Raw genomic sequence first — 113638 nt, forward strand, 5'->3', positions numbered from 1 at the left:
GGCAGTGCGCGAGATTCTCGAAAACGAAGGGATCGACGTGCAGCTCGACGCGACCTGCCTGAGCGCGCGGCGCGACGGCAGCGGCATCGCGGTCGGCCTCGACTGCGCGGGCGGCGGCCGCGAGGTCGCGGGCTCGCACCTGCTGCTCGCGGTCGGACGCGTGCCGAACACCGACGATCTCGGGCTCGAACGCGCGGGCGTCTCGACCGACGCGCGCGGCTACATCGAGGTCGACGAACAATTGCGCACGAACGTGCCCGGCATCTGGGCGCTCGGCGACTGCAACGGGCGCGGCGCGTTCACGCACACCGCGTACAACGACTACGAGATCGTCGCGGCCAACCTGCTCGACAACGATCCGCGCAAGGTGTCCGATCGCATCGCGGCGTACGCGCTGTACGTCGATCCGCCGCTCGGCCGCATCGGCATGACGCTCGCGCAAGCGAAGCAGACCGGCCGCCGGCTGCTCGTCGGCACGCGCCCGATGACGCGCGTCGGCCGCGCAGTGGAAAAAGGCGAGAGCCTGGGCTTCATGAAGGTGATCGTCGACGCGGACAGCCACGCGATCCTCGGCGCGTCGATCCTCGGCGTGACGGGAGACGAAGTCGTGCACGGGATGCTCGACGTGATGGCCGCCGGCGCGCCGTACACGACGATCAGCCGTGCGATGCATATCCACCCGACCGTGTCGGAGCTCGTGCCGACGCTGCTGCAGGATCTGCATCCGGTCGAATGACGGATGGCGGGCGGCGCGCTGAAGCCGCTGATCGATCGCACGTTCGCGTTCGACGACATCGTGGAAGCGCATCGGTACATGGAGGCCGGTGCGCAGGTCGGGAAGATCGTCGTCACGGTCTGAACGATGCGAGGCGGGCGGGCCGCTTGTCTGTCAACAGCGGGCAGGCCCGCCCCCCGTTCAGCTTTCGAAATACCGCGGCCGGTCGATATCGGCCAGCAACCCCGGCTGCGTCGGCGCCCAGTCGAGCGATGCACGCGTGCGCTCGCTCGTGGCCGGCGCATCCATCCCCGCGAACATCGCGAACCAGCCGAAGTGTTCGCCGGCTTCCGCCGCCGTCTTCGCGACGACCGGCACGTTCAGCCGCCGGCCGATCACTTCCGCGATGTCCCTGAACCGCACGCCGGTATCGTCGACCGCGTGATAGCGCGCGCCGGGTGCGCCGCGTTCGATCGCGAGCCGATAGACGCGCGCCGCGTCGAGCCGGTGCACGGCCGGCCAGCGGTTGTCGCCTTCGCCGATGTAGGCCGACGCGCCCTTCTCCCGCGCGAACGCAATCAGGCGCGGCACGAAAGCGTGATCGCCGTCGCCGTGCACGGACGGCGGCAGGCGCACGACCGACGCGTGCACGCCGCGCGCTTCCAGCGCGACCGCGGTCGCTTCGGACGCACGCGGGTAAGTCGACGACACCGGCACGTGCGGATCGTCCTCCGTCGCCGCGCGCCCCGGCGCGACGAGCGCGAGGCCCGACGTGACGACCAGCGGCCGCGCCGAGCCCGCGAGCGCCGCACCGATCGTCTCGATCGCGCGGCGATCGAGCTCGCAGTTCTGCGCGAAGCGCGAGAAGTCGTGATTGAATCCCGTATGGATCACCGCATCGGCGGCTTCGGCGCCGCGCGTGAGGCTGTCGAGATCCTCCAGCGACCCGCGGTGGACATCGGCGCCGGCCGCCGCGACCGACGACGCGGCCGCATCGGACCGCGCGAGGCCGAGCACCGAGTGCCCGGCAGCCATGAGTTCGGCCACGACGGCCGCACCGACGAAGCCCGACGCTCCAGTAACAAAGACACGCATGTTCAACACCTCCAGATGGCAGGGAGGCTTACTATCTGTCGATCGCCGTGCACGGTGAAGTCGTGACGGTTTACCGGTAAACGAACTAACAGGCTATGGCTGACGCCCCCGACAACCTGCTCGGCGCCTACCTTCGGGCCCGCCGCGAGAAACTCGACCCGGCCGCGCTCGGCCTGCCGGCCACGCGGCGCCGCACGCCGGGCCTGCGGCGCGAGGAAGTCGCCGAGCGCGCGCACGTGAGCACCGCGTGGTACACGTGGCTCGAACAGGGGCGCGGCGGGGCGCCGTCGGCCGACGTGCTCGACCGGCTCGCCCGCGCGCTGCTGCTGAACGACGCCGAGCGCGAGCACCTGTTCCTGATCGGCGTCGGCCACCTGCCGGAAGTGCGCTATCACGCAGCCGACCATGTGTCGCCGCGCGTGCAGCATGTGCTCGATTCGCTCGACGCGAGCCCGGCGATCGTGCGCTCGGCGACGTGGGACGTCGTCGCATGGAACGACGCGGCAGCCGCGACGCTGACCGACTACACGACGCTGTCGCCGCAACGGCGCAACATCCTGCGGCTCATCTTCGTCGATCCGCACGTGCGCGGCGTGCAGGCGAACTGGGAACGCGTCGCGCGGTTCGCGGTGGGCGCGTTTCGCGCCGACGTCGCGCGCGGCGGTGCGACGCAGGCCGTCCAGGCATTCGTCGACGAGATGCGCGCGGCGAGCGCGGAGTTCGACGCGCTGTGGCGCGACCACGATGTCCGCTCGCACGAAGAAGGGACCAAGGAGATCCACCATCCGGCCGTCGGGCGCATCGCGCTCGAATACTCGGCGTTCGCGGTGAGCGGCCGGCCCGACCAGACGCTCGTGATCTTTACGCCGGAAACGGCAGCCGATCGCGCGCTCGTCCGGTCGCTGGTGGCCGCGCGCGCGCAAGCGCTGGCCGAGCAGATGCCCGTCGCATGACGGTGCGCGTTTCATCCGATGAATGAGCTTTCACGCCGTATCGCCGGTCACCTCATCCGGCCCCGTCGCCCCGCTCTACCCCATCGCATTCCGCACTGATTCCCAGTCGAATATTTAATTTTCACCTGGCGTAGCGCGCGCTTACCCTTTCGGCATCGCATCACAGGGCCACCGCCCCCTCCCTGGAGCATCCCGATGTCCGACCCCGGCACCGCGCAAGCCGTCCACCGCCCGCATGTGGCGTCCGTGTCCTATGGCGCGCTCGCGCTGCTGGTGCTGGCCGGCCTCAACCTGCGTCCGTTCCTGACCGCGTTCGGCCCCGTGCTCGACGTCGTGCGCGCCGACACGGGCCTCGGCTTTCGCGCGGCCGCGCTGCTGACCACGCTGCCGTTCGTGCTGATGGGTGTCGTCGCCGGGGTCGGCGTCGGGCTCGCGCGGCGCGTGGGCGAGCGGCGCGCGCTGAGCGTCGCGCTGGCGCTGATCGCGGCAGGCTGCACGGCGCGCCTGTGGACCGGCGGCAGCGCCGGCCTGATCGGCACCGCGATCGTCGCGGGCGCCGGCGTCGCCGTGATCCAGGCGCTCGTGCCCGGCCTCGCGAAACGCTGGTTCGTCGACCGGCTGCCGCTCGCGATGGGCCTCTACTCGGCCGCGCTGGTCGGCGGCGGCGCGTTCGGCGCGGTCGCGAGCCCGTGGCTCGCCGCGCAGGGCGGCTGGCATCTCGCGCTCGCCGTGTGGGCCGTGCCCGCGCTCGTCACGCTCGCGCTGTGGCGGGCGAAGGCGCCGCGCGACGCCGTGCGCGCGACGGCCGTAGCGGCTCCGCTCACCGCGTTCATCCGCGTTCCGCGCGCATGGCAGCTCGCGCTGTTCTTCGGGCTCAGCAACAGCGGCTACGCCAGCCTCGTCGCATGGCTGCCCGCGTTCTACCGCGGCATCGGCATGGATCCGCAAGCGAGCGGCAACCTGCTCGCGTGGATGGCGCTGTTCCAGGCAACCGGCGCGCTCGCGATGCCGATGCTCGCAAAACGCTCGCCCGACCGGCGCGCCGTGCTGTGGCTCACGCTCGCACTGCAGGCGGCCGGCTTCATCGGGTTCGCCGCGCTGCCCGCGCTCGCGCCGTGGCTCTGGGTCGCGAGCGTCGGCCTCGGTCTCGGCGGCTTCTTCTCGATGAGCCTGATCGTCACGCTCGACCACCTGCCCGACGCGCGGCTCGCCGGCGCGCTCGCCGCGTTCGTGCAGGGCATCGGCTTCCTGACCGTCGCGGCGAGCCCCTGGCTGATCGGCTGGCTGCGCGACGCGGGCGGCGGCTTCGCGATCGCGTGGTGGATGCATCTCGGCGTGATCGCCGCGATGGCCGCGCTGAACGCCGCGTTCGCGCCCGCCGGCTACCGGCACGGCATGGTGCGCATCACCGGCGCCGCCCGCTAACGCCCCCTCGAATCCGGACGTTTCGCCGGCCGCTGCCGGCGCAACGTCCAGCCGCCCGCGCATGGCCGGGCGCGGGCAGTCACGCCCCACGGCCGCTGGTTCGCTTCAAAACAAACACCCACAATCGGTATTGGAGACAGACATGAAAAAGCTCGTCCTGGCCGTGGCGCTCGCGCTGACGGCCGGCGCCGCCGCCGCGAAAGACCCGGCGGTGCTGCGCCTCGGCGTCGACCCCAGCTATGCGCCGTTCGAATCGCTCGCGCCCGACGGCAAGCTCGTCGGCTTCGACATCGATCTCGGCAATGCGATCTGCGAACGGATGAAGGTGCGCTGCGTGTGGGTCGAGAACGCGTTCGACGGGATGATCCCCGCGCTGAAGGCGCGCAAGTTCGACGGCGTGCTGTCGTCGATGAGCGTGACCGAGAAGCGCCTCGCGCAGATCGCGTTCACGGACAAGATCGACAACGTGCCGCCCCGGCTCGTCGCGCGGCGCGGCTCGAACCTGCAGCCGACACCCGAATCGCTGCAGGGCAAGAGCGTCGGCGTCGAGCAGGGTTCGACGCAGGAAACCTATGCACGGACGTACTGGGAGCCGAAGGGCGTGATCGTCCGCACGTACCAGACGCAGGATCTCGTCTACCAGGACCTGCTGTCGGGGCGGCTCGATGCGTCGCTGCAATCGTCGGTGCAGGCCGACCTCGGTTTCCTGAAAACCGCGAAGGGCGTGAACTTCGAATTCGCGGGGCCGCCGCTGCATGACCCGAAGACGCTCGGCGTGGGTTCGGCGATCGGCGTGCGCAAGGATGACGACGCGCTGCGCACGCAGATCAACCAGGCGCTCGCGAGCCTGATCCAGGACGGGACGTACCAGCGGATCGCGAAGAAGTATTTCTCGTTCGACATCTACAACTGACGGGAACGAACGGGCAACGCAAAGCGGTGTCACGCAGGCGTGCGCGACACCGCTTGTTCGTTGACCGAATGATTTCGACTACGCCGCGCGCTGCAACAGGTCGGTGGCGAACGACTTCGCGTGCGCGACGGCTTCCTGCGCATCGCCGAACACACCGAGTTCATCCCAGTGTTCCTCGGCCGCGTACGTTCCCTTCACGGCGAGCGCCCGCTGAACGCTCAACTGCGCGGCGTATTTGCCGTCCTGCAACGGCCGGGCGGTTGCCACCACCTTGTGCGGCGGGCTGGCGCGCTCCGGCTGAACCAGTTCGACGGCGCCGCCGGCCACGTCGACGTACATCAACTCGTTCCGGGTGTTGCAGTCCGGGCAGTAGAAGCACCACCCCGCGTCCTCCTGATGGGGCCTGACCTGCCCGCGAGCCAGCACGGCGCGGCATGCAACGTTTTCGCAGATGAACGGCATGGCAGTCTCCGAAGTTGTTTGTCGGAAATCCTAGCATGTCCGTCGGCCGTCAACCACCGGCATCATCAGGATTGCCTTGCGGTGGATCAGGTCCGGGCTTATACGCCCTTGATACGACTTACACGCAGGTCGACCCGGCGCTCGCAAGCCTCGCGTCAGCCGGGATAAACTGTCTGCCCGATCCACGAACCCAGCCATCCTCCATGTTGATCCGCGTTGCCACGCCGTCCGATGCCATCCCCCTTGCCGAACTGAAGCGCGACACGTTTCGCGAAACCTTTCTGCAAGACGGATTCAATATCGACTACCCGCCGCACGATCTGGCTGCGTACGAGACCCAGGCCTACTCGGTGGAGACGGTCACGGGCCAGCTCAACGATCCCCAGTGCCGCACGTGGGTCGCCGAAAGCGACGATGGCCGGCTGGTGGGGTATGCGCACGCGGGGCCGTGCAAGCTCCCGCACCCGGAGGTTACCGACGGTGCGGGGGAAATCCATCAGATCTACCTTCGGCGCGGAACGCAAGGGACCGGCGCCGGGCGCGCGTTGTTCGATTCCGCACTGGATTATCTGGCAACGGCACGCCCCGGCCCGGTATGGCTGGGCGTGTGGTCCGGCAACGCGAAGGCGATCGCCTTCTATGAGAAGGCCGGTTTCAGCAAGGTCGGCACGTACGATTTCAAGGTCGGGGAAGCGACTGACCTGGAGTTCGTCTACCGTCGCTGACCTTCGCAGCGGCATGCCGGCCAAGCCGCGCCGGAGAAAGAAAAGGGGCGTCGCGCATGATCGCGCGACGCCCCTGCTTCACTTCGGCCGGCCCGTTCGGGCAGCGATGGCGATTGATGCGTGAACGGCCGTCAATCGGCCGGCGTCACTTGTAATTGAACGCGTCCGGGTGGTTCTCGAGGCTGCCCGTCAGCGCCGCATACAGGATCGTCCGTCCGTCGATCGATTCGCTACCGCCGCCGATATTGAGCCATGTCAGCTTCTCGGCGCCCTCCTTCGGACCCGCGACGGACAGCACCCCGTACATGACCTTCTTCTGCGGGTCGTATAGCACCGCGATACGCTCCGACCCGCAGTTGTGCGGCTTGCAGGCCGTCATCACGTAGACGTCGTGCCCGCCGAACACGACGGTGGCTCCCGGGGATTCGGTGCCTTTTGTCACCCATGCCGGCAACGCGTGACCTTTCTTCATCGCGGCGAACGCGTCGCTCGCCGCGCGATCGCCGGGGATGGCGCTCATCGTCCAGGTTTTCGTCGGCGCGGGGCCCGCGGCCCATGCGGCCTGGGCGAGGATCAGTGCGGCAGCGGCGAGGGGAATCCTGACGTTCATTTATCCATACTCCTGTCAATGTGGCGATTGCTTAGTCGCCGCCACACCGACAAGAGTTCGTCCCGCCGTGTCAATTTTTGTCAGTCAATAGTGACTCCGCCTCCACAATGTCTTCGGCTCGTCGAGCAGGTGACGCAACCCGCTGCGCTCGATCGTGAGTTCCGCGACTTCGTTCACCCGTTCGAGCACCGCGCCTTCGTCCACCGACAACACGCGCCGATCCTCCATCAGCACCCTTCCGCCGACCATCGTCATGCACACGTCGGCCGCGTTCGCAAAGCACGTCACGCGATACACCGGCATGTTCATCGGCATCATGTGCGGCCGGAACAGGTCGACGAGGATGACGTCGGCGAGCTTGCCGGCTTCGAGCGAACCGACTTCGTGATCGACCGACAGCGCCTTCGCCGCGTCGATCGTCACCATCTCCAGCACCTTGCCGTGCGGCAGCACGTCCGGGTCGCGGAAATGCCGGCGGTGGTAATGCATGCACTGCCACATGTGGCGGAACATGTCGTAGCCGCGATCGGGCGCCGCGCCGTCCGACGCGATCGCCACCGTCACGCCCGCATCGATCAGCTCGGGCACCGGGCAGCGCCCGATGATCGACATGATCGCGCTCGGGTTGTGGACGATCGCGGTGCCCGTCTCGACGCATGCCGCGATGTCGTCGTCGGTCAAGTCGATGCTGTGCGACATGAACGACGTCGGGCCGAGCAAGCCGAGTTCGCGATGCGCGAACGCGAGCGTGCCCGCGCGGTGGCCGTCCTGCGTGAACGTCAGCCCGCGCTCGCGCGCCAGCGCGCCGTAACGGGCGGCCTGGTCGCGGAAGTCGCGTTCGTACCGCGCGAGTTCGGGGTCGTGATCGGGCCCGTACACGGGCAGCGTGAGCGCGATGCGGATCCGGCCGTCGGCATCGCCGTGGCATTCGTCGATGATGCTTTGGCACACTGCGTACATCGTGTCGAAGCCGATGTCGCGCGTGTCGCTGCCGTCCGGCGTGTGGCGCGTGTAAGCACGCGGCGCGGGCGGCCGCGACGGGCCGACCGCGACGATCGAGCGCGTACCGGTGCGCACCACCGCATCGCAATGGCGCCGTGCGTAGACCGGATCGTCGACGCGCATGATCGAGTTGCCGCCGCCGAGCAGCGACACGCCCGTCGTCACGCCGGCCTTCAGCCGTTCGAGCGCGGCAAGGTGCGATTCGGTCTCCCAGAACGCCTCGTCGGACGCACGCGTGTAGATCGTCTCGGCCGCAGCCGACCATGCGTCGCCGTCCGCGCCGCCGATCGTGCGAAGCATCGCGTGGCCCGCGTGCGCATGCGCATCGATCAGGCCCGGCAGCACGGCCTTGCGGCGCGCGTCGATCGTGCGTGCGGCGCGGTAGCGGGCCTGCAGTTCATCGGTGCCGCCCACGGCGACGATGCGATCGCCTTTCACGGCCACCGCGCCATGCTCGATCACGCGCCGCTGCGGATCCATCGTGATCACGCAGCCATTCGCGATCAACGTGTCGATCGCTTCGCGGTTGTCCGCCTGGTTGTCCTCGGTCGTCATCGCACAGTATCCTGTTGTCGTTCGATTGATTTCATTGCCGTCCAGTCGTCCCGTCATCACGCGGAACCGACCGGCGCAGCAACCCGCGCCTTCAGCCTGCGCTGCCCCGCGCTGATCACGATGAACACCACCGCATTCACCGCAAGCGCGACGAGCCCGGGGTTGATCGACGTCAGCGTGTTCGACGCGCGCGGGAACAGCGACGCGAGCGTCACGCCATAGTAGTTCGTCATCGCGATCACGATCGCGCCGGCGACGATCCCCGCGAACGCACCTTCGCGCGTGCCGAACGGCCGCTTCAGGAAGCTCGACGCGAGCATCGGCACGAGCTGCGTGAGCAGGCTCGACGAGAAGATCGCGAGCGTGACGAACGTCGCGCCGCCGCGCAGCACGAAGTAGACGACCACCAGCGTGAAGATCGGCAGCGCGATCCGCGCAACGCGCGTCACCTCACGGTCGGTCGCATTCGGCGCGAAACCTTCGCGGTAGATGTTGCGCGCGATCGTCGTCGACGCGTTCAGCATGATCAGCGAACCCGGCACCAGCGCGGTCAGCAGGCCCGTGCCGCCGACGATGCCGACGAACCACGCGGGGAACGTCTGCTTCACGAGGCGCAGCAGCGCGAGATCGGCCTGCGCGCCTTCGAGCCCGTGCACGGTCATCACGGCCGCGAAGCCGACGAGGAACAGGAACGCGATCAGCACCTGGTACAGCGGCATCAGGATCACGTTGCGGCGCAGCGCGCGCTCGTCCTTCGCGACGTAGATCGCGGTGAAGCCGTGCGGATACAGGTAGTAGCCGAGCGACGTGAGCAGGATCGTCGAGTTGTACCAGCTCAGGTTGAAGCCGTGCGCGGGCATGCGCAGCAGTTCGGGATGCGCGGCGTCGAGCTTCGCGAACATCGCGCCGAGGCCGCCGTAGTAATGCATCGGCAGGTACAGGCCGAGGAAGATCGCGATCGCGAGGATCAGCACGTCCTTGAAGATCGCGATGCTCGCCGAACCGTGAATGCCCGACACGACCATGTACACGGCCATCAGCGTCGCGGCGATCCAGATCGCGGCCGCTTGCGGAATCAGCCCGTACGACATCTCCGACACGATCACGCCGAGCCCGCGCAACTGGATCATCAGCAGCGACACCATCGCGAACACCGCGACGACCGACACCAGCACGCCGATCGCGCGGCTGTCGTACTTCGCCGCGAAGTAGTCGGCGAACGATACGAGCCCGCGCGCCTTCGCGTAACGCCAGACGGCCGGCAGCATCCAGTAGCCGATCACGAACGCGAGGCAGCCGTACGACAGGATGTAGAACGCGGGCACGCCCTTGCTGTAGGTCCAGCCGCTCGCGCCGAGGAACGAGAACGTCGAGAACGCCTCGCCGGCCATCAGCAGGAACGTGAGCAGCGAGCCGAAGCCGCGCCCGCCGACCGCCCACTGCTCGAGCGTAAGCTTGCGGCCGCGGCGCGCCATCACGCCGATCGCCAGCGCGAACACGGCGAACGCCGCGATGATGAGGATCGATGCGTTCATCGCGCGTCTCCCGGGCGGCCGGGGCGGGCCGCGTCGCGCTCGTCGAGATGGAACAGGATCGCGAGGATCGCGGCGGTGGCCGCCATCCAGACCAGGTTCCACACGAGCAGGAACGGCAGCCCGAACAGCAGCGGCCGCCCCTCGGCGAGCGAGCCGCCCGCATACATCCCGACGAACGGCAACGCCGCCAGCAACAGTTTGAGTTTCATGAGTGCCTCCTCCGGAAGACGCGTATGCGTCAGGACATCAGAACTTCTGGCGGATGCCGACCACCACCGCCACCTGCGACGTCGTCGACGACGCGCTGTCGGTGCCGTCGATCCACGCCCGGCCGACACCCGACGACGCCTTCTGGTAGAAGCCGTTCACATACACGTCGGTGCGCTTGGACAGCAGGTACTGCACGCCGGCCGATACCTGGTGGTAGTGGCCGCTGTCGCTGGCGCGCGCGACCTGCGTATAGGTGTAGCCGGCCGCGGCCATCAGCGCCGGCGTGATCAGGTAGCGCAGGCTGCCTTCGTAGTTGTTGAAGCGCAGCGCGCCGCCCGTCGCCTGCCCGAAGTTCGAGCCCGTGTACAGCAGGCCGAGCGTAGCCGGCCCGATCGCGTAGCTGCCGCCCGCGCCCCAGATCTGCTGGCGGATCGCGTTCCCGAGGCTCGCGCCGAACACCGATTCCGACGCCGGATAGTAGTTGTCCGAAGCAACGGCGCCGCTCGTGCTGACCGCCGGATGGTTCACGCGCGCATACGCGGCGCCCGCGTTGAGCGGGCCGTTCACGTACGTGACGCCCGCGCTCCAGCTGTTGTCGTTCGCGAAGCCGGTCGAGTTCGAGAAGCCGTACACGAGATTCGCCTGCAAGCCCGCGATCGTCGGCGACAGGTACTTCACCGCGTTGTTGGTGCGGAACGTGTTGTTGATGTCGTCGTTGTCGAACGGGTGCGTCGAGTACTGCGCGAGGAAGCTGCTCATCTGCAGCGAGCCGAGGATGTCCTGCGTCGAGTTGTACTGGCGGCCGAGCGTCACCGCGCCCCAGTTCGCGCCGCTCAGCCCGACCCACGCCGACCGCCCGAACATCCGGCCGCCCTGGCCGAGCGCACCGTTCGCGACGTTGAAGCCGTTCTCGAGGCGGAAGTTCGCCTTCAGGCCGCCGCCGAGATCCTCGGTGCCGATCAAGCCCCAGCGCGGGCCCGATTCGTTGCCGCCGGTGAATTGCCACAATGCGTGGCCCTTCGCGTTGTTCGTGTAGGTCACGCCCGCGTCGACGATCCCGTACAGCGTCACCGTCGACTGCGCGTGCGCGGCGCCGGCAAACAGCATGGCGACCGCCACGCCCACGCGTGCGGCGCCCGTCTTCCCACCCTTCATTCGCACCATCTCCGTCTTCTCCTCTCCAAACCTGTTCATCGATGTGTTGTGTTTTTTTGATCCTGCCCATACGCACCGATCGGGTTGTATAGACAGTCGCTGGATGGTATCCAGCCGTAATCGCATCAAGAAATGAAATGTTCAACTGGGCGGCAGTTGAAAATCGAATGGCGGGGAGATGAGCGGGGACGGTGCGCCCCTGCAAGAGAAACGAAAGCGCGCACGCCCGCTGGACGCGGCGCGCTTTGCTCAGACGTGAATGGCCTGCGTAAGCAAGCTGACGAAACGGCGACAGGCGATGTGCCGATGTGGTTTTCCCGGATGGTGGGTGTGGCGCGGCGTCGAACGGATCCGTGCGCGGCCGCGCCCATCTCAATCATCAGCCGGAGTGATGACCCTCCCCTTTTTCTGCGGATTTGACCGGGGGCACGGTGCCGACAACACTAGCCCGCAGTGCTGCAAAGACGGCACGCGCCCGCCTCCCCTTCAGAGTCCGCCATGGTCCCGACCGACATCATGCAATCCCCGAGCGCCGCCCGGCCGCTCGCCGACCGGCAGCTGCGCCGGATCGTCATCGCCTCCGTCGCCGGCAATGCGATGGAGTGGTACGACTTCTTCGTGTACGGCACGGCCGCGGCGCTCGTGTTCGGCCACGTGTTCTTCCCGCCGGGTGCGTCGCCGCTCGCCGGTAGCCTCGCCGCGTTCGCGGCCTTCGCGCTGGGCTTCGTCGCGCGGCCGCTCGGCGGGATCGTGTTCGGCCACGTCGGCGATCGCTACGGGCGCAAGGCGTCGCTCGTGTGGACGCTGCTGATCATGGGCGCGTCGACCTTCGCGATCGGCCTGCTGCCGACCTATGCGCAGGTCGGCGTGTGGGCGCCGGCCGCGCTCGTCGTGCTGCGCCTGCTGCAAGGGATCGCGTCCGGCGGCGAATGGGGCGGCGGCGTGCTGATGATCAGCGAGAACGCGCCGCCGGAACAGCGCGGCTACTACGCCGCATGGAGCCAGCTCGGCGTGGGCGGCGGGTTCGTGCTGTCGTCGGCCGCGTTTCTCGCCGCGCAGGCGCTGCCGGACGACGCATTCCGCACCTGGGGCTGGCGGCTGCCGTTCCTCGCGAGCATCGCCATCTTCGCAATCGGCATCTATATCCGCCGCCATCTGCCGGAAAGCCGCGACTTCGAGCAGGCCGGCAAGCGCGGCGCGCACACGCACCTGCCGATCGTCGAATGCATCCGGCGCCATCCGAAGGAAATCCTGCTCGCGATGGGGCTGCGCGTGGCCGAGAACGGCGGCGCTTATATCTTCCTCGCGTTCTCGCTCGTCTACGGCAAATACGTCGGCATCCCGAACGGCGTGATGCTGACCGGCGTGATGATCGTCGAGATGGGCGCGATGCTCGCGTGGGGCAAGCTGTCCGACCGGATCGGCCGCAAGCCCGTGTACCTGATCGGCGCGCTGAGCCTCGTCGCGTGCGCGTTCCCGTTCTTCTGGCTGCTCGACACACGCGTGACGCCGCTCGTGTGGCTTGCGCTCACGGTCGGCACGGCAGTGAGCCACGGCGCGATGATCGGCACGCTGCCCGCGCTCGTCGGCGAGCTGTTCAGCACCGAGGTGCGGTACTCCGGCGTCGCGCTCGGGCATGAAGTCGCGTCGATCTTCGCGGGCGGGATGTCGCCGCTGATCGCGACCGCGCTGCTCGCGCGCTATCACGCGTCGTGGCCGGTGTCGCTGTTCCTCATTGCACTCGGCCTCGTGACCGTCGCGACGCTGTGCGTGATGCGCGAGACGCGCGTCGCGCCTGATGCCGGCACGCGCGGCGACACGGTGTGAGCGTGCGGCACGCGTCGGCCGCCTCCGCTTCCGTTCCCGTGCGCTTGCCAGCGGCTGTCGGACACACCGGCTCACGGTGCCACGTGCGCGCTTTCGTGGCACCGCGAGCGCACGCGACATCGACGTCCGGGCTACGCGTCCTGTCTGCTTCGCCCGCCGTCGAACACCGGCGCCAATCCCAGATGATCGAGCAGCCGCGCGAATTCGCCGAGCCGCTGCCGCATGTACGCGGGCACGTCCACGTCCGCATAGTCGTGGAAGCCGGCCCCCGTGCGCACGCCGTCGCACCCGGTTTCCATATTGCGCACGACGCTCGCGGCCGGCGCGAAGCGCGGGCCGATCTCGCCTGCCAGATACGTCGACGCGTAGTACAGGATGTCGCAGCCGCCCCAGTCGATGAATTCGAGCAGCCCGAGTACCGCGAAGCGCGGGCCGAAACCGGTGCGGATCGCCGTGTCGATGTCCTTCGCGCTTGCGACACCCTCCTCGACCATCCGCGCGGCCTCGTTCATCGCGAGCGCCTGGATGCGCGGCACGATGTAGCCGGGCGCCGGCCCGCAGATCACCGGCTTCTTGCCGACACGTTCGAGCAGCGCAGCGAGCGCATCGACCACCGACTGGCCGGTTGCGTCGCTGCGGCTGATCTCGACGAGCGGCATCAGCAATGCAGGGTTCAGCCAGTGCGCATTCAGCATTCGTTCGGGGTGCACGACGTGGCGCTGCAATTCGGTGACGACGAACGTCGACGTGGTCGATGCAATCGTTGCGCGCGCATCGACATGCTCGCCGAGCCAGCGCAACGCGTCGGCCTTCGCGTCGAGCACTTCGGGCAGCGCCTCGAACACGACCTCTGCATCACGCATGGCTTCCTCAGCGCCATCCCGAGAAACAATCGCGATGCGTGCGACGACCGCATCGGCCTGCGCGGCATCGATGCGTCCGAGCGCAACCTGCGCATGCAGTGGCCTGGTGATCTCGTCGCGCGTGCGATCGTCGAAGGCGCGTTGGCCAGCCGCATCGCGCCGCTTGAAGTCGATCAGCGTCACGTCGATTCCGGCAAAGGCAAACACGAGCGCGATTCCCTGCCCCATGCGCCCCGCGCCGAGCACGTGTACACGCGTCACATCGGCGGCCGCGCTCATGCTGATACTCCCGCGACTCCGTTGTCGAGCAGCGCACGCATCGCGTCCTTCGACAGCGCCGCGATCCCGAGCCGCTCCAGTGTGCGCCCTTCCGCATACAGGTCGCGCACCGCCACCGCGCTCGCGATGCTCAGCAACCCCTGCGCGACCGGCGTCGGCACGCCGGCCCAGCGCCCGCACGACACGATGAACGACAGCCCGAGCCGGGTGTCCTCGAGCATGTAGCGATGGGCACGCAGATCGATCTTCTCGCGCCAGTCGCCGCTATCGGTCAGCTTGCCGTGCGCGCCGCGCCCGTACATCCATTCGTCGCCTTCCGCCGCGTAGTGATCCGCGAGCGGGAAATGCGGCGCGCGGTAGCCGAGCGCTTCGCGCACCGCGATGCGCTCGGCATCCAGCGCGTTCGTCACGCGGCGGATCGACGGCTGCGTGCCTTCGTTGTGGATGTCCCATGCGTCGAAGTGTTCGAGCGGCCCGGCGTTCATCAGGATCAGCGGCGGATGGATCACCGGCCCCGCATTCATCAGCGCACCGGACAACGCATCCTCGACCGGCTCGACCGACGGATAGCCCGCACGCAGCACGTCGAACGCCCAGCCGGCCGCATTCGCGGGAAATACGCCGGTCGGCAAGCGTGTCGCATAGGCGCTGATCACGACGTCGTTGTCGCCATGCTTGCGCACGAGGTACGGCAGCGTGCCCGTCTCGGCGAACGCGACGCGCGAACGGTTGCCGGCGTCGGCCGCCGCCTGCGCGAACACGACGCTGCCGAACGTGCCGGGCGGCAGGAACACGACCTGGCCGTCCTCCAGCAACGGCGCGACCTGCGCGGCGAGCGCGTCATGCGACGTAGCCGGCAGCGGCACCACGACGAGTTGCGCACCGCGCAGCGCGGCCGCGAGCTCGCCGGTCAGGCGGATCGCACCCGGCGCATCGCCGAGCGGCACCGCGCGCGTGCCGCGATAGTCGGTCACGTTCAGCTCGCCGAGCTCGCGCAGCCGTGCATGCGGCTCGCGGTCGCGCCGCCACCACGTCACGTCGTGGCCCTTTTCGAGCAGGTCGATCGCCGCCGCATGGCAGCCGTGGCCGCCGCCCAGAACACATACCTTCATCGTCTTCTCCCGGTGATTGAGTGTTTCCGAGACTACGCGGCCGCCCCCGCCGCGTCGCTTCAAAACGCGCAACGGCACGCCCGTTCGCGCAACGCAATCGCGGCGACGCGCATGCCGCCGCGCCCGCCGCATCCGCTACGAGGTCCGTGAATGGATATCGCCCTGTCCCGCCATGCGCCGAACCGGCTCGGCACGCTGCACGCCCCCGACGAAGTCGAACGCGCGGTCGCCCACCGGCTCGGGCCGCACCGGATGGCCGCGCGTGGCCGTGATCCGTTTCATGCGGAGCTGTACGAAGTGCCGCTGCATCACGGCGCGCTGCTTGAACTCTGCTACGGCCGCGAAACGCGCATCGACTTCGGCGACGATGCCGAGCACTTCCTGTTCAGGCTGACGCTCGCCGGTGCATGCGAGCTGCAGGCCGGCAGCGTCGTCGCGCGCGCCGGCCCCGGCGCGCTGACCGTGTCGTCGCCGGCGCTCGCGAGCCGCCTGAGCACGAGCCCCGATTGCCGCAACCTCGTGCTGCGGCTCGAACGCGGCGCGCTCGAACGCAAGCTGCAGGACATGCTGCAGGCCACGCTCACGCGGCCGCTGCAGTTCGCTCTCGCGACCGGTGGCACCGGCGCGGGCGCCGCGCTGCTGCTGCCGACCTTCGAATACCTGTGCCGGCTCGGCGCGCAGCCGGGCCTCGGCACGGCCGCGACGACCTTCGGTGCCGACCTCACCACGTGGCTGATGTCGCTGCTGCTCACGCACCTGCCGCATTCGTACAGCGATGCGCTCACGCGCGGCACGCCGCCGCTACCGGCGCACGTGCGGCGCGCGTGCGATCACGTCAACGCGCACCTCGGCGAACCGCTCGCACTCGCCGCGCTGGCCGCGGTCGCGGGCGTCGCGCCGCGCACGCTGCAGCACGCGTTCCGCGCGTTCCTGCACACCACGCCGGCCGCGTACGTGCGCGAATGCCGGCTCGCCGCCGTGCACGCGGCGCTGCAACGCGGCGACGCGCGCAGCGTGACCGACGTGCTGATCGCACACGGCATCCATGGCTTCGGCCATTTCGCGAAGGCGTATGCGCGGCGTTACGGCCACGCGCCTTCCGTCACCGCGAGGCAACCCCGATGACGCACTCCGCACCCGGCCGTTCGGCGGCCCCCGCCCGCACCGATTCCGCACCGCACGACAACGATGCATCCGAACTGCGTGTGCAGGATCTCGATCTCAACTTGCTGAAGACGTTTCGTGCCGTGTACGAGGAGCGGCACGTCGGCCGCGCGGCGCTGCGGCTCGGCGTCACGCAGCCGTCCGTCAGCTACGCGCTCGGCCGGCTGCGGCTGATGTTCCGCGACGCGCTGTTCGTGCGCACCGGCACCGGCGTCGAGCCGACGCCGCGCGCGCAGCGGCTCGCGCTGTCGGTCGACAAGGCGCTCGCGATCCTGCAGGACGTGCTCGACGAAGGCTCGCGCTTCACGCCCGACAGCACGCAACGCGTGTTCCGCCTGCACATGAGCGATTTCGCGGCGAGCGCGTTTCTGCCGACGCTGCTCGCGGCCTTCGACCGCCGCGCGCCGGGCGCGGTGATCGAGACGCTGCACGTCGACGAATGCCAGCTCAATGTCGCACTCGAATCGGGGCGCATCGACTTCGCGCTCGGGCATTTCGCCGATGCGTCGAGCCACTTCCAGCGCACCGCGCTGCTGCACGAGCGCTGCGTGCTGCTGATGCCGCGTCGCACCGCGCAGCGCGTCGCGCTACCCGACGATTACGTGCTCGATGGCGACGCGCCCGACACGCTGCGCTTCGTCGCGGTCACGTCGCATCCGCAATCGATGCAGTTGCTGGAACGGCACGGGCTGATGCCGCGCGTGCGCGCGGCGCTCCCCGATTTCATGGTGGTGCCCGCGCTGCTGCAGGACGGCGACTATGCGCTGATCCTGCCGGAGACGATCGCGATCACGTTTGCCGCGCGGCAGCCGTGCGTGCTGTACGAGATCGCCGGTGCGGGCGAATGGGCCGTCAATGCGTACTGGCACCGGCGCTTCGACGCCGACCCCGGCCATCGCTGGCTGCGTGCGCTGCTGCTCGAACTGTTCAACATCGGCGAGCTGGCGCCGTTCGACGCATGGCTCGCGCCGCAGCCGCCCGCCTGCGCATAGCGGTGCAAGCGGGAGGGCACGCGGTTCCGGAGCGACCGAAACGCTCAGAACGACGTGAGGATGCCCGCGACGATCGAACTCGCGGTCGCGCCCGGCTTGGCGACCGCGACACCGCCCCCCGCCGCGCCGTTCACGACGAAGCGTGCATGCGCGCCGTTGCGCACCATCGCGGCGCCCGTGTACAGCACCGTGCGCTTCGACAGCGGATAGTCGAAACGGATGCCGTACGAATCGGCGTTGCCGTCGCTGTCCGCGACCTTGCGGTAGTGGCCCACGCTCAACAACAGCGACGCACGCCCGATCGGCACCGTCGCGCTCAGCTCCATGATGTCGCTGTGCGGATACGCGCTCTGGCTGTCGATCGCGGTCGCGACGTCGGGGCCGCCGCGATGACGCATGTACAGCGCGGCCACCTTCACGACGCTGAAATCGTACGAAATCGCGCCGAGCGTGTAGTTGCCGTTCGCGGCCGGGCTCGTGCCGCCGAGCGCGGACGCAGCCACCGGGCTGAACTTCTGCTGCATGGTGTCGACGTCCACCGACAGGCCGCCGCGCACGTAGTTGAGTCCCACGCCGTACGTATCGCCGAGCGTCGACGGCTGCCCGGCCGCGCCGTTGGTGCCGCGCGCGGCCATCGCGCGCAGCATGAAGCCCGCATGGCGCGGCGACGTGTAGCGCATCGAGTTGCGCACGCGCAGGAACGCGGGCCCGACGAAGTTGTTCGTCGCATTGCCCCACGCGAGCCCCGCGCCGAGGCCCGGCAGGCTGTACGTGACGAGCGTCGTGTGCAGGATCGTGTAAAGCTCACCGAACTGCACGCCGCCGAACGGCCCCGTGATGCCGACCCACGCCTCGCGGCCGAACAGTGCGCTGCTGTTCGACAGTGCGCCGCTCGCCGCGTTGAAGCCATCTTCCAGCTTGAAGATCGTCGCGTAGCCGCCGCCGAGATCCTCGACGCCCTTCAGCCCCCACTGCGACGCGAACAGGTTGCCGCTGCCCATGCGCGTCACGTGGTTCGGCCCGGCGTTCGCGTATTCGATCGCGGTGTCGACGCGGCCGTAGAGCGTCACGCTCGATTGCGCGAAGGCGGGCAACGCCGCGCAGGCAAGCAGCGCGGCAAGCGGTACGGCAAGCCGGTCGGCCCGCCCGTTCGGTTGGTTCATCGTCGTCGTCCCGTAGAGTTTGCGGCGCAGTTCGGCGTCGCGCCGCGTGATATGAAGCGCGTTCGCCGCGAAGGGCCAACGCTGCCGATCAAAAACGGGCCGAGTCTAGGAACGACAATTTCGGACGTCGACGCAATGCGCTCTATAACGCTTATAGATGCGCCGCATGAGGCACCTGCGCCCCGCCGCACGCGCGCTGCGCGGCGGCCGGTGCGCGGGACCCTGGTGTTTTCTTTATCCGGGTCGGTAAATGCCCGTGTGGTGCAGCTGTCACTCCGGCTATGGCCGCTGAATTTGGCCGACTACGCTGCGTTTCCGATACGTGCCCCCGCACGCTTTCGCGCCGCGACGGCGCCCGGCCCGCCAGGCCGCTGCCGCGCGTTTCCACCGCCCGCTCCTGGAGAATCCGCATGTCCGCATCCACGGCCCGCGCTGCCGGCAAGCGCTATACGTACGAATGGTATGTCGTCGTCATCTGCATGCTCGCGTACGTCTTCTCGTTCGTCGACCGCCAGGTCCTCGTGCTGATGATCGAGCCGATCAAGCGCGACCTGCACCTGTCCGACACGCAGTTCAGCCTGTTGAACGGCTTCGCGTTCTCGCTGTTCTATGCGGTGATGGGGCTGCCCGTCGCCTATCTCGCCGATCGTTACGCGCGGCCGCGGATCATCTCGCTCGGCATCGCGCTGTGGAGCGTCGCGACCGCCGCGTGCGGGCTCAGCCAGCATTTCGTGCAGATGTTCATCGCGCGGATGGGCGTCGGTGTGGGCGAAGCCGCGCTGTCGCCCGGCGCGTACTCGATGCTCGCCGACTACTTCCCGAAGGAGAAGCTCGGGCGCGCGATCGCCGTGTACTCGCTCGGCTCGTTCATCGGCGGCGGCGTCGCGTTCCTGATCGGCGGCTACGTGATCGCGCTGCTCAAGCATGCGAGCGCGTTCACGCTGCCGGTGGTCGGGCAGGTGCATGCGTGGCAGGTCACGTTCCTGATCGTCGGGCTGCCGGGGATCCTCGTCGCACTGCTGTTCGCCGTGACCGTGCGCGACCCGCAGCGCAAGGGGCTCGCGCAGGATCGCTCGGGCGCCGTGCGGCGCGTGTCGATGCGCGATTCGCTGCGCTTCGTCGGTACGCATCGCGCGACTTTCTCGTGCCACTACCTCGGCTTCTCGTTCTACGCGATGACGCTGTACTGCCTGCTGAGCTGGACGCCCGCGTTCTATATCCGCCACTTCGGGATGACGGCCGTCGAAGCCGGCTACACGCTCGGCATCGTGCTGCTGGTCGCGAACACGGCCGGCGTGTTCTGCGGCGGCTGGCTCAACGACTGGCTGCTGCGGCGCGGCCGCGAGGATGCGCCGATGCGCGCCGGTGCGATCGGCGCCGCGTGCATGGTGATCCCCGCGACGCTGTTCACGCAGCTCGACTCGCTGCCCGCGTCGCTCGCGATGCTCGTGGTCGCGATGTTCTTCGCGTCGTTCCCGATGCCGACGTCCACCGCCGCGATGCAGACGCTCGCGCCGAACCAGATGCGCGCGCAGATCTCCGCGCTGTTCCTGCTCGTGTCGAACCTGATCGCGCTCGGGATCGGGACGACCGTCGTCGCGCTGTTCACCGATCGCGTGTTCGGCGCGCCGGCGGCGGTCGGTCATTCGATGTCGATCGTCAACGTCGCGGCGGCGACGCTCGCCGCGCTGCTGCTCGCCGCCGGGTGCCGGCACTATCGTCGCAGCCTCGATCGCGAACGCGGCCTTGCGTCCACCGCCGCGCCGCACGCGGCCGAAGCGGGCAACGCGATCGCCGCGCGCTGAACACCGGCGCAATCGCGCCACCCCACCATCATCCATTCCACTGATTCTGGTATCGCTTTTTAATCGATTTGATTTATGCGATGCCCATCCCTATTCTCGATCGCATGACGGCGCGGTGTCTGTCGCGCCGCGTTCCCCCTACCCCATGGATTGACCCATGCAAGCGAACCGCCACCAAGTCCGGATCGACGCGCTGATCGACGCGGCGCAGGACATCCGCTGTTTCCGGGTGTCGCGCGTCGACGGCCAGCCGTTCGACGCGTACGAACCAGGCGCCCACATCGATGTGACCGCGCCGTCAGGCATCACCCGGCAATACTCGCTGTGCGGCAACCCCGACGAGCGCGGCAGCTACCTGTTCGCGGTGAAGAAGGAAGCGCAGTCGCGCGGCGGCTCGCGTTCGCTGCACGACGATGTGCAAGTCGGCGCCGAGCTGTCGATCGGCACGCCGCGCAACCTGTTTCGTCTGACGGATGACGCGAGCGAGCACGTGCTGATCGCGGCCGGCATCGGCATCACGCCGCTGCTGTCGATGGCGTATGCGCTGCACCGGCGCGGCGCGCGCTACCGGTTGCACTACTTCGCGCGCAGCCGCGAGCATGCGGCCTTCGTCGACGAACTGTCGGCCGAGCCGTTCGCGTCGCACGTGACGTTCCACTACGGCGTCGAGCCCGCCGCGCTCGCGGCCGAGCTGAACCGCTGCGTCGAATCGGTCGACGCGCATGCACACGTCTATACATGCGGCCCGGGGCCGTTCATGGATGCGGTCGTCGCGGCGGCCGCGACACGCTTGCCGGAAGATTCGATCCATCTCGAACGCTTCGCGGCGGAACCCGCCGCCGCCGGTGCGGGCAACACCGATGCCGGCGCCGGCCCGGCCGCCGACGGTTTCGAAGTGCGCCTGCAGCGCAGCGGGCAATCGGTACGCGTCACGCCCGACACGTCGATCGTCGACGCGCTCGCACGCATCGGCATCGAAGTCGACACGTCATGCGGCGAAGGCGTGTGCGGCACCTGCATGGTGCCCGTGATCGACGGCGAGCCCGACCATCGCGACCATTGCCTCAGCAAGGCCGAGCGCGCGAGCAACACGGTGATCTGCTGCTGCGTGTCGCGTGCGCGCTCCGCGGTGCTCGTGCTCGATCTCTGATGCGCGCGGTTCGGGCGACGGCCTTTAAGGACGTCGCGCGCTCTCGAACTGCTCGACGCATTCGGCCAGCCACGCGCGCCTCCAACGCGCTGCCCGCGCATTCGTGGATCACACGTCGCCGACACGCCCGACACGCTCGACGCGCTCGACCAGCGGCGTGCGCATCCACGCGCTGCCCTCGTCCTCATGCGTCACGCGTCGTCGCGCGATCCGACCCGCTCGGCAAGCAACGCGTGCAACCGTGCGTTGCTCGCGCCCTCATCACTCACATGTCATCGAACCGCTCGACAAGCTCGGCCAGCAACGCGCGCATCCACGCGTTGCCCTCGTCTTCATGAAAATGCTCGTGCCAGTGCATCGTCACCGACGCGGGCGGCAGCGTGACGGGCAGCTCGTACAGCCGGAACGCATTGTCGCGGTTCAGGATCTGCGCGAGCCGCTTCGGCAGCGTCGCATACAGATCCGTGACCGACAGCACGCTCGGCAGCGCGACGAAGTGCGGCACTTCGAGCGCGATGTTGCGTCCCACGCCCTGCGCGCGCAACGCATCGTCGAGCGCGTGGTGGCTGTGCTCGACCGATTTCACGTTGATGTGCGCGGCGCGCACGAATTGCTCGAGGCTCAGCGCGGCACCGCTCGGCACCCCGCGCCGGCGGCCCGTCATGCACACGTAGGTTTCCTCGAACAGCGTCTGATGACGCGTGCGCGGCATCAGCTCCGGCAGGTTGCCGATCGCGAAATCCAGCCGGCTCGCGCGCAGCGCTTCCTCGATCTCCTCCACCGGCAGCGGCTGCACGCTCAGCGTCACGCGCGGCGCGCGCTCGCGCAGCGCCTGGCAGATCGCCGGCAGGTACGCCATCTCGCCCGCGTCCGACAGCGACAGCCGGAACGTGCGCGTGCTGGTGGCCGGATCGAAGCGCTCCGCATAGCGCAGCGCCACGCGAACCATATCGAGCGCCTTGCCGACGATGCCCGCGAGTTCGAGCGCGACCGGCGTCGGCTGCATGCCCGCGCGCGTGCGCACGAACAGCGGATCGTCGAACAGCGTACGCAGCCGGCCGAGCGAATAGCTGACGGCCGGCTGCGACAGCGCGAGCCGCTCGCCGGCCTTCGTCAGGCTGCGTTCCTCGACGATCGCCTGGAACACACGCAACAGGTTCAGATCGAGATGATCGACCGATGTCATCATCGCCTCCATCATTTGCCGTATTTATTGATCGGCCAATTTTAGATCAATTTGACGGATATGTAGTGGAAGACGAGACTGGGTACTCGACACCGCGCGTGACGCGGCCCGATTTCGCGACTCTTTCCCCACGACAACGATGAGCGACATTTCCTACCAGACGATCGACACCAGCGCGTTGCATGGCCTCGCGCAACCCGACCGCATCGCGCCCGCGATGTATCACGATCCCGCGCTGTTCGAAGCCGAGCTCGACCGCATCTTCTACCGCACCTGGATCTGGGTCGCGCACGAAAGCGAGCTGCCGAACCCGGGCGACTTCATCACGACGACGATCGGCCGCCAGCCGGTGATCGTCGTGCGCGACAAGACCGGCGAGATCAACGTGCTGCAGAACCGCTGCCGCCATCGCGGCGCGACCGTGTGCGAATCACACAAGGGCAACGCGAAGGGCTTCACGTGCCCGTATCACAGCTGGTCGTACGCGCTCGACGGCACGCTGCGCGCGCTGCCGTACGGCGACGGCTACGAAGGCGTGTGCGAGAAAGGCGACCTGCCGCTCGTGAAGCTGCGCGTCGGCGTGTACCAGGGGCTGATCTTCGCGAGCTTCAACGATGCGATCGAACCGCTCGAGGATTTCCTCGGCGGCGCGAAGCCGTGGATCGACCTGTTCATGAAACAGGGCGCCGGCTACCCGATCAAGGCGAACGGCGAGCACAAGTTCAGGTTCAAGGGCAACTGGAAGATCCAGCTCGAGAACACGACCGACCTCTATCACTTCCCGGTCGTGCACAAGTCGTGGATGAAGTCGATCGACGATGAAACGGCCGCCGCGATCACGAGCTTCATGACGAGCGAGGACGCATTCTGCCGCGGGCTCGGCAACGGCCACAGCCTCGCGGTGCTGATGCCCGAGCTGATCGACCTCGACGAAGACGACGGCGCGCCGCTGCCCGAGCGCTTCGCGCCGCTCGCGGCGAAGCTCGCCGAACGTCACACGCCGGAGGAAGTGCGCCGCATCGTGCGCTCGCTGATGGGTGTCGGCTTCAACCTGAACCTGTTCCCGAACCTCGCGCTGTCGATGGCGTTCTTCCGCGTGCTGCGGCCGATCTCCGCGAACGAAACCGAGATCCGCCACGTCGCGCTCGCGATGGACGGCGGCCCCGACGAAGCGAACCGCGAGCGGCTGCGCATTCACGAGCACTTCCAGGGCCCGTTCGGTTTCGGCAGCCCCGACGACGCGGAAGCGTGGGAGCGCGTGCAACGCGGCGCGCATGCGGGCCCCGACGTGCCGATCCTCGTGAATCGCGGGCTGAACCGTGAGACGACTGCCGCGAACGGCGAAAAGACCGCGCATGCAACCGACGAGACCGGCATGCGCGAGGCCTACCAGCAATGGCGCAAGATGATGGAGCAACAATGATGGACGACCGCAACGCCCTCTTTTCCGAGCAGACCTTCGCCCGCGCGGTCGAATTCGTGTGGCGCGAAGCCGAGATGCTCGACCGCCGCGACTATCGCGCGTGGCTCGACCTGTGGGACCCGGCCGGCCACTACGTGGTGCCGATCGATCCCGACACGACCGACTTCGCCGCGACGCTGAACTACGTGTTCGACGACCAGGACATGCGCGAGAAGCGCGTGCAGCGGATGGTGTCCGGCTATTCGGCGTCGGCGACCGACGCGGCGCGCACGGTGCGCACCGTGTCGCGCTTCACGCTGGAAAGCGGCAGCGCCGACACCGTGGAACTGAAATCGGCGCAGGTCGTCGTCGCGTACAAGCGCGGCGTCGCGACGCTGTTCGCGGCTGACGTCACCCACAAGCTGCACGTCGATGTGGAAGGCGAGATGCGGATCGCCGAGAAGGTCGTGCGCCTGATCGATTCGACCGAAGCGCTCAGCGCGATCGGCTTCCTGCTGTGAGCGGCCACCGGTTCGCCGTCGCCGGCGCAACGGTGAGCCGGTCACCTTCACCAGTAAGCGGCCGCCGGTTCGCCCGTCGCCAACGCAACGGTGAGCCGGCCACCTTCACCTTTAAGTGACCACCGGTTCGCCCGTCGCCAACGCAACGGTGAGCCGGTCACCTTCACCTTTCCGGACGACCATGCCCACACTCGAAGTTTTCCTGCCGGCCGGCCATGACGGCGCCCGCAAGGCCGAACTGATCGCACGGCTGACCGGTGCGACCGTCGATTCGATCGGCGCACCGATCGAATCGGTGCGCGTGCTGCTGACCGAATTGCCCGCGACGCACATCGGCCTCGGCGGCCGCAGCGCCGCGGACGGTGCGCCGCCGTCGCTGCCCGTGATCGTCGCGATCCTGATCGCCGGCCGCACCGACGAACAGAAGCGTGCGCTGATCGCCGCGCTGTCGGAGACAAGCGCCAGCGTGCTCGATGCGCCGCTGCAAGCCACCCGCGTGATGATCAAGGACATCCCGAACACCGATTTCGGCATCGGCGGGCAAACCGCACGGGCGCTCGGGCGCTGATCATGCGCTGCGCGCGTGCCTGCCCGCTCATGCACGACGGCCGCCGGGCGGCCGCGGCATCAAGCATTCCCCGGCGACGATGTGCCCGCCCGAGCCTTCGTCCCGGCGAGCGGCAGCGTCACGCGGCAGTCGAGCCCGCCGCCATCGGCCGGGCTGGCAGCGATCCGGCCGCCGTGGCGCGTCACGATGCTCTTGCACAGCGACAGCCCGATTCCGTTCCCACCGGCCTTCGACGACGAGAAGCCGTCGAACAGCCGATCGTGCGCATCGGCCGCGATACCCGGGCCGTTGTCGATCGCGCGCAGCTCGGCATGCCCGTCGACGTTCGCAGTGCCGAGCGTCAGCGTGCGCGACACCCGCTCGCAACCGGCGAACGCCTCGATCGCGTTGAACGCGAGATTCAGGATCACCTGCCCGATCAGCACGCGCTCGCAGCGGATAGGCAGCGGCGCGTCGGCCTGAACGATCGTGACCGTCACGCCGGCTTCCTTCGCGCGCAGCTCGATGAAATACGCGACGTCCGCGAGGATGTCGCGCAAGTCGGCGAGCGCGACGACCGGTTCGCGCTTCACGATGAACTCGCGCACGCTCTTGATGATCAGCGCCGCATGCTCGGCCTGCCGGTCCGCGCTGCGCAGCCCCCAGATCGCGTCGTCGATCGCGCCGCGCGCGTTCAGCCGCTGCACCGCGCCTTCGATGAAATTGCGCACGGCCGCGAGCGGCTGGCTCAACTCGTGCGCGATCACGCTCGCCATCTCGCCCATCGCGTTGTAACGGCCCGCGTGTTCGAGCATGCGTGCTTCCGCGCGGCGCGCGTCCTCGATCGCGACTTCGTCGCTCACGTCGCGGAACTGCACGAGCAGCCCGACGAGATCGTCCTCGATCTCGACTTGCCGGCACAGGATGCGCAGCCAGCACGACGAGCCGTCGCGCCGCACGATCCGGTAGCGCTGCGGCGCGGACGGATACGCGGACGGCGCATCGCGCAACTGCGCGACGAGCCGGTCGCGGTCGGCCTCGGAGCAGTAGTCGAGCACCTCGCCGAGCGCTTCGTCGGGTGCGAGGCCGAGCACGCGGCGGCCCGACTCGCTGATGAACTGCACGCCGCCGTGCGGCGTGACGACCGCGATGCCTTCGTCGAGGTCCTGCATGAATTCGCGCAGCCGCGCCTCGTAGCGGCGCAACTGCTGGCGCACCGCCTCTTCCGCGCTGATGTCGCGGAACTGCACCATCACGACGTCGCGCCCGCGCAGCGGCACGTAGGTGGCGGTCGCCTCGGACAACATGTCGACGCCCGTGCGCGACCGGTAGCACCACTCGTACACCTGCGGCCCGTCGACGAGCGCGCGATCCCACGCGCTCACCGCGATCTCGCGCTGGTATTTCGGTTCGGGACGCGTCATGTCCGGCGCCTTCAGCGGCAGCAGTTCCTCGACGGAAAAACCGAGCGCGATGCACGCGGCGCGGTTCGCCCACACGATCGCCTTGGTGTGCGCATCGTGCAGCAGCACGCAGGTCGTCAGCGCGTCGAGCAGCCGGTGGAAATCGTCTTCGTCGGGGAAACTCATGATCGGCTTCGGATGAGGTCGCGCGGCGTCGCGCGGCCGGAAACCCAACATAGCACCGGCACGCGCCGCCCGCATCTGAAGATTTCTTTAGTGCGGCACGGAACGTCACCAGTCGCACGGCTTGTCGTCCCAATTGCTGCGTGTTTTCGGCGTTTCTAGACTGGTTGCATCGTCGTGACCACCCCGCATTCGAACCCCCATCCGCCCCAGGAGACAGCCATGCCCCACGCCGCCCTCGCCCTCGACACCGCACCGAGCGCTCCCCACGCGGCCAGCGAACCGGCCGCCCGGCTGTCGCCGCTCGACGCCGTGATCGAGACGGTCGCCGCGCGCCGCGAGGAATTCGAGCGCCTGTCACACGTGCCGCGCGACGTGATCGCGCTGTTCAAGCAGGCCGGCATCTATCGCGCGGGCACGCCGCGCCGGTTCGGCGGCGATGCGCTCGCGCCGACCGCGTTCCTCGACATGATCGAGCGGATCGCGACCGCCGACGGCTCGGCCGCATGGGTCGCGAGCTTCGGCTCCGCGAACGTGTATCTCGCTGCGCTGCCGCTCGACACCCAGGCCGAGCTGTATGCGAGCGGCCCCGATCAGGTGTTCGCGGGCGGTTTGTTCCCGGTGCAGCCGGCCCAGCCCGCGCCGGGCGGCTGGCGCGTGAACGGCACGTGGAAGTTCGCGAGCGGCTGCAAGGGGGCCGACTGGCTCGGCGTCGGCATCGCCGTGCCGGGCGCGCAGGACGCCGCGCCGAACAAGCCGCGCACGGCCGTGTTCCGCGCGGCCGACGTCGAGATCGTCGAGAACTGGAGCGTCGTCGGCATGCAGGGCACCGGCAGCCACGACCTGCGCGTGGACGACCGCTTCGTGCCTGAAGTGTGGACCTTCGTGCGCGGCGGCGAGCCGACCGTCGACGAGCCGCTGTACCGCTATCCGACCGTCGCGTATGCGGCGCAGGTGCTGGCCGTCGTGAACCTCGGCCTCGCGCGCGCGGCGCTCGACGTCGTGAACCGGATGTCGGGTGGCCGGCAGACAACGACCGGCGCACCGCGCCTCGCCGATCGCGCGTACTACCGCATCGAACTCGCGAAGGCCGAAGCGCAACTGCGCTCGGCGCGCGCGTTCTTCTACGACGCGACCGACGGCGTATGGCAATCGATCCTCGCCGGCAACCCGGTGACGCCCGACCAGGTCAGCCTGCTGCGGCTCGCGGCCACGCAGATCGCGCGCGAAGGCGCGAGCGTCGTCGAACGCGCATACCGGCTCGGCGGCACGGCGGCGATCTATCGCACGCACCCGCTGCAGCGGCTGCTGCGCGATGCCATGGTCGTCACGCAGCACGCGTTTCTCGGCGAAGGCAACTTCGACGGCGCCGGCGCGGTGTTCACCGGTGTCGCGCCGTTCCCCGGCTATCTGTAACCGGCATCGACCGAATTGTTTTGAACGCGCATGAAGCCGAAGCGCCGTCGCCGGCCGGTTCATGCGCCCCACCGATTCCTCTGGAGAACCTGATATGTCCGATTCGAATCCGCTGCCGTTGCGCGTCCTGTTCTGCTGCGGCGTGTCGCAAAACTTCTTCGACCTGCCGCGCGAGAAGATCGGCGAAGTGTGGCAGGCGTACGGCGCGATGCTCGCCGCCGTCGAAGCGATGCCCGGCGTGCGCGTGCTCGGCGTGATGGACGACGACCGCCTCGTGGTCGGCCAGGCCGACGGCGCGCCGTGGACCTTCTACATCATGGCCGACGTCGCCGACTTCGACACGACGGTCGCCGTGTGCAACCTGTATCGCACGACGCCGGTCGGCGAATACAACCTGTGGCGCTACGGCAAGATCGAGGCGCGCGTCGGCCGTGCGCTGACGGTGCCGCCGGCCGCGAAGCCCGCGGCGTGAGGCACGCGATGACCGACCTGTCCCCCGGCCTGATCGATGCGCTCGCGCAGCGCGTGGCGGCGCTCGACGCCGAGCGCGCGGTGCGCGCGACGATCACGCGCTACATGGCGCTGTGCGACGTGCCCGAGGATGCCGGCGACGGCCCGTCGCTCGCCGGGCTGTTCACGCCCGATGCCGTGTGGGAAGGCATCGGCCCGCAGTATGCGCAAAAGTTCGGTCGCCTCGAAGGCACGGCCGCAATCGTCGCGATGCTGGGCCGCTACCTGCCGCCCGATCCGCACTTCTCGGCGAACCTGCACTTCCTGACGTCGGAGTCGATCGAGATCGGCGCCGGCAACACGAGCGCGCGCGGCCGCTGGATCATGCTGCAGGCGTCGCGCTACGCGGACGGCTCGGCCGAGTTGATCGCCGCGCGGCTGACCGTCGATTTCGCGCCGGCCGGCAACGGCTCTGCGTGGCTGATCCGCCATTTCCGCACCGAGCGCGTGCTCGACGGCCCCTGGCCGCTCGCCGCGCCACGGCCCTGATTCCTGCTCCTTTTCACCGCTTGCTCACGATACCGACCATGACAGGCTTCATCGACACCTTCACGCTCGGCGGCCCCGGCCACACGATCGCGATCAAGGACACGATCGACATCGCGGGCCATCCGACCCGCGCGGCGAGCCGTGCGCTCGCCGACGCACCGCCGGCCACGCAACACGCGGACGTCGTCCGCCTGCTGCTCGACGCGGGCTGGCAGATCGCCGGCAAGGCGAACATGCACGAGCTCGCATTCGGCATGACCGGCATCAACGACTACACGGGCACGCCCGTCAATCCGCAGGACGCGACGCGCATTCCGGGCGGCTCGTCGAGCGGTTCCGCTTCGCTCGTCGGGCTCGGCACGGTCGATGCGGCGCTCGGCACCGACACGGGCGGCTCGATTCGCGGGCCGGCGGCCTGCTGCGGCGTGGCCGGGCTGAAGCCGACGTTCGGCCGCGTGTCGCGGCGCGGGGTCGCGCCCGCCGACACCACGCTCGATTGCGTCGGGCCGTTCGCACGCGATATCCGCACGCTGGTTGCGGTGATGGCCGCGATCGCGCCAGGCTTCGATCGTGCGCAAGCCGCGGCCTCCGTGGCAGGCTGCACGGTCGCGCACGTCACGGTCGACGCCGACCCGGCCATCGCCGCCGCGCTCGACGCGGCCGTACGCGCATCGGGCCTGCGCTCGCACGCCGTCGTGCTCGACGACATGCGGGCGTCGTTCGCCGCCGGGCTCACCGTGATCAACGCGGAAACGTCGCGCGCGTTCGGCCATCTCGTCGAAACCGGCAAGCTCGGCGCCGACCTCGATGCGCGATTGCGTGCAGCCGCAACGACTACGCCCGCGGCATTGAAAGAAGCCGAAGCCGTACGCGCACGCTTCACCGCACAGGTCGACGCCGCGCTCGAACACGCGGACGTGCTCGTGCTGCCGACGCTGCCCGCGCTGCCGATCACGCTGCAGCAGGCGCGCGATGGCGTATCGGTGATCGCGATGTCGTCGCTGATCCGGCCGTTCAACCTGAGCGGCCATCCGGCGCTCAGCCTGCCGCTGCCGCTCGCCGGTTCGCCGCTGAAGGCCGGCCTGCAGATCGTCGGGCGCAAGGGCGCGGACGAACACGTCTGTGCGATTGCTGCACACTTCGAAACGGCAATCGCCGCATGAACCACGATGCGGGCGCGACATCGATGGATGCGCGCTCGCGAACCACGGAATCACACACCATGTCAGACCGAGTCGTCCTCGTCACCGGCGCCGCGCGCGGGCTCGGCGCCGTCATCGCCGAACGTTTTCATGCGGCCGGCTACCGCGTCGCGCTGGCCGATATCGCCGCCGACGCCATTCAGGCGCATGCACGCGAACTCGACCCGAGCGGCGAACGCGCGATCGCGCTGCCGCTCGACGTCACGTCGAAACGCGATTTCGAAGCCGCGCGCGATGCGCTCGTCGCGCGCTGGGGCAGGATCGACGTGCTCGTGAACAATGCGGGCGCATCGAAGGTCGTGCCCGCGATGGAGATCACGGCCGAGCAGTTCGACCAGGTGATCGACGTGAACCTGCGCAGCGTGCTGTTCGGCTGCCAGGTGTTCGGCCAGTACTTCGCGGAACGCGGCGCGGGCCGTATCGTCAACATCGCGTCGCTCGCCGGGCAGAACGGCGGCTCGGCGACGGGCGCGCACTACGCGGCCGCGAAAGGCGGCACGCTGACGCTGACCAAGGTGTTCGCGCGCGATCTCGCCGCGCAGGGCGTGACCGTCAACGCGATCTCGCCGGGCCCGCTCGACTTGCCGATCGTGTATGAAAGCGTCGCACCGGAGAAGCTGCGCCAGGTGCTCGCGAGCCTGCCGGGCGGCAAGCTCGGCTCGGCCGGTTTCGTGGCGGATACGGCCGTGCTGCTCGCGTCGGGCGACGCGCATTTCGCGAACGGCGCGTGCTGGGACATCAACGGCGGGTTGTACATGCGCTGAGCGCCAAGTACCGAGCACTGCACGCGGCGCCTCGCCGAACCCCGGCATGGCCCTATCGCGACGACTCCCCGTCGTCGCCCCACACGACCATCACATCGCGCACGAGCGCGGCGATCGACGTCGCGCCGAGCTTCTCCTTGATGCTCGCGCGATGCACGTCGACGGTCTTCACGCTGATCGACAGATCCGACGCGATCTGCTTGCTGCCCTTGCCGTCCACCACGCCGCGCAGCACTTCCTTCTCGCGCGCGGTCAGCGCATCGAGCCGCTGGCGCAGCTCGCGGTGACGCTGGCTCACCGCATGCCGCTGCTGCGCGAGCCGCAGCGCGCGTTGCACGCGCTCGAGCATCTGCTGCGAGTTGTACGGCTTCTCGACGAAATCGATCGCGCCGTTCTGCAGCGCACGCACGGACATCGGGATATCGCCGTGCCCGCTGACGAAGATCACCGGCAGCGTCGCGCCGCGCGCGTTGAGCTCGGCCTGCACGTCGAAGCCGCTCTTCTCGGGCATCCGCACGTCGAGCACCAGGCACGCAGGGAGGTTCACGTCGAAGCGCGCGAGAAAATCGGTGGCGTTCGCGAACCCTTCGGACGCGATGCCGACCGATTCGAGCAGCCACGCGAGCGACGTCCGCATGCCGTTGTCGTCGTCGACGATGTATACGATCGGTGCGGGTGACGTCATCGCGGGTGTCTCACTGAATATCGGTATCGGTATCGCACGCGCCGCATACGGGGCCGGTTCCGGCTCGTCGCGCGCGTCGTTCGCTGGGGGTGTGCGGCACATCATAACGAGCCGAAAACCCGCTGAAAACCCCTTCACGTGCCGCATGAACATGCAATCCCGCTTTTTTTCACGCGGTGCGGCGCACATCTAGGTAGAACCTTTAGATGCGTTGGCGAGAACGCCATCTCCATCGTCAATCGTGCGAATGGTCGCCGGCATTTTCGCGTCGTACGCTTGGGTCATCGTCGGCGATCCGGCGCTGCACCGGCAGTGCCACGCGATCGCCGCGTTCGTCCAATCAGGAGCGCCCATGTCTTCCACGACCGATATCCAGCGACCGGCACGCGTCGAGCCGACCGACGCGCAGAAGGCCTTCAGGCAAGCGATGGCCCACCTCGGCGCGGCCGTCAACGTGATCACCACAGCCGGGCCGCACGGCCGCTGCGGCATCACCGCGAGCGCCGTGTGCTCCGTCACCGACACGCCGCCGACGCTGCTCGTGTGCCTCAACCGGTCGAGCGCGATGCGTGCGACGTTCGAACGCAACCGCCACGTCTGCATCAACGTGCTGCCGGCCGAACACGAGCAACTCGCGCGGCATTTCGCGGGGCTCACCGACCTGTCGATGGAACGGCGCTTCGATCTGCCGGTGTGGGATCGCGGCGAGCAGGACGTACCCGTGCTGCGCGACGCGCTCGCGAGCCTGCAGGGCACGATCGCCGACATGAAGGAAGTCGGCTCGCATTCGGTGATGTTCATCCAGGCGACGTCGATCCGCGTGCGCGATGACGGCGACAGCCTGATCTACTTCAGCCGTGCATTCCATCGCGTGTCACGCACGGCGTGCGTGCGGTGAATGGCGCGTGTCGCGCGTGATTACGCGGCGGCTCGCAATGCGCGCTGCCCGGCCGCGAGCGCGGCGCCCGCGAACAGCGTCAGCGCCGAATACACGAGCCCGCGCGCGAGCCCGGCACTGTCCGACACCCAGCCGATCGCGACCGGCCCGGCGATCTGCCCGAACGCGAAGACCGTCGTGAACGCGCTGATCCCCTTCGCCCAGCCGTCCGGCGGCAGGTTGTGGCGCACGAAGGCCGTCGTCGATGCGACGGCCGACAGGAACGTCGCGCCGAACAGCACGCCCGACGCGAACGCGGCCACCGGATGCACGAACATCGCCGGCATCAGCGTCGCGATGCCGAGCAGCGCGTTGAGCACGGCGAGCGCCTGGCCGCCGCGCATCCGGTCGAGCAGCCCCGACCACAGCCGCGCCGACACGACGGTCGCGACACCGAGCATCACGTAGAACGCGGCGACCACCGTGCCGCTCATCCCCGCGCCGCGCAGCAGCGCGACGATGAACGTCATGTAGCCGATGTAACCGACGCCGAACAGGCCGTAGCCGGCCAGCGCGAGCGCGAAGCGCGCGGGGCTCGCGGTCGCGGCCGCCGTCGCTTCGCCGCGCGGCGCAGTCGGTGCCGCGTGCATGCGCTCGATGCGGCGCGCGGCCGACACGGCCACCGCCGAGAACAGCACGCACGCGAAGGCGAGCGCGAACCACGCGGGTTGCCAGCCGTGTACGCCGTGTGAGAGCGTCGCCGGCACGAGCAATGACGATGCGACGATGCCCCATCCCGTGCCGCCGTAGTAGAGCCCGAGCAGCAAGCCCGCATCACGCGGCGACGCCGACGCGAGCCGCGCGGCCAGCACGCCGCCGCTGATGAAGATCAGCGCGCTGCCGACACCGGTCGCGAGCCGCTGCACGAGCAGCGCATGCATGCCGGACGTGAGCCCGCACGCGGCCATCAGCAACGCGGTCAACACGCATCCGGCCGCCAGCAGCGAGCCTGCTCGCCAGCGCCGCGACAGCCACGGAAACGCGAGTGCGCCGACCAGGTAGCCGGCCGCGTTCGCCGTGTTCAGCGCGCCGGCCTGCGCGAACGTCCAGCCGAGATCGGCCTTCATCGGCGGCAGCAGCAGCGCATACGAAAAGCGCGCGAGGCCGAGCGCGATCGCGCTGCCGAGCGACAGGCAGATCGCGAGCCGCCACGCGGCGATGCGTTCGGGGTCACGTTCCGGGAAGGGGCTGGTCGCGCCGGTGTCCGGCCGCGACGGGCCGGGCTGCTCCGGTTGCGGCGCTGCGCGCATCGCATGTCTCCTTGGTCGTTCGAAGCCGCGGCCAGTCGTGACGGCGGAACCGGTGTTCCGCACGCGGCAATCCCGACTGTCGAGGCTTCCGATTCTGTCGGACGTTGACATCCTCCCCCGTCTGATGACGGGCGATTCCTACCGCGTCTGAAACGACAATACTTATCTCAGATCGCCTCGGCGGGTTCCTGCTTCATTGAGCGGCCCGACTGCACCGTCTCTCCACAGGCTGCGACGCGGTGTCCCCGCGCCAGAATGTTCAGAGCGCCGACGACATCGGCGTTCTCCTCGTAACTGCATTCGACACAGGCGAATTTTTCCTGCGTGGTCCGGTTATCCGCACTCACGTATCCACAAGCTGGACACGTCCGGCTTGTATTCGCGGGCGGAACCGCCACGAGCCAGCCGCCGTTCCAGGCCAGCTTGTATTCCAACTGCCGCCTGAACTCGAACCACCCTTGGTCGAGGATGGCCTTATTCAGACCGGACTTGGCCCGAACGTTCTTGCCAGGCGCATCGGTGCTGCCCGCCGCCGACCTGGACATATTCCGAACCTGCAAGTCCTCGATACACACCATCGCGTGGTTTTTGCTGATCGTGGTCGTGGCCTTGTGCAGGTAGTCGCGGCGAGCATTGGCGATGCGCGCATGGATGCGCTGGACTCTGGCCCTAGCTTTTATCCAGTTATTGCTGAACTTGACCTTGCGGCTCATCGCACGTTGGCATCGACGCAGACGAGCCTCATGTTTCTTGAAACTGTTGAGCGGTGTGAGAAACGTGCCGTCGCTCATCGTGGCGAAGCGGGCAATGCCCACATCGATGCCGATCACGCTGGTGGCATGGGGCACCGGCTGCTCGACCTCCCGCTCGGTCTGGATCGAGACCCACCACTTGCCCGCGTTGAAGCTGACCGTTGCGTTGCGCAGTTCGCCAAGCACGGGACGCGACAGCCTCAGCCGCATCCAGCCCAGCTTGGGCAGGAAAATGCGCCCATTGGGCTGGTCGAGCTTGAATTGCTTGGGGTCCGGGTAGCGAAAACTGTCGCGCTGGCCGCGCTTCTTGAACTTCGGAAACGCCGCTCGCTTGGCGAAGAAGTTCTTGTAGGCCCGCTCCATATCCTTGAGGGCGTGTTGCAACGGGTGAACGGGGGCGTCCTTGAGCCATGGCGTTTCGCCTCCGTTACGCCACTCCGTCAGATGCTTGGCCATTGCTACGTAGCCAATGAACTTGCCGCCCGCCTCGTAGTTCTCCTTCTGCAACGCCAGTGCCTTGTTGTAAACGAACCGGCACGATCCGGCGAAGCGGCGCATATCGCGCTGCTGCTCGCCGTTCGGCATCAGTTCGAACTTGAAGGCCTGGAGTCGTCGCATCGGACGATTGTATGTCTGGCCCACAAGAGCGAGTCAAGCCTTTCGACGCGGTCGCTATTACGTCTTTCAAGTGCTACTCGAGCATTCGGAAAAAGGCGTGGGACGGCGCGCTGGGGTCTCTGTCTTACTTTGCCGGAAGTTGTGGCGGAGCGCCTGTCGAAATCGTTCGCAAAGACATCGACCAACAGAAAACGCCCCGCTAGCCGCCCGAAAGGACGCCTACGACGTCCGCGCTATCCTTCCCCGCCCTGAAGGACGAGGTTTGACGCGCATGCAGATCATACTTGAGCCGTCGCGGGCCGGCATGCGTTGTCGACAGGAGCCCCGCCGCGGCAGCCGGATCGTCCATGCATCGCCCGCCGCAAGCCATCGCGAAAGTACGTCGGCTGCCTGCCCGCGCTACCCCCGCAATCCCGCCATGAAAGCCGTGAACAACGCGCGTCCCTCGGGCCATTCCGCCAATCCCGCTTCCGTATTCAGATGGCCGCGCGGGCCGAGCAGCAACGGCGTCGCGCCGCGCGCTTGCGCCCATGCAATGCCGCGCCCGGCCGGGTCGTACCCGTCATCCGAGCTGGCGATCGCCAGCACCGGAAAGCTGGCGAAATCGCCCTCCGGCACATCCGCGAACGCACGGGCCGCAACCGGAAAACGCGGGCCGCCCGGATCGGGCACCGCCACGAGCCACGCAGCGCGCACGACGCGCGTCGACGCCGCCCGCCAGTGCGCGAACAGCAGGCACCCCAGCGAATGACAGATCACCACCGGCGGCGTCGCGGCTTGCGCAACGGCTTCATCGAGCGCCGCCATCCAGTCGCGCAGGTCGGGCGCATCCCATGACGCCGGCGCCATGCGCACGGCGCCCGGCAGCGCGGCCTCCCAGTGGCTCTGCCAATGATCCGGTCCCGAGTTGCCGATCCCCGGCACGATCACGATCGTCTGGTCCATCTCCATCTCCATGAATGAGCGAGCTCGCAGTCTGGCTTGCCGGAAACCGGCCGGGAATGGCAAATCATCGGATATTGAGACAATATGCCGATGAATTAACGGAGCGGGAAAGCGGACATGTCGAACGGAGAGCTCGATCGCCTGGATCTGTCGATCCTCGAGGCGCTGCAGGACAATGCACGGATGCCGCTGTCAGAAGTGGGCCGCCGCATCGGCCTGTCGCAGCCGGCTACGTCGGAGCGCGTCAAGCGGCTGGAAGAGCGCGGCATCATCGCGGGCTACGTTGCACGGATCGACCCGGCCGCGCTGGGGCTGGGGATGATGGCCATCATCCGGTTGAAGACGACGCACGAACACATCAAGCCCGCGCTGCGTGCGTTCGCGGAGATGCCGCACGTCATCGAGGTCCACCGGATGACCGGCGAGGATTGCTTCCTGCTGAAGGTCCTGGTGCCGACGCCGGGACAACTGGAAACCATCATCGATGCGATCGCCCGCTTCGGCGCGGTCACGACGTCACTCGTGCTGCGATCCGAGCCGGCCAAGCCGCTCGGCAAGGCGCTGCTCGGTTGACACGGGCAGCGGGCCGCTGACGCGCCGCCGATGAGCGGCGACGCGTTCGCGCGCAGGCATGGTCGCCGAGAACACCATCGGTCTCAGCGATCGAATTTCCGATGAAAAATCGCCGAATGCAATGCAGCGCATGAGATTCCGGTCATTGAAAAAATGACGTTGAATCCGTCATTCACTTTATTTTTGTTTTATCGCACGCGCCCCGTAAATCCCCCGTGTTTAGCACGCCCCGGCTAAAATCCTTGCAACGCATTGCATTCGCAAATTCGTCAGACTAATATCAACGCCACTCGTCGCGCATTCACGAAATGTGTGATGAGGAGTGGCAACTTTTTAGCCGCGCTTTCATGTTGAATCACTCATGTTCACCACAGGAGAATTGACATGCAGGACACCCAGCAGATCGAATTGCTTGACTGGATGCAGGAAGACACGCACCCCGAGGCCGTCGACATGATGGTCGAGGACGCCGTGGTGCCGTTCGGCACCGCGCTCTGGCCGGTCTGAGCGGGCCACCCGTTCTCGCGGAAGGGCTGCGGCCCTTCCGCCGCTTCCGGAGACACGCATGCTGAACCTGCATCGCGCGCTGGGCTTCCACCCCGCGCTGCGCGACAAGCTCGCGCGCGGCGAGTCGGGAAAACTGCTGGTCGGCCATGACACCCGCAACCGCGACATCGCATTGCGTGCGTTTTCCGCCCTGCCCGATTCGCTCGACGCGACCACCCTCTGCCTCGAAAGCACCCCACCCGCCGATATCGCCGCCGCGCTCGATCGCGCCGATCTGTTCGTGCTGCTGTACGACTCGTCGTGCCTGCCGACGCCGTCGCCAAGCGGGCCGCCGTTCCTCGCCGCGATCCGCCCCGCGATCGTTGAGCACTGGAGCAAGTCGGTCCTGTTCAAGGATTACGGCCCGCATCTCGACGAGGCATTCGCCGAATCGCTCGACGACATCGCGGCACGCAACGGCCGGCTGATCGACGCGGCCGCACACGCATCGCGGATCCGCTTCATCGACGAAGCCGGCAACACGCTGACAGGCTCGCTCGCGCCGGACCAGAAATGGACGAGCGTGGACGGCATGGGCAACCTCGACGTCGTGCCCGGCGAGATCGCAACGCACGTCACCGACCTCAACGGCTCGGTCGTCTTCAGCGGCACGTTTCTCGGCACCGTGCCGTTCGCGATCAAGTACAAGGTGGCCGAGCAACTGGCCACGCTGCAGGTCGAGAACAGCACGATCGTCGGGTTCGACACCGACAACGAAGGTTTCCGGCGCGATTTCTCGACCTATCTCGACCGGCATCCGAATCACCGGCGGATCGAGGAATTCGGCATCGGCACGAACCTCGGGATTCGCGGGCTGTACGGCCGCAACGCGGGATTCGAGGAACGCCATCCGGGCCTGCACCTCGGGCTCGGCGGCGGCGAAAACGGCAGCCACCATCTCGACCTGATCTTCGCGCGCGGCACGCTCGCGCTCGACGACCGGATCGTGTTCGACGGCGCGTTCGCCGTCTGACGAAGCGGCTGCGTGCTCAGGCTTCGGCGGCCGCCGTGTCGCCGAGCCACTTGTACATCACGAGGCTGTCGACGAAGCCGAGCCGCGCGTGACGGTACGCCCGCGGCAGGCGGCCGACGATTTCAAATCCCAGCTTCTGCCACAGTGCGACCGCCACTTCGTTGGTCGACACCACCGAGTTGAACTGCATCGCGAGGAAACCGCGCTCGCGTGCGACCTGCTGCGAGTGCTCGCACATCAGGCGCGCGACGCCGCGGCCACGCGCGGCCTCGCTCACCATGTAGCCGCAGTTGCTCACGTGATTGCCGGGGCCACCGGCGTTCGCCTTCAGGTAGTACGAGCCCAGGACCACGCCGCCCTCTTCGGCGATCCACGTGCACAGCGGCGCATCGAGCCACAGTGCGCGCGCCGCTTCCTGTGTCGGCGCCGCATCGAATGCATAGGTTTCCTGAGCGGCGACGATCGCGCGATAGGTCGGCCAGAAGCGCGGGAAATCGTCGTCGGTCATCGGGCGAATCGTGATCATGCGAAGTCTCTCGTGATGGGAATGTCGGCAGGCATGCCAGCGATCGTACCGTGATTCAGGAACGGCTGCCGTCCCGTTGCGCCGCGCTGCGATACGCGCCCGGCGGCACGCCGTACCAGCGCTTGAACGCCTGCGAGAAACTCGACAGGTCGCTGAAGCCGAGCCGCTCCGCCACTTCCGCGAGCGACAGGCGCGCGTCGCCGAGCAGCGTCTCGGCCATCGCGCCGCGCGCCTGCGCGAGCAGTGCGCGGAACGTCGTGCCCTCCTCCTGCAGCCGGCGCTTGAGCGTGCGCGGGCTCGTGTTCATCAGCCGCGCCATGTCCTCGAGCGAGAACGGCGCGGGGCCGGGCGTCGCGCTCAGGTACTGGCGCACCATCTCCGACGTGCCCACGCGCGCACGCCGCGCTTCGAGCAGCTGGCCGCACATCTGCTCGCACATCGACACCGTCAGCGGATTCGCGTGCGGCAGCAGCCGGTCGAGAAACGCGCGGTCGAAAGCGAGGCTGTTCGCGCGCGCCGAGAACGCGGGCTCGATGCCGGCGATGCGTGGCACCGGCGTGGTCGGCGTGCGCGCCGCCTGCACCGTGAAGCGCGACAATGCGAATGTGTCGTCGCCGATTTCCTGCAGCAGCACGGCCGCGGCCGCCATGTCGCGCTCGACCAGGAACCGGCTCAGCGTGCCATCGAGTTCCGGCGCGCCGAAATTGAGCACGCACGAGCCGCCTTCCTCGCGGTACGTGATCACCGTGAACGCATAGGTGAGCGGCAGGAAGCGCAGCGCCAGCGCGAGCGCGTCGCGTGCGCTCGCGCTGGCGATCAGCCCGTAGCCCCACACCCCGTACGCGGAGAAGTGATAGCGCTGGCCGACCTCGAACCCGAGGCCCGGCGCGCGCCCGAGCGCGCGCAGCAGGTTGCCGGTCAGCCGCAGTTCCTGCGCGGCCGTCACCTCGACCTTTGGATCGTCGAGCTGCGCGTCCGCGAGGCCCGTGCCGGCCAGCAGCGTCGTGTGCGGCACGCCGCGTTCGTCGCCGAAATCGACCAGCAGCCGGGCGCTGGCCGGACTCCGGGTGAAATCCCAGAAGCTCATGCGGAGAAACCCTCGAAGCGCCGATTTGGCCCAAATACTAAAACAATTGTCCCGAAGCAGCATTGGTGTTTTCCCATGCGGCCAGCACCATCGGCGTCATCCAGTCGTCATCCGAACGACGCCATCGCCCTCCGGAGGAGACACCATGCGACCGAGTCGCCCGACCGATCCCGCAGCCCGCTTCGCATGCCGGCACGACGAATTTGCCGCATGCGCCAGCGATCCCGCCCCGCCGCTCGCGCCTCGCCTGCCGCACACCGGCCGCCCGTGCACGCTGCCGCGCCCCGCTTGATCCATCGACCCTCAGAGGACCAATCCATGAGCAAGACTTTCGACTACATCGTCGTGGGCGGCGGTTCGGGCGGCAGCGTCGTCGCCGGGCGGCTGACCGACGACCCGGCCGTGACCGTCTGCGTGCTCGAGGCCGGCGGCCGCGGCGACGGCACGCTCGTCAACGTGCCGACCGGCGCGGTCGCGATGATGCCGACCCGCATCAACAACTGGGCCTTCGACACGGTGCCGCAGCCGGGCCTCGGCGGGCGCATCGGCTACCAGCCGCGCGGCAAGGTGCTGGGCGGTTCGTCGGCGATCAACGCGATGGTCTATATCCGCGGCCATCGCGTCGACTACGACGGCTGGGCCGCGCTCGGCAACGAAGGCTGGAGCTACGACGACGTGCTGCCGTACTTCCGCCTGAGCGAGCACAACGAGCGCTTCGACGATGCGTGGCACGGCCGCGACGGCCCGCTGTGGGTGAGCGACCTGCGCACCGGCAACCCGTTCCATGCGCGCTACCTGGAAGCCGCGCGGCAGGCCGGCCTGCCGCTCACCGACGATTTCAACGGCGCGCAGCAGGAAGGCATCGGCCTCTACCAGGTCACGCAGAAGCACGGCGAACGGTGGAGCGCCGCGCGCGCGTACCTGCTGCCGCACGTCGGCCGCCGCGACAACCTGACGGTCGAGACGCATGCGCAGGTGCTGCGCATCCTGTTCGACGGCACGCGTGCGACCGGCGTCGAGGTGCGGCAGCATGGCGAGGTCCGCACGCTGCGCGCGCGGCGTGAAGTCGTGCTCGCGGCCGGCGCGCTGCAAACGCCGCAGTTGCTGATGCTGTCGGGCGTCGGCCCGGGCCGCGAACTCCAGCAACAGGGCATCGCCGTGCACGCCGACCTGCCCGGCGTCGGCCGCAACCTGCAGGATCATCCGGATTTCATCTTCGGCTACCGCACGCGCAGCGTCGACACGATGGGCGTGTCCGTGGGCGGCGGCCTGCGCATGCTGCGCGAGCTGGCGCGTTTTCGCCGCGAACGGCGCGGGATGCTGACGTCGAATTTCGCGGAAGGCGGCGGCTTCCTGAAGACGCGCGCCGAGCTCGACGCGCCGGACATCCAGCTGCACTTCGTCGTCGCGCTCGTCGACGATCATGCGCGCAAGCTGCACGCCGGCCACGGGCTGTCGTGCCACGTGTGCCTGCTGCGGCCGCGCAGCCGCGGCTCGGTCACGCTGAACAGCGCCGATCCGCTCGCGGCGCCGCGCATCGATCCCGCGTTCTTCGACGATCCGCGCGATCTCGACGACATGGTTGCGGGCTTCCGCCTCACACGACGGCTGATGGAAGCGCCGTCACTCGCCGGCTGGACCACGCGCGACCTGTTCACCGCGAACGTCAACACCGACGATGAAATCCGCGACGTGCTGCGGCGGCGCACCGACACCGTGTATCACCCGGTCGGCACGTGCCGGATGGGGCACGACGCGCTCGCCGTCGTCGACCCGCAACTGCGCGTGCGCGGCCTGCAGGGGCTGCGCATCGTCGATGCGTCGGTGATGCCGACCCTCATCGGCGGCAATACCAACGCACCGACGATCATGGTCGCCGAAAAGGCCGTCGACCTGATCCGGGGCGTGTGCCGCACGTCCGCACAACCGCAACGCGAAACCGTCAGGACAGCGACGGATCTCGACACGGTTCCCGCCGCGTGTGCCGCGCACGATGCCATCCACTCCGAGGAAACCCGCCATGTTGTCGCCTGATACCGCTCGCGCCGCCGACTCCGCCGCCCCGCTTGCGGCAATCATCATCGGCGCCGGCTTCGCCGGCATCGGCATGGCGATCGCACTGCAACGCGCCGGCATCCACGATTTCGCGATCGTCGAACGCTCGCACGACGTCGGCGGCGTGTGGCGCGACAACCGCTACCCGGGCGCCGCCTGCGACGTGCCCTCGCACCTGTACTCGTTCTCGTTCGAGCCCAACCCGGCGTGGTCGCGCGTGTTCGCGCCGCAGCCCGAAATCCATGCGTACCTGCAGCATTGCGCGCGCAAGTACGGCCTCGCGCGCTACCTGCGCTTCGGCGCCGAGGTCGCGCACGCCCGCTACGACGAAGCCGCCGCGCTGTGGCGCGTCACGCTCGCCGACGGCACGACGCTCAGCGCCACCGTGCTCGTCAGCGGCACTGGGCAGCTGAGCCGCCCGGCGATGCCCGACCTGCCCGGCATCGACACGTTTCGCGGCCGCGCGTTCCACTCCGCGCACTGGGATCACGACTATTCGCTCGCTGGCAAGCGCGTGGCGGTCGTGGGCACCGGCGCGTCGGCGATCCAGTTCGTCCCGGCGATCGCGGGCGACGTGAAGCAGCTGGTCGTATTCCAGCGTTCGCCTGCCTATGTGATGCCGCGCCCCGACCGCGCGTACCGCCCGTGGGAGAAAGCGCTGTTCCGCCGGTTGCCGTGGGCGATGAAGCTGCATCGCGCATCGATCTACCTGCGCTACGAATCGCGCGCGATCGCGTTCACGCGTCTGCACAAGCTGATGAAGGTCGCGGTCGGCCGGCCGTTCCACCAACTGCTTGCACGCGACGTGCCGGACCCCGCGCTGCGTGCGCGGCTCACGCCCGACTACCCGATCGGCTGCAAGCGCATCCTGCTGTCGAGCGACTATCTTGCCGCGATGAGCCGCGACAACGTCGAACTCGTCACGCAGCGGATCCGGCGCGTGACGGAGGACGGCATCGAGACCGTCGACGGCGTGCATCATCCGGTCGATGCGATCATCTACGGCACGGGGTTCGCGGCGACCGAGTTCCTGTCGCCGATGCGTATCACGGGCCGCGACGGGCTCGACCTGAACGACGCATGGCGGCGCGGCGCGCAGGCGTATCTCGGGCTCACGGTGCCCGGTTTTCCGAACTTCTTCATGCTGTACGGCCCGAACACCAACCTCGGCCACAACTCGATCGTCTATATGCTCGAAAGCCAGATCGCGCACGTGATGCGCTGCCTGCGCGCGATGCGGCGTGACGGTGCGCGCGAGATCGACGTCGATGCGCGCCGCTACCGGCGCTTCAACGTGCATGTGCAGCAGCGGCTCGAAGGCTCGGTGTGGAACAGCTGCAAGAGCTGGTACGTCGATGCGTCGGGACACAACAGCACGAACTGGCCGGGCTTCACGCTGACCTACCGGTGGATCACGCGCTTCACCGGGATGGGCGCTTACCGCTTCACGCATCCGTTGCCGGAGTCGGCCGCACCGGCGCGCGACGTGGTGGTCGCGCCGCCCGCCGGCCGGCTGGAGGCACTGACCGCCGCATCGCTGCGCGGCTTCCTGCGCGTCGCGTTCCGGCCGCTGATCGGGCCGCCGTTCGGCGCGCGCATGCAACGCCGCGTCGTCGCGCTGCTGTCGCCGCTGATGCCGGGCACAAGCGGCACGCTGCGCTACCGCACGTCCGCGCATCGCGTGCCGGTCGAAGTCGTGGCGCCGAAACGCGGCGACACGGGCGGCGCGATCCTCTATCTGCACGGCGGTGCATTCTGTCTCGGCGGGCCGCATACGCATCGCGGCGTGACGACGCGGCTCGCGAATGATGCGGGCCTGCCGGTGTGGGTGCCCGACTACCGGCTGGCGCCCGAGCATCCGAGCCCGGCCGCGCTCGACGATGCGCTGGCCGTCTACGACGCGATGCGTGCGCAGGGCCATGCGCCGCACCGGATCGTGATCGCCGGCGATTCGGCCGGCGGTGCGCTGGCCATCGCGCTGGCCATCGCGCTGCGCGAGCGCGGCGAGCCGGCTGCCGCCGCGCTGCTGCTGATTTCGCCCGTGACCGATCCCGCGCTCGGCGGCGCGACGCTGGCGTCGCGCCGGCATGACGACCCGATGATCCGTCGCGGCTGGCTCGAACAGGGGCTGCGCTGGTATCACGGCGCCGGTTCGGTGGCCGCCCGCGGCCCGCTCGACACCGACCTGCGCGGCCTGCCGCCGATGCTCGTCCAGGCCGGCGACCAGGAGGTGCTGCTCTCGGATGCGCAGCGGCTGGCCCGTCATGCGCAGGCCTGCGGCGTGCCGTGCCGGCTGGAGGTTCATGCGGCGCGCTGGCATGTGTTTCATCTGCAGGCGTTTTACCTGCGGTCGGCGCGGGATGCGTTGCGGACGCTGGCGGGGTTTGCGGCGCAACGGGTGGCGACGACGACGTGACGATGAAACAGTCACGCGCCGCGATCGGGGCCGTGGTTCGCGGCTTCCCCGGTCGGGTGCGCGGTGCATGCGCCGTCACCGAACCCGCTTGCCGCGAAGCGACGTCGTCTTGCAAAAACCGGCCGTTTATTTTTTTCCGTCGCATGCGGCCGTCATGATCTCCCGCAGGCCCCGGCGCGCCGCCGGGGTTCCCCACCCTCGCGGAGACATCATGAAAAGAAGGCACACCCTCAACACGCTGGCCCTGCTCTGTTGCGTCGGCATCCAGTGCGCGACGTCGGCGTTCGCCGACGAGCCGAAGAAGGTCGCGTTCGTCGACACCGGCAACACCGGGCGCAGCGTGATGGCCGAAGCGATCGCCGGCCAGTTGATCGCGCAACGCCACGCGCACATCGCGGTGATTTCACGTGCGGTCGACGAAGATCCGTATGACGAAAAGCCCGAAGAAAACGGCGTGATCCTGATGAAGCGCCGCGGCATCGACACGTCCGCGCACCGTTCGGTGCAGTTGAACGCCAACGACATCAAGCATTCCGATGTAATCCTGACGATGACCGACAAACACAAGGAGAAGGTGCTCGCGCTCTATCCGTCGGCCGCCGGCAAGGTGTTCACGCTGGCCGAGTATGCGTCCGGGAAGCACGTCGACGTGCCCGATGCGTGGGGCAAGCCGATCGATTTCTACGAATCGGTCACCACGCAGCTCGACACGTACATCCCGGCGGCGCTCGACAAGATCGCGACTGCCGCGCCGGCGAAGCCGTAATGTCAGGAGGCCTGTCGGCTCGCCAGGCGCGACGCGCCGGCACCGACAGGTGTGCTGTTCACGTTGTTCCCCCCGACACCCCACCCACCTCGCGTGCCCGTCACCGGGCCGTTGACTTTGGCCATCCGGCCGAATCGTCACCCTGCGCACCGGATGAAAGAATGATCTTCGTCCGGGAAGCCGGCTTCGCGGCCTGACATCCCGCACTTCGAAGGCATCGTATGCGCAGCAACGCGCATGCGGTGTCGTGTGTCGCCCCGACTCGGCAATGCGCGCACGCCCCGCGCGCACCACCCGGCAGCTCGCACGACCCCGCCATTTACCCTACTCCCTTTTTGTAGCTTATAAGTTACAATGCTCTCCAAGTTCGAACTTCTTCGCTACCAGCGCGACGATGGCCGCGAGCCCTTCACCGAATGGTTGAACGCCGTGCGCGACAAGCTTGCGCAGGCACGGATTCGCGAACGCCTGCGCCGCGTGCAGACAGGCAACTTCGGCGATTGCGAGCCCGTCGGCGAAGGCGTGATCGAACTGCGCGTCCACGTCGGCGCCGGCTATCGCGTGTATTTCGGGCGGTACGGCGGCGCACTGGTGCTGTTGCTTTCAGGTGGCGACAAAAGCAGTCAACCCGACGACATCAGGCGCGCAAAGGAACACTGGTCGAACTGGAAACGGAGGCAAACATGACCAAGCTCAAAGGTGCGGTATCGCACCATGACGCGGAAGTCGCCGAACTCGGCGCCGACCGCGAACTCGCGGTGGCCTATCTGCGCGTCGCGATGGAGTCGCTCGACGATCCCGACAACCGCGCGGCCGGCCTGCTCGCGCTGCGTACGGTCGCGGAAGCGTACGGCGGGCTCGGCGCCGTCGCGGCCGAAGCCGGCATCAGCCGCGAATCGCTGTATCGCACGCTGTCCCCAAACGGCAACCCGACACTGAAAACCCTGCTCGCGGTGCTCAAGACCGTCGGCCTGCGCCTGTCCGTCGTCCCTGCACAGCCGGTGCACGCATAAGCGGCACACCGCCCGCTCACGGCCGCACCATCCACACCAGCAGCATCTCCGCCGGCGCGTTAGCCATCCCCGCCGGCGGATGCTCGATCGCCGGCTCGACCGACAGCGCCTTCGCCATCGTCGCCGCATCGTCGATCGTCGTCGTGCGCACGATCGTCATCAGTCGCGCCGGCCGGTGCAGCGTCTCGCGATACAGCGCGCCGTACCACAGCGGCCGCATGCCGAGCGCGTCCTGCAGCACGTACGGATAACGCCACAGCCGCAGCACGAGGCGGCTTTCCGGCTGCCCCGGATCGACGCGCACGAACACGCGGCGCGTGCTTTCGCCGTGCGTGTAGCGCGGCAGCACCGGCAGCGCCTCGGCCGGCGCCTGCGGCAGCAGCCAGCGCAGCGCGGTGGCCGGCGACCACGGCGCCGCGCGCTGCCAGCCGGCCTGCGCGAGATGCCGGTCGAGCGTGTCCGACGTCGCACTCCATTGCAGCGGCAGATATTCCTCGCGGTCGCCGCCGATCTCGGTGCGCCGCACCGGCACGCGCTGCCACCCGCCGCGCAGCCACTGGTCGACGGTCATCGCGACCACGTCGCCGACATGCGGGCGCGCCGCGCGGTCGAGCTGCCATTGCGCGGGAACCGTCCATACGCCGGCCGTCGCGAGCACCACCGTCACCGCGACGAGCCCGCCCCTCGGCTGCACGTGCTCGCGTATGCGCCAGTATGCATAGGCGCCGGCCAGCAACGCGAACCAGGCGAGCCCGAGACTCCAGCCGCCCAGCAGGCCCGACAGCCACGTGTCGCCCACATACAGCCGCGCGAAGCCGCCGAGCACGATCCACAACACCACCGCCGTCACGACCGGAATCCGCCACCGCGCGGGCCGGTCGCGCGCGAGCACCCAGCCGAGGCCGCTGCTCGCGAGAATCGCGAACGCCGCTTCGGCATCGGGCAGCGGCACGTGCGGCGCACCGGGCGGCAAGCTCGCGGGCGTCGCGCCGGGTATGCCCGCGCCGAACACCGGCCCGAGCACGACGGCGACGCCGACCGTCACGAGCCACCACGCGGCCGTCAGCCAGCAGCGATGGATCATCAGCCAGACGAGAAACGCGGCCGCGACGATCAGCCCCGTGTCGTGCCCGTGCAGCACGGCAAGCGCGCGCATCGTGGCGTCCACCGGCGGTGTGCGCAGGTTCTGCAGGAACGCATACAGCGCGATGTCCGCGTGCATCAGCGGATCGTTCGCGACGACATCCTGCACGAGGCCCGCGAACAGCCACACGCAGCCGATGAACAGCAGCGCGAGCACGGGCACCGCGCCGGGCAGGCCGCGCACATATGCAATCGCGTCGTGCAGCCGTGCACCGAAGCGCGGCCAGCGCCGCGCGCAGGCGTGCAAGCCGTCGACGAGCGCACGGCGCAACAGCGGCCAGCCGCGCCGCAACGAGACGCGCACGCCGATCCACACGAGGGCGACGAGCGCCGCGACGACCAGCAGGATCACGGCGACCCGCACGCTGATCGCCGCGGCCAGCGCGGCCGACGCGCCGAACAGGATGCCCGGCGCGACGTGCACGGGCGCCCAGATGAGCGCCGAGACGACGTTGACCGGATAGAACGACCGGCGCGGCAGCGTCGCGCAGCCGACCACGACCGGCACGACCGCGCGCACCGGCGCAAGAAAACGCGCAAGCACGATGCTCTTCATGCCATGGCGCAGCACGAACTCCTCGCCGCGCGCGAAGGCGGCCGCATAGCCGAAGCGCGCCCATGCGTTGCGGATCACGCCGCGGTAGTGCCGCCCGAGTTCATAGCTGATCCCGTCGCCGATCACGGCGCCGACCGCCGCGACACCGATGGTCGTCCAGGCGTCGAGCGCACCCGCGCCGATCAGCGCACCGGCCGCGAACATCACGGCGCCGGCCGGCACGACCGTGCCGATCAGCGCGATCGCCTCGGCGCAGGCCGCCATGAACACGATCGCGAGCACGAGCAGCGGATGTGCGCCGATCGCGCCGATCCACGCGTGGATCGTATCGCTCATCGCACGCGCCTCGGCGGAGCGACCCGGTGTGCGGACACCGGGCCGGTGATGGCATGGGGAATATTCATCGGGCGGTGCGCGCGGTCGCGCCGGCGGGGCGGGTCAATCGAACTCGTGCTGCCGCGCGTCGGCCTCGAGCGGCGCGTCGTGGTAGCCGACCGTCGCGATCTCCTGCAGATAGCGCACGAGAAACGCGCCGATCGAGCCGGCAGCCTCGTACTGATGCACGTGGCGGAATTCGTGGGTCAGCAGGCGGCGCGTGTCCTGCCCGCGCAGCACGTACACCGCATGGCCAAGCGTGAGCCCGATCGTCCCCGGCGCCAGGAGCCCCGAGTCGCGGGCGATCGCGGCCAGCGACGGCACCTCGGGGAACGGCATGCGGTCGACGATCACCACGCGGATCCGCTCGGGCTGCGCGACGCCCACCGTGCGCGCGTCGTCGGCTTGCTCGGACGTCAGCGGCGCCCCCTGCGCGATCCCGCGCGCCGCCTCGGCTTCCGCCCATGCAACGGCAGCGGGCAGTGCGGACGGCAGGATATCGGCAAGATCGATCATCGCGGGGCTCCTCGGGGGGTTGTAGTGGCATCGGGCACCAGTTTAGTCCCGAATCGGAACGGTTCGCGGGGTAGCGCGCGACACGACGCGCCGCCTCTTCACCGTCTCAATAATAATCAGGGAATACCCTTATTTCCGCCGGCTCCGCCGCCTGCCTTTTCCCTGGGATTGTTTCGTTTCAGTACACATTCCACGTTCGGCTATCTCGAAAATTTCCCGGATGTGTACCGTTTTCGGATTCGGCGGAATATATTGATCAGAAGAACAGCCGCGGCGACACCCGGACAGCAGGGCGCGGCGTCATCCCGAAGAGGATCGCTAGATGATCAGGGTAATTCTGGCTGACGATCACGCAGTCATGCGGGACGGACTGCGTTACATCCTGGAAACGGCCGGCGGTTTCGAAATCGTCGGCGAGGCGAGCGACGGCTCGGCCACGCTTGCGCTGGTCGAGCGCGGTGCCGCCGACGTGCTGCTGCTCGACCTGTCGATGCCCGCGCCGACCGGCATCGAGCTGATCCGGCTGGTGAAACGCCACGCGCCGTCGCTGCGCACGCTGGTGCTGACGATGCATGCGGAGGCGCAGTACGCGGCGCGCGCGTTCAAGGCCGGCGCGACCGGCTACCTGACGAAGGACAGCGCGACCGCCGAGCTCGTCGAGGCGGTCGGCAAGGTGGCCGCGGGCGGCGTCTACGTGAGCCCGTCGGCGGCCGAGAGCCTCGCGCTCACGCTGCGCACGCCGGCCGCCGCGCTGCCGCACGAACGGCTGTCCGCGCGCGAGCTCGACGTGATGCGCCGCATCGTCGCCGGCCAGACCGTCACGCAGATCGCGACCGAACTCGCGCTCAGCGCAAAGACGGTCAGCACCTACAAGACCCGGATCCTCGAGAAGATGGAGCTGCCGCACGAAGCCGCGCTGGTCCGCTACGCGGTGCGCCACGAACTCGACCCCGGCGGCGACGCATGACCGCCGCCTTCCGCTTCCCGCCCTCATCCCGGCCCTCGCCCGCGGACGACGACGACCCGGACGCGTCGCGCCTGTTCATGTCGTCGCTGCCGCCGGGCCGGCGCGAGCGGCGGCTCGCGCTCGCGACCGTCCTCATCTCCGCCGTGATCTTCGCCGCGCTTGCACCGTTCGCGGGCAGGCCGCTTGCGCCGGGCTGGGCGTTCATTCCCGTGTACCAGTCGGCGATCGTCGTCAACGACATGGTGACCGCCGGCCTGCTGCTCGGCCAGTACGCGATCCTGCGCCAGCGGCCGCTGCTCGTGCTCGCGGGCGGCTACCTGTTCACGGGTTTCATGGCCGGCACCCACATGCTGACCTTTCCCGGACTGTTCGCACCGACCGGCCTGCTCGGCGGCGGCGACCAGACCACCGCCTGGCTATACCTGTTCTGGCACGGCGGCTTTCCGCTGGCGGTCGCCACTTACGCGCTGCTGCGCGCGAAGTCGCGTGCGCCGGGCCCGATTCCGGCCCCGCAGCGCCGCGCGGCGATTCCCGTCGTGCTGTGCATCGCGGCCGCGGTCGGCGCGACGGTCGCGCTCGCGCTGCTCGCGACGGCCGGCCACGACCTGCTGCCGCGCATCATGAACGGCAACCGGATGGCCGCGACGATGACGAACGCGATCACGATCGTCTGGGGGCTGAACCTGGTCGCGCTGATGCTGATGTGGCGGCGGCGGCGGCGCCATTCCGTGCTCGACCTGTGGGTGATGACGGTGCTCGTCGCGTGGCTGTTCGACATCGCGCTGTCGTCGATGCTGAATCACGGGCGCTACGACCTCGGCTTCTACGCGGGGCGCGCGTACGGCCTCGTCGCGTCCGGCGTCGTGCTGTTCGCGATGCTGTTCGAGAACGGCCGGCTGCATGCGCAGACGGTGCGCGCGCTGGCCGGCGCGCGCTACCAGCATCTGCTCGTCGCGCAGAAGAGCGCGCAGCTGAACGACGCGAACGAACGGCTCGAACAACGCGTCGCCGCGCGCACCGCGCAACTGAGCGCGTCCAACCGCGACCTGCGACGCGAAGTCGAGGACCGCGTGCGTGCCGAGCGGGCGCTGCAGGCGTCGCGCGAGGAGCTGCGCGAGATCGCCGCGATCAGCGCGAGCGCACGCGAAGCCGAGCAGCGCCGCATCGCACGCGAGCTGCACGACGAACTCGCGCAGACGCTCGCGACGCTGAAGAACGATCTCGAATGGCTGATCGACCGCGTGCCGCAGGACGATGCGCAGCTGGCGCGCAAGATCGCGGCGATGCACGCGCTGGCGCGCGGCGCGGTGGCCGCGACGCGCCGCATCGCGTCGGACCTGCGCCCGCTGATGCTCGACGATCTCGGCTTCGCCGCGGCGATGCAGTGGCTCGTGGAGGATTTCCGGCACCGTCACGGTATCGAGTGCACGCTGCACGTCGAGCCTCCCGAGCTGCAGCTCGACGAGCCTTACGCGACGGCGGTGTTTCGCATCGCGCAGGAAGCGCTCGCGAACGTCGCGCGGCACGCGGCCGCGTCGCATGCGACAGTCGAACTCGTGCATGCGAGCAACGCGATCGAGCTGACGATTCGCGACGACGGCGCGGGGTTCGATCCCGGCGTGCCGCGCAAGTCGGGATCGTTCGGGCTGGTCGGGTTACGCGAGCGCGCGTATCTCGTCGGCGGCACGCTGCGGATCGCGACGACGCTCGGCGAAGGGACGACGGTCGAGGTGGAGATTCCGCTGGCGCCTGCGCAGGTGACGGTCGCGCATGGTGGGGTTGGGGCGCCGCGGGGGTAGGTTCCCGGCGACGGCGGTGGTGCGTTCGTCGGGAACCCGTTGATGATGCGATAACGCCGCGTACCCTCACGCGCGCGCCGCCACCATCCCCCGCTCCGAGCGCGTCCACGCGACCAGCGCGCCGATCCCGAGCAGTGCGAGACACACGATCGGCACGATCATCGGGCCGAACGCGGTGCCCGTCACCTTGCCGGCAAACGGCATCAGGTTCTGGCTGAAGAAGCCGCCGAGGTTGCCGATCGAGTTGATCGCCGCGACGCTCGCCGCCGCCCGCGCGCCGGTGAAGTAACGCGGCGGCATCGACCAGAAGCACGGATACAGCAGCGGGATGCATGCGCCACCGAGCACCAGCGCGATGAAGCGCAGCGGCGTCGACGGCAGCACGAGGCTCAGCAGGAAGCCGAGCGCACCGAGCGCCGCGACGATCGCGATCGTGCGCAGGATGCTCTTCGCGCGGCGCAGCTTCGCCGGCAGCCACAACAGCAGCAGCACCGCGAGCGCCCACGGCAGCATGCTCAGGAAGCCGTTCATGCTGCTCGACACGCCGAACGATTTCACGAGCGTCGGCAGCCAGTACGTGGCGCCGTACAGCGACGTCGACATCAGCATGTAGGTCGCCGCGAACAGCATCACGCGCGGATCGAGCAGCGCCTTCCACGGCTGCCCATGCTCGGCCTTCGCCGGCTTCTCGCGTTCGAGCGCGGCCTCGACGATCTGCTTCTCGCGGTCGTCGAGGAAACGTGCGTCGCGCACCGACGCGGGCAGCACGCGGAACACGACGACCGCGACGATCACCGCCGGGATGCCCGTCGCCACGAACACCCACTGCCAGCCCGCCAGCCCCCACACGCCGTTCAGGCTCAGCAGCACGCCGCCGACCAGCGAGCCGAGCATGTTCGCGAGCGCGCTGCCGAGCGTGAAGATGCCGAGCACCTTCGCGCGGTAGCTCTGCGGGAACCACAGCGTCAGGTAGTAGATCACGCCCGGATAGAAGCCGGCCTCGGCGATACCGAGCACGAAGCGCAGCCCGCAGAATGCGGGCATCGACGTCGTGAAGCCCATCAGCACGGTGATGAGCCCCCACGTCAGCATGATCCGCGCGAGCCACACGCGTGCGCCGTAGCGATGCAGCGCGAGCGTGCTCGGCACCTCGAACAGCAGGTAGCCGATGAAGAACAGCGACGACGCGAGCCCGAACGCGGCCTCCGTCATCCCGAGGCTGTGCACCATCTGCAGCTTCGCGAAGCCGACGTTCTGCCGGTCGATGAACGCGATCAGGAACATCACGACGAGGATGGGCAGCAGGCGCCGCGCCATCTTCGACATGATGCGCTGCTCTTCGGCGGACGCGGGGTCCAGGGTTTCGGTGGCGTTCACTTGAGGCTCCTTGCGTGAAGCGGTTGCATAGTGGTTGAATCGGCGCTGCGCGCGACAAGCGCGCGGGCGCGGGGCATTTCGATGAAAGGGCGCGGCGGCATCAACCCGATCGATAGTCGTCGAGCATCGGCGCGAACATCTCGTGCCACGCCCGCGGCTTCGCCTTGATCGTGCCGGCGAGGTACAGGAATTCGACGTAGTCCATCAGCTGGTTCGGCAGCACCGAGAAGCGCGTGTCCGGCGCGGCGAGCATCCGGATCACGTCGTCGTGCGACACGCCGACACCCGACGACGCCGCATAGAGCGCGGCCGCCGCGCGCGGGTCCTGCGCGATCAGGCGGTTCGCTTCGTCGAGCGCGCCGAGAAACGCGCTGGCCAGCGCCGGCTCCGTATCGGCGAGCCGCTTCGGTGCGAACACGACGTCGAGCGTCAGCGGGCCGAGCACGTCGACCGAATTCACGACGCGGTGGATACCCGGCTGCCGCAGCTCGAGCGTCGAGAACGGCGGCGACGTGAAGTGCGCGGTGACGCCGTTCTCGCGGCGGATCAGCGCCTGCATCGCCTGCGGATGCGGCAGGTTCACGGTGATCGAATCGAGCTGCGCGAAATGCGTCGGGCCGAGCTGCCGGCTCGCGACCATCTGCAGCACCACCGCCGACAACGACGTGCGGATGCCCGGCACCGCGATCCGGTCGGCCGGCGTGAAGTCGCGCAGCGACACGAGCCCCGGCCGGTTCGCGTTCAGCGACAGCGACGTGGTCGACAGCCCGCTGATGCCGATCACCTCGACGTTCGGAATGCCGCGCGCCCGCGCCCACAGCTCGATGAAACCCGGTGCGCCGGCGCCGGCGAAATCGAGCGTGCCGGCCATCATCGCGTCGTTGACGGAATTGCCGCCGTCGAGCAGCACCCAGTCGACCGCGACGTCGCGCACACCGTGGCGCGCCGCGTGCCGCTCGAACAGCCGCTGCTTCTCCATCACGAGCAGCGGCAGGTACAGCACGCCATAGCCTTTGGAAATCCGCACTGTGCGCGGCTTCGCGCGCACGAGCGCAGGCGCGGCGAGCACGCCGAGGCCGGCGGCGATCAACGCGCGGCGGCGCGGCGACGTCGTCATGCGCCGGCCTTCCCTGCACGAGCGGCACGAGCGGCACGAGCGGCAAACGCCAGGCGGCTGGGGCCCGCGTCGCCGCACCGGCGAGCACCGGCCGGCGACGCGCTGCACCGCGCGTTCGTCGCACCCGTTTGCTGCTGCATGTTGCCGTCTCCTGTGGTTCTGGTATTAATGGCCGTCCTTGCAACGTCCGGCTCGACACAGGTTATCGACCGAGTCTGAGAAAATGCTGACATCCCGGCCCCGGGAAAACCCCTAACCCACCCACCTGCGAAACGGCACCATGCGCATTCTCGTCGTGGAGGACGATGCCGAAATCGGCGCGGCGATCCGCAGCCGCCTGGCGCGGCTTGGCCACGCCGTCGATCTCGAAACCGACGGCGCGACCGCGCACGGGCTGCTGCGCGTCGAGCGCTTCGACCTCGTCGTGCTCGACGCGAACCTGCCCGGCATGGACGGCTTCACGGTGCTGCGCCACCTGCGCGCATCGGGCAGCACGACGCCCGTGCTGCTCGTCACCGCGCGCTCGGCGATCGACGACCGCGTAAGCGGCCTCGGCCTCGGCGCCGACGACTACCTGGTGAAGCCGTTCGACTACCGCGAGCTCGATGCGCGCGTGCAGGCGCTCCTGCGCCGCAACAGCGGCCACGCGAACGACGTGCTGACGCTCGGCGGCCTCGTGATCGACCGCAGCAGCCGTCTCGCGGAACTCGACGGCCAGCCGCTGTCGCTGTCGCGCCAGGAATTCGCGCTGCTCGAGATCCTTGCCAGCCGCCCGCAGCGGATCTTCTCGAAGGACGAACTGCTGAACCAGCTGTTCAGCTTCGGCAACGAGCCGACCACGAACGCGGTCGAGCAATACGTGACCCGCGTGCGCAAGAAGCTGCAGGGCAGCTCGGTCGAGATCCGCACCGCGCGCGGGATGGGGTATCAGATTGCGGCGCACTGACTGGTTCCCGAAGACGCTGTTCGGGCGCACGCTGCTCTTCATCGCGCTCGTCGTCGCGACCGGCGCGCTCGCGCTCGCGGCGATCGCCCGCTACTACGCGGGCGTCGCGGCCGAACGCGCGTACGACCAGTTGCTTGCGGGCGCATCGATCCAGGTCGCGGAAAACCTCTACGTGCAGGGCGGCGTGCTCGCGCTGAATCCGCCGGTGGCCGCGCTGTCGACGCTGTCGCGCTACGACCTCGTCTACTACAAGGTGGTCGATTCGCGCGGCATCGTCGTGGCCGGCTACAACGATCTCGCGAGCCCCGCGACGCTCGCCGCCGCGAAACAGGGCCCCGCGTTCGCGAACGGCCTGTACCAGGGGCACCGGATCCGCACCGCGACCATCGCGCGCTACATGCCCGAGGAAAGCACGCCGGGCTGGGCGCTCGTGACGGTCGCGCAAACCACCAACGCGCGCCAGCAGCTCACGAACGACATGAGCATCAAGGTGTGGACGCTGATCCTGCTGATGAGCGTGCTCGCGATCGGCGCGAGCGGCCTCGCGATCCGGCGAGGCCTGCGTCCGCTCGCGCAGATCGGCACGATCATCGCCTCGCGCGACCCGGCCGACCTGCGGCCAGTGGCCGTCGACACGCCGAGCGAGATCGACGCGATCATCGGGTCGATCAACGGGCTGATCCACCGTCTCGCCGAGCGGATCAACGCGATGCAGCGCTTCATCGCCGATGCCGCGCATCAGATGCGCACGCCGCTCGCGCGACTCGACGCGCAGATCGAGCTGCTCGACGGCGAAGCCGATCCCGCGCGTCACGCAGCGCGGCTCGATGCGCTGCGTGCGACCTCGTCGGACGTCGGCCGGCTCACCGGCCAGCTGCTCAATCATGCGATGGTGATTCATCGCACCGAGGCCGTGCCGCTGCAACCGGTCGAACTTGTCGCGCTCGCGAAGGACGTGCTCGGCCGCGCGATTCCGCTCGCGGGCGAGCGCGATGTCGCCGTCGCGTTCGCGAGCGACGCGCCGCTCGCGTGGATCGACGGCGACGCGATCAGCCTGCAGGAAGCGCTGTCGAACGTGCTGCACAACGCGCTGCTGCACGGTCATGCGGACGACATCGTCGTCTCGGTCGCGACGCAGGGCAACGCGGACGATGCGGTGACGCTGACCGTCACCGACAACGGCCGCGGGATTCCGCGCGAGCACTGGGATGCCGCGCTGCAACCGTTCGTGCGGATCGCACCGGACGGCAGCGAGCGGCGCACGGGGTCGGGCCTCGGGCTCGCGATCGTGCAGGAAGTGATGAAGGCGCACGGCGGGCGTGTCGGGTTTGCATTTCCCGAGGCGGGCGGGTTTGCGGTGGTGCTGACGTTTCCGCGCGCGGCGGGAAGCGGCGAAAAGAAGGCATGAACCGACGGACCCGGGCCGGTTCATGCACGCGCGCGACATGTACTCAATCGTCGCTGTCGTCATCGAAGCGGTTGCGCTCCGCATGCCGCGCGACCAGCCGGTCCAGCTCGTCGTACTGACGATCGCAGAACAGCCGGCACAACGTATCGACATCCGCGCGCGTGTCGACGTCGATCGTATCGACATGCTGCTCCAGCTTGCCCTTGCCGATCCCGAACAGCCCCTTTTTCATCCGCATCGAGACGGCATTCAGCTGGAAGCCGTCCGCATGCGCATCGCGCAGCGCGGTCACCCACAACTCCCGCTGATCGTCGGCATGCTGCAGCACGAGGGCCGGCAACGGGCCCTCCTGCGTGTCGTCCCATTCGGCATGCTGCGCCGCCCACGGGAACGCGTCGAACGCCTGCGTGAACGACGGATAATCCGTCGCGCCCTGCGGATCCAGTTGCTCGAATGCGTAGCCGACTTTCTGAACGGAATAGGTCAACATGGTGCGGCGCTCCCGGTGGCGGTGATGGCGACTGAGCGCCAATCTACCTGACAATCCGGCGCGCATCGCCGTTTTTTGCCCCGCCACCCCGCCCGCTACGCCGCCACCGCCTCCCCGCCGAGATACGCATCGCGCACACGCTCGTCGTCGAGCAGCGCCTTCGCGGCCCCTTCGAGCACGACGCGCCCCGTCTGCAGCACATACCCGTAGTGCGCGATCTCCAGCGCGAGGCTCGCGTTCTGCTCGACCATGAACACGGTCACGCCCTGCCGGTTGATCGCGTCGATCAGTTCGAGCACTTTGTCGACGTAGAGCGGCGACAGCCCCATCGTCGGCTCGTCCATGCAGATCAGCTTCGGCCGCGCCATCAGCGCGCGCGCCATCGCGAGCATCTGCTGCTCGCCGCCCGACAGCGTGCCCGCGCGCTGCGTCAGCCGCTCGCGCACACGCGGAAACAGGTCGAGCACGCGCTCGTAGTCCTCCGCCACCGCCGCACGGTCGCCACGCGTGTACGCGCCCATCAGCAGGTTCTCGCGCACGCTCATGTCGCCGAACAGCCGCCGCGCCTCGGGCACGGCCGCGATCCCGCGCCGCACGCGCTGCGGCGTGGCGAGCGCCGTCACGTCGTCGCCGTCGAAGCGCACGACGCCGCGGCGCGGCCGCATCAGCCCGAGGATCAGCTTCATCGTCGTCGACTTGCCGCTCGCGTTGCCGCCGAGCAGGCTGACGATCTGCCCGCGGCCCACTTCGAAGTTCACGTCGAAATGCACCTGCACCGGCCCGTAGAACGTGTCCAGGTGTTTGAGTTTCAGCAGCGCGTCGGTCATGGTCGTGTCGGGTCCGGAAGAAAGGGCCGTCATGCGGCCGCCTGTGCCGTGCGGTCGGCCGGCGCGCCGCCCGCATGCCGGCGGCCGAGGTACGCCTCGATCACGCGTGGATCGTGCCGCACGTCGCGCGGCGCGCCTTCGGCGATCTTCACGCCGTTGTCGAGCACCATCACGCGGTCGGATACGCGCATCACGAGTTCGAGCTTGTGCTCGATCAGCAGGATCGTCAGGCCGCGCGCCTTCAGCGACTGGATCAGTTGCAGCATCTCGGCCGTCTCCGTCTCGTTCATCCCGGCCGTCGGCTCGTCAAGCAGCAGCAGGCGCGGATGCAGCGCGAGCGCGCGGCCGATCTCCACGCGCCGTCGGTTCGCATACGACAGGCTGTGCGCCGGATGATCGATGCGCGGCGTCAACCGCTCGCCGAACCCGGCGACGATCGCGCGTGCCTCGTCGCGCAGCGCGGCTTCCTCGCGCCGCACCGATGCGGGCCGCACGAGCGCGCGCAGCACCTCGGCCGCGGCACCCAGCGCGGGCCAGCCCGGCCGGGCCGCGCGCAGCCGCGCATGCGCACCGATCAGCACGTTGTCGAGCACGCTCAGGTTGCCGAACACGCGGCCGTGCTGGAACGTGCGCGCGATGCCGAGCGTCGCGAGGCGTTCGGGCGCGGTGCCCGTGATGTCGCGGCCGTCGAACGTCACGCGGCCGGCATCGGGCCGGTCGGCGCCCGCGATCAGGTTGAACAGCGTCGACTTGCCCGCGCCGTTCGGCCCGATCACGCTCAGCAGTTCGCCTTCGGCGAGTGACAGGCTCGCGCCGTCGAGCGCGGTCACGCCGTCGAAGCGGCGCGTCAGACCCTGCACGTCGAGCAGGGGTTGATGGTTGGTCATCGCGTTCCTCCTCACACCGTGCCGAGCAGGCCCTGCGGCCGGAACCGGACGAGCAGCAACAGCACGAGGCCGTAGATCAGCATCCGGTAGTCGGCCGCCCAGCGGAACAGCTCGGGCAGCCCGATCAGCGCGATCGCACCGGCGATGCCGCCGAGCACGTTGCCGAGCCCGCCGAGGATCACCATCGTCAGCGCGAGGATCGACACCTGCGAATCGAAGGTCTGGTGATTGATGTAGCTGTACAGGTGCGCGGCGATCCCGCCGCTCACGCCGGCCGCAACGCCGCCGACCGCGAACGCGATTGCCTTGTAGCGGTTCGGTGCGATGCCGTGCGCACGCGCGGCGACGTCGTCCTCGCGCACCGCGCGCAGCGTGCGGCCGAGATGCGAGCGCAGCAGCCGCACCTGCACGAGCGCGAACACGACGAGCACCGCGAACGTGAACCAGTACGCGGCACGCGCGGTCGTCGCCCACGGCAGCGGCGCGATGCCGGTGATGCCGAGCGGGCCGCGCGTGAGGCCGTCCCAGTTCAGGATCACGAGGCTCACCACTTCGCCGATGCCGAGCGTCGCGATCGACACGTAGTGCCCGCGCAGCCGGAACGCCGGATACACGAGCAGCGTGCCGAGCACGGCGGTGATCACGCCCGCGCACGGAATCGTCACGGCCGGCGACCAGCCGAGATCCGACGACAGCAGCGCCGACGCATACGCGCCGATCACGAGCAGCGCCGCGTGGCCAAGCGAGATCTGCCCGACCGTGCCCGCCACCAGCGTGAGACTCAACGCGAGCAGCCCGTACAGCCACGCGTTGGTCAGCGTCTGCAGCACGTACGGCGACGCGCCGAGCCACGGCAGCACGGCCGCCGCCACGATCAGCGCGACGAGTACCGGACGCGGCACGCGCACGGCCTTCGCGGCCGCGAGGAAGGTGCCCGTCATCGGCTCGGGCGGCAGCGCGCGGTTCGCGCTGAACAGCCCGTTCGGCCGCCACACGAGGAACACGATCAGCAGCCCGAACGCGAACAGGTCGCGATAGCTGGTGCCGAACAGCGCGACGCCGTAGCTTTCGACGAGACCGAGCAGCAGGCTGCCCGCGATCGCGCCCGGCACGTTGCCGAGCCCGCCGATCAGTAGCGCGACCACGCCCTTCAGCGTGGCCTGGAAGCCCATCGCCGGATCGATGCTGTTGTAGTACATGCCGACCAGCAGCCCGCTCACGCCGCCGAGCGCGCACGCGATCGCGAACACGGTCTGGTTCACGCGGTCGACGTCGACACCCATCTGCAGCGCCGCGTCGCGATCCTGCGCGGTCGCGCGCACGGCCCAGCCGAGCCGTGTGAAGCGCAGGAAGCCGTACAACAGCGCGGCCGCCGCGATACCGATGCCCGCGATCAGCAGGTCGAGCGAGCCCAGCGTCGCGCCGGCGATCCGCACGTGCCAGTCGGGCAGCGGCGTCGGCACCGCGCGCGGGTCGGCGCCGAACGCGAGCTGCGCGAGCTGGTCGAGGATGAAGCTGATGCCGATCGTCGCGAGCAGCGGTGCGATGCGTGCCGCGTGACGCAGCGGCCGCAGCCCGATCCGCTCGATCGCGATGCCGAGCGTGCCGCAGCCGACGACGACCGCCGCCAGTGCGACCGGCAGCGGCAGCCCGAAGCGCGTCAGGCACAGCCAGCCGATGAACGCGCCGACCATGTAGACCGAGCCGTGCGCGAAGTTGATCAGGTGCGACACGCCGAAAATCAGCGCGAGCCCGACCGCGAGCAGCGCGTAGATGTTGCCGACGATGAGGCCGTTGAGCGTGTAGTCGAGCCAGGAAGCCATCACGATGCGTCCGTTACATGCATGCTGTTCAGCGCCGGGTTCAACGCGCGGCGAGCTGCGGTTTCGCGCCGTCCCACAGCGCCCACTGCCCCTGCTTCACGACCAGATACACGGTCCGTGCGCCCGCGACGCGGCGCGTCTGCGGATCGAAGCGCACCTTGCCGAAGATCACGCTCGGCACGTCGCTGATTTTCGCGAAGCCGTCGTGCGCGGCCTGGCGCGTCGTGCCGTAGCGGCGCAGCACTTCCGCCGACAGGATCAGCGCATCGTATGCACGCGCGACGAACGAATCGGGATCGGCGTGGAATTTCGCGCGATAGCGCTGCACGAACGCCTGCACCTCGGGGCGCGGTTCGGCCGGGAAGAAGTTCGATTCGGTATAGACGCCGTCGACGGCCGTGCCGCCCAGTTCGAGGAACTTCGGCGAGTACACCGAACCAACCGCCGCGATCGGCAGCGTGAGCCCCGATGTGCGCGCCTGGCGCACGATCTGCGCACCGTCCGCGTAGTAAGAGATCAGCACGATCGAATCGGGCTTCGATTCGCCGATGCGCACGAGCGTCGAGCGGAAATCCTTCTCCGTCGGCTGATAGCCTTCGGCCGCGACGACCTGCGCGCCGAGCCCGGCCACCGCCTTCGCGAAGATGTCCTTGCTGGTGCGGCCCCAGTCAGTGTTCAGGTACAGCACCGCGATCCGCTTGAAGCCGAGCTCCTTCACCGCGTAGCGCGCGAGCAGCGGCTGCTCCTCGGCCTGGCTCAGCGCGGTGCTCCACAGATAGTCGCCGCCCTTCGTGAAGTCCGGATGCGAGTTCGTGAAGCCGAACTGGATCAGCTGCCCGCGCTGGTAGATCGGCGATGCGGCCATCGACGTCGCGCTGGAGAAGTCGCCCAGCTCGATCGCGATGCGCGGATCGGCGACGAACTTCTGCGCGATCGCCACCGCCTGGCGCGGGTCGCTGCGGCTGTCCTGGAAGTCGACTGCGAGCGGACGGCCGTGAATGCCGCCGCTGCCGTTGATCTCGTCGAGCGCGAGGTCGAAGCCGCGCTTCCATTGTTCGCCGTACTGCGCGTCCTGGCCCGTGAGCGGGCCGCTCACGCCGATCACCACCGGCTCGCCCGACACGCCCGCCGCGAGCGCGCCGCCCGTCGACAAGCCCCATGCGGCAGCGAGCGCCGCCACCGTGCCCAGCACGCGCCGCCATGCGCCGCGTGCGTCGTTCCCCGAAACGTTCATGCGTCCCCCAGCTTCAGTCAGTCGAAAAGAGTGAGGGCATGTAACCACCCGGTTCAGGACGATCCAACGAAGTTTTGCGCATATCGATATCGTGCGCGGCGCGAAGGAGTGATGCCGGCGAGCGGCCATCCGCACTCCCCGCCTCGCGCGATGTATCGGCATGCAACGCATCGCGTTGATTCGATTGGCGTTTCGTTCACGGCGCCGATCGCAACCCACGCTCGGGCACGCACCACCGGCCGTCGCAACGATCGTGCCCTTCGCAGTTTTCGCGCTGTCGATAGCAAAAATCATTATATGAATCTCGCATGCTCACACTTCTACAATGCGCAAATCGCATCATCGGAAGGTGTCATGGAGCTGCATCAACTCGAAGCCTTTTCCGCAGTCATGTCGGCCGGCAGCGTGACCGGCGCGGGCGAACTGCTCGGCCGTTCGCAGCCGGCCGTCACGCGGCAGATCCAGGAGCTCGAAGCCGATCTCGGCTACGCGCTGTTCGACCGGCACGGCCCGCGCGTCACGCCGACGCGGCGCGCATTCCTGCTCTACGAGGAAGTCGAACGCTCGCTGGTCGGCCTGCGCGCGATCGAGGCGCGCGCCCGGGCACTCGGCGATGAAAGCGCCGAGCCCGTGCGCATCGCGGCCACACCTTCGCTCGCGGCCACGCTCGTGCCGGCCGCGCTCGCCGTGCTGCCCGACGGCGCGCAGGCGCCCCACTACCAGTTGCGCAGCGAATCGGCCGAGCATGTCGTGCACGAGGTGCTGGCCGGCACGGCCGATGTCGGCGTCGTCACGCTGCCGATGGCGCACGCGGGGCTCGACGTGCACTGGATCGCGCAGACGCCGTGCGTGGCCGTGCTGCCGGCCGGCGACCCGCTCGCGGCGCAGCCGCGCATCGCGCTGCGCGACCTCGCGCGCCGCCGCATCGTGACGGTCGCGAACCGCCACCGGTTGCGCCAGCGGATCGATGCGGCATTCGCGGCCGCGCGGGTCGATGCACGCGTGTTCATCGAAACCAACGCGTCGCTGAATGCGGTGATGGCCGCGCGCGCGGGCATCGGGATCGGCATCGTCGATCCGGCCACGGGCGTGGCACTGCCGGTGGAGGGCGTCGTCGCGCGCCCGCTCGACGTCGACATCCCGTTCGCGTTCGGCGTCGCGACGCCCGCCGGCAAGGCACGCACGTCAGCGGTCGATGCGCTGCTCGACGCGTTGCACCGTACGACGCGCGCGCTGCTCGACGACGTGATCTTCCACGATGCCGCCGCGCACGACGCGCTGCTGCGCGGCGACCGGCTGCGCGCCGAGCGCGCGCCGCGTGGGGCAACCCGCACGACGCGTGCACGCCGGACCCGCCCGGAGGCCGCATGACAACGACCGATCCATTGCAGGCACTCGAAGCCCGGCTCGCGCAAGACCTGCGCTGGCTCGACCTGCCCGCACCGTCGTGGGTGCCGCCGCGCGAGGCCGACGGCACACGCGTGCTCGACGCCGCGATCGTCGGCGGCGGCATGGCCGGGCTCGCGGCGTCCGCCGAACTGCGCCTGCTCGGCATCGACAACCAGTGCGTGATCGACCGCGCGCCGGCCGGCTACGAAGGCCCGTGGGTCACGTTCGCGCGGATGGACACGCTGCGCTCGCCGAAGCAGCTCGCGGGCCCCGCGCTCGGCCTGCCCGCGCTGACGTTCCGCGCGTGGTTCGAAGCGCAATACGGCCGCGACGCGTGGGACGCGCTCTACAAGATTCCGCGCACGCAATGGATGGACTACCTGCGCTGGTACCGGCGCGTGCTCGACCTGCAGGTGCGCAACGACACCACGCTCGTCGCGCTGCGCCCGCGCGACGACGGCCTGCTCGCGCTCGACGTGCGCAGCAACGGTGAAGCGCAGACGCTGCTCGCGCGGCACGTGGTGCTCGCCACCGGCCGCGACGGGCTCGGCGGCCCGTACGTACCGCCCGTCGCGCAACGCGCGCCGCGCACGCGCTGGGCCCATTCGTCCGAGCCGATCGATTTCGCGGCGCTCGCGGGCAAGCGCATCGGCGTGGTCGGCGCGGGCGCGTCCGCGTTCGACAATGCGGGCACCGCGCTCGAAGCCGGCGCCGCGCGCGTCGACCTGTTCTTCCGCCGCACGGACATTCCGCGCATCAACAAGCTGACGGGCATCGGCAGCCCGGGGCTCGTGCATGGCTACGCCGATCTCGACGACGCGACGAAATGGCGCTTCATGCACTACGCGCTGACGTCGCAGACGCCGCCGCCGCGCGACAGCGTGCTGCGCGTGTCGCGTCACGAACAGGCGCACTTTCATGCGGGCAGCCCGATCGAGACGCTCGCGGAACATGCGGACGGCCTCGACGTGACGACGCCGCGCGGACGCTACACGGTCGACTTCCTGATCTTCGCGACCGGTTTTCATTCGGACTGGACGACGCGCGCGGAATTCGCGTCGTTCGGCGCGCAGGTGCGGCGCTGGAAGGATCGCTATCGACCGGAGCCGGGCACGTGGATCGACGAGCTCGCCGAATCGCCCGACCTCGGCCCCGCGTTCGCGTTCCAGGAGCGCGAGCCCGGCGCATGTGCGGCCATCACGCGAATTCACTGCTTCAACCATGCAGCGAGCCTGAGCCACGGCAAGCTGTCCGGCGATATCCCGGCCATCAGCGCGGGCGCCAGGCGGCTCGCGCGCGGGATCGCGAGCCGGCTGTTCGACGCGGACCGCGATCGCCACTACGACGCGCTCGTCGCGTATGCAAACGCCGAACTGCAAGGCGACGAATGGCGCGACGCCGACGCATGAGCGCGCATTCATCGATCACATTGACGACGAAGGGAACCCGAAACGATGACTGAATCCATCACGCCGGCCGATGCGCCGGACACGATCGATGCGGTGGCCGGCCTGCGCGATGGCGACGCCGTCGCCGCGCTGCGTCGCGCACGCGACAAGGTGCTGCTCCATACGCGGCTGAGCGAAGCGGCGCTGTTCGATCCCGCGTTGCCCGATCTTTCGTTGATCGAACGACTGCACGCGGCGCGGTATGTCGCAGAAAAATCGAACGCTCGCGTGCTGGCCGACACCTATCGCGCACGACTGATCGACGCAGGCGGCACGCTCGACGATATCGCACGTGCGGACGCTGATGCATTCGACACCTTGCCCCGCCGCATCGGCGCGATCGTCGCGCATGCACGCCTGCTGACGCGCGCGCCGGTCGATGCACGTCCGTCCGATCTCGACGCGCTGAAGTCGGCCGGACTCACGACGCCCGCGATCGTCGCGCTGTCGCAGCTCGTCGCGTTCGTCGCGTATCAGTTGCGCGTCGCGGTGGCCGCGCAGGCGCTTCAGGCACGTGCCGCAGCGGAGGCCGCATGACGACGACCACGCACGGCTTCACGTCCGACACGCTCGGCTGGCGTGCCTGGCTCGACACCGTCTCGCTCGATGCCGCGACACCCGACCAGCTGGCCGTGCTCGAAGCGAGTCACCCGCAAGCGAAGACGTCCGACTATTACCTGCTGCTCGTCCATCTTCCCGAGATCCTGCGGCAACGCTCGGGCGTATTCAACGCGATCATGTACGGCCCCGGCGGACTGTCGCGCGCGGAGCGCGAACTGGCGAGCACGGCCGTGTCGCGCGTGAACGGCTGCGTGTACTGCGCGTCCGTGCATGCGCAGCGCTTTACCCAGCTCGCGAAGCGCACCGACGCGATCGAGCAGGTGTTCGACGCTCCGGCGACGGCCGGCACGACGGCGCGCGAACGCGCGATCATTCGCTATGCGATCGCGCTGACGGAGCGGCCCGATACGGTCGACGCGGGCGATATCGCCGCGCTGGAAGCCGAAGGGCTGACACATGAGGAGATTCTCGACCTGTCGCACGCGGTCGCGATCTTCGCGTGGGCGAACCGGTTGATGCTGACGCTAGGTGAGCCGGTATTTCCGGAATCGGCGACCAGCGCCTGACGCCTGAGCAAACCTGAGCGCTGACGCAGGCGCCGCCTGCCCGCGTCACGCCTTGTGCGTCGACAGCAAAATACTCGTCTCGGTATTCGCGATCCCGTCGATCAGCCGGATCGCGCCGAGCACGCGATCGAAGTGCTCGAGCGAATCGGCATGCAGCTCGGCGACGAGATCCCAGCGCCCGTTGGTGCTGTGGATCGACGCGACGTTCGGATGCCCGCGCAGCACCTTCACCACTTCCGCGCCGCGATTGCCTTGCACGGCGATCGACATCAGCGCGCGGATCCGGTGCCGTTCGGCCGCCGGCTTGAGCCGCACCGTATAGCCGACGATCACGCCGTTCTTCTCCAGCCGCGTCAGCCGGTTCTGCACGGTCGCGCGCGCGACGCGCAATTCCTTCGCCAGCGCGACGACGGGCAGTCGCGCGTTGTCGCGCAGCAGCGCGATGAGCTGCCGGTCGACGTCGTCGAGCGTGATCATGAACGGGCCTTCCTGTTGAACGTGAACCGGCCGCCAGCGTGCCGGAGCCTTTGCATTCCGACCAGGCAATTTAATCAAATTGCCATATCTGGCCAGCAATTTGCCAAGTCTATCGATAAATCTGCCACTTTTGCCGTCTTTTTGTTGGCTCGACTCGCGGAAATAATGGCTCTATCGACCGGCCGACCCGCCGCGCCGCTGCTGTTCCAGGAAGCCCGGATGCGCGCCGAAGCCCCGCCCGGTCGATCAGAACGCCGGGCACCCGTACCGGCCACGAATATGGAGACAGACGTATGACCCGCTTCCTCGACGTTCCCGCCACCGCCCGACTGATCGCCCAAACCGGCGTCACGACGTTCCTCCGCGAGCTCGTCGACACGCTGCGCGCCGATTACCTGCACTGGGCCGACTTCGACAAGTCGCCGCGCGTCGCGTGCCACTCGCGCGACGGCGTGATCGAACTGATGCCCGTCGCGAACGCGTCGCTGTTCGCGTTCAAGTACGTGAACGGCCACCCCGTCAATGCCGCGCGCGGGATGCACACGGTGATGGCGTTCGGCGCGCTCGCCGAAGTCGATACCGGCTACCCGCTGCTGCTCGCCGAACTCACGCTGACCACCGCGCTGCGCACGGCCGCCACGTCGGTGCTCGCCGCGCAAGCCCTCGCCCGCCCTGATTCGCGCACGATGGCGCTGATCGGCAACGGCGCGCAGAGCGAATTCCAGGCGATCGCGTTCCACACGCTGCTCGGCATCGACGAAATCCGCGTGTTCGACGTCGATCCTCATGCGACCGACAAGCTCGTGCAGAACCTCGCCGCCTACCCCGCGTTGCGCGTGGTGCGCGCCGCGTCGACCGCCGACGCCGTGTGCGGCGCCGACATCGTGACGACCGTCACCGCCGACAAGGCATACGCGACGATCGTCACGGCCGACATGATCGAGCCCGGCATGCACCTGAACGCGGTGGGCGGCGATTGCCCGGGCAAGACCGAACTCGAGGCCGGCGTGCTGCATGCGGGCCGCGTGTTCGTCGAATTCGAGCCGCAGTCGCGCATCGAGGGCGAGATCCAGCAGATGCCGGCCGACTTCCCCGTCACCGAGCTGTGGCGCGTGCTGCAGGGCGAGACGACCGGCCGCGAACGCGCGGACGAAGTCACGGTGTTCGACTCGGTCGGCTTCGCGCTCGAGGATTACTCGGCGTTGCGCTACCTGTATGCGCTCGCGCAGCAGCACAACGCGGGCGTCGAGATCGCGCTGATTCCGCCGGCCGTCGACCCGAAGAACCTGTTCGCGCTGATCGACGACCCGGCCGCGATCGCGCAGGGCCACGCGGCATACGTGACCGAAGCCGTCGCCGCGTTCGCGCGCTGACGGTCATCCCCGGGCGGCCCGTGCGCCGCCCGGCCCCTTGCCTTTCGCTCCTGCCTTCCATGAATCTCGTATCGATCCAGGCGCCGGCCGCCGTCGTGATGATCCGGCCGCACCGCTTCCTGCCGAACCCGCAGACCGCGGCCGACAACGCGTTCCAGCGCACGGCCGGCGGCGACGGCGCGCACGGCGCGGCATCCGTGTCGGCCGCCGCGCGCGACGAAGTCACGGCCGCCGCGCGGACGCTCGCCGATGCGGGCGTGCGCGTGCACGTGTTCGACGACCACGGCGAGCGCGACACGCCCGACTCCGTGTTCCCGAACAACTGGTTCTCGACGCATCCGGGCGGCCACGTCGCGCTCTTTCCGATGTTCAGCCCGAACCGGCGCCGTGAGCGGCGCGCGGACGTGATCGAGATGCTGAAGGCCGAGTACCGCGTGCAGGACGTGATCGACTACTCGGGCCTCGAATACGACGACGTGTTCCTCGAAGGCACCGGCGCGCTGGTGCTCGACCACGTCGCTCGGATCGCGTACACCGCGCGTTCGCGCCGCGCCGATCCGGTCGCGCTCGAACGCTTCTGCACGCACTTCAATTTCGAGCCGATCTGCTTCGATACGGCCGATGCCGACGGGCGGCCGATCTATCACACGAACGTGATGATGAGCGTCGCGACCGAGTTCGCGATGGTCGGCCTCGAACTCATTGCCGACCGCCGTCGTCGTGACGAGATCGCACAGCGTCTCGCCGAAACGGGCCGCACGGTGATCGCGCTCGATGCCTCGCAGATCGCGAATTTCGCGGGCAATACGCTGGAATTGTCGGGCAAGGAAGGGCGTGTGCTCGCGCTGTCGCGGCGTGCGTACGACTGCCTCACGCCGGTGCAGCGCGCGACGATCGAGCGTTCGGCACGGCTGCTGCCGCTCGACGTGCCGACGATCGAACTGGCCGGCGGCTCGGTGCGCTGCATGCTGGCGGGGATTCATCTGGCGCGGCGGGCGGTGGCGCCGAACGTGATGGCCGTGGAATCGGCCGCATCGTCATGCGAGACGACGCCACAGATGTGATCGGCGCGCTCACAACGCACAAACGGCTGCCGATGCAATGCAACGGCAGCCGTTTGCGTATTCGAAGGACGTTGAATCGGTGAGCGTCAGCCCGCATCGGCAACGCCGCGCAATGCTCCGGCGTCCGAATGATGCCGGAGCACACCGCGCTGCTCACCCCGCCAGCAGCTTCAACCCCGCCGGCAGCGTTTCGCCGAACACACGCACCGTGTCGGCTTCGTCGAACGCGATGGCCTCGCGCACCATGTCGATCCATGCCGCCGACGCATTCGCGGCCGACAGGCGCTTGATCACGGCCTCGCGGGTATCGTCCGGCAGGTCGCGCGAACGGTCTCCGGTCATCCGCGCAATCTGTGCAGCCGCGAACGCAGCCGGTTCAACCTGCTTCCAGTCGAGCGCGAACAGCGCATCGAGCCAGCCGGTGGCGACTTCCGCCGGCACGACACTGTGCGCGCTGCCGTAGAACGGCCGGCGCGCACCGATGCGTCCGAGCGCCCACGCGCACAGCGTGCGCTCCGCCGGCTTCTGCAATTGCGCGATCAACCGCTCGGCCAGCTCGACCTTGCGTTCGACGGGCAGCCGTTCGAGCGACGCGGACAACCGCGTCATATCGGCCGGCCCGACCTTGCCCGGGTCGAACGGCAGCTTGCGCCGCTTGTCGTCGGTCGGTTCGAGGAAGGCGATCGCGTCGCGCACCTGCGTCTGCGCATCGTCGTCGAGGCCGCCGGCCACGCGCCGCCACAGCGTCCACCACTCGGACCACACCTGAGCGTCGGTCACATACTGAATCCCGTCGTCGAACAACGGCCACAGCTGCTCGATGCGCCATGCATCGAGCGGATGCCCGAAGCCCGGGCGCAGGCAATAGCCGGCGAGGTTCAGCCACGCACGTTCGTGATCGGCCGAGCGCCGGCGGCGCCGTGCGCGCGCGAGCAACGCATCGAACAATTCACGCGCGAGCGCAACGTCCCACTCTTCCCGCGCACCAAGCACCTGCTCAAGCTGCGCGCGCAGCCGTCGCGTGTCTTTCGGCGTGACGCCGGCGGCCTTGCTGCCGAACGAGCGCTCGATCAGTTCGAGCGCCTGGTCGAGCCGCGGATGCCGCGCGAGCGCAGCGTCGTCGCCCTGCACGGGCGCATCGCCGCGCAGCTGGAATTCGAGCCGCCAGCGGCGCGATGCATCGTCGGTCGCGATGCAGTGCATTTCGAGCGTGCCGACTTCCGTCAGCGACGCGGTGAGCTTCACCGGTGTTTCGCTCGCATCGCCGCCCACTTTTGCGTCGACGACCGTCGCGATCGGCGGCAGCCGCACGAAATCGCCGCCGTCGAAATCGACGAGATCGCCGGGCCGGTATGCGGTGTCGGCCACCGTCGACACGAGGTGGAAACGCACCGGCTGCCCGAGTTGCAGCGCGAACGTGCGATCGTCGAGCCGGATCTCGTGGCCCTCTTCCGCGCCGCGCGGCAGCAGGCAGACGCCGCGCACGGCCGCGCCTTCGGCACCATCGTCGAGCACGAGGAAATAGCTGCGCGCGGAACCGCCGCCGATGCGCGGCGCATGACCGGCGCGCGCGAGCCCGTAGGCCACCGCGCCGCGCGCGACCGCGACGTCCGGATGCGCGTTGTGCAGCACGTCGAGCGGCGCGCCGCGCCACGCGCCGAGCGTCTGCGCGAGACGGTCGGCGAGCGCGCCCGCGCGGAACACGCCGCCGTTGAGCAGCAGCGTGTCCGGCAGCGGGCCTTCCGCATGACGATTCAGGAACGCGGCGACGTGCCGCGTGACGGCCGCGTCGCTCGCATACGGCAGCCCGAATTCGACGATCGCGGCGCGCGCACGGCGCGGCAACTCGCCGGCTTCGACCTGCGGAAAGAACCCGTCGACGACGATCTGCTCGACTTCCTGCCGCGTCAGCTCGGCCGAGCGCGCGCCGCCGACGAGCTTGCTGCCCGCGCCGAGCAGCGTGACGTTGACGGATTCGGGCGCATCGTCGCCGAGCAGCCGCTCCTTCGCGGCACGGCAACGCTCGACGAGCTGCGACAGGCTCGCGGCCGACAGCCGCGTGCCGGGCTCGGTCAGCCGCGACTCGACCAGGCGCGCGAGCGCGAGGTCCATGTTGTCGCCACCGAGCATCAGGTGGTTGCCGACGCCGACGCGCGTGAAGGTCGGCTCGCCGTCGTCGCCCGGCGCGACATCGACGAGCGTGAGATCGGTCGTGCCGCCGCCGACGTCGCAGATCAGCACGCGGCGCGCAGCGGCAAACGTCTCGCGCAGCGTGTCACGCTGCCCGTACAGCCAGTCGTAGAACGCGGCCTGCGGCTCTTCCAGCAGCCGCAGCGCGGGCAGCTTCGCACGCCGCGCGGCCTCGACCGTCAGCGCGCGCGCGCCGTCGTCGAACGACGCGGGCACCGTCAGGATCACGTCCTGCTTCGCGAGCGGTGCGTCGGGAAAACGGGCATCCCATGCGTCACGCACGTGCGCGAGATAGCTCGCGCTCGCGTCGACCGGCGACACCTTGTCGACGCCGTCGGCCGCGCCCCACGGCAGGATCGCCGCGAGCCGGTCGACCGACGCGTGCGACAGCCAGCTCTTCGCGCTCGTCACGAGCCGGCCCGGCACCTGCGCGCCGAGCGTGCGCGCGTAGCGGCCGATCACGGCCGGCGTCGCACCGGCCGCGCTCGCTTTCGCGTGGGCCACCCACGGCAGCCGCAGCGTGTCCGGCGGCAGCTCGCCCGCCGCCGGGTGATAGCGCACCGACGGCAGCAGCGGCTGCGCGGCCACCGCGCCGGGGCCGACCAGCTGCTCGACGTCGAACACGCGGATCGCGTCGGAACCGGCCTCGACGTATGCGACGACCGTATTGCTCGTGCCGAGGTCGATCCCGACCGTATAGCGCTTCATCGCGCTCAGGCGGCGCCGCGCACGTCGAACTCGACCTTCCAGCGCTCGTCCGTGCCGCTCGGGATCGCCTCGAGTTCGAGCGTGCCGGCTTCGGTCACGCGCGCATGCAGCTTCACGGGCACGACCTCGCCGACGGTGCGCCCTTCGGCGGGCAGCGTCGCCTGGATTTCCTCCAGCTCCTGCAGCTCTTCCGGCGACCAGTAGTCGAGCAGCGTGCCGACCTGGTCCTGGCGGCGCACCGACGAACCGAAGAAGCGGAACTGCACCGGTTCGCCGACGACGAGGCCGAACTCCTGCGGCGGCAGCGCCGCGTCCGAGCCTTCCTCCATGCCGAACGGCGCGACGCACAGCGCCTGCACCGGCGGTTCGAGCCCCGGCACGGCCGGCATCGCAGATTCGATCGCGACGTAGTACGCACGCGCCGTGCCGCCGCGAATGCGCACGCCCCGGCCGCGCTTCACGTAGCCGTAGTACGCGGCGCCGCGCGCGACCGCGAGATCGAGATCCGCGCCTTCGAGCAGGCGCGCGGGCGGCGCGCCTTCAGCGGCGAGCCAGCTGTTGAGCGTATCGAGCACGCGCTGCGTGAGCAGCGTCGACTTGAACACGCCGCCGTTGAACAGCACGGCGGTCGGATGCAGGAACGTCGCGCCCTGCGGCAGCGTGCGCTGCACGCCTTCGAGCGAGTCGAGCGCCGCGACCTGACGGCCGAGGAACGCCGCGAGATGGCGCGTGATGCCCGCGTCCTGCGCATACGGCAGGCCGAGCTGCGTCAGGCCGACACGGGCGCGGCTCACCGGGCGCGCGGCCGCGTCGACTTGCGGGAAGAAGCCTTCGAGGATCGTCTGCGTGAGTTCGGCGCGCGTCAGCTCCGTGCGGATCGACCCGCCGATCAGCTTCGAGCCGCGGCTCGGCACGACGAGCGGCACCGCGTCGGTCGTCGGGTCGGACAGCAGCGTTTCCTTCGCGGAACGGCATGCGTACGTGAGCGCGCGCAGTTGCCACGGATCGGCCTGCGTGCCCTGCTGCGCGAGCTTGCGCGCGACGACGTGCGCGAGCGCGAGGTCCATGTTGTCGCCGCCGAGCAGGATGTGCTCGCCGACCGCCACGCGATGCAGTTCGAGATTGCCGTCGCGCTCGACCACCGCGATCAGCGACAGGTCGGTCGTGCCGCCGCCGACGTCGACGCACAGGATCAGGTCGCCGACCTGCACCTGCTTACGCCAGCCGCCCTGGCTCTTCTGGATCCAGCTGTACAGCGCGGCCTGCGGCTCTTCGAGCAGCGTCATCCGCGAGTAGCCGGCGGCGCGGGCGGCCTCGGCCGTCAGTTCGCGCGCGGCCGGGTCGAACGACGCGGGGATCGTGACCGTCACGTCCTGGTCGGCGAACGGCGCGTCGGGATGCGCGTGGTCCCACGCTTCGCGCAGGTGCGTCAGGTAGCGGATCGAGCTTTCCAGCGGCGACACGCGCGCCACTTCCGGCGGCGCATCGCTCGGCAGGATCGCCGCGCGGCGGTCGACGCCCGGGTGGCACAGCCAGCTCTTCGCGCTCGACACGAGGCGGATCGGCGTGCCGGCGCCGCGCGTGCGCGCCATTTCGCCGACTGCGAAAGCGCGCGAGGCCGTCCACGGCAGCGTCAGGTCGCCTTGCGTGAGTTCGCTTTCATGCGGCAGGTAAAGGAACGACGGCAGCAGGTCGCGCGACTCCAGCGCGCCGGGCGCGGTGAGCTGCGCGATCGGCAGCACCTGCTGCGTGATGGTTTCGCCGTCGCTCGCGGCGCTGTCGACATACGACAGCGCGCAGTGGGTCGTCCCGAGATCGATACCGATCGAATAGCGCGGATCGCTCACAGTTCCACCTCCGCCGGTGCGACGACCGACGCGTCGTGGCTGCCCGTCAGCTTCGGCAGGCGCACGTCGGCGACCCGCCAGCCGCGATGGCTGACCGTGCCCGTGAACGGCGCGGCGCCGACCACGTTGCCGGTCACGCGCACGGCCGTCGCGTCGAAACCGGCCGGCAGCGTCACGCGGCTGCCTTCGGCTTCGTCGCGCACCGGCACGATCGTGAAATGTTCGCGCAGCGCGGCACGGCAGCCGTCGTGCACGAGGCGTGCGGCCGCGCCGATGTCGGCGTCCGCGTAGCCGGCGATGTCTTCCTCGACGAAGTCGATGAAGCGCGCATCGCGCTGCAGCAGGCCGAGCAGTTGCAATGCAGCCTGCGGGCTCGCCTCGCTCAGCTCGGGCGCCGGCGCCTTCACGGGCGCGGCGGCAGGCGCCGGGGCCGGGGCCGCGGCGGGGGCCGGCGCGACCGGGGCCGGGGCGCCATCGCGCACGCGCAGCACGCCGGCCGCGAACTCGCGGTTGCCGAGCACGGAGAAGAACGTGCCGACGGCCAGCGACAGCCGGCCGAAGAAGGACAGGTTGGATTCGGGCATGGGGTCTGGACTCCTGTGGGCTCGCGACTGGGCGAGCGTTTCTTGCCTGGGCGCCCGGCGGCAGCGTGCGGATGGCGCACTGGCGCCGCCCGGCGCGTGATTCGGTCGCGCCCTCGCGGGTGCGGAAAACCCGTATTTTGCCCTGTGGCGGGCGAACCGGGCAGAAGTTGGGGGACAGAACATCGCGGCGCGGTGTTTTCGGCCGCGTCGGCGCGCGCGTTGGCGACGCCCGACGGCGATGCTGCGGTGCGTCAGCGCGGCTTGCGCCGCTTCGCGTGCTTCGCGTCGAAATCGCGCGACAGCATGCCGAGCGTGACTTCGCCGAAGCGGGCGAGCAGCGTCGTCTCGGCCTCCTTCAGCGTGGCCGACAGGTGCGCATTGACGGCCTGCTCGACCAGGCATTCGGCCTCGTCGTCGGTCACCAGATCGGAGAACAGCGGCGGCTCGCCCACCGCGCGATAGACGTCGAGCAGCGTGATGTCGTCGAGCGCGACGCTCAGCACCCAGCCGCCGCCATGCCCCTTCTCCGACTGCACGTAGCCGCAGTCGCGCAAGCCGCCGAGCAGGCGCCGCACGACGACCGGGTTCGTGCACAACATCGTCGCGATCGCGTCGGACGTCATCGGGCCGTCGGCCTGATCCAGGTGGATCAGCGCATGCAGCATCCGCGACAAGCGGCTATCGGTTCTCACGAGCGGTGCTCCCCTCTCTCGAAACTTTTGAAGTTGCGTGAATGATACCATCGCCCTATCATGCAACTTCTCGTGTTTCTTGAGTTGGGTTGAGTTGAGACGACCACCATCGGAGCACGTCCGTCATTCACGCAGGTTCAGGAAAGGAGTCGGTGCATGCATGGCCATCATGAAGTGATCGTGATCGGCGGCAGCTTTGCAGGGCTGTCGGCCGCGATGCAGCTTGCGCGGGCGCGCCGCCGCGTGCTCGTGATCGATGCCGGCCGGCCGCGCAACCGCTTTGCCGCGCACGCGCACGGTTTTTTCGGGCAGGACGGCAAGCCGCCCGCGCAGATCGTCGACGAAGCCGCCGCGCAGCTCGCCGCGTACCCCACCGTGCAGCGGATCGCAGGCGACGTGCGCACGGCCGAGCGCGATGCGGACGGCCGCTTCCACGTGACGCTCGCCGACGGCAGCCGGGCGAGTGCCGACCGGTTGATCCTCGCGACCGGTATCCGCGACGAATTGCCTGCACTGCCGGGGCTTGCGGAACGCTGGGGTGTCAGCGTGCTGCATTGTCCGTACTGCCACGGATACGAGGTGAGCGGCCAGCGGCTCGGCGTGCTCGCCACGCATCCGCTGTCGGTGCATCAGGCGATCCTGATTCCGGACTGGGGCCCGACGACGTGGTTCACGCAGGACGTGGTCGAAGCGAACGAAGAAGAAGCCGCGTTGCTCGATGCGCGCGGCGTGCGCATCGAGCGGTCGCCGGTCGTGGAAATCCTCGGCGATGCGCCGCGGATCGATGCGTTGCGGCTCGCCGACGGGCAGGTCGTGCCGATCGATGCGCTGTTCGTCGGCGCGCACACGGCGATGGCGAGCGATCTCGCGCAGCAGCTCGGCTGTGCATTCGACGACGGGCCGCTCGGCCCGGTCGTGCGCGTCGATGCAATGAAGCAGACGAGCGTCGCCGGCGTGTTCGCGGCCGGCGACGCGTCGACGCCGATGACCAACGCAACGTTCGCATCGGCGTCGGGGGTGATGGCCGGGGTCGCCGCGCACCGGTCGCTGATTGTCGGGCTCGGCCGGTAACGGTGCGTGGCGCCGCGGGCCGTGTCATTCGAAGCAGCCAGGCAATCCGATTCGATGCGCGACCGACGCGATCCACAGCAGCATCGATGGATTCGCGTCGCGATGTGCGGTTTAATGCTCGGCACACCCAGCATTAAGAGAAACGAAATGCTCGACCTCGACGACCTTCGACTCGTCCGCGCGATCGGCACGTCGCGCTCGCTGGCCGCGGCCGCGCGGCTGCTCGATCTCACGCCGCCCGCGATCACGATTCGGCTGCAGCGGATGGAAGCGCGACTGAACGCACGGCTCGCCGTGCGGCAGCCGAAAGGGATCGCGCTGACCGACGAAGGGCAACGGCTGTACCAGGAAGCCGTCGACATCCTCGAGCGCGTGGAGGCGCTGCCGGTCAGCATCTCGGGCGACCACGGCGACGTGCGCGGCACGCTGCGCGTCGTCGCCCCGCTCGGCTTCGGCCGCAAGTACGTCGCGCGGATCGTGCGCGACGTGCAGCGCGCGCATCCGAAGCTCGACATCGCGCTCCACCTGTCGGAGAGCCCGTTGACCAGCGCGCCGGGCGCCGACGTGGTCGTTCACGTCGGCAGCCTCAAGTCGTCGTCGTGGATCGGGTATCCGCTCGCGCCCAATGACCGCTTTCTGTGCGCGAGCCCCGCCTATGCGCGCCGCATCAAGGAACTGAACCATCCGTCCGACCTGGCCCGCTACGACTGCCTGTGCCTGCGCGAGAACGACGAGGACATCCCGCGCTGGCGCTTCTCGCAAGGCGGCGACGTCAAGGGCGAACCGCGCCGGTCCGCCGTGATCCGCGTGACCGGCGCGCTGTCGTCGAACGACGGCACCGTCATCACGGATTGGGCGCTGGCCGGGCTCGGGATCGTCGAGCGCTCCGAGTGGGACGTCGCGCCGCTGCTGGCGAACGGCAAGCTCGTCCGGTTACTGCCCGACTGGCACCTGCCGCCCGCCCCCGTGACGGCGCTGCTGCCGTCGCGCACCGGCCGCTCCGCACGGCAACGGGTGTTTCTCGAAGCCGCGACGCGGTTTCTCAGCCCGCCGCCGTGGCGCGGCGACGCGTGAGCCGCGCCACGGTCCATGCGATTCTTTCGATTCGATTAAACAGCCTTTAATGCCGGATTAGCGATGCGTTAAACCCGAGACTCATCGACGGCCCTACAGTGTCCACATCGGCAACCCTCCGAGGCAACGCATCGTGGACCTTCAAACCCTCAACACCCCGACCGCCCTGATCGACGTCGGCCGCATGCAACACAACATCGGCCGCATGCAGGCGCATCTGGACGCACTCGGCGTCAGGTTCCGGCCGCACGTCAAGACCACCAAATGCACGCACGTCGTCGATGCCCAGATCGCGGCCGGCGCGCAGGGCATCACGGTGTCGACGCTCAAGGAAGCCGAACAGTTTTTCGCGCACGGTATCCGGGACATCGTCTACGCGGTCGGCATGGTGCCCGCGAAGCTGGGCCAGGCGCTCGCGCTGCGCCGGCAGGGCTGCGACCTGAAGCTGGTCGCCGACAGCCTGCCGGCCGCGCACGCGATCGCCGAATTCGGGCGCGCGCACGACGAGCGCTTCGACGTGTGGATCGAGGTCGACGTCGATGGTCACCGCTCCGGGATTCCGCCCGACGCCGACCTGCTGATCGACGTGGGCCGCGCGCTGGTCGACGGCGGGATGGTGCTCGGCGGGGTGCTCGCGCACGCGGGCTCCAGCTACGAATACAACACGCCCGACGCGCTGGCGGCGATCGCCGAGCAGGAACGCAGCCGCACCGTGCGGGCGGCGGAGCGCCTCCGGGCCGCCGGGCTGCCCTGCCCGGTCGTGAGCATCGGCTCGACCCCCACCGCCCTCGCGGCGGAACACCTCGAAGGCGTGACCGAAGTGCGCGCCGGCGTGTACGTGATGTTCGACCTCGTGATGCACAACATCGGCGTGTGCGACCTGTCCGACATCGCGCTGTCGGTGCTGACCACCGTCATCGGGCACCAGGAAGAGAAAGGCTGGGCGATCGTCGACGCCGGCTGGATGGCGATGAGCCGCGACCGCGGCACGCAGCGCCAGGCGCACGACTTCGGCTACGGGCAGGTTTGCACCGAACAAGGCGACGTGCTCGGCGACTACGTGATGAGCGCCGCCAACCAGGAGCACGGGATCGTGTCGCGGGCAGGCACGCCCGACGCCGGCATCGCGCAACGGTTTCCGATCGGCACCCGCCTGCGCATCCTGCCGAATCACGCGTGCGCCACCGGGGCGCAACATCCCGAATATCAGGCGATCGGCGAAGACGGCGGCGCGCAGACGTGGCCGCGCTTCTACGGGTGGTGAGCAAAACCGCGCACCCGCGCCGTCCCGTCGATTCATTGACTATTTGTCCAAATCTGGACAAAATTTAAACCACCCTGATTTGCCTGGCGCCGAAAGCGCTTGCCCGAACATGCCGACCGACGACCGACTCCTGCTTCTCGACCGCGATACCGTCGCGCCCGCCCTCCAGGCCGCGCAAGTGACAGCGGCCGTTCGCGAAGCCTTCGTGCTGCATAGTCAGCGGGCCGGACGCGTGTTCCCGGTGGTGCGCGAGAAGCTGCACACCGGCGGCGTGTTCGGCATCAAGTCGGGCGATGTCGCGAATCAGGATCTGCTCGGTTTCAAGGCGGCCGGATTCTGGCCCGGCAACCGCGGGCTCGGCGGCGAACCGCATCAGGCCACCGTCGCGCTGTTCGACCCGGCCACGGGCCGCCCGCTGTGCATCATGGACGGCAATGCGATCACCACCGCGCGAACCGGCGCCGCCGGCGGCCTCGGTCTGCAACTGCTCGCGCGTCGCGACAGCGCGCGAATCTGCGTGTTCGGCACCGGCGTGCAGGCGCGCGTCCAGCTCGACTACGCACTCGGGCTGCTGCCGCAACGGTGCACCGTGCAGTACGTGAACGTCAGCGGCGAGCCCGACCCGGTGTTCGAATCGGCCTTCCGGGAACGATGCACGATCGGCGTGGCGCGCGACCGGAACGACGCGGTGGCCAATAGCGACGTGGTGATCACGGCAACGCCCGGTGGCGGCGCGCTGTTCGACGCGGATGCGGTGCAGCCGGGCACCCACCTGACCTGCGTGGGCGCCGATACCGCCGGCAAGCGCGAACTGCCGGCAGGCGTGCTGGACCGCGCGCGGATTTTCGTGGACGATCACGACCAGGCGCGCAGCATCGGCGAGTGCCAGTGGGCGCCCGATTTGCCACGCACGGAAATCGGTGACATCCTCGCGGGAACCGCGACGGTCGACCGCGCGCCGCACGAGATCACCGTCTTCGACATGACCGGGCTCGCGCTGCAGGACCTGACCGTCGCACGCTTCCTGTATCGGCAGGCCCTCGAAAACGGCACCGGAATCTCCATTCCGTGGCCCTGGTAAACGAAACCCTCCGTCAACCTCCATGCGTCTCACCCAAGTTTCCGCGCTCTCGTTCGACCTGGACGACACCCTGTGGCCGTTCGGGCCATCCGTCGTACGGGCCGAAGGGGAGCTTCGCACGTGGCTGATCGAGCACGCGCCCGGTACCGAGCGGGTGCTGTCCACGCAGCAGGCGCTCAGCGACTTGCGTGAGGAATACGAACGATTGTGTCCCGATCTTGCCGGCGACTTCCGCGCGATGAGAATCGGCTCGATCCGGCTTGCACTGGAGCGCGCGAACGAAGATGTCGCGCTCACCGACCGTGCGTACGCAGCGTTCTATGCCGCACGCAACCGGGTTGAATTCTACGAAGATGCGTTGCCGGCGCTCACGTGGTTGAGTGCGCGGTTTCCGTTGATCGCGGTGACCAACGGCAACGCGGATCTGCGGCTGACCGGCGGCGGCGAATTCTTTCGTGCGACGCTCAGCGCGCAAGCGTTCGGCGTCGCGAAGCCGGAGCCCGGGATATTTCATGCGGCGGCAGAAACGCTCGATGTGCGGCCGGCGGAACTGCTGCATGTCGGCGACGATTACCACCTCGATATCGTCGGCGCATTGAACGCGGGGCTTCAGGCGGCGTGGGTAGTGCGCGATACGCATCCGGAAGCGGAGCGTGTGCAGCAGCAGGCCGCGACGCCGCACGTCACGCTCAGCGACCTGTCGATGCTGTGCCGCATGCTCGGCGGGCCTGACGACGTGGCGTGAGCACCTGCGTGCGCCGCGTTCGCGACGCACGCTTCATCATCATGAAACGCGGCAAGACTGCCGCTCGCCGACCGCACCAACGTAACGGTCGGCCGTGCCGATGCAACGCATGACCGGCCGCCGCCCGTTCACGCCGCCTTGCGCGCATCCGCGATCCGCTGCGGCGCCTTCGGCCGCGCATACAGCCGTTCGAGATACGCACGCAACTGCGGAAACGGTTCGATCAGGTTGCACTCGCCGGCCCAGTCGATCAGGTAAGCCGTCACGCAATCGGCCACCGTCAGCGTGTCGCCGACGATGAACTCGCGGCCTTCGAGATGCTTGTCGAGGATCGCGGCCATCGTCCTGAAATCCTCGCGCGCCAGTTCGATGTCGGCCGGCGAGCGCTTCTCCGGCGGATAGATGAACGAGTGCCGGGTGATCCGCCACAGCGGCTGCTCGAGCTCCGTCACCGCGAACATGACCCACCGGTAAGCTTCGGCCCGCAGCGCCGGATCGACCGGCAGCAGTGCCTTCTCCGGGTACTTGTCCGCGAGATACAGTACGATCGCGGCCGATTCGGGAATCACGAGGTCGCCGTCCACCAGCACGGGCACCTTGCCAGCCGGATTGAGGCGCAGGAATTCGGGCCGCTTGTGTTCGCCCTGGAGCAGGTTCACCGAGATGAACTCGAAATCGGCATCCAGTTCCTTCAGCCCCCACAGCGCGCGTTGCGAGCGGGTGCCGGCAAATCCGTAAAGCTTCATCGCCAGTCTCCATCCAGAATGTCGGGAAAACGCCCACCTGCCGGCCACGGCGCATCGCCGATACACGGCGCCGGGCCTCGCGCGTCGTTCACGCGCCGGGAATCGCCAGCACCGGCATCACGTCGATCGCCACGCCCGGGAACAGCGTGAAATGCGGATGGCCTTCGAACAGCGCGGCCGCGGCTTCGTGCGAGGCCGCCCGCACGACGGTGAAGCCGCTCATCGCGTTCGCCGTGTCCTTGACACCGGCGGCATCGATGGTCTTCGTCTTGCCGAGCGGGCCGCCCATCTCGACGATCGCGTCGCGATGCCGGTCGACCCACGCATGCCATGCGGCGATGCCGTCGCGCTCGCGCGTGCGCCGCTCCTCGTCCGGCAGCGCCATCCACGCCTTCATCGCCGGGCTCTCCTTCGTCCCGAGAAATACCGCGAGATACAACTGCTGTTGAGCACTCATGCTGTCCCCTCCGGTGACGGACGCGACGGGCTGCCGCGCCTCGACCTTGACAAGATAGGTTGATATCAACACAATTGCAACATGGCACGAAAAGAAAAGCTCCCCTTCGAAACGACGCTGATGGTGCGCGATTGCTGCCTGTGCCTGCACATGCAGCGCGCGGCGCGCAATCTTGCGCGGATCTTCGACGATGTGCTGCGCCCGCTGGATCTCACCAACGGCCAGTTTTCGCTGCTGATGTCGCTGAACCGGCCCCAGCCGGCGCCGATGAAATCGGTCGCGTCGCTGCTCGCGATGGACCGCACCACGCTCACGGCCGCGCTCAAGCCGCTCGAGCGGCGCGGCCTGGTCACGATCATCCAGGATCCGGACGACCGGCGCAGCCGCCTGCTCGAACTGACGCCGGCCGGCCAGGACCTGCTGGCCGCGGCGTTTCCGCTGTGGCAGCAGACGCATGCCGAGATCGAACGGCCGTTCGCGCCGGGGGAAGTCGATCAGTTGCGCGGCCAGTTACGCGCGCTGTCGGTCGATCCGGCCGCGCGCGACTGAACCGGACCGGCGCGCGGATCGCCGCGGCCGGGCGGCTTACTTGCGGCCCTTCTTCGGCAACAGCAGTTGCGCGAATTCCTGCAGGAAAGCCACGGGCCCATGCGCATGCAACGCCTGCCCGCTGCTCAGCGCGCCGTCGATCACGGTCGCAAGCCGCAGCGCGAAGGTCTCCGGCTCGTCGACGCCCATCGCATCCGCCAGCTCGGTCAGCCGGCGCCGCAATTCCTGCTTGTGCGCGACGGCCACCTTGCGGGCCGGATGGTTGCCGTCCGCGTATTCGGCGGCGATGTTGATCTGCGGGCAGCCGCGATAGCCGGGCCGCGCAATGCGCTCGCCGATCCATTGCAGTTGCGCGTCCAGTTCCTCGCGCGGCGCGCGCCGGTACTGCGTGGCCACCGCATCCCAATGCGCCCAGAAATCGGCGTCCTCGCGCAGCAGAAACGCCTCGATCAGGTCGTCCTTCGTCGCGAAGTAACGATAGAGGCTCGTCTTCGCCACGCCTGCCTGCGCGACGATCAGGTCCACGCCGACCGCGCGTGTGCCCTCCCGGTAGAACAGCTCGCTCGCCGTCTGCAGAATGCGTTCGCGCGTATCGGGCGCGCTCCCTGGTGTGCCTGTTTCCTTTTTCATCCCGACCCGGCCTGGCTGGCCGCCCACTCCCTCAACAGTGAGCCGATCATAGCACCGCACGCTTGACGACGCTACAGGTCTGTACTATAAAACATACCGTTCTGTATCGGAGTTGATCATGGATGATCGAATGACGGTTGCAGTCTATGGCGCCACGGGTCATACCGGGCGGTTCGTCGTCGCCGAACTGGCCCGGCGCGGCCTGCGCGCGATCCGCATCGGGCGCGACGCCGCGCGGCTCGCGGAGGACGGCGGCGATACGGCGCTCGCGCTCACGCGCGTCGCCGCGATCGACGATCCGGCCGCGCTCGACGCCGCATTGCGCGGCGCGGCCGCGGTGATCAACTGCGCGGGCCCGTACCTCGATACCGCGCTGCCGCTGGCCGATGCCGCGCTGCGGGCCAGCATCCCCTATCTCGACCTGACCGCCGAGCAGCCGTCGGTGCTGGCACTGGCCGAACACTGCGATGTGCGGGCGCGCGCGGCGGGCGTGACCATCGTGCCGGCCGCGGCGTTCTACGGCGGCCTGGCCGACCTGCTCGTCACCGCCGTCGTCGACCAGAACCAGCCGATCGAGCGCGTCGACATCGCGACCGGGCTCGACCGCTGGCACCCGACGCGCGGCACGCGCGTGACCGGCGAACGCAATCGCGCGGTGCGGCTCGTGCAGAAGGCCGGCAAGCCGACGCCGGTGCCGTCGACCGCACGCGAACGCGCATGGCCGTTCCCGCCGCCGATCGGCCGCGTCGACGTGACGCTGCTGCCGTTTTCGGAAGTGATGACACTGTCGCGTCACCTGCGCATCGATACGATCGAATCGTGGCTCGCCACCGTCGCGCTGCGCGACGTGCGCGATGCCGCCACGCCGCCGCCCGAGCCGACCGACGCGCTGGGCCGCTCGGCGCAGCAGTTCGCGATGGACGCGATCGTCGTGCAGGGCGGCACGACGCACCGCGCGACGGCATCCGGGCAGGACATCTACGCCGTCAGCGCACCGATCATCGTCGAGGCGGCCGTGCGCCTGATCGCGGGCGACACCGGGGTGTCGGGCGGCGTGCGCAGTCTCGGCGAGCTGTGCGACGCACGCGATTTCCTCGCGGCGCTCGATTCGGTGGCAGTATCGTTCGGCACGACAACCGATCCGGTTTTCAACCAGGAGACGCAAGCATGAGCAGCAATGAGAAAGGCGCATATTTCCGTTCGCTTCACCGTGCGGGCCAGCCGCTGGCGCTGTTCAACGTGTGGGACGCCGGCAGCGCGCGCACGGCGGCCGATGCGGGCGCCGTCGCACTGGCGACCGGCAGCTGGTCGGTCGCGGCGGCCAACGGTTTCGGCGACGGCGAGCAGATGCCGCGCGCGCTGATGATGGACGTGCTCGAGCGGATCACGCGCGCGACCAACCTGCCCGTCACCGTCGATCTCCAAAGCGGGTACGGCGAGCGGCCGGAAGATGTCGCCGAAACGATCGCGCTCAGCATCAAGGCCGGCGCGATCGGCTGCAACCTCGAGGACAGCTTCCCGGCGACAGGCGAATTGCGTGACGTCGACGCAGCGGCGGCTCGTCTCGCGGCAGCCCGGCAGGCCGCGGATCGCGCGGGCACCGACTATTTCATCAACGCGCGCACCGACGTGTTCTTCACGGCGCCGGCCGACACGCACGACGAACGCCTGCTCGACGCCACGCTGGCCCGCGCTCGCGCGTATGCCGCGGCCGGTGCCGATGGGCTGTTCGTGCCGGGGCTGGGCTCGCCTGCGCTCATTCGCGCGCTGACGGCCGCGTCGCCTCTGCCGGTGAACGTGATGCGCGTCACGGAGACGCCGACGCTCGCCGAATTCGCGGAATACGGCGTGGCCCGCATCAGCCACGGGCCGTATCCGTACCTGCAGGCGATGAAGACGCTGGCGGAGATGGTCAGGCACGGCGGCTGACAGCTTCGCGGAGCGGTCGGCGTCACACGCGCACCGAACGATTACATCCCATGTAATTGGCGCACGACACGGCCGCTCCTACGCTTCGGGTGTCGCGCCGCCATTCCGGCGGCGCTCCTCCCCCGGAGACATCATGTCCGCCTACCCGCTTCACACCATCGACTCGGCACCGGCCGCCTCAAAGCCCGTCCTCCTGCAGCTCCAGCACACCTTCGGCGTCGTCCCGAACATCGCCGCGGCCATGGCCGCGTCGCCGGTGCTGATCAACGGCTTCATCGGCCTGTTCGAGCGCGTGCACGCGAGCAGCCTCACCGAGCCGCAGATCCAGACGCTCCTGCTCACCAACGCGGTCACGAACGCGAGCGAATGGCCGGTCGCGTTCCATACCGCGCTGGCGCTGAAACAGGGGGTGACCCACGCCGACGTCGACGCGATCCGCCGCGGCGCCCTGCCCGGCGACGCGACCCTGGCCGCGCTGTCGGCCACCGCACGCAAGCTGATCGACACCCGCGGCCGCCTGCCCGAGGCCGACCGGCAGGCGTTCCTCGACGCCGGCTTCAGCGCCGAACAGTTGCTGGAAGTGATCGCGGTGGTCGCTGCGTCGACGATCACGAACTACGTCGGCAGCGTGACGCAGCCCGCGCTCGAAGCGCCGTTCGACGCATTCGCATGGCAGGCGAACGCCGCGTGAGTCCGATATAGTCGATCGCGTCGCTCACGGAACGCCCAGGGAGGCACGATGAACGCCAGCCGCCGCGAACCGCACGCGCCGCCGCACGAACTCGGCCAGTTGCTGCGCTACTGGCGCGACGTGCGCGGCGTGAGCCAGCTCGACCTGTCGCTCGACGCGGGCATCTCGCAGCGCCAGATCAGCTTCATCGAAAGCGGACGCAGCGTGCCGGGCCGCGACACGCTGCTGACGCTCGCGCAAACGCTGGACGTGCCGCTGCGCGAGCGCAACGCGCTGCTGCTCGCGGCCGGGTATGCACCGGTGTATTCGGAAGCGCCGTGGGATGCGCAGGAGATGCAGGGCGTGATCGGCGCGCTCGAACGCGTCGTGCGCCAGCACGATCCGTTTCCGGCGATCGTGATGGATCGCCACTGGAACGTGCTGATGACCAACGACGCGGCGCCGCGCTTCTTTGGCTGCTTCATCGACATGGCCGCGCGCGACGGCCCACGCAACCTGCTGCGCCTGATGTTCGATCCGCAGGGGATGCGGCCGTTCCTGGCCGACTGGGAGACGGTGTCGCGCAGCCTGCTGCAACGCGTGCAGCGCGAAGCGGTCGGCCGCGTGATCGACGACGAGACGCGGCAGCTGCTCGACGACCTGCTCGCGAGCCCCGATGCGCCGCGCGACTGGAAAACGCCGCCGGCGCCGGCTGCCGCACCATCACTGCCGGTCATCCCGATCGGCTTCGTGCATGAAGGCGTCGTGCTGCGTTACTTCTCCTTGGTCACGACGGTAGGGACGCCGCAAAGCGCCGCCGCGCAGGAGTTGCGCATGGAGTGCATGTTCCCCGCCGACGACGCGACCGAAGCACGCCACCGGCAGTTGCTCGACACGCACGCCCCGGTGCGCTGAGCGGCGGGCCGGGCGGCCCGCCGGTGCAACTCATTCCGCCAGCGCGGACACCACGCCGACACGCTTGGGCACGCCGGTCACGATCGTCGCGACCGCGACGGCCAGCACGACGGCCGCGGCAACGAACACGCCGGCCGCCCCGTTCGCGTCGAACACGACGCCGCCGGCCGCCGCGCCCGTCGCGATCGCGAGCTGGATCGCCGCGACGATCAGCCCGCCCGCACTCTCGGCTTCATCGGGCACGGTGCGCGTGACCCACGTCGACCACGCGACGGGCACGCCGCCGAACGCCATCCCCCACAACGCGACGAGCACCGCGTCGATCATCGGCGCGCGGCCGAGTGCGACGAGCGCGACGCCGAGCACGACCATCAGCGCGGGCATGCCGATCAGCATCGGCCGCAACCGGTGTTCGAGCACGCGGCCGGCAAGCGACGTGCCGACGAAGTTCGCGATGCCGTAGCCGAGCAGGATCGCCGACAACCCGTTCACGCCGACGCCCGCGACCTGTTCGAGGAACGGCCGCAGGTACGTGAAGAACGCGAAGTGCCCGGTGAACACGAGGATCGTCGCGAACATGCCGAGGCCGACGGTCGGCCGGCGCAGCACGTCGATCAGCGTGCGCAGCCGCGTCGTGCCGCTCGGCGGCATCGACGGCAGCGTGAGGATCTGCGACACGAACGCAATGCCGCCAAGCGCAGCCGCGATCAGGAACACGTTGCGCCAGCCGATCAGGTGACCGAAGTAGCTGCCCATCGGCGCGGACGCGATCGTCGCGACCGCCACGCCGCTGAAGATGATCGACAGCGCACGCGGCACCATCGCCGTCGGCACGAGCCGCATCGCGGTGGCGGTGGCCATCGTCCAGAAGCCGCCGAGCGCGATGCCGAGCACGACGCGGCCGACCAGCAGCATTGCCAGGTTGGGCGCGAACGCGACCGCCAGGTTCGACGCGACGAGCAGCACCGAGAACACGAGCAGCACGCGCCGCCGGTCGATCGTGCGCGTCAGCGCCGAGATCAGCAGGCTCGTGACGAGCGCGACCGTCGCGGTGGCCGTGACGGCCTGCCCGGCCACGCCTTCGGTCACGCCGAGGCTGTCGGCCATCGGCGTCAGCAGGCTCGCCGGCAGGAATTCGGCCGTGACGAGCCCGAACACGCCGAGCGTCATCGCGAATACCGCGCCCCAGGCCGGTTCGCGGGGGGCCGCCGTCGAGGCGGCCGTGGAGGTTCCGGGATTCATGCGTGGTTCCGTGTCGGTTAGGGAAAGTACTGATGAGGGCGTATCGTAAGGAACCACGTCAGGACGGTCTATGACATACAATCCGTTCTTGTTGATCGTTCGTCCGAATCTCGAAATGTCCGAGCCCCTTCTGCCCCCGATTCCCGACGTGCACGACCTCGTCAGCGAGCTGCTGCTGGGGATGCGCCTGAGCGGCGTCCAGTACCGCCGCATCCAGGTCGCACGGCCGTTCGGGCTGAATTTCGGCCACGTGACGGGCCGCGCGCAGTTCCATTTCGTCGGGCGCGGGCCCGTGCTGCTGCGCGACGCGTCGGGCGCCACAATGCGGCTCGAAGCCGGCGACGCGATCCTGCTGCCGCACGGCGGCATGCACGCGCTGGTGTCCGACCCCGATGCACCGTGCCGCGAGATCAACGGCTTCGAGGTCGCGAAAATCTGCGATACGGTCGCGTCGGTGGCATCGGCCGGCGTGTCGCCCGCCCGTTGCGCGACGACCGAGCCGGGCGCCGGCGATGCGCTGATCTTCAGCGCGTGCATGGAGCTCGATCTCGGCGGCATGCAGCCGCTGGTCGGCACGATGCCCGAGTTCATGCACGTCGGCACGCTGCTCGCGCGCTACCCGGAAATCCGCCCGATGCTCGACGCCATGGAGCGCGAAGCGTGCTCGGCGCGCGCGGGTTTCGCGGGCATCCTCGCGCGGCTCGCGGATGTGGTCGCGGCGTTCATCGTGCGCGGCTGGGTCGAATGCGGATGCGGTGATGCGACGGGCTGGGTGCAGGCGCTGCGCGAACCGAAGCTCGGCCGCGCGATCGTCGCGCTGCATCGCGACCCGGGCCGCAACTGGAGCGTGGCGGAACTCGCGACCGAAGCGGGCGTGTCGCGTTCGGTGTTCGCCGAACGCTTTCTCGCGGCCACCGGGATGACGCCGGTGCGCTACCTGACCGAGCTGCGGATGCGGCTCGCCGCGCAATGGATCACGCGCGACCACGAGACGATCGAGGCCGTCGCGTACCGGCTCGGCTACGGCTCGCTCGCCGCGTTCAGCCGCGCGTTCAAGCGCGTGGTGGGCAAGCCGCCCGGCGCCGTGCGCGCGGACGGCGAGGTGCGCGTCGAAGCGTAGTGTGTGACGCGGCGCGCATGATGCCGGCCGCGCCACCAGGCGTCGTCGCCATCGACGTCACGCGTAATGGCAGCGTTCAGTCGCTGCGCGCTTCCAGCTTGTCGATCAGCGCCGTCGCGCACTGCACGGCAAGCGCCGCGCACTGCTCCACGTCCACGACCGCGCCGCTCGCCACGGTGCCTTGCACGATCCGGCCCAGCAATTCCTTCGAGAGATCGGCGATCTCGTGATCCCGTTCCGTCATGATGTTCCTCCTGCGCATCGACCGAGCGCATCGATGCGTTCACCTTCCCTGCCCGTTCAACGCCCTTTCGCCCGCACGACGATCTGCGCCTGCGTGTCGCGTTCGATGCGCTCGAGCGACGCGCGCAGCGCCGTGAATTCGTCCGCCGTACACACCTGACGGCCAAAGTCCGCCGTCATGCGCCGCGTGACCTGCACGACGCGCGCGGCCGCGTCGAAGACGTAATGCGACGTGAAGTCGACGAAGCGGTCGTGCACGGCCGTATCGGCCGGCAGGTCGGTCACCGCGACGTCGGCCGGCAGCGCGATCTGGCCGGTCTCGTCGAACGTCCCGCCGATGCAGCCCCACGGCTGCGTGCGCACGGGCTCGGCGAGCCAGTTCTCGACCTGCGTCGCGATGCCGCCCGTCAGGCTCGACAGCGCGGGCAACGCGGTCGTGCCGTCGGGCCACACGAAATGATCGAGCGTGCCCGACATCGTCACGTCGAATGGCCCGTCGGTCACGCGCCGGTCGCTGGTCGACAGCTGCGCGCGGCCGCGCAGCCCGCTTTGCCGCAGACGGTTGTTCGCCAGCTGCGCGACGCCATCGGGCGTCGCGCGGCGAAACAGGTTGCGTTCGAGTTCGGCCGTCCAGCCGTCGTCCTCGGTGTGCGCGTGAAAACGCGCGGCGCCCGGCCCCGCGGCGTCGATCTCGACCCGCGCGATGCGGCCGCGCGGCTGCGTGGCCGGCGTACGCGACAGCACGCCCGTGTCGACGAGCAGCGTGGGACGGTCCATCACGATCGGCGGCAGATAGCCGAATGCGATGCCGGCCGTCGTCGTGTCCGCATAGCGCGCGAGATCGGGCAGCCACGTGATCGCGTGATTGATCGCCCCGCCGCCGTAACCGGGCACCGACGGCAGCGTGTAGACGGACCCGAGATTGAGCAGCACCGGCTCGCTGCGGATGCCGACCGCCGCGAGCAGCGCGCCGAACAGCGCGACATGATCCTTGCAGTCGCCGTAGCGGTTGCGCAGGATGTCGGTGACGCGATGCGGGGCGGCGGCCGTTTCGCCGAGAAACAGCCCGACGTAGCGGATGTTCGCCTGCACCCAGTCGTACAGGATGCGCGCCTGGTCGTGCGGATCGGCGACACCCGCTGTGAGCGTGCGCGCCAGCTGCGCGACGGCCGGATCGTCCGCGCCCGGATCGACGGCCGCGTTGCGATAGCGCGCGGCGAACGCCGCGTAGTCGGGCAGCGTCGACACGACGAGCCGGTCGCCGTAGGTCGCGTAGCCGACCGCGCCGCTTTCGATGCGGTCGTACGGGCCGTGCCGGTAGTCGAATTCGTAGCGCGTGCGGCCGTTCGCGGTGACCGGCGGCAGCGCGACGTAGCCGTGCGCATCCGCGTACAGCGGCATGTCGGCCGGCACGTCGAAGATCAGCCGCTGGCGGTCGACCGGCTCGCGCGACGGCTCCACGGTATAGCCGAAGTAGCCGCGGTTGACCGGCTTCGTGCGGGTCTTGCGGAACGCCACGCGCGTGCTCGACCCGGCTTCGACGCCGGGAAACACGACGGTGCGCAGCAGCCCGTCCTGGAACGTCGGCGCGCCGGCCGAGCGCGGTTCCTGCACGTCGCGGATGCTATCCGCGCCGACCGGATGCGCGACGCCGTCGCGGTCGATCGTCTCGGCCGCGAGCAGGTCCACCTTCTCGAGATTCTTGTCGAACCACACGTAGCGCTGGGCGATGGCATCGATGCCGTTCGCGTCGTTCGCGCGCAGCGTCGAATCGTCGTGCTCGTCGAGCGAGCCGTCGTGCTGGATCACGAATTCGTGGACGTCGCTGACGATCGTGACGGGCGCTGTGTCGCCAGCATCGACCGTATCGGCCGCAGCCGGCCGCACGGCCGCGACGACGCCGAATGCGACGACGCACGCAAACGCAAAACCGGTCGGTCGGGAAAGAAAACGCACCACGTCGCGCTCGTTTCGGAACATGGCGGCAACACACCGGCACGGACGATCCGCGCCGCGCTCACGCGCGCCTGTCGCACGCCGCCTTGCAGCCCAGTGTGGGTGACGCATCGGCGAGCGTCAAGCGACGCGCGGCGATGCGGCACGGTCGCGCCGCGAGGCGCCGCACACACGCGCAATTGACGGCTGGCGCAACCTATAATCAAATCAGGTCACATTGCGTGCGCGATCTCGCCAGGACAAGCGCCGTCTCGACGAACGCGGCGTGCCCAACATGGGCAAGGAGGCATCATGGCCGTGATCAACAGCGATTTCGAAACCGGCTTCCTCGTGGTGCTATTCACGCTGCTGGGCGTGATCCTGTTCGGCGCGCTGCTGACGAAGCTGCATCTCGGGCGGTGGCATCCGAAACTGATCGGCGCCGCGATCGGCGCGCTCATCGGTATCCTGCTGGTCGAAGCCGTGCCGATGCTGACGTGACGGCGATCCGCCGCGCACGGCGGGATGCGCGGCGCGGCCTTCATTCATCCGATCAAATGCCGCGCAAGCCCGCTCATCCGATCCGTGAGGTCGGACACGAACGCCCGCGCGCCGGCGGCTTCATCCCCGCAGGCTGACCCCAATCACGGCGCTCACCTGGAGCGCAACCTCCTCCCGATCGGAGGCGACATGGTGGAACACGACCTCGTCTCGACCCTCGTCCTGCTTGCGGTCGTCATGCTTGCCGCGCTGTTCTTCGCGGAAGGGCGCAGCCGTAATCGGATTCGCGGCCAGTTGCAGCGCAAGCGCGCACGGCGGCCGCGTTCGCATACGCATCGTCATCCGTAACGCGCCGACGCAGTGCGCCGCACGGAAGGCCGCCCGTCATGCGCGCGTCGTTCGAGCGTACGACGCAAGACCGCCGGCGGAGGTTCGACCCGCAGCGGGCACGACAAAAAACCGCGTGCGGTCCTGCCGCCCGCCGCTACCCGACGTTCATCGGCAACAGCACCATCTGCTTGCCCTCGACGTGCAGGCGCGCCTGCAGCTCGACGGGCGTCTGGTTGTGCAGCCAGGCCGTGAGGAAATTCACGCGCCGGAAGATCAGCTTGCTCGCGAAGCACACGGCGTTCGGGTATTCGTCGAGCGTCGACGAAGCCAGGTTCATGAACTCGACGACGGGATTCGTGCCGAACGCGATCCGGTAGTCGGCCGCGATGCCGTTGCGGCGGCAGTGCGCGACATAGTAGTCGAGCGCTTCGGTGATCGTGTGCCGCAGCCGCTCGAGGTGTTCATGACCGTCGTACGCCTTCGCGTCGACTTCGCCGACCGCGAGGAAGATCACGTTGCGGAAGTGCCCGGGAAACAGCCGGTTGACCCACAGCAGCGCGTGCATGCTCGCACCGCGATGCTTGCCGACCAGCAGCACGGCCGTCGGCTGTGACGGGTCGGGCTTGCCCGGCGCGGTGGCCTCGTCGACTTCGGGCGTCTTCCCCGAGAACAGCGCGTCTTCCTTCGCGAGCTGTGCACGCGTATAGGCGTAGTGGCGGTTGATCATGAAGCACAGCGCGATCACCGCGCTCGTCACGAGCACCGTGAGCCAGCCGCCCGCCGTGAACTTCTCGATCAGCGTGATGACGAGCACGGTTGCCGTCACGCTCAGCCCGAGTGCCGACAGGAAGAAGTGCTTGAACCAGCCCTGCTCGCGGCGATGGCGCCACCAGTACGTGCACAGCCCGAGCAGCGACAGGCTGAACGTGAGGAACACATTGATGCTGTACAGCACGACGAGCACGTCGACGTTGCCGTGCGTCCACAACAGGATCAGCAGGCTCGACAGCCCGACGACGATGATGCCGTTCTGCCGCACGAGGCGCCCCGACAGGTCGCGGAAATGGCGCGGCACCCACGAATCCGATGCCATGTTCGACAGCACGGCCGGCCCGTCGAGGAAGCCCGTCTGCGCGCCGACCAGCAGCAGCCCGGCCTCGAACGCGAGCACGGCCGCGAGCAACGCGTGGCGCGCGAACGCCGAGCCGAGCCCGAGATGGTCGATCACGCTGCCGAACACGACCGCGTTGAGCGTCTGGCCGTCGACGGGCCGTGCGTGCCACAGCATGTACAGCAGGATGATGCCGCCGGCCGTGAACGCGAGCGACGTCGACATGTACCACATCGTCACCTTGCCGTTCGGCACGCGCGGATCGGCGAGCATATTCACGTTGTTCGACACGGCCTCGAGGCCCGTATAAGTACCGCCGCCGAGCGAGAACGCGCGCATCAGCAGCGCGAGCATCACGAACACGCCGAGCGATTGCGACATGCCGTGCGCTTCGTGCACGGCGTCGGGCACCACCATCGCGAGGCTGCTGCCGTGCACGGCGACCCCATAGACGATCAGCGCGAAGTGCAGGATCACGAAGCCGATGAAGATCGGCAGCAGCACCATGATCGATTCGCGCATCCCGCGGAAGTTGAGCCCCGTCATCAGCACGATCAGCACGATCTCGGTCGTGAGCTTGAACGCCTGCGCGCTGACCGGCAGCAGGCTGAAGAACGCGTCGACCCCGCTCGCGAGCGACGTCGCGACGGTCAGCACGTAGTCGACCAGCAACGCGGCGCCCGACACGAGCCCCGGCTTCGAGCCGAGCAGCGACGTCGCGACGCGGTAGCCGCCGCCGCCCGTCGGGAACAGCTCGATCACCTGGTTGTAGCCGAGCGCGATGATGAACACGGTCGCCGCCGTCGCGAGCGCGAGGAACAGCGCGAGCGGCGTGTGGTGCGCCAGCGCGAGGAACGCTTCTTCCGGGCCGTAGCACGACGACGACAGGCCGTCGGCGCCGAGCCCGACCCAGGCCAGCAGCGGCGTCACGGCGATCGCATGCCGCGTGCGCGGATCGAGCGGGTCGAGCGGCTTTCCGACGAGCAACTGCCACACTTTCTGGAACGTGGTCATGGTCCCCTCCCGCACGCCCGGTGACACGCGCGGCGTGATCCTTTAAAGCTAATCGACGCACGGGCGCGGCGCCAGTCCGCATCTTCCATAGGGGCCGCACGGCGGCCCGGCACCGCTTTCAGCATGTAAGCGGACAACGCCGGCGGCCGCGCGCCGGATCGGCCGTTTCCACGCATCCGCGCGACACGGCGAACCTGCCCGGCTAGCGTTCAGGCCGCCTTCACACGCCTGCCGGCTCCGCCCGACGCGCCGCCCACCTTGGCCCGATACCGGCCGGCCGTGCGCGCCGCCCCCTTCCCCACCCGCGCCGATGCGACCGGCACCCGCGTCCCGGTCGTGCGTGGTTCCTCGCAATTCGACTTTTGTGCGCGCGCAACAATGGCGATGCCTCGCGCCCGGCGCCCTGCAGGACACTCGCCTCCCGCTCGGCACCGGGCGCGACGGTCTTCAAAAACCACATCTCACGAGGACATACCATGCAACTCCAATCCCATCCCGCGTGCCGCCCGTTTTATGAAGCCGGCGAACTCACGCAACTGACTGCCTTTTATGAAGAGGGACGTAATGTCATGTGGATGATGCTGCGATCGGAGCCGCGGCCGTGCTTCAACCAGCAACTCGTTACCGACATCATCCATCTCGCGCGCGTCGCACGCGATTCGGGCCTGCCGTTCGACTTCTGGGTGACGGGCTCGCTCGTCCCCGAGCTGTTCAACGTCGGCGGCGACCTGAGCTTTTTCGTCGACGCGATCCGCAGCGGCAAGCGCGACCTGCTGATGGCCTATGCGCGCTCGTGCATCGACGGCGTGTACGAGATCTACACGGGCTTCGGCACCGGGGCGATCTCGATCGCGATGGTCGAGGGCAGCGCGCTCGGCGGCGGCTTCGAGGCCGCGCTCGCGCATCACTACGTGCTCGCGCAGAAGGGCGTGAAGCTCGGGTTTCCCGAGATCGCGTTCAACCTGTTCCCGGGCATGGGCGGCTATTCGCTCGTCGCGCGCAAGGCCGATCGGGGCATTGCGGAGGAACTGATCTCGACCGGTGAAGCGCACGCCTCCGAGTGGTACGAGGATCGCGGGCTGGTCGACCAGACGTTCGACGCGGGCGACGCGTATCTCGCGACGCGCACCTTCATCGACGTGACCAAGCCGAAGCTGAACGGGGTGCGCGCGATGCTGCGCGCGCGCGAGCGGGTGTTCCAGCTGACGCGCTCCGAGCTGATGGACATCACGGAAGCGTGGGTGCATGCGGCGTTCACGATCGAGCCGAAGGACCTCGCGTACATGGAACGCCTCGTGATGCTGCAGAACCGGCGCGTGTCGAAGCTGCGCACGGTGTAATGCGGCGGGCGCCGCCGCTGGCCGGCGGCGCCCGTTCGTGAACGAAGCTCAGGCGATCAGCCTGAGCTTCCTCGTCTCCGCGAGCCACGCCTCGAACGCCTGGGCCGGCATCGGGCGGGCGTAGTAGTAGCCTTGCGCATGATCGACGTCGAGCTGCTTGAGGAATTCGGCTTCCGCATGCGTTTCAACGCCCTCGGCGACCACCGCGAAATTCAGCGCCTTCGCGAGCGACACGACCGAGCGCACCAGCGCCTGCGAGCGCGGATTGCGGTCGATGCCCGTGATGAAGCTGCGGTCGAGCTTGATCGCGTCGAGCGGCAGGCGCGACAGCTGCGACAGCGACGAATAGCCGGTGCCGAAATCGTCGAGATGGATCTCCGCGCCGAGCTGGCGGAACTGTCGCATCAGCCCGTTGGCCGCATCCTCGTCCTCGATGAAGCAGCTCTCGGTCAGCTCGATGTCGAGCAGGCCGGGCTTGAGCCCCGCGGCGTCGAGGATCGACGCCAGCTGGTGCACGATGTTCATGTCCTGCAGCTGCCGCGCGGACACGTTCACCGCGATCCGGATGCCGAGCCCCTTCGCCTTCCATGCGGCGGCCTGCGCGGCCGCGGTACGCATCACCCAGCGCCCGAGCGGCGCGATCAGGCCCGACTCCTCCGCGAAGCGGATGAACTCGACCGGCGCGACGAGCCCGCGATCGGGCGACTGCCAGCGGATCAGCGCCTCGACGCCGTGCACGTCGCCGGTCGCGATATCGACGACCGGCTGGTAATGCAGCACGAACTGCTCCTCTTCGAGCGCCTTGCGCAGGTTCGTGTCGAGCCACATGTACTTCGCGACCTTCTGGTTCATCTCCAGCGAGAACACGCGATACGTATGCTTGCCCTCTTCCTTCGCGACGTACATCGCGGTATCCGCGCTGCGGATCAGCGTCTCGAGCGAATCGCCGTGCTGCGGATGCATCGCGATGCCGATCGAGCAACTCGTGTAGACCTCCATCAGCCCGAGATGAATCGGCGTGCGCAGCCGTTCGAGAATGATCTGCGCGGTCGCTTCGAGCAGCGGCCGCGTGCCGTGCTCGAACAGCACGAGGAATTCGTCGCCGCCGAGCCGCGCGAGCGTCGCGCCGGACGGCAGGCAGCCGCTGATGATCGCCGACACGTCCTGCAGCAGCCGGTCGCCGGTGATGTGCCCGTAGTGATCGTTGACGCGCTTGAAGTTGTCGAGATCGAGGAACAGGATGCCGACCTGCCCGCGCGTCGCGGCGGTCTCGGCGGCGATCGCCGCGTGGATGCGCTCGCTGATCGCATGGCGATTCGGCAGGCCGGTCAGCACGTCGGTGTTCGCGAGCTCGATGAGCCGCTGCTGCGCGCTGCGCTCCTCGGTGATGTCGATGCCCGAGCAGATCAGGAACTGCTCGTCGACGCCGCTGCCGCTCTGCACGAACTTGTTGCGGAACTGGAACAGGCGCGGCCCGTTGACCGTGTTGATGTAGCGCTCGACCGCGAACGAATGGTTGCTCGCGAAAAATCCCGTGATGTTGCTGCGCGACTGCGCGCCCTGCTCGGGGGTCATGAACAGCTCGAACGCGCTGCGGCCGATCACGTCGACCTCGCGCTTGCCCGTCACTTCCTCGCACAGACGGTTGAAGCGCTGCACCATCCCGTTGCGGTCGAGGATCACCACGAGCGAATTCACTTCGGACACGACCTGCTCGGCGAACGCGAGCCCGTGCGCGAGATCGCCCGCGACGGACTCGGCATCCGAATAGGCGGACGCCGTGCCGGCCCAGTTGGTCGTGTCGACCTTCCGGCCGACGAGATGGAGCTTGACCGGTTCGCCGAACAGCGCGATGTCGAGCACCAGGTGCGACGTGACACCGGTCAGCGCGCGGATGCACGCGGCCTGTTCGACCGTCAGCGCGACGGCGACGTTGGTCAGGCCGCGGACGGCCGCCAGTTCGAGTGCGTTGCTGTCACTGCCGAGACGCCAGCAGGGGCTGCGCGTACCGACGTGCGCCTCGAGCACCGCGCTATCGTTTTCGTCATCCATGGAGACGCCCCGATCCAGAAAAAACGCACAGTGTAGACGGAGGCGAGCCGGCCGGCCGCCGTGCCGGGGCGCGCGTGATGCGCGTCCGGCAAGGCGGCCGTGAGTGCCGTGATGATGGGCCTCGTCCCGTACTTGTTTCCCGCTAATGCGACCCGGCGTTCGCGCGTCATGCGCGCAGGTGCTGCCTAACGAATGATGAGAGCCATCTTATCAAATGACGATCAGGATTGGCACTCACATTTAGAGCAGAGTGTCAAGGAATTGGGACTCGATTGGCAAGCCGGATTTTTCATGATGGGCAGGCGGCTCAATCGCGGTTGCGGCGGTGCGCAACGGGTTCGGCGAGTCGGGCCGAGCGCCCCGCCAGGCGGGCGTTTTCGGCTGATTTCAGGATTCGGCGGCAATGCTTTGGCCCGCGCGTGGCGACAGGGTCGGATCGCCCTCCGGCGACCCGACTTTCCGTCGAATTTGATTCCTTTGGTGCGTCAATGCGCAGCTTTATTCCACAGTCCGTTGCAATGCCGTTCGAGCACCGGCGCTGCACGCCGGCACCGGCTGCCCGGCTCAGCCCGCCGCGCCGTATCCACCGCCGCCCGGCGTTTCGACGACGAATACATCACCCGGCGCCATCTGCGCGCGGCCGATATGGTCGAGCGCCTCGACCGTGCCGTCCGCGCGCTCGATCGTGTTGCGGCCGAGCGCGCCGGCCTCGCCGCCCGCCGCGCCGAACGGTGCGTGGATCCGGTTGTTCGACAGGATCGACGCGGTCATCGGCTCGAGGAAGCGAATCCGCCGCACCGCGCCGTCGCCGCCGCGCCAGCGCCCGCCGCCGCCCGACCCGGCGCGGATCCGGTGCGAGTCGAGCCGCACCGGGTAGCGCCATTCGAGCACCTCCGGATCGGTGAGCCGCGAGTTCGTCATGTGCGTCTGCACCGCGCCGACGCCCGCGAACCCGTCGCCGGCGCCACTGCCGCCCGCAATCGTCTCGTAGTACTGGTAGCGATCGTTGCCGAATGTGAAGTTGTTCATCGTTCCCTGGCTCGACGCGACGCAGCCGAGCGCGCCGTACAGCGCGTTGGTGATGGCCGACGACGTCTCGACGTTGCCCGACACGACCGCCGCCGGATACTCGGGGTTCAGCATCGAGCGGGCGGGCACGATCACCGTGAGCGGCTTCAGGCAGCCGGCGTTCAGCGGGATGTCGTCGCCGACCAGCGTGCGGAACACGTACAGCACGGCGGCCATGCACACGGCCTTCGGCGCGTTGAAGTTGTTGTCGAGCTGCGCGGACGTGCCCGTGAAATCGATTTCCGCGCGCCGCGCCGCCCGGTCGACGCGGATCGCGACGCGAATCTCCGCGCCGTTGTCGAGCGGGTAGCGGTACGCGCCGTCCTGCAGCGCGCCGATCACGCGCCGCACGGCTTCTTCCGCGTTGTCCTGCACGTGCCCCATGAACGCGAGCACGACGTCGCGGCCGAACTGCGCGACCATCCGGCGCAACTCGTCGACGCCCTTCTGGTTCGCGGCGACCTGCGCGCGCAGGTCGGCCATGTTCTGCTCGACGTTGCGCGCCGGGTAGCGGCCCGATGCGAGCAGCGCGCGGGTTTGCGCATCGCGCAGCGTGCCGGCCGACACGAGCTGCCAGTTGTCGATCAGCACGCCCTCCTCGTCGATGTGGGTCGAATCGGGCGGCATCGAGCCCGGCGTCGTGCCGCCGATGTCCGCGTGGTGGCCGCGCGAGCCGACGTAGAACAGCGGCGCGTCCGAGCCGTCCGCGAACACCGGCGTGATGACCGTCACGTCCGGCAGGTGCGTGCCGCCGTGATACGGGTCGTTCAGCATGAACACGTCGCCGTCGCGCATGCGGCCGCGGTTGCGCTCGATCACCGTGCGGATGCTCTCGCCCATCGAGCCGAGGTGCACGGGCATGTGCGGCGCGTTCGCGATCAGGTTGCCGTCGCCGTCGAAGATCGCGCACGAGAAGTCGAGCCGCTCCTTGATGTTCACCGAGTACGCGGTGTTCTGCAGCCGCAGCCCCATCTGCTCGGCGATCGACATGAACAGGTTGTTGAAGATCTCGAGCCGCACCGGGTCGACATCGGTGCCGAGCGAGCGGCGCGTCGGCAGCGGCGTCGTGCGCGTCAGCACGAGGTTGCCCTGCGCGGTCATCTGCGCGCGCCAGCCGGGCTCGACGACGGTCGTGCCGTTCTGCTCCGCGACGATCGCCGGGCCGTCGATCGCGTCGCCGGCCAGCAGCGTGTCGCGCACGTAGAGCGCCGCGTCGTGCCATTGGCCGCCGGAATGGAAGCGCACCGCGGAATGGGCGCGCGGCGCGGCAGCGTCGCCGTTGCCCGCGTGGCGCGGCGCGAGCGGTGCGATCTCCACCGGCGCGTCGGAGCGGCCGATCGCCTCGACCGACGCGAGCTCGGCGACGAGCGGCGTGCCGGGCATCAGGAACGCGTAGCGCTGCCGGTAGGCGGCCTCGAACGCGTGCTGCATCTCGGCGACGCTGCCGGCCGGCACGTCGAGCGCCGAATCGGTGCCCTGGTAGCGCAGGTGCACGCGCCGCTCGGTCGCGATCCGCTCCGGCGGCACGCCCTGTTCGAGCAGCGCGCCGACGGCCTCGTCGGCCAGCCGGTCGAGCGCGGCATTCAGCGCCGGCAGCGAATCGTCGGACAACACGGCCTCGACCGCGCGCTCGCGCATCGCGGTCTGGTCGGCGAGGCCCATCCCGTATGCGGACAGCACGCCCGCCAGCGGATGCGCGAACACCTGCGTCATGCCGAGCGCGTCGGCGACGCCGCACGCGTGCTGGCCGCCCGCGCCGCCGAACGTCGTCAGCACGTAGCGCGACACGTCGTGGCCGCGCTGCACGGAAATCTTCTTGATTGCGTTCGCCATGCTGCCGATCGCGATTTCCAGGAAGCCTTCGGCGAGCGCCTCGGGCGTCTCGCGCCGCCCCGTCGCCGCGTGGATCTCGTCGGCGAGCGCCGCGAACTTCGCGACCACGCCGTCGCGGTCGAGCGGTTCGTCCGCGTGCGGGCCGAACACGCGCGGGAAATGATCGGGCTGGATCTTGCCGAGCATCACGTTGCAGTCGGTCACCGTCAGCGGGCCGCCCCGCCGATAGGCGGCCGGCCCCGGGTTCGCGCCGGCCGACTCTGGCCCGACGCGCAGCCGCGCGCCGTCGAAGCCGAGCACCGAGCCGCCGCCCGCGGCCACCGTATGGATACTCATCATCGGCGCGCGCATCCGCACGCCGGCCACCTGCGTCTCGAACACGCGCTCGAACTCGCCGTGATAGTGCGACACGTCGGTCGACGTGCCGCCCATGTCGAAGCCGATCACGCGCTCGAAGCCGGCCGCCTGCGCGGCGCGCACCATCCCGACGATGCCGCCGGCCGGGCCCGACAGGATCGCGTCCTTGCCCTGGAACGCATCGGCGCGCGTCAGCCCGCCGCTGCTCTGCATGAACTGCAGGTTCACGCCCGGCATCTCGTGCGCGACCTGCTCGACATAGCGGCGCAGGATCGGCGACAGGTACGCGTCGACTACCGTCGTATCGCCGCGCGACACCATCTTCATCAGCGGCGACACCTCATGCGACACCGACACCTGCGTGAAGCCGATGCGGCGCGCCAGGTCCGCCAGCGCGCGTTCGTGCGCGGTGTAGCGATAGCCGTGGATCAGCACGATCGCGAGCGCGCGCACGCCCGCGTCGAACACGCGGCGCAGTGACGCTTCGGCGCCCTGCGCATCGAACGGCACGACGATGTCGCCGTGCGCGCCGATGCGCTCGTCGATCTCGACGACGGCCTCGTACAGCGCGTCGGGCAGCACGATGTCGAGATCGAACAGGCGCGGCCGGTTCTGGTACGCGATGCGCAGCACGTCGCGAAAGCCGCGCGTCGTCGCGAGCGCCGTGCGTTCGCCCTTGCGTTCGAGCAGCGCGTTGGTCGCGACCGTCGTGCCCATCTTCACCATGTCGACGCGCTCGGGCGTGATCGGCTCGCCGGCCGCGAGGCCGAGCAGGTGGCGAATGCCGGCCACGGCCGCGTCGCGGTACTGCTCGGGGTTCTCCGACAGCAGCTTGTGCGTGACGAGCGTGCCGTCGGGCCGGCGCGCGACGATGTCGGTGAAAGTGCCGCCGCGGTCGATCCAGAATTGCCAGCGTGCGGCGTCGGACGGAACGGAGGAAAGGTGTCGGTCTGTCATGATGTCGGGTCGATGCGTCGTGGAATCGAGGGATGAGCGCCGCCGCACGGCGCGCGTCGCGCGCCGTGTCACGGGGTCGGTCAAAGGGGAAGAAAAATGAAGGGCGGGCTGCCCCGCCGCTTACGCGGCGTCGAGTTCGCGGCCGCGAGTCTCGGGCAGCGTCAGCGCGGCGACGATCACCACGCCGTACGCTGCGACCGCGAAGATGCCGATGCTCGTGCCGAGCCCGTATTGCTTGGACAGCGCGCCGATCAGGAACGGGAACAGCGCACCGATCGCGCGGCCCACGTTGTAGCAGAAGCCCTGGCCGGAACCGCGCACGCGGGTCGGGAACAGTTCGGTGAGGAACGCGCCCATCCCCGAGAAGATGCCCGATGCGAAGAAGCCGAGCGGAAAGCCGAGCCACAGCATCGACGCGTTGGTCAGGTTCAGCGACGTGTACGCGAACGCGATCACCATCGAGCCGACCGCGAACAGGATGAAGTTCGGCTTGCGGCCCAGGCGGTCGGTCAGGTACGCGCTCGTCAGGTAGCCGACCCACGAGCCGAAGATGATCATCGCGAGATAGCCGCCGGTGCCCATCACCGTGAGGTGACGCTCGGTCTTCAGGAAGGTCGGCAGCCACGTCGTGATCGCGTAGTAGCCGCCCTGCGCGCCGGTGGTCAGCAGCGCCGCGCGCAGCGTCGTCGTGATCAGCTTCGGCGCGAAGATCTCGGTGAGGCGCGGCGCATCGGCCACTTTCGCCTGCGCGGCCTTCTCCTTCTCGTAGACGTCCGGCTCCTTCACGTAGCGACGGATCGCGACGACCAGCAGCGCGGGCGCGAGGCCGACGAGGAACAGCGCGCGCCACGCCTGCTCGGCCGGCAGCACCGAGAACAGCAGCGCATACAGCAGCGCGCACAGCCCCCAGCCGATCGCCCAGCCCGACTGGACGAGGCCGACCGCCCTGCCGCGGTCGCGCGCACGGATCACTTCGCCGATCAGCACCGCGCCGGCCGTCCATTCGCCGCCGAAGCCGAAGCCCATCAGCGCGCGCGCCGCGAGCAGCTGGTGGTAGTTCTGCGCGAGCCCGCACAGCGCGGTGAACACGGCGAACCACAGCACGGTGAGCTGCAGCGTGCGCACGCGGCCGATCCGGTCGGACAGGATGCCGGCGATCCAGCCGCCGGCCGCCGACGCGAGCAGCGTGATCGTGCCGATGAAGCCCGCGTCGGCGAGCGAGATGCCCCAGGTCGCGACGAGCGTCGGGATCACGAACGACAGCATCTGCGTGTCCATCCCATCGAGCATGTAGCCGACCTTGCAGCTCCAGAACGCGCGGCGCTCGCGCGGCTGCGCGTCCCCGTACCACGAGAACAGGCCGTTACGCTCGGGGCTCGCGGGCTCCGCGGCGTGCGCCGCGAGGGTCTTGCTTTCCATGGTGGTGCTCCTGTCGTTATGCGCCGTCGAATGATTGTCGCGCGTGCGGCGTGCCGTGCGGGTCGGGTTGTCGTCGTCCTGGCTCAGAACACGGCCAGCGACGCGTTCGTGATGTCGGTCATCAGCATGTGGCCGGGCGTATGCGCGATCGCGATCGGCAGCTTCGCGTCCATCAGCGCGGTTTGCGGCGTCACGCCGCACGCCCAGAACACCGGCAGCTCGCCGTCGCGGATCGTCACCGCGTCGCCGAATTCGGGGGCGTTCAGGTCGCTGATGCCCAACTCGCGCGGATCGCCGAGATGGATCGGCGCGCCGTGCACGCCCGGAAACCGGCTGGTGATCTGCACCGCCCGAATCGCGTCGGCGCCGCGCATCGGCCGCATCGACACGACGAGCTGGCCGCCGAAGATCCCCGCGCGGCGATTCGGGATCGACGTGCGGTACATCGGCACGTTGCGCCCCTCCTCCACATGGCGCAGGCCGATGCCTTCGCGCGCCAGCATGTCCTCGAACGAGAACGAGCAGCCGATCGCGAACACGACGAAATCGTCGCGCCACAGTGCCTCCAGCGATTCGACGCGTTCGGTCAGGCGGCCGTCGCGGTAGACGTTGTAGCTCGGCACGTCGGTGCGGATGTCGAGATCCTCGCCGAGCACGTCGACCCGGAACGCGCCCGGTTCGCCGACGCCCAGCAGCGGGCAGGCTTTCGGGTTCGCCTGGCAAAAGCGCAGGAAATCGTGCGCGAACGCGTCGGGCAGGATCGCGAGGTTCGCTTGCGCGTACGGGCCGCAGTGGCCGGCGGTCGGGCCGCGGAACGCGCCGTGGCGCACGGACTGGCGGAATTCGGAAGGGGTCATGAGGTTCTGTCGCGGATCGGTGTGGCGTCGGGATGACGGTGCCGTGTCATCGGATACAGCGAAGAGTAGAAAAGAAAAAATTTTGTCGCCAACGAGTTTTTTTGCGCTTCGTGTATAGAATTTCTTAACGGATCTTGGGGTTTTCCCCGGCTCCGTTCACTTTTCCTCACCGGCAAAGTGCGCGCTCACCCCTCCGTCCGACCGCCATGAACACGCGTTTTCTCGAAACCTTCGTCACGCTCGCGAAGTTGCGCAACTTCCGCACGACGGCCGCCGCGCTGCACGCGACGCCGGCCGCGATCTCGCAGCGCCTGAAAGCGCTCGAGGACGAACTGCAGACGGTACTCGTCGACCGCGACAGCCGCGAATTCCGGCTCACGCCGAACGGCGAATACCTGCTCGGCTATGCGAAGGCCGTGGTCGAGGCGACGCAGGAGCTGCAGGCCGCGGCCTCCGGCGAGCGCGCGCTGCGCGGCAAGCTGCGGCTCGGCGTGATCGAGACCGTCGTGCACAGCTGGCTGCCGCACTACATGCGGCGGCTGGCGGCCGACTATCCGCAGCTCGAGATCGACCTGACCGTCGACGTCAGCGTCGTGCTGCAGCGCCGGCTGATGGCCGGCGAGCTCGACCTGATCATCCGCGTGGAAGGCAGCGACGAGGCGTCGGTCGTGTGCGATGCGCTCGCGAACTACCCGGTGCGCTGGATCGCGCGCGCGGGGCTGCTGCCGAACACGCGCACGGGGCTCGCCAGGCAGGTGCTGCGGCAGCCGATTCTCACCTACGGGCGCGGTACGGCGCCGCATCGCGCGCTGGAGGACATCGTCCGCACGCTCGCGCATGCGCACGGCGTGCCGCTGTCGGACACGCGCATCACCGGCTCGCCGTCGATCTCGGTGATCGTGCAGCTCGTGCGCGACGGGTTTGGCGTGGCGGCGATTCCGGTGCTGTTCGTCGATGCGTTGATCGAAAGCGGCGAAGTCGTCGAGTTGCCGCTGCAGCCGTCGCCGCCGTCGATCGTCGTGTCGATGTCGCGGCGGGCCGATGCGCCGCGGTTCGTGCATGGCGCGTCGATTGCCGCGCGGGCGGCTTGTCATGAGTATTGCGAGAAAAGCAAGCGGTTGCTGGTTGAGGCGCTTTGATGCGGTGCAAGCCGGTGAATGGCGGGGCCGGGTATCCGGCACGCATTCGACTTCGCGCGAATCACCCACACTCGCCTGCGACGCGTGCGCCCCATGCGTCGTGCATGCCGGGCGTCGATCACCGCAACGTCATCGACGCACAGGCATCAGACACGAATGCGATGTTTCCGATCTGGCAGCGTGCGGCTCGGGCTGAGCCGAAAGACAGCGAAACGCAACGCGCCAGCTGAATCCGTACCACGACAAAGTCGAAGGGCACGGCCACACCAACGCGCGGCCGTGCCCGAGTCACCCGGCATCAATCAGCCGAGGCTCTCCTACTTCAGTGCGACCGCCCCGTATCCGTCCCCGGCGCGAACTCGATCCCCCGCAGCACTTCCGCGAACTTCGCAGTCCGCAGCACCGCGAATTGCTCATGCGCAGCCGTCGCCGCGCTCGTGTTCTTCAACACGTCACGCACTGCAACCAGCCGGTTCGGATCCGCACCAACGTCGCCATTGCCGCTGACGGTCGACGTAATCGCCCAGATCGTCACCGTGCCGTCGCGTTCGACGCGGCCCGTCAGGTTGCGCAGGCCGGCCGTCGCCGGTGCCCACGGCAGGCCCGTGGCCGAATTGTTGCCCGCCGGATAGCCGGCGACGGCATACGGCTGACCGAGGTTCAACCCGTTCTGCAGCGTGTACGCGAGCTTCCACTGCTTCGTACCCGCGTCGTAAACCCACTTCTGCAGGCCCGCCGTCTTCTGCGCAGCGGCGTGCGTGTACAGGTCCGCGCCGCCCGTGTAGCCGTCGCCCTCGTCCGCGACATACAGCGTGTTCGCGTCGGCGAACCAGATCCCGAACGGATAGGCGAGCGTCGTCGCGGTCTTGTTCGGCGTGCTCGGGAAACCGGCCAGCACGCACATGGTGTTCGGCAGGCCAGCCGTCTGCAGCGTGGCGGCGTTGTACGCGAGCGGCGCGGTCGGCAGCACGGCCTTCGGTGACGGCACGCCGACGCCCGACGGGCACGCGGTGCCGGTCGTATCGACGAAGTACACCGTGTTCACGCCGTTGCCGCCGCTGCCCTTCGTGTAGTACACGACGTTGTCGTGCACCGCGATGCCGCGGAAGTTGTCGTCCTTGCCGATCTTGTCGGCCTTCACGCCGAGTTCCGTGACCGAGAAGCTCGCGAGCGGCGTCGGCACGCCCGGATCCTGCTGCGCTTCGTGATGCTTCGCGCCGTCGATGAGCTGCGCGCCCGCGCCGAGGATCACGTTGTCCGGCTGCGGGTTCGCGCCGTTGCCGGCGTTGCCCGACGTGTAGTAGATCTCGCGGCCGTCGCGATTGTTCAGGATCGCCGCGCGGCCGTTGTTGCCGCTGTACGCGTTCGTCTCGGTGAAGCGGAAATGCCCGTGGCGATCGACGCGCGCGATCGCGCGATAAAAGTTCTGCCCGTCCGGGTTGGTCGTATCGACCGCGAGCAGCGTGTTCGAGTTCGACACGTCGACCGTATTGACCGGCGCGACGTAGCCCATGAACGTCAGATAGCGGCCGTCGAGCGACAGGTGCAGGCCGAGCTCCGACTTCGAGCTGAAGCTCGTCACCAGCTGGTCGTGCGCGAAGCCTTTCTGCAGGCTGTTCGGCACTTCGAGCGTGCTGACGACACCGCCTGCCGGCGTGATCTGGTCGAGGAAGATGCGCGACGTGATGCCGAAGCTGCCGTCGTAGCGGTCGTTGTTCCACACGGTCGGATAGGTGCCGTCGTTCGGCGCGCCGGATGCCGCGCCGCAACCACCGGTGGTCTTCGCGCAGTTCGGCGGCAGGATCGCGCCGGGCTGGACGTTGGCCGACACGTTGTCGTACACGCTGCGGCTGACGACCAGGAAGCCCGGCACGAAACCCGGCGCGAAACGGCTGTCGCCGTCGTTGTCATGCGGAGCAGCGTGTGCGCCGATGCTCGCGGCAATCAGCGTCAGTGCGAAGACGGGAACGGCACGATCGCGCAGCGCGCGGCGGCGCTTCGCGGACAAGGCGAGATTCGGCATGGACAAGGCTCCGTACGACATCGAGTGAGGACGTTGTGGGTGGACAGACTGACGACGTGAAGCCCCGCCACCTTAGCCATGCTTGATGAAGAATTGATTGCACGCGATCCCGCGGAAACCCGCGTGAAAACACGGGCTGCCGAGTGCGGCGCGTTGTTATTGATCCGTAATGCGAAAGAAATGAATCAGACAGCCAATCAGGCGGATTGGCCCGCATGCGGTTGCGTGAGCTTGCCGTCGCCATACTCGCGCAACACTTTCGAAATCACGACGCGATAGCCGTCCAGCCAGCGCGCCTGTTTCGTCTTTGCCTCGAGATGCGCCGGGTGCTGCATCAGCTGCCGCAGCGCCGCCTCCGACTCCCAGTAGTAGACGTTCTGGATCAGCCCCGATTCGGCGTTCTCCCACGTCTCCTCGCCGAGATAGCCGGGCGTCGCGCGCGCCATGTCGGCAATCTGCCGGTCGAGCCGGTGGAATTCGTCGTCGTATTGCCCGGCACGGAAAATGAAGGTCGACGCGTACATGCCCGCTCCATCGAAAGCGATTGAAAGAGCGCCGATTGTAAGGCACGTGCGGCTGGCCGCCGTCGTTATGCGGCGAGCGTATCGAGGTCGGGCCGGTCGGCGAGCCACGCGTCGATGCGTGGGGCGTCCTCGCGCATGCCGGCCGCGGGCGCCGGCATCGCAGCCAGGGCGTGCCGTGCCCGTTCAAGCGCCTGCGCGAAGCCGCGCAACTCGCGCGTCGCGGGCCGGTCGTCGGCGTGACGGCGCGCGAGCGCTGCTTCGATGTTCATGCCGATCAATGCGAGTTGCGCGTCGATGAACGCGAGGCAGCGTGTGCGGCAATACTCGGAAACCAGTGCGACGGCCAGCAGCACCGGCACGATCGACACGGTCAGGTAGCCGCCGGGCGCAAGCCGCGACAGCGCATGCCGCACATCCTGCCCGCCATCGGTCAACGATGCGAACACGGCATCCCGCCACACCGCGCGCTCGAACACCAGCGCATCGCGATACGCGTCGAGCGCCGCACGGTCCGCGACCTGCCCGGCCGTCACCAGTGGAATCGGGAATGACGATTCAACAGCAGATTGCGCGCTCGACGTTTCGACGATGCAGTTCGCACCGAGCCATCGCGCATCGTCGCGCCGCGCGGCCAGCACACGGGACTGCAAGCGGTCGGGCAGCATCGGATCGAGCGGCACCGCGCGGCAGATCGACGGCTTGTCCGCATGCACGCTGCAGCGTCCGTCGTCGGCCAGCGCCGCGCAGCGGCCGAGCGACGGATAGTCGTAGCCCTGCAGCGTCAGCGCGATCCATTCGCTCCCCGCGCCGCCGGTGCGATGAAACAGCCGCGCCGACAGCGCATCGGACGCCGCGACGTCTTCCGCATCGAGCGCGTGCTCGCGGCCGCCCGCACGCCAGCGCTCGCCGGTTCGACGCGTCGGCACGCGACGGATCGTCAGCGCACCGACGAAGCGATGCCCGTGCCGAAACAGTTCGCGCAACGACAGCGTCGGCGCGCTGTTGCAGCAGCGTCCGCATGCGTTGCACGCGAGCAGGTACGTGTCTACCACGGCCGTCGCACCGAATCCTGGTAACGCGTGAGGATGAAGCGCGCGACGTCGTCCGAGTGATACGCGGCGACGAGCTGCGTGACCCACGGCTTCGCGCGATCGGCCTCGCGCACCGTCAGCACGTTCGCATACGGCGAGCGCGCATCCTCGATGCTGATGCTGTCGCGTGCGGGCTGCAGCCCGGCACGCGCGGCATCGTCGCTGTCGATCGCGACGAACGCGGCCGTGTCGAGCGCAGCATAAAGGCGATCGCGGCGCAGCGCGACGAGCTTCAGCCCGAGCCGGTTGCCGGTCACGTCGCGCAGCGTCGCACGCAGGCCGGCCCGCTCGCGCAGCGTCACCAGCGTGTCGTTCTGCAGCAGCACGAGCGAGCGCGCCATCCCGCGCGGATCGGCAGGAATCGCGACCGTCGCGCCGGGCTGCAGTTCGTTCAGGTTCTTCAGCTTGCGCGAATAGAGTGCCATCGGCAGCGTGACGGTCGGCGCGACTTCGGTCAGCGCGTAGCGCTTCTGCGCGCGCGTCGCGGCAAGCTGTTGTGCATCCTCGAAGCTGGCTGCGTCGATCCGGCCGTCGGCCAGTGCCGCGTCGATGCGCGATGCATCGTCGAATTCGACGACGTCGATGCCGAATCCTCGCGACGCGGCGACCCGCTTCACTTCGTCCAGGATCTGCGCATGTACGCCGCGCGTCACGCCGACGCGTACCGCCGGTGCGGCCGATTCGGCGGCCACGGTCAAACCCGAATGAACGATTGCACACGCAACCATCAGCCACGCGCACATGCAAACCACGACGCGCTTCATGACGCATCCCTCAGAATCGTGCGAAACCCGATATGCGACGCGCCGAGATCGGCTTCCTGCTGTTCGCGCGACGACGCGCGATAGCGCACGCAGTAGTCGCGCGAGCACAGGAACGAGCCGCCCTTGATGACCATCGGCGTGTCGTGCCGGCGCGTCGGCGGCGCGACGGCCGCCGTGTCGCCGTTCGTATGCGACTGGTGCGGGCCCGTGTACGTGTCCTTGGTCCATTCCCAGGCATTGCCGATCATGTCGTAGAGCCGGAACCCGTTCGCCGCGTAGCAGCCGACGGGCGCGAGCCCCGCATGGCCGTCCTCGGCCGTATCGAGCACCGGGAACACGCCCTGCCAGTAGTTCGCGGCCGGCTTGCCCTGCGCATCGCGCGGCGCCGCGTCGAGCGCTGCGTCGTCGCGGCCGGCCTTGCCCGCGTATTCCCATTCGGCTTCGGTCGGCAGGTCGCGGCCGAGCCAGCGCGCATACGCGAGCGCATCGCGCTGCGTGACGAGCGTGACGGGCAGGTTGCCGAGCCCGTCGATGCCGCTGCCCGGCCCGTGCGGGTGACGCCACGACGCGCCCTTCACCCACGACCACCAGGCAAGATCGCGCGTGTTCATCTCGTCGCGCGTCGGCACATGGAACACGGCCGCCCCGTCCTGCTGCTCGGCCTCGGTCACGTAGCCGGTCGCCTGCACGAACGCGGCGAACTGCGCGATCGTCACGTCGGTCTGGTCGATCCAGAACCCGCCGACACGCGTGCGGCCGTCGCCCGCCGGGCGCTCGTCCGCATAGCCGCGCGTGCTGCCGAACACGAACGCGCCGCCGCGCAGGTGCACCATCCCGGCCTTCGGGTCGTCGCGCCATCTGGCCGGCAGCCCCGAATAGCGCGCGCACTGTCGCTCCGAGCCCAGCGGCGCGAGCGCGCGGCCGCGATTCGCGTCGTCGAAGGCGCCGCCCGCCGGTACGACGGGATTCGCATAGCCGGCCGCGAACGCGGCGGCGAACAGCGTGCCGGCCAGCGCCGCGCCGATCGTCCAGAACCGGAACCGCATCGTGTCGCTCCCGGCTTCAGTAGTAGCCGCGCGGACGCAGCGGTTCGACACCGCCGACGTTGCTCATGTAGGTCTTCCACTGGTCGACGAGCGTGCTGATCACCGACGGGTTCTGCGCGGACACGTCGGTCGTCTCGCCGCGATCCGCCGCGAGGTCGTACAGCTGCCAGTGACCGTCGAGCGGCCCGAGCGGCGGCTCGGTCCACAACGCCTTCCAGCGGCCGTCGGCGCTGCGCAGGTACGCGCGGCCGTACGCTTCGTCGCCGAACGGCGCGGTATGCACCTCGCCCGTCGCCGTGCCCGTCAGCACCGGCAGCAGCGACTGGCCGGTGACCGGGTACACGTAGCGGTTGTTGTAGATCACCTTGCCCTTGTTCTGGTCGACGCCCGTCAGCGTATTGACGAGCGGCGGCGCCGGCTGCGACGGCGGCGTGACGCCCGCGACCGCGAGGAACGTCGCCGTGTTGTCGGTCACGTGCGTGAACGCGCGCAGCGTCGGCAACTGCTGCGTCTGGCCCGGCAGGCGCACGATCGTCGGCGTCGAGACGCCGCCTTCGGCCGAATAGCCCTTCGTGAGCCGGAACGGCGACGCGCTCACTTCGGCCCAGCGCAACCCGTACTGCAGGCGCTGCGCGTTCTGCTTGCCGTTGTCGGTGCCGAGCGTCGAATAGATCGGATCCTGCCCGTTCGCGGTATCGGTCGCCGTCGGGTCGGCGCCCGAATCGATCGGCCAGCCTTCCGCACCGTTGTCCGACTGGAACATGATGAACGTGTTGTCGTATTCGCCGATGTCCTTCAGGTGCTGGATCAGCAGGCCGATGTTGTAGTCGAGGTTCTCGACCATCCCCGCATAGATCTCCATGTAGCGCGCCTGTGCACGGCGCTCGGCCGGCGACAGGCTCGACCACAGCTTGTCGACCTTGCCGGGGCCGTAGTCGCTGTAGCCGTCCGCGGCCGAATGCACCGCGCTGATGTATTTCGCGGCGGCCGTGCCGTTGTTCGCGGTCGCGGGCGACGCAGCCGTGGTTTCAGGCAGGCCGTCGAACGGCTTGAAATCGGCGGGGATCAGGCCGAGCGCCTTCTGCCGCGCGATCCGCGCGTTGCGGATCGCGTCGTAGCCGGCGTCATAGACGCCCGCGTACTTGTGCAGCCATGGCTCGGGCACCTGCAGCGGCCAGTGCGGCGACGTGTAGGCCGCGTACGCGAAGAACGGCTTGCCGTCGCGCTGGTTCGAATCGATGTACGAGATCAGCTTCTGCGTATAGAAATCGGTCGAATAGAACACGGCCGGGCTGCCGCCCGTGCCGCCCGGCTGGCCGGGCTGGCCAGGCTGCACGTAACGGCCGTCTTCCGTGTAGTGCGACGAGCCGGCCGGCTCGTGCGCGAAGTGATTCGTCGCCGCGCCGCCGAGCAGCACGTAGCTGCGCTCGAAGCCCCACTGGTCGGGCGTCTGCCCGCTGCCCGTCGCGCTGCCGACGATCCCCGAGCCGATGTGCCACTTGCCCGCGATGTACGTGTGGTAGCCGGCATCCTTCAATAGTTGTGCGAACGACAGGGCACGGTCGTTCAGGTAGCCCTCGTAGCCGGGCAGCCCGCGCCGTTCGTCGGTCGGCACGCCCATCGTGCCTTCGCCGACGAGATGGTGGTCGGTGCCGGACACCAGCATCGCGCGCGTGATCGCGCAGACGGTGCCCGTGTGATGGTTCGACAGGATGCGGCCCGACGCGACGAGCGCGTCGAGGTTCGGCGTGTTGATCTCGCCGCCGAATGCATGGATGTCGGAATAGCCGAGATCGTCGGCCATGATGTACAGGATGTTCGGGCGTTTCGCGGCCAGCGGCGGCGGGGTGTTCGTCTGGGACGACGGCGTATCGCTGTCGACGCCGCCGCACGATGCAAGCGACAGCGCGCCGGCAATCGCGGCGCAGACGACACGGAAACGAAAAGCATGCAACGGCGACGCGGACTTTTTCATTGTTCTGGAACGCTCGATCTACGGGATCGGCGATCTTAGCGTCGCGTGCGCGGCAACCAAAGTCCGATTCGTCACATGCTAACGGGGTGGCGGAATATGCGCGCAAACAGAATACCCGCCATCCGCGCGCACACATGTGCGCGAGCGCGATGCGCGCCGACACCGGCGCGCGGGAATCGTCGCGAGCACCGGAACCTGCGCTTTCGTCGGACGATTCCATGTGCGTAACGGGACGTTACGTCGTGTCGTTACGGCCGAAGCCGTAGCAACACGTTACGTTTTCTCCGCGTCAGCATCGCGAGGAATTTTCAAATCACGATTTTCATTAAATATCGTCTGATTAAATTGTAATGCTCCATTTATAAAAGAAAGCTTGTTAATGAATAACGAACTCGCAAACGTTTTACATGTCGAGAATATGCGATTCAAAAATTAGACGAATAACGACTTAAAAAAATATACCGTTTAAAACAGCGGCGGGCATGCCTCTTGCTGACTCCCCCCACCATGTGCCGCGTTCGACCAGGAACGAATAACCCGAAAATCGGGCGGGGCCTTATTTCGTACAAATGATTCCGGGGTCGGGGAAATGGTATCGAGCGCAAGCAGGCGATTGGCCTGGGGGGCCGTGACGTGCCTGTCGCTATTCGCGACGGCGCGCGCGCAGGCACAAGACACCGTCGACGCACCGCCTTCCGCGGCGGTGAACGGCGGGCATCCGATTGCGCCGCCCTCGACGCTGCTGAACGCCGAACGCGTCCTTGAAGCACCGAAGCCCGCGCCCGGCGCGGGCCCGGCCGCGGCGAAGCCGGCCACCGGCGCCGCGTTGGCCGGCGCCCGGGCCGCCGCCCGCCATGCCCTTCCGGAAGACCAGCTCGGCGGCACGGTCACGACCGATGCCGTGACGCTCGCCGGCCGCGATTTCTATACCTACTTCTCGCAGACGTGGTCGGAAATCCCGCTGAGCGAGCGCTACATGGTCGCCATTCACGAACGCCCTTCTGGGCGCTACGGCAGCCTGATCTGGGTCGAATTCCAGCAAAAGCGCGTGTTCCAGACCTTCCTGCCGATCGCACGCGCAAACGTCAAGGCCGTGGCCGAAAGCGCCGCCAGTATTTCCTTTCAAACCGTCATTCAGGACGATCTGTCGAATTTGCTGTTTCCCGATTCGGATCTGGCCAAAGACGAGATTTAGTCGATTAATCAAAAACAGGGGTTAGGGAAAATGAATCGAATCAGATTGAGCGTGATCGCGCTGGTCGCGATGACCGCGGTGTCGCCGTATGCGTGGTCGTCGACGCTGGTTTATCAGCCGAACAACCCGAACTTCGGCGGCAACCCGGCAAACGGCCCCAATCTGCTCAACGAGGCCAACGCGCAAAACAAGCACACGGATCCGTCGCTGTCGGCCTTTTCATCGCCGACGTCCACGTCATCGCTCGACCAGTTCAATGCGCAGCTGCAGCAGGCAATCCTGTCGCGCGTCGCCGGCTCGGTGACGAACTCGATCGTCGGCACCAACGGCGAGCTCAAGCCGGGGACGATCAGCACGGGCAACTTCACGATCGTCGTGAGTGCGGCCGGCAACGGCAACCTGCAAGTGACGACCACCGACAAGACGACGGGAGCGACCTCGACGTTCATCGTCAGCAACGGCCAATAAATCGAAAAAAGACTGAGCGAATCATGAAAAAAAATGCTGAACGCACACGCTTGAACACGGGGAC

Annotated in this window: 104 protein-coding genes and 2 pseudogenes (2 of these 106 only partly in view); 57 read left to right on the forward strand and 49 right to left on the reverse strand. The window is 68.7% G+C overall.

Translation table 11 applies throughout. The annotated features are described in order from the left end of the window. A protein-coding gene (locus CFB45_RS27180; protein WP_089428199.1) for an FAD-containing oxidoreductase crosses the window boundary here: on the forward strand, positions 1 to 736 show its 3' portion. Its footprint begins 644 nt before the window's first position; only the last 736 of its 1380 coding nucleotides appear in the window; the start codon falls outside the window, past its left edge; it ends in the stop codon at positions 734 to 736. Between the two features lie 3 nt (positions 737 to 739). Next, positions 740 to 859 (forward strand): annotated as a pseudogene (locus tag CFB45_RS27185) (zinc-binding dehydrogenase); the annotation flags it as partial. Between the two features lie 57 nt (positions 860 to 916). Here CFB45_RS27185 and CFB45_RS27190 read toward each other — a convergent pair. Then, on the reverse strand, positions 917 to 1810 hold the full coding sequence (locus CFB45_RS27190) for an SDR family oxidoreductase (protein ID WP_089429166.1): 894 nt from the start codon (positions 1808 to 1810) through the stop codon (positions 917 to 919). Between the two features lie 95 nt (positions 1811 to 1905). Here CFB45_RS27190 and CFB45_RS27195 point away from each other — a divergent pair, with 95 nt between their 5' ends. From CFB45_RS27195 to CFB45_RS27205, 3 genes are all read left to right on the forward strand, one after another. Next, a complete protein-coding gene (locus CFB45_RS27195) occupies positions 1906 to 2763 on the forward strand; it encodes a helix-turn-helix transcriptional regulator (RefSeq protein ID WP_089428200.1) in 858 nt (285 codons plus the stop codon). A 195-nt stretch (positions 2764 to 2958) separates the two neighbouring features. Further along, complete coding sequence (locus CFB45_RS27200; protein ID WP_089428201.1) at positions 2959 to 4188, forward strand: cyanate transporter; 1230 nt, start codon at positions 2959 to 2961, stop codon at positions 4186 to 4188. A gap of 142 nt (positions 4189 to 4330) precedes the next feature. Continuing rightward, positions 4331 to 5101, forward strand: coding sequence for an ABC transporter substrate-binding protein (locus CFB45_RS27205; RefSeq protein ID WP_089428202.1), 771 nt, complete (start codon positions 4331 to 4333; stop codon positions 5099 to 5101). A gap of 78 nt (positions 5102 to 5179) precedes the next feature. Here CFB45_RS27205 and CFB45_RS27210 read toward each other — a convergent pair whose 3' ends face one another. Further along, complete coding sequence (locus CFB45_RS27210) at positions 5180 to 5563, reverse strand: hypothetical protein (protein ID WP_089428203.1); 384 nt, start codon at positions 5561 to 5563, stop codon at positions 5180 to 5182. A 203-nt stretch (positions 5564 to 5766) separates the two neighbouring features. On the opposite strand from CFB45_RS27210, the gene CFB45_RS27215 reads away from it, so the two are divergent. After that, positions 5767 to 6288, forward strand: a complete 522-nt coding sequence (locus CFB45_RS27215; RefSeq protein ID WP_089428204.1) for a GNAT family N-acetyltransferase — start codon at positions 5767 to 5769, stop codon at positions 6286 to 6288. Between the two features lie 145 nt (positions 6289 to 6433). Here CFB45_RS27215 and CFB45_RS27220 read toward each other — a convergent pair whose 3' ends face one another. The 5 genes from CFB45_RS27220 to CFB45_RS27240 all read right to left on the reverse strand — a co-directional run bounded on the left by CFB45_RS27220 (position 6434) and on the right by CFB45_RS27240 (position 11364). Next, complete coding sequence (locus tag CFB45_RS27220; protein ID WP_089428205.1) at positions 6434 to 6898, reverse strand: Ivy family C-type lysozyme inhibitor; 465 nt, start codon at positions 6896 to 6898, stop codon at positions 6434 to 6436. An 84-nt stretch (positions 6899 to 6982) separates the two neighbouring features. Continuing rightward, positions 6983 to 8455 carry an amidohydrolase family protein gene (locus CFB45_RS27225; protein ID WP_089428206.1) on the reverse strand — a complete coding sequence of 491 codons (1473 nt, stop codon included), beginning with the start codon at positions 8453 to 8455 and terminating at the stop codon, positions 6983 to 6985. A gap of 56 nt (positions 8456 to 8511) precedes the next feature. Beyond that, positions 8512 to 9990, reverse strand: a complete 1479-nt coding sequence (locus CFB45_RS27230) for a sodium:solute symporter family protein (RefSeq protein ID WP_089428207.1) — start codon at positions 9988 to 9990, stop codon at positions 8512 to 8514. Further along, positions 9987 to 10199 (reverse strand): DUF3311 domain-containing protein, encoded by a 213-nt coding sequence (locus CFB45_RS27235; protein WP_089428208.1) that lies wholly within the window; start codon positions 10197 to 10199, stop codon positions 9987 to 9989. The genes CFB45_RS27230 and CFB45_RS27235 overlap by 4 nt, the downstream gene beginning before the upstream one ends. A 37-nt stretch (positions 10200 to 10236) precedes the next feature. Then, complete coding sequence (locus CFB45_RS27240; protein ID WP_144025249.1) at positions 10237 to 11364, reverse strand: porin; 1128 nt, start codon at positions 11362 to 11364, stop codon at positions 10237 to 10239. 489 nt (positions 11365 to 11853) lie between these two features. On the opposite strand from CFB45_RS27240, the gene CFB45_RS27245 reads away from it, so the two are divergent. Further along, positions 11854 to 13182, forward strand: a complete 1329-nt coding sequence (locus CFB45_RS27245; RefSeq protein ID WP_089428210.1) for an MFS transporter — start codon at positions 11854 to 11856, stop codon at positions 13180 to 13182. 131 nt (positions 13183 to 13313) lie between these two features. Here the strand turns inward: CFB45_RS27245 and CFB45_RS27250 are convergent, their stop codons facing one another. Then, positions 13314 to 14324 (reverse strand): 3-hydroxybutyryl-CoA dehydrogenase, encoded by a 1011-nt coding sequence (locus tag CFB45_RS27250; RefSeq protein ID WP_089428211.1) that lies wholly within the window; start codon positions 14322 to 14324, stop codon positions 13314 to 13316. Beyond that, positions 14321 to 15436, reverse strand: a complete 1116-nt coding sequence (locus CFB45_RS27255) for an NAD/NADP-dependent octopine/nopaline dehydrogenase family protein (RefSeq protein ID WP_089428212.1) — start codon at positions 15434 to 15436, stop codon at positions 14321 to 14323. Before CFB45_RS27255 ends, CFB45_RS27250 begins: the two co-directional genes overlap by 4 nt. 150 nt (positions 15437 to 15586) lie before the next feature. On the opposite strand from CFB45_RS27255, the gene CFB45_RS27260 reads away from it, so the two are divergent. Together CFB45_RS27260 and CFB45_RS27265 are read left to right on the forward strand one after the other, a co-directional pair. Then, a complete protein-coding gene (locus tag CFB45_RS27260; RefSeq protein ID WP_089428213.1) occupies positions 15587 to 16561 on the forward strand; it encodes an AraC family transcriptional regulator in 975 nt (324 codons plus the stop codon). Continuing rightward, a complete protein-coding gene (locus CFB45_RS27265) occupies positions 16558 to 17592 on the forward strand; it encodes a LysR family transcriptional regulator (RefSeq protein ID WP_089428214.1) in 1035 nt (344 codons plus the stop codon). Before CFB45_RS27260 ends, CFB45_RS27265 begins: the two co-directional genes overlap by 4 nt. A 44-nt stretch (positions 17593 to 17636) precedes the next feature. Here CFB45_RS27265 and CFB45_RS27270 read toward each other — a convergent pair whose 3' ends face one another. After that, on the reverse strand, positions 17637 to 18755 hold the full coding sequence (locus CFB45_RS27270) for a porin (RefSeq protein WP_089428215.1): 1119 nt from the start codon (positions 18753 to 18755) through the stop codon (positions 17637 to 17639). A gap of 410 nt (positions 18756 to 19165) precedes the next feature. On the opposite strand from CFB45_RS27270, the gene CFB45_RS27275 reads away from it, so the two are divergent. Both CFB45_RS27275 and CFB45_RS27280 read left to right on the forward strand, forming a co-directional pair. Continuing rightward, a complete protein-coding gene (locus CFB45_RS27275; RefSeq protein ID WP_089428216.1) occupies positions 19166 to 20560 on the forward strand; it encodes a spinster family MFS transporter in 1395 nt (464 codons plus the stop codon). Positions 20561 to 20717: 157 nt separating this feature from the next. Further along, on the forward strand, positions 20718 to 21710 hold the full coding sequence (locus CFB45_RS27280) for a PDR/VanB family oxidoreductase (protein ID WP_089428217.1): 993 nt from the start codon (positions 20718 to 20720) through the stop codon (positions 21708 to 21710). 265 nt (positions 21711 to 21975) lie between these two features. Here the strand turns inward: CFB45_RS27280 and CFB45_RS27285 are convergent, their stop codons facing one another. Next, positions 21976 to 22896: a LysR family transcriptional regulator gene (locus CFB45_RS27285; RefSeq protein WP_089429167.1), complete on the reverse strand. Its 921-nt coding sequence runs from the start codon at positions 22894 to 22896 to the stop codon at positions 21976 to 21978. Positions 22897 to 23035: 139 nt separating this feature from the next. On the opposite strand from CFB45_RS27285, the gene CFB45_RS27290 reads away from it, so the two are divergent. The 3 genes from CFB45_RS27290 (at position 23036) to CFB45_RS27300 (ending at position 25387) form a co-directional block, all read left to right on the forward strand. Beyond that, positions 23036 to 24319, forward strand: coding sequence for an aromatic ring-hydroxylating oxygenase subunit alpha (locus CFB45_RS27290; protein WP_089428218.1), 1284 nt, complete (start codon positions 23036 to 23038; stop codon positions 24317 to 24319). Then, positions 24316 to 24819, forward strand: coding sequence for an aromatic-ring-hydroxylating dioxygenase subunit beta (locus CFB45_RS27295; protein WP_089428219.1), 504 nt, complete (start codon positions 24316 to 24318; stop codon positions 24817 to 24819). Before CFB45_RS27290 ends, CFB45_RS27295 begins: the two co-directional genes overlap by 4 nt. Positions 24820 to 25000: 181 nt before the next feature. Continuing rightward, entirely contained in the window at positions 25001 to 25387 is a 387-nt protein-coding gene (locus CFB45_RS27300) for a tautomerase family protein (RefSeq protein ID WP_089428220.1), read from the forward strand. Positions 25388 to 25446: 59 nt separating this feature from the next. Here the strand turns inward: CFB45_RS27300 and CFB45_RS27305 are convergent, their stop codons facing one another. Next, a complete protein-coding gene (locus CFB45_RS27305) occupies positions 25447 to 27030 on the reverse strand; it encodes a sensor histidine kinase (RefSeq protein ID WP_089428221.1) in 1584 nt (527 codons plus the stop codon). Positions 27031 to 27174: 144 nt separating this feature from the next. On the opposite strand from CFB45_RS27305, the gene CFB45_RS27310 reads away from it, so the two are divergent. From CFB45_RS27310 to CFB45_RS27330, 5 genes are all read left to right on the forward strand, one after another. Next, entirely contained in the window at positions 27175 to 28368 is a 1194-nt protein-coding gene (locus CFB45_RS27310; protein WP_089428222.1) for an acyl-CoA dehydrogenase family protein, read from the forward strand. 94 nt (positions 28369 to 28462) lie between these two features. Further along, the gene (locus tag CFB45_RS27315; protein WP_011356094.1) at positions 28463 to 28840 is read left to right on the forward strand and encodes a hypothetical protein; all 378 of its coding nucleotides are present in this window, start codon (positions 28463 to 28465) and stop codon (positions 28838 to 28840) included. 8 nt (positions 28841 to 28848) lie between these two features. After that, the gene (locus CFB45_RS27320) at positions 28849 to 29367 is read left to right on the forward strand and encodes a nuclear transport factor 2 family protein (RefSeq protein WP_089428223.1); all 519 of its coding nucleotides are present in this window, start codon (positions 28849 to 28851) and stop codon (positions 29365 to 29367) included. A gap of 38 nt (positions 29368 to 29405) precedes the next feature. Continuing rightward, entirely contained in the window at positions 29406 to 30530 is a 1125-nt protein-coding gene (locus CFB45_RS27325; RefSeq protein ID WP_089428224.1) for an amidase, read from the forward strand. 59 nt (positions 30531 to 30589) lie between these two features. Further along, a complete protein-coding gene (locus tag CFB45_RS27330; protein ID WP_089429168.1) occupies positions 30590 to 31333 on the forward strand; it encodes an SDR family NAD(P)-dependent oxidoreductase in 744 nt (247 codons plus the stop codon). Between the two features lie 52 nt (positions 31334 to 31385). Here CFB45_RS27330 and CFB45_RS27335 read toward each other — a convergent pair whose 3' ends face one another. Further along, complete coding sequence (locus CFB45_RS27335) at positions 31386 to 32018, reverse strand: response regulator transcription factor (RefSeq protein WP_043178278.1); 633 nt, start codon at positions 32016 to 32018, stop codon at positions 31386 to 31388. A 352-nt stretch (positions 32019 to 32370) separates the two neighbouring features. On the opposite strand from CFB45_RS27335, the gene hpaC reads away from it, so the two are divergent. Continuing rightward, positions 32371 to 32916 (forward strand): 4-hydroxyphenylacetate 3-monooxygenase, reductase component, encoded by a 546-nt coding sequence (gene hpaC / locus CFB45_RS27340; RefSeq protein WP_089429169.1) that lies wholly within the window; start codon positions 32371 to 32373, stop codon positions 32914 to 32916. 20 nt (positions 32917 to 32936) lie between these two features. Here hpaC and CFB45_RS27345 read toward each other — a convergent pair whose 3' ends face one another. Beyond that, positions 32937 to 34205 carry a YbfB/YjiJ family MFS transporter gene (locus tag CFB45_RS27345; protein WP_089428225.1) on the reverse strand — a complete coding sequence of 423 codons (1269 nt, stop codon included), beginning with the start codon at positions 34203 to 34205 and terminating at the stop codon, positions 32937 to 32939. Positions 34206 to 34372: 167 nt separating this feature from the next. Further along, complete coding sequence (locus CFB45_RS27350) at positions 34373 to 35575, reverse strand: RNA-guided endonuclease InsQ/TnpB family protein (RefSeq protein ID WP_089428226.1); 1203 nt, start codon at positions 35573 to 35575, stop codon at positions 34373 to 34375. A gap of 83 nt (positions 35576 to 35658) precedes the next feature. On the opposite strand from CFB45_RS27350, the pseudogene CFB45_RS39590 reads away from it, so the two are divergent. Then, positions 35659 to 35778: pseudogene (locus CFB45_RS39590) on the forward strand (IS200/IS605 family transposase); the annotation flags it as partial. A 196-nt stretch (positions 35779 to 35974) separates the two neighbouring features. On the opposite strand, the gene CFB45_RS27355 reads toward CFB45_RS39590, so the two are convergent. Further along, positions 35975 to 36520 (reverse strand): RBBP9/YdeN family alpha/beta hydrolase, encoded by a 546-nt coding sequence (locus CFB45_RS27355; protein WP_089428227.1) that lies wholly within the window; start codon positions 36518 to 36520, stop codon positions 35975 to 35977. A 117-nt stretch (positions 36521 to 36637) separates the two neighbouring features. Between CFB45_RS27355 and CFB45_RS27360 the strand changes: the two genes are divergently transcribed. From CFB45_RS27360 to CFB45_RS27365, 3 genes are all read left to right on the forward strand, one after another. Continuing rightward, positions 36638 to 37093, forward strand: coding sequence for an Lrp/AsnC family transcriptional regulator (locus CFB45_RS27360; RefSeq protein WP_089428228.1), 456 nt, complete (start codon positions 36638 to 36640; stop codon positions 37091 to 37093). Between the two features lie 384 nt (positions 37094 to 37477). Then, a complete protein-coding gene (locus CFB45_RS39595; protein ID WP_006766865.1) occupies positions 37478 to 37600 on the forward strand; it encodes a hypothetical protein in 123 nt (40 codons plus the stop codon). A gap of 58 nt (positions 37601 to 37658) precedes the next feature. Then, on the forward strand, positions 37659 to 38612 hold the full coding sequence (locus CFB45_RS27365) for a leucyl aminopeptidase (protein ID WP_089428229.1): 954 nt from the start codon (positions 37659 to 37661) through the stop codon (positions 38610 to 38612). 16 nt (positions 38613 to 38628) lie between these two features. On the opposite strand, the gene CFB45_RS27370 is transcribed toward CFB45_RS27365, so the two are convergent. Continuing rightward, on the reverse strand, positions 38629 to 39138 hold the full coding sequence (locus tag CFB45_RS27370; protein ID WP_089428230.1) for a GNAT family N-acetyltransferase: 510 nt from the start codon (positions 39136 to 39138) through the stop codon (positions 38629 to 38631). Between the two features lie 55 nt (positions 39139 to 39193). Further along, positions 39194 to 40225, reverse strand: a complete 1032-nt coding sequence (locus CFB45_RS27375; RefSeq protein ID WP_089428231.1) for an AraC family transcriptional regulator — start codon at positions 40223 to 40225, stop codon at positions 39194 to 39196. A gap of 318 nt (positions 40226 to 40543) precedes the next feature. Between CFB45_RS27375 and CFB45_RS27380 the strand changes: the two genes are divergently transcribed. From CFB45_RS27380 to CFB45_RS27400, 5 genes are all read left to right on the forward strand, one after another. Further along, positions 40544 to 42259, forward strand: coding sequence for a GMC family oxidoreductase (locus tag CFB45_RS27380; protein WP_089428232.1), 1716 nt, complete (start codon positions 40544 to 40546; stop codon positions 42257 to 42259). Next, the gene (locus CFB45_RS27385) at positions 42246 to 44696 is read left to right on the forward strand and encodes a flavin-containing monooxygenase (RefSeq protein ID WP_089428233.1); all 2451 of its coding nucleotides are present in this window, start codon (positions 42246 to 42248) and stop codon (positions 44694 to 44696) included. Before CFB45_RS27380 ends, CFB45_RS27385 begins: the two co-directional genes overlap by 14 nt. 211 nt (positions 44697 to 44907) lie before the next feature. Then, positions 44908 to 45462: an arsenate reductase/protein-tyrosine-phosphatase family protein gene (locus CFB45_RS27390; protein ID WP_089428234.1), complete on the forward strand. Its 555-nt coding sequence runs from the start codon at positions 44908 to 44910 to the stop codon at positions 45460 to 45462. 354 nt (positions 45463 to 45816) lie between these two features. Then, positions 45817 to 46149, forward strand: a complete 333-nt coding sequence (locus tag CFB45_RS27395) for a type II toxin-antitoxin system RelE/ParE family toxin (protein WP_048020341.1) — start codon at positions 45817 to 45819, stop codon at positions 46147 to 46149. After that, on the forward strand, positions 46146 to 46475 hold the full coding sequence (locus tag CFB45_RS27400; protein ID WP_039354565.1) for a helix-turn-helix domain-containing transcriptional regulator: 330 nt from the start codon (positions 46146 to 46148) through the stop codon (positions 46473 to 46475). Before CFB45_RS27395 ends, CFB45_RS27400 begins: the two co-directional genes overlap by 4 nt. 16 nt (positions 46476 to 46491) lie before the next feature. Here CFB45_RS27400 and CFB45_RS27405 read toward each other — a convergent pair whose 3' ends face one another. Further along, positions 46492 to 48510 carry a VTT domain-containing protein gene (locus CFB45_RS27405; RefSeq protein ID WP_089428235.1) on the reverse strand — a complete coding sequence of 673 codons (2019 nt, stop codon included), beginning with the start codon at positions 48508 to 48510 and terminating at the stop codon, positions 46492 to 46494. 102 nt (positions 48511 to 48612) lie between these two features. Then, a complete protein-coding gene (locus CFB45_RS27410) occupies positions 48613 to 49065 on the reverse strand; it encodes a hypothetical protein (protein ID WP_089428236.1) in 453 nt (150 codons plus the stop codon). A 322-nt stretch (positions 49066 to 49387) separates the two neighbouring features. Here CFB45_RS27410 and CFB45_RS27420 point away from each other — a divergent pair, with 322 nt between their 5' ends. Both CFB45_RS27420 and CFB45_RS27425 read left to right on the forward strand, forming a co-directional pair. Then, complete coding sequence (locus CFB45_RS27420) at positions 49388 to 50032, forward strand: response regulator (RefSeq protein WP_089428238.1); 645 nt, start codon at positions 49388 to 49390, stop codon at positions 50030 to 50032. Continuing rightward, complete coding sequence (locus tag CFB45_RS27425; RefSeq protein ID WP_089428239.1) at positions 50029 to 51831, forward strand: sensor histidine kinase; 1803 nt, start codon at positions 50029 to 50031, stop codon at positions 51829 to 51831. The genes CFB45_RS27420 and CFB45_RS27425 overlap by 4 nt, the downstream gene beginning before the upstream one ends. 66 nt (positions 51832 to 51897) lie before the next feature. Here CFB45_RS27425 and CFB45_RS27430 read toward each other — a convergent pair whose 3' ends face one another. Beyond that, entirely contained in the window at positions 51898 to 53208 is a 1311-nt protein-coding gene (locus tag CFB45_RS27430) for an MFS transporter (RefSeq protein ID WP_089428240.1), read from the reverse strand. A gap of 100 nt (positions 53209 to 53308) precedes the next feature. Then, positions 53309 to 54325 carry an ABC transporter substrate-binding protein gene (locus CFB45_RS27435; RefSeq protein ID WP_089428241.1) on the reverse strand — a complete coding sequence of 339 codons (1017 nt, stop codon included), beginning with the start codon at positions 54323 to 54325 and terminating at the stop codon, positions 53309 to 53311. A gap of 280 nt (positions 54326 to 54605) precedes the next feature. Between CFB45_RS27435 and CFB45_RS27440 the strand changes: the two genes are divergently transcribed. Both CFB45_RS27440 and CFB45_RS27445 read left to right on the forward strand, forming a co-directional pair. Then, the gene (locus CFB45_RS27440) at positions 54606 to 55271 is read left to right on the forward strand and encodes a response regulator transcription factor (protein ID WP_069250848.1); all 666 of its coding nucleotides are present in this window, start codon (positions 54606 to 54608) and stop codon (positions 55269 to 55271) included. Then, positions 55258 to 56679, forward strand: coding sequence for a sensor histidine kinase (locus tag CFB45_RS27445; RefSeq protein WP_089428242.1), 1422 nt, complete (start codon positions 55258 to 55260; stop codon positions 56677 to 56679). The genes CFB45_RS27440 and CFB45_RS27445 overlap by 14 nt, the downstream gene beginning before the upstream one ends. Before the next feature lie 43 nt (positions 56680 to 56722). On the opposite strand, the gene CFB45_RS27450 is transcribed toward CFB45_RS27445, so the two are convergent. The 5 genes from CFB45_RS27450 to CFB45_RS27470 all read right to left on the reverse strand — a co-directional run bounded on the left by CFB45_RS27450 (position 56723) and on the right by CFB45_RS27470 (position 61940). Continuing rightward, positions 56723 to 57169, reverse strand: a complete 447-nt coding sequence (locus tag CFB45_RS27450; protein WP_089428243.1) for a hypothetical protein — start codon at positions 57167 to 57169, stop codon at positions 56723 to 56725. A gap of 95 nt (positions 57170 to 57264) precedes the next feature. Then, positions 57265 to 58029, reverse strand: a complete 765-nt coding sequence (locus CFB45_RS27455; protein WP_089428244.1) for an ABC transporter ATP-binding protein — start codon at positions 58027 to 58029, stop codon at positions 57265 to 57267. Next, positions 58026 to 58883 carry an ABC transporter ATP-binding protein gene (locus CFB45_RS27460; protein WP_089428245.1) on the reverse strand — a complete coding sequence of 286 codons (858 nt, stop codon included), beginning with the start codon at positions 58881 to 58883 and terminating at the stop codon, positions 58026 to 58028. Before CFB45_RS27460 ends, CFB45_RS27455 begins: the two co-directional genes overlap by 4 nt. A gap of 11 nt (positions 58884 to 58894) precedes the next feature. Continuing rightward, on the reverse strand, positions 58895 to 60706 hold the full coding sequence (locus CFB45_RS27465; RefSeq protein WP_089428246.1) for an ABC transporter permease: 1812 nt from the start codon (positions 60704 to 60706) through the stop codon (positions 58895 to 58897). Positions 60707 to 60746: 40 nt separating this feature from the next. Then, positions 60747 to 61940, reverse strand: a complete 1194-nt coding sequence (locus CFB45_RS27470; RefSeq protein ID WP_089428247.1) for an ABC transporter substrate-binding protein — start codon at positions 61938 to 61940, stop codon at positions 60747 to 60749. Positions 61941 to 62294: 354 nt separating this feature from the next. Between CFB45_RS27470 and CFB45_RS27480 the strand changes: the two genes are divergently transcribed. Genes CFB45_RS27480 through CFB45_RS27495 form a run of 4 tightly spaced genes read left to right on the forward strand, consistent with a single transcriptional unit; the run spans position 62295 to position 65904 of the window. Then, positions 62295 to 63311, forward strand: coding sequence for a LysR family transcriptional regulator (locus CFB45_RS27480; protein ID WP_089428248.1), 1017 nt, complete (start codon positions 62295 to 62297; stop codon positions 63309 to 63311). Continuing rightward, positions 63308 to 64738: an NAD(P)-binding domain-containing protein gene (locus tag CFB45_RS27485; RefSeq protein WP_089428249.1), complete on the forward strand. Its 1431-nt coding sequence runs from the start codon at positions 63308 to 63310 to the stop codon at positions 64736 to 64738. Before CFB45_RS27480 ends, CFB45_RS27485 begins: the two co-directional genes overlap by 4 nt. 45 nt (positions 64739 to 64783) lie before the next feature. Continuing rightward, positions 64784 to 65314, forward strand: coding sequence for a CMD domain-containing protein (locus CFB45_RS27490; RefSeq protein ID WP_089428250.1), 531 nt, complete (start codon positions 64784 to 64786; stop codon positions 65312 to 65314). Further along, on the forward strand, positions 65311 to 65904 hold the full coding sequence (locus tag CFB45_RS27495; protein ID WP_089428251.1) for a peroxidase-related enzyme: 594 nt from the start codon (positions 65311 to 65313) through the stop codon (positions 65902 to 65904). Before CFB45_RS27490 ends, CFB45_RS27495 begins: the two co-directional genes overlap by 4 nt. A gap of 45 nt (positions 65905 to 65949) precedes the next feature. On the opposite strand, the gene CFB45_RS27500 is transcribed toward CFB45_RS27495, so the two are convergent. Beyond that, positions 65950 to 66381 (reverse strand): Lrp/AsnC family transcriptional regulator, encoded by a 432-nt coding sequence (locus CFB45_RS27500; protein ID WP_006479718.1) that lies wholly within the window; start codon positions 66379 to 66381, stop codon positions 65950 to 65952. A gap of 293 nt (positions 66382 to 66674) precedes the next feature. Here CFB45_RS27500 and CFB45_RS27505 point away from each other — a divergent pair, with 293 nt between their 5' ends. Then, on the forward strand, positions 66675 to 67754 hold the full coding sequence (locus CFB45_RS27505; RefSeq protein WP_089428252.1) for an ornithine cyclodeaminase: 1080 nt from the start codon (positions 66675 to 66677) through the stop codon (positions 67752 to 67754). Between the two features lie 59 nt (positions 67755 to 67813). After that, positions 67814 to 68818, forward strand: a complete 1005-nt coding sequence (gene ctlX / locus CFB45_RS27510) for a citrulline utilization hydrolase CtlX (protein WP_089428253.1) — start codon at positions 67814 to 67816, stop codon at positions 68816 to 68818. A 153-nt stretch (positions 68819 to 68971) separates the two neighbouring features. Here ctlX and CFB45_RS27515 read toward each other — a convergent pair whose 3' ends face one another. The 4 genes from CFB45_RS27515 to CFB45_RS27530 form a co-directional block, all read right to left on the reverse strand. Beyond that, the gene (locus CFB45_RS27515; protein ID WP_089428254.1) at positions 68972 to 71716 is read right to left on the reverse strand and encodes an Hsp70 family protein; all 2745 of its coding nucleotides are present in this window, start codon (positions 71714 to 71716) and stop codon (positions 68972 to 68974) included. Between the two features lie 5 nt (positions 71717 to 71721). Next, the gene (locus CFB45_RS27520; RefSeq protein ID WP_089428255.1) at positions 71722 to 73563 is read right to left on the reverse strand and encodes an Hsp70 family protein; all 1842 of its coding nucleotides are present in this window, start codon (positions 73561 to 73563) and stop codon (positions 71722 to 71724) included. Beyond that, entirely contained in the window at positions 73560 to 74147 is a 588-nt protein-coding gene (locus tag CFB45_RS27525; RefSeq protein ID WP_089428256.1) for a DUF2760 domain-containing protein, read from the reverse strand. The genes CFB45_RS27520 and CFB45_RS27525 overlap by 4 nt, the downstream gene beginning before the upstream one ends. A gap of 251 nt (positions 74148 to 74398) precedes the next feature. Further along, entirely contained in the window at positions 74399 to 74839 is a 441-nt protein-coding gene (locus tag CFB45_RS27530) for an RrF2 family transcriptional regulator (RefSeq protein ID WP_089428257.1), read from the reverse strand. Between the two features lie 156 nt (positions 74840 to 74995). Between CFB45_RS27530 and CFB45_RS27535 the strand changes: the two genes are divergently transcribed. From CFB45_RS27535 to CFB45_RS27555, 5 genes are all read left to right on the forward strand, one after another. Further along, positions 74996 to 75910 (forward strand): NAD(P)/FAD-dependent oxidoreductase, encoded by a 915-nt coding sequence (locus CFB45_RS27535; protein WP_089428258.1) that lies wholly within the window; start codon positions 74996 to 74998, stop codon positions 75908 to 75910. A 147-nt stretch (positions 75911 to 76057) separates the two neighbouring features. Then, the gene (locus tag CFB45_RS27540; RefSeq protein ID WP_089428259.1) at positions 76058 to 76984 is read left to right on the forward strand and encodes a LysR substrate-binding domain-containing protein; all 927 of its coding nucleotides are present in this window, start codon (positions 76058 to 76060) and stop codon (positions 76982 to 76984) included. Between the two features lie 133 nt (positions 76985 to 77117). Further along, positions 77118 to 78248 carry a DSD1 family PLP-dependent enzyme gene (locus CFB45_RS27545; protein ID WP_089428260.1) on the forward strand — a complete coding sequence of 377 codons (1131 nt, stop codon included), beginning with the start codon at positions 77118 to 77120 and terminating at the stop codon, positions 78246 to 78248. 109 nt (positions 78249 to 78357) lie between these two features. Continuing rightward, the gene (locus CFB45_RS27550; protein ID WP_089428261.1) at positions 78358 to 79329 is read left to right on the forward strand and encodes an ornithine cyclodeaminase family protein; all 972 of its coding nucleotides are present in this window, start codon (positions 78358 to 78360) and stop codon (positions 79327 to 79329) included. A 22-nt stretch (positions 79330 to 79351) separates the two neighbouring features. Continuing rightward, complete coding sequence (locus CFB45_RS27555; RefSeq protein ID WP_089428262.1) at positions 79352 to 80074, forward strand: HAD family hydrolase; 723 nt, start codon at positions 79352 to 79354, stop codon at positions 80072 to 80074. Between the two features lie 128 nt (positions 80075 to 80202). On the opposite strand, the gene CFB45_RS27560 is transcribed toward CFB45_RS27555, so the two are convergent. Further along, positions 80203 to 80820 (reverse strand): glutathione S-transferase family protein, encoded by a 618-nt coding sequence (locus CFB45_RS27560; RefSeq protein WP_069250828.1) that lies wholly within the window; start codon positions 80818 to 80820, stop codon positions 80203 to 80205. An 88-nt stretch (positions 80821 to 80908) separates the two neighbouring features. Beyond that, positions 80909 to 81277 (reverse strand): hypothetical protein, encoded by a 369-nt coding sequence (locus CFB45_RS27565; protein ID WP_089428263.1) that lies wholly within the window; start codon positions 81275 to 81277, stop codon positions 80909 to 80911. An 81-nt stretch (positions 81278 to 81358) separates the two neighbouring features. Between CFB45_RS27565 and CFB45_RS27570 the strand changes: the two genes are divergently transcribed. After that, positions 81359 to 81826: a MarR family winged helix-turn-helix transcriptional regulator gene (locus CFB45_RS27570; protein ID WP_089428264.1), complete on the forward strand. Its 468-nt coding sequence runs from the start codon at positions 81359 to 81361 to the stop codon at positions 81824 to 81826. A gap of 36 nt (positions 81827 to 81862) precedes the next feature. On the opposite strand, the gene CFB45_RS27575 is transcribed toward CFB45_RS27570, so the two are convergent. Beyond that, positions 81863 to 82456, reverse strand: a complete 594-nt coding sequence (locus tag CFB45_RS27575) for a TetR/AcrR family transcriptional regulator (protein WP_089428265.1) — start codon at positions 82454 to 82456, stop codon at positions 81863 to 81865. A gap of 118 nt (positions 82457 to 82574) precedes the next feature. Between CFB45_RS27575 and CFB45_RS27580 the strand changes: the two genes are divergently transcribed. The 4 genes from CFB45_RS27580 (at position 82575) to CFB45_RS27595 (ending at position 85970) form a co-directional block, all read left to right on the forward strand. Next, positions 82575 to 83627 carry a saccharopine dehydrogenase family protein gene (locus tag CFB45_RS27580; RefSeq protein ID WP_089428266.1) on the forward strand — a complete coding sequence of 351 codons (1053 nt, stop codon included), beginning with the start codon at positions 82575 to 82577 and terminating at the stop codon, positions 83625 to 83627. Next, on the forward strand, positions 83624 to 84385 hold the full coding sequence (locus CFB45_RS27585) for an isocitrate lyase/PEP mutase family protein (RefSeq protein ID WP_089428267.1): 762 nt from the start codon (positions 83624 to 83626) through the stop codon (positions 84383 to 84385). Before CFB45_RS27580 ends, CFB45_RS27585 begins: the two co-directional genes overlap by 4 nt. 133 nt (positions 84386 to 84518) lie before the next feature. Then, positions 84519 to 85076, forward strand: a complete 558-nt coding sequence (locus CFB45_RS27590; protein WP_089428268.1) for a carboxymuconolactone decarboxylase family protein — start codon at positions 84519 to 84521, stop codon at positions 85074 to 85076. A 48-nt stretch (positions 85077 to 85124) separates the two neighbouring features. Continuing rightward, positions 85125 to 85970 carry a helix-turn-helix domain-containing protein gene (locus CFB45_RS27595; protein WP_089428269.1) on the forward strand — a complete coding sequence of 282 codons (846 nt, stop codon included), beginning with the start codon at positions 85125 to 85127 and terminating at the stop codon, positions 85968 to 85970. Between the two features lie 30 nt (positions 85971 to 86000). Here CFB45_RS27595 and CFB45_RS27600 read toward each other — a convergent pair whose 3' ends face one another. Then, a complete protein-coding gene (locus CFB45_RS27600; RefSeq protein ID WP_089428270.1) occupies positions 86001 to 87212 on the reverse strand; it encodes an MFS transporter in 1212 nt (403 codons plus the stop codon). Positions 87213 to 87282: 70 nt separating this feature from the next. Here CFB45_RS27600 and CFB45_RS27605 point away from each other — a divergent pair, with 70 nt between their 5' ends. Beyond that, positions 87283 to 88332 (forward strand): AraC family transcriptional regulator, encoded by a 1050-nt coding sequence (locus tag CFB45_RS27605; RefSeq protein WP_089428271.1) that lies wholly within the window; start codon positions 87283 to 87285, stop codon positions 88330 to 88332. A 76-nt stretch (positions 88333 to 88408) separates the two neighbouring features. Here the strand turns inward: CFB45_RS27605 and CFB45_RS39145 are convergent, their stop codons facing one another. Continuing rightward, on the reverse strand, positions 88409 to 88576 hold the full coding sequence (locus CFB45_RS39145; RefSeq protein WP_174976067.1) for a hypothetical protein: 168 nt from the start codon (positions 88574 to 88576) through the stop codon (positions 88409 to 88411). 56 nt (positions 88577 to 88632) lie between these two features. Next, positions 88633 to 90534, reverse strand: a complete 1902-nt coding sequence (locus CFB45_RS27610) for a DUF3857 domain-containing protein (RefSeq protein WP_089429170.1) — start codon at positions 90532 to 90534, stop codon at positions 88633 to 88635. A 288-nt stretch (positions 90535 to 90822) separates the two neighbouring features. Here CFB45_RS27610 and CFB45_RS27615 point away from each other — a divergent pair, with 288 nt between their 5' ends. After that, entirely contained in the window at positions 90823 to 91011 is a 189-nt protein-coding gene (locus CFB45_RS27615) for a hypothetical protein (RefSeq protein ID WP_069250820.1), read from the forward strand. Positions 91012 to 91200: 189 nt separating this feature from the next. Further along, positions 91201 to 91359, forward strand: coding sequence for a hypothetical protein (locus tag CFB45_RS39150; protein WP_179255077.1), 159 nt, complete (start codon positions 91201 to 91203; stop codon positions 91357 to 91359). Between the two features lie 136 nt (positions 91360 to 91495). Here CFB45_RS39150 and CFB45_RS27620 read toward each other — a convergent pair whose 3' ends face one another. Next, positions 91496 to 93466 (reverse strand): APC family permease, encoded by a 1971-nt coding sequence (locus CFB45_RS27620; RefSeq protein ID WP_089428272.1) that lies wholly within the window; start codon positions 93464 to 93466, stop codon positions 91496 to 91498. 476 nt (positions 93467 to 93942) lie between these two features. Between CFB45_RS27620 and CFB45_RS27625 the strand changes: the two genes are divergently transcribed. Further along, entirely contained in the window at positions 93943 to 94806 is an 864-nt protein-coding gene (locus tag CFB45_RS27625; protein WP_069250818.1) for a crotonase/enoyl-CoA hydratase family protein, read from the forward strand. A 48-nt stretch (positions 94807 to 94854) separates the two neighbouring features. On the opposite strand, the gene pdeR is transcribed toward CFB45_RS27625, so the two are convergent. The 4 genes from pdeR to CFB45_RS27645 all read right to left on the reverse strand — a co-directional run bounded on the left by pdeR (position 94855) and on the right by CFB45_RS27645 (position 103349). Beyond that, a complete protein-coding gene (gene pdeR, locus CFB45_RS27630) occupies positions 94855 to 96858 on the reverse strand; it encodes a cyclic di-GMP phosphodiesterase (protein ID WP_089428273.1) in 2004 nt (667 codons plus the stop codon). 564 nt (positions 96859 to 97422) lie between these two features. Continuing rightward, positions 97423 to 101073 (reverse strand): hydantoinase B/oxoprolinase family protein, encoded by a 3651-nt coding sequence (locus CFB45_RS27635; protein WP_089428274.1) that lies wholly within the window; start codon positions 101071 to 101073, stop codon positions 97423 to 97425. Between the two features lie 120 nt (positions 101074 to 101193). Beyond that, positions 101194 to 102492, reverse strand: coding sequence for an MFS transporter (locus tag CFB45_RS27640; protein WP_069250815.1), 1299 nt, complete (start codon positions 102490 to 102492; stop codon positions 101194 to 101196). Positions 102493 to 102575: 83 nt separating this feature from the next. Further along, positions 102576 to 103349: a putative hydro-lyase gene (locus CFB45_RS27645; RefSeq protein ID WP_089428275.1), complete on the reverse strand. Its 774-nt coding sequence runs from the start codon at positions 103347 to 103349 to the stop codon at positions 102576 to 102578. A gap of 206 nt (positions 103350 to 103555) precedes the next feature. On the opposite strand from CFB45_RS27645, the gene CFB45_RS27655 reads away from it, so the two are divergent. Next, positions 103556 to 104488 (forward strand): LysR family transcriptional regulator, encoded by a 933-nt coding sequence (locus CFB45_RS27655; RefSeq protein ID WP_089428277.1) that lies wholly within the window; start codon positions 103556 to 103558, stop codon positions 104486 to 104488. A 322-nt stretch (positions 104489 to 104810) separates the two neighbouring features. Here CFB45_RS27655 and CFB45_RS27660 read toward each other — a convergent pair whose 3' ends face one another. The 6 genes from CFB45_RS27660 to CFB45_RS27685 all read right to left on the reverse strand — a co-directional run bounded on the left by CFB45_RS27660 (position 104811) and on the right by CFB45_RS27685 (position 111911). Then, complete coding sequence (locus CFB45_RS27660; protein WP_089428278.1) at positions 104811 to 106511, reverse strand: hypothetical protein; 1701 nt, start codon at positions 106509 to 106511, stop codon at positions 104811 to 104813. Between the two features lie 197 nt (positions 106512 to 106708). Continuing rightward, positions 106709 to 107035 carry an antibiotic biosynthesis monooxygenase family protein gene (locus CFB45_RS27665; RefSeq protein WP_089428279.1) on the reverse strand — a complete coding sequence of 109 codons (327 nt, stop codon included), beginning with the start codon at positions 107033 to 107035 and terminating at the stop codon, positions 106709 to 106711. A 65-nt stretch (positions 107036 to 107100) separates the two neighbouring features. Beyond that, complete coding sequence (locus CFB45_RS27670) at positions 107101 to 108087, reverse strand: YkgJ family cysteine cluster protein (RefSeq protein WP_089428280.1); 987 nt, start codon at positions 108085 to 108087, stop codon at positions 107101 to 107103. Then, positions 108081 to 108890: a MetQ/NlpA family lipoprotein gene (locus tag CFB45_RS27675; RefSeq protein WP_089428281.1), complete on the reverse strand. Its 810-nt coding sequence runs from the start codon at positions 108888 to 108890 to the stop codon at positions 108081 to 108083. Before CFB45_RS27675 ends, CFB45_RS27670 begins: the two co-directional genes overlap by 7 nt. After that, entirely contained in the window at positions 108887 to 109936 is a 1050-nt protein-coding gene (locus tag CFB45_RS27680; protein ID WP_089428282.1) for a formylglycine-generating enzyme family protein, read from the reverse strand. The genes CFB45_RS27675 and CFB45_RS27680 overlap by 4 nt, the downstream gene beginning before the upstream one ends. A 16-nt stretch (positions 109937 to 109952) precedes the next feature. Further along, positions 109953 to 111911: an arylsulfatase gene (locus CFB45_RS27685; RefSeq protein ID WP_089428283.1), complete on the reverse strand. Its 1959-nt coding sequence runs from the start codon at positions 111909 to 111911 to the stop codon at positions 109953 to 109955. Positions 111912 to 112737: 826 nt separating this feature from the next. Here CFB45_RS27685 and CFB45_RS38605 point away from each other — a divergent pair. The 3 genes in view from CFB45_RS38605 to CFB45_RS27700 are tightly spaced (at most 30 nt apart) and all read left to right on the forward strand, a layout consistent with a single transcriptional unit that may run on beyond the window. Next, on the forward strand, positions 112738 to 113106 hold the full coding sequence (locus CFB45_RS38605) for a CsgE family curli-type amyloid fiber assembly protein (RefSeq protein WP_143329867.1): 369 nt from the start codon (positions 112738 to 112740) through the stop codon (positions 113104 to 113106). A 30-nt stretch (positions 113107 to 113136) separates the two neighbouring features. Continuing rightward, positions 113137 to 113574, forward strand: a complete 438-nt coding sequence (locus CFB45_RS27695) for a curli assembly protein CsgF (protein ID WP_089428285.1) — start codon at positions 113137 to 113139, stop codon at positions 113572 to 113574. 23 nt (positions 113575 to 113597) lie between these two features. Next, on the forward strand, positions 113598 to 113638 hold the 5' end (the start) of the coding sequence (locus CFB45_RS27700) for a CsgG/HfaB family protein (RefSeq protein WP_089428286.1). The gene runs 898 nt beyond the window's last position; the window shows 41 of its 939 coding nt (coding positions 1-41); it begins with the start codon at positions 113598 to 113600; its stop codon lies beyond the right edge, outside the window.

This window comes from Burkholderia sp. HI2500 (genome assembly GCF_002223055.1).
GTDB lineage: Bacteria > Pseudomonadota > Gammaproteobacteria > Burkholderiales > Burkholderiaceae > Burkholderia.

Coding starts and splice junctions, on each gene's coding strand:
- CFB45_RS27490 (WP_089428250.1), top strand. CDS start 64,784: ATGACTGAATCCATCACGCCGGCCGATGCGCCGGACACGATCGATGCG.
- CFB45_RS27645 (WP_089428275.1), bottom strand. CDS start 103,349: ATGACCCCTTCCGAATTCCGCCAGTCCGTGCGCCACGGCGCGTTCCGC.
- CFB45_RS27635 (WP_089428274.1), bottom strand. CDS start 101,073: ATGACAGACCGACACCTTTCCTCCGTTCCGTCCGACGCCGCACGCTGG.
- CFB45_RS27245 (WP_089428210.1), top strand. CDS start 11,854: ATGGTCCCGACCGACATCATGCAATCCCCGAGCGCCGCCCGGCCGCTC.
- CFB45_RS27345 (WP_089428225.1), bottom strand. CDS start 34,205: ATGCGCGCAGCGCCGCAACCGGAGCAGCCCGGCCCGTCGCGGCCGGAC.
- CFB45_RS27335 (WP_043178278.1), bottom strand. CDS start 32,018: ATGACGTCACCCGCACCGATCGTATACATCGTCGACGACGACAACGGC.
- CFB45_RS27570 (WP_089428264.1), top strand. CDS start 81,359: ATGGCACGAAAAGAAAAGCTCCCCTTCGAAACGACGCTGATGGTGCGC.
- CFB45_RS27665 (WP_089428279.1), bottom strand. CDS start 107,035: ATGTACGCGTCGACCTTCATTTTCCGTGCCGGGCAATACGACGACGAA.
- CFB45_RS27435 (WP_089428241.1), bottom strand. CDS start 54,325: ATGACGACGTCGCCGCGCCGCCGCGCGTTGATCGCCGCCGGCCTCGGC.
- CFB45_RS27560 (WP_069250828.1), bottom strand. CDS start 80,820: ATGAAGCTTTACGGATTTGCCGGCACCCGCTCGCAACGCGCGCTGTGG.
- CFB45_RS27535 (WP_089428258.1), top strand. CDS start 74,996: ATGCATGGCCATCATGAAGTGATCGTGATCGGCGGCAGCTTTGCAGGG.
- CFB45_RS27215 (WP_089428204.1), top strand. CDS start 5,767: ATGTTGATCCGCGTTGCCACGCCGTCCGATGCCATCCCCCTTGCCGAA.
- CFB45_RS27235 (WP_089428208.1), bottom strand. CDS start 10,199: ATGAAACTCAAACTGTTGCTGGCGGCGTTGCCGTTCGTCGGGATGTAT.
- CFB45_RS27485 (WP_089428249.1), top strand. CDS start 63,308: ATGACAACGACCGATCCATTGCAGGCACTCGAAGCCCGGCTCGCGCAA.
- CFB45_RS27550 (WP_089428261.1), top strand. CDS start 78,358: ATGCCGACCGACGACCGACTCCTGCTTCTCGACCGCGATACCGTCGCG.
- CFB45_RS27600 (WP_089428270.1), bottom strand. CDS start 87,212: ATGAATCCCGGAACCTCCACGGCCGCCTCGACGGCGGCCCCCCGCGAA.
- CFB45_RS27205 (WP_089428202.1), top strand. CDS start 4,331: ATGAAAAAGCTCGTCCTGGCCGTGGCGCTCGCGCTGACGGCCGGCGCC.
- CFB45_RS27455 (WP_089428244.1), bottom strand. CDS start 58,029: ATGACGGCCCTTTCTTCCGGACCCGACACGACCATGACCGACGCGCTG.
- CFB45_RS27220 (WP_089428205.1), bottom strand. CDS start 6,898: ATGAACGTCAGGATTCCCCTCGCCGCTGCCGCACTGATCCTCGCCCAG.
- CFB45_RS27480 (WP_089428248.1), top strand. CDS start 62,295: ATGGAGCTGCATCAACTCGAAGCCTTTTCCGCAGTCATGTCGGCCGGC.
- CFB45_RS27380 (WP_089428232.1), top strand. CDS start 40,544: ATGAGCAAGACTTTCGACTACATCGTCGTGGGCGGCGGTTCGGGCGGC.
- CFB45_RS27620 (WP_089428272.1), bottom strand. CDS start 93,466: ATGACCACGTTCCAGAAAGTGTGGCAGTTGCTCGTCGGAAAGCCGCTC.
- CFB45_RS27410 (WP_089428236.1), bottom strand. CDS start 49,065: ATGATCGATCTTGCCGATATCCTGCCGTCCGCACTGCCCGCTGCCGTT.
- CFB45_RS27365 (WP_089428229.1), top strand. CDS start 37,659: ATGCTGAACCTGCATCGCGCGCTGGGCTTCCACCCCGCGCTGCGCGAC.
- CFB45_RS27360 (WP_089428228.1), top strand. CDS start 36,638: ATGTCGAACGGAGAGCTCGATCGCCTGGATCTGTCGATCCTCGAGGCG.
- CFB45_RS27200 (WP_089428201.1), top strand. CDS start 2,959: ATGTCCGACCCCGGCACCGCGCAAGCCGTCCACCGCCCGCATGTGGCG.
- CFB45_RS27385 (WP_089428233.1), top strand. CDS start 42,246: ATGTTGTCGCCTGATACCGCTCGCGCCGCCGACTCCGCCGCCCCGCTT.
- CFB45_RS27500 (WP_006479718.1), bottom strand. CDS start 66,381: ATGATCACGCTCGACGACGTCGACCGGCAGCTCATCGCGCTGCTGCGC.
- CFB45_RS27625 (WP_069250818.1), top strand. CDS start 93,943: ATGCAACTCCAATCCCATCCCGCGTGCCGCCCGTTTTATGAAGCCGGC.
- CFB45_RS27495 (WP_089428251.1), top strand. CDS start 65,311: ATGACGACGACCACGCACGGCTTCACGTCCGACACGCTCGGCTGGCGT.
- CFB45_RS27195 (WP_089428200.1), top strand. CDS start 1,906: ATGGCTGACGCCCCCGACAACCTGCTCGGCGCCTACCTTCGGGCCCGC.
- CFB45_RS27290 (WP_089428218.1), top strand. CDS start 23,036: ATGAGCGACATTTCCTACCAGACGATCGACACCAGCGCGTTGCATGGC.
- CFB45_RS27375 (WP_089428231.1), bottom strand. CDS start 40,225: ATGAGCTTCTGGGATTTCACCCGGAGTCCGGCCAGCGCCCGGCTGCTG.
- hpaC (WP_089429169.1), top strand. CDS start 32,371: ATGTCTTCCACGACCGATATCCAGCGACCGGCACGCGTCGAGCCGACC.
- CFB45_RS27325 (WP_089428224.1), top strand. CDS start 29,406: ATGACAGGCTTCATCGACACCTTCACGCTCGGCGGCCCCGGCCACACG.
- CFB45_RS27425 (WP_089428239.1), top strand. CDS start 50,029: ATGACCGCCGCCTTCCGCTTCCCGCCCTCATCCCGGCCCTCGCCCGCG.
- CFB45_RS27225 (WP_089428206.1), bottom strand. CDS start 8,455: ATGACGACCGAGGACAACCAGGCGGACAACCGCGAAGCGATCGACACG.
- CFB45_RS27515 (WP_089428254.1), bottom strand. CDS start 71,716: ATGAAGCGCTATACGGTCGGGATCGACCTCGGCACGAGCAATACGGTC.
- CFB45_RS27470 (WP_089428247.1), bottom strand. CDS start 61,940: ATGAACGTTTCGGGGAACGACGCACGCGGCGCATGGCGGCGCGTGCTG.
- CFB45_RS27505 (WP_089428252.1), top strand. CDS start 66,675: ATGACCCGCTTCCTCGACGTTCCCGCCACCGCCCGACTGATCGCCCAA.
- CFB45_RS27310 (WP_089428222.1), top strand. CDS start 27,175: ATGCCCCACGCCGCCCTCGCCCTCGACACCGCACCGAGCGCTCCCCAC.
- CFB45_RS27640 (WP_069250815.1), bottom strand. CDS start 102,492: ATGGAAAGCAAGACCCTCGCGGCGCACGCCGCGGAGCCCGCGAGCCCC.
- CFB45_RS27280 (WP_089428217.1), top strand. CDS start 20,718: ATGCAAGCGAACCGCCACCAAGTCCGGATCGACGCGCTGATCGACGCG.
- CFB45_RS27685 (WP_089428283.1), bottom strand. CDS start 111,911: ATGAAAAAGTCCGCGTCGCCGTTGCATGCTTTTCGTTTCCGTGTCGTC.
- CFB45_RS27540 (WP_089428259.1), top strand. CDS start 76,058: ATGCTCGACCTCGACGACCTTCGACTCGTCCGCGCGATCGGCACGTCG.
- CFB45_RS39150 (WP_179255077.1), top strand. CDS start 91,201: ATGGTGGAACACGACCTCGTCTCGACCCTCGTCCTGCTTGCGGTCGTC.
- CFB45_RS27565 (WP_089428263.1), bottom strand. CDS start 81,277: ATGAGTGCTCAACAGCAGTTGTATCTCGCGGTATTTCTCGGGACGAAG.
- CFB45_RS27660 (WP_089428278.1), bottom strand. CDS start 106,511: ATGCCGAATCTCGCCTTGTCCGCGAAGCGCCGCCGCGCGCTGCGCGAT.
- CFB45_RS27265 (WP_089428214.1), top strand. CDS start 16,558: ATGACGCACTCCGCACCCGGCCGTTCGGCGGCCCCCGCCCGCACCGAT.
- CFB45_RS27525 (WP_089428256.1), bottom strand. CDS start 74,147: ATGCCCGAATCCAACCTGTCCTTCTTCGGCCGGCTGTCGCTGGCCGTC.
- CFB45_RS27420 (WP_089428238.1), top strand. CDS start 49,388: ATGATCAGGGTAATTCTGGCTGACGATCACGCAGTCATGCGGGACGGA.
- CFB45_RS27655 (WP_089428277.1), top strand. CDS start 103,556: ATGAACACGCGTTTTCTCGAAACCTTCGTCACGCTCGCGAAGTTGCGC.
- CFB45_RS27575 (WP_089428265.1), bottom strand. CDS start 82,456: ATGAAAAAGGAAACAGGCACACCAGGGAGCGCGCCCGATACGCGCGAA.
- pdeR (WP_089428273.1), bottom strand. CDS start 96,858: ATGGATGACGAAAACGATAGCGCGGTGCTCGAGGCGCACGTCGGTACG.
- CFB45_RS27390 (WP_089428234.1), top strand. CDS start 44,908: ATGAAAAGAAGGCACACCCTCAACACGCTGGCCCTGCTCTGTTGCGTC.
- CFB45_RS27585 (WP_089428267.1), top strand. CDS start 83,624: ATGAGCAGCAATGAGAAAGGCGCATATTTCCGTTCGCTTCACCGTGCG.
- CFB45_RS27260 (WP_089428213.1), top strand. CDS start 15,587: ATGGATATCGCCCTGTCCCGCCATGCGCCGAACCGGCTCGGCACGCTG.
- CFB45_RS27695 (WP_089428285.1), top strand. CDS start 113,137: ATGAATCGAATCAGATTGAGCGTGATCGCGCTGGTCGCGATGACCGCG.
- CFB45_RS27595 (WP_089428269.1), top strand. CDS start 85,125: ATGAACGCCAGCCGCCGCGAACCGCACGCGCCGCCGCACGAACTCGGC.
- CFB45_RS27300 (WP_089428220.1), top strand. CDS start 25,001: ATGCCCACACTCGAAGTTTTCCTGCCGGCCGGCCATGACGGCGCCCGC.
- CFB45_RS27680 (WP_089428282.1), bottom strand. CDS start 109,936: ATGCGGTTCCGGTTCTGGACGATCGGCGCGGCGCTGGCCGGCACGCTG.
- CFB45_RS27590 (WP_089428268.1), top strand. CDS start 84,519: ATGTCCGCCTACCCGCTTCACACCATCGACTCGGCACCGGCCGCCTCA.
- CFB45_RS27270 (WP_089428215.1), bottom strand. CDS start 18,755: ATGAACCAACCGAACGGGCGGGCCGACCGGCTTGCCGTACCGCTTGCC.
- CFB45_RS27285 (WP_089429167.1), bottom strand. CDS start 22,896: ATGACATCGGTCGATCATCTCGATCTGAACCTGTTGCGTGTGTTCCAG.
- CFB45_RS27190 (WP_089429166.1), bottom strand. CDS start 1,810: ATGCGTGTCTTTGTTACTGGAGCGTCGGGCTTCGTCGGTGCGGCCGTC.
- CFB45_RS27355 (WP_089428227.1), bottom strand. CDS start 36,520: ATGGACCAGACGATCGTGATCGTGCCGGGGATCGGCAACTCGGGACCG.
- CFB45_RS27330 (WP_089429168.1), top strand. CDS start 30,590: ATGTCAGACCGAGTCGTCCTCGTCACCGGCGCCGCGCGCGGGCTCGGC.
- CFB45_RS27250 (WP_089428211.1), bottom strand. CDS start 14,324: ATGAGCGCGGCCGCCGATGTGACGCGTGTACACGTGCTCGGCGCGGGG.
- CFB45_RS27555 (WP_089428262.1), top strand. CDS start 79,352: ATGCGTCTCACCCAAGTTTCCGCGCTCTCGTTCGACCTGGACGACACC.
- CFB45_RS27305 (WP_089428221.1), bottom strand. CDS start 27,030: ATGCGGGCGGCGCGTGCCGGTGCTATGTTGGGTTTCCGGCCGCGCGAC.
- CFB45_RS27255 (WP_089428212.1), bottom strand. CDS start 15,436: ATGAAGGTATGTGTTCTGGGCGGCGGCCACGGCTGCCATGCGGCGGCG.
- CFB45_RS27400 (WP_039354565.1), top strand. CDS start 46,146: ATGACCAAGCTCAAAGGTGCGGTATCGCACCATGACGCGGAAGTCGCC.
- CFB45_RS27615 (WP_069250820.1), top strand. CDS start 90,823: ATGGCCGTGATCAACAGCGATTTCGAAACCGGCTTCCTCGTGGTGCTA.
- CFB45_RS27370 (WP_089428230.1), bottom strand. CDS start 39,138: ATGATCACGATTCGCCCGATGACCGACGACGATTTCCCGCGCTTCTGG.
- CFB45_RS27460 (WP_089428245.1), bottom strand. CDS start 58,883: ATGACCAACCATCAACCCCTGCTCGACGTGCAGGGTCTGACGCGCCGC.
- CFB45_RS27440 (WP_069250848.1), top strand. CDS start 54,606: ATGCGCATTCTCGTCGTGGAGGACGATGCCGAAATCGGCGCGGCGATC.
- CFB45_RS27320 (WP_089428223.1), top strand. CDS start 28,849: ATGACCGACCTGTCCCCCGGCCTGATCGATGCGCTCGCGCAGCGCGTG.
- CFB45_RS27295 (WP_089428219.1), top strand. CDS start 24,316: ATGATGGACGACCGCAACGCCCTCTTTTCCGAGCAGACCTTCGCCCGC.
- CFB45_RS27450 (WP_089428243.1), bottom strand. CDS start 57,169: ATGTTGACCTATTCCGTTCAGAAAGTCGGCTACGCATTCGAGCAACTG.
- CFB45_RS27580 (WP_089428266.1), top strand. CDS start 82,575: ATGGATGATCGAATGACGGTTGCAGTCTATGGCGCCACGGGTCATACC.
- CFB45_RS27350 (WP_089428226.1), bottom strand. CDS start 35,575: ATGCGACGACTCCAGGCCTTCAAGTTCGAACTGATGCCGAACGGCGAG.
- CFB45_RS27275 (WP_089428216.1), top strand. CDS start 19,166: ATGTCCGCATCCACGGCCCGCGCTGCCGGCAAGCGCTATACGTACGAA.
- ctlX (WP_089428253.1), top strand. CDS start 67,814: ATGAATCTCGTATCGATCCAGGCGCCGGCCGCCGTCGTGATGATCCGG.
- CFB45_RS39595 (WP_006766865.1), top strand. CDS start 37,478: ATGCAGGACACCCAGCAGATCGAATTGCTTGACTGGATGCAGGAAGAC.
- CFB45_RS27315 (WP_011356094.1), top strand. CDS start 28,463: ATGTCCGATTCGAATCCGCTGCCGTTGCGCGTCCTGTTCTGCTGCGGC.
- CFB45_RS27405 (WP_089428235.1), bottom strand. CDS start 48,510: ATGAGCGATACGATCCACGCGTGGATCGGCGCGATCGGCGCACATCCG.
- CFB45_RS27605 (WP_089428271.1), top strand. CDS start 87,283: ATGACATACAATCCGTTCTTGTTGATCGTTCGTCCGAATCTCGAAATG.
- CFB45_RS39145 (WP_174976067.1), bottom strand. CDS start 88,576: ATGACGGAACGGGATCACGAGATCGCCGATCTCTCGAAGGAATTGCTG.
- CFB45_RS27465 (WP_089428246.1), bottom strand. CDS start 60,706: ATGGCTTCCTGGCTCGACTACACGCTCAACGGCCTCATCGTCGGCAAC.
- CFB45_RS27230 (WP_089428207.1), bottom strand. CDS start 9,990: ATGAACGCATCGATCCTCATCATCGCGGCGTTCGCCGTGTTCGCGCTG.
- CFB45_RS27395 (WP_048020341.1), top strand. CDS start 45,817: ATGCTCTCCAAGTTCGAACTTCTTCGCTACCAGCGCGACGATGGCCGC.
- CFB45_RS27240 (WP_144025249.1), bottom strand. CDS start 11,364: ATGGTGCGAATGAAGGGTGGGAAGACGGGCGCCGCACGCGTGGGCGTG.
- CFB45_RS27675 (WP_089428281.1), bottom strand. CDS start 108,890: ATGAAGCGCGTCGTGGTTTGCATGTGCGCGTGGCTGATGGTTGCGTGT.
- CFB45_RS27210 (WP_089428203.1), bottom strand. CDS start 5,563: ATGCCGTTCATCTGCGAAAACGTTGCATGCCGCGCCGTGCTGGCTCGC.